Source organism: Pseudomonas sp. OA65 (assembly GCF_017498305.1).
Classification (GTDB): Bacteria; Pseudomonadota; Gammaproteobacteria; order Pseudomonadales; family Pseudomonadaceae; genus Aquipseudomonas; species Aquipseudomonas zanjanensis.
This window is the reverse complement of the sequence record NZ_JAGDEZ010000003.1, coordinates 171,475-285,898: the sequence shown is the minus strand read 5'-3', so window position 1 is coordinate 285,898 and position 114,424 is coordinate 171,475. Positions and strand designations below refer to the sequence as shown.

The window sequence follows — 114,424 nt, the reverse complement described above, 5'->3', positions numbered from 1 at the left end:
AACACTGCGGTCCAGGTAGATGGAAAAGTCCGCAATGCCGTCGTAACAGGCGCGAGCGCGGTAACTACTGAGCCCAGCCCACCCAACAACCTGATCTGCATCGTCGACCATGACCAGCAGCGGATAACGCTTAATTGAGTTGATGCGTTCGAGCATGTCTGCCGGGCTTCGAGGTGTCGTTTCGAACGTAGAGCTGCGTTCTTCGATTCCCTGGTTGTAGATGGCCGCAATTGAAACTGTGTCGTTGGGTTCAGCTGAACGAACTCGCATTTGGGAGCCCCATTGAGTTGGTAGTAACAACATTATTGGCAAAAAAAGGGAAGCGCTTCCCTTTCAATCCTTCTTCACGGCTGGGCAGCAGTCACTCGCGAGCCCGCAGCGAATCTCCGTGGCCCGTGTAATCTGCCTGAGCAAAATCAGCGCTCCTTGCCTGGCTTCAGCCGAGAGGTTCTCGATCATCCCTCGCTCCTCAGCAATCAGGTCAGCTCTGATTTTCTCGTATAGCTCACGTCCAGCACCCGTTACCTGGATCCGCACTGCACGCCGGTCCTCATCATCCTCAACGCGGGACACATACCCTTTGCGTTCCAGGGTATCGACCACACGGCTTGCCGTGCTTTTGTCCAGGAACATTTCCTCTGCCAACACCTGAAGGCGCAGAGGGCCCTTCTTGACCAGCGTCTCGACGGCATAACATTGGGTTACCGATACGTCGTAGCAGCAGATCCGATCCCGATCCCGAAACTGATAGACGCGTACCAACTGGTTCAACGCCTCATACAATTCCTCGGCATCCTGAGTCAGCGGGTCATTTTTACGCTTTGCCATAATCGTCACAATTTAGTTGTCAGTCGCAACAGTAAGCCTGATTCCTGGAAATCGTCAACACTGATATCTCGATTGACGATAGCCAGAGGAAGGCGCTAGCTTGTTGTTACTGACAACGAAACTATGGACGTACCCACTGTGACGCTTCCAGAGCAGATTCATCCTCCGATCAATCGCTCCAGGCTCGTGTGGGCCATGGGTATCACCCAGATTCTTGCCTGGGGTTCGACCTACTACTTGCCGGCGGTGCTTGCGTCTCCGATCGCCAAAGAGACTGGATGGTCCATCACCAGTGTTGTGGGCGGCCTGTCCTGGGGGTTGCTGGTGGCGGGAGCGTCCTCGCCGACTGTGGGTCGTCAGATTGACCGACATGGTGGGCGCTCTGTCCTGGCCGCCAGTTCATTGCTGCTGGCACTCGGCATGCTAATGATGGGCCTTGCGGACAACATTGCCACCTACTATGTCGCCTGGACCTTGATCGGCGTTGCCATGGCGGCAGGCCTATACGACGCCGCCTTCTCAACCTTGGGCCGACTTTTCGGCGAGTCGGCTCGAACGTCAATCACCGGGCTGACCTTATTGGGTGGCTTCGCCAGCACCCTAGGTTGGCCGGTGATAGCAGGACTGGAGAGTTGGATCGGCTGGCGAAACGCCTGCCTTGCCCTCGCCGCAACTCATCTGCTAATCGGATTGCCCATTCATGCGCTATTGATTCCCGGCAGCACCAGGCAACCGCCCCATCCGGTAATGGTCGAATCGACCGATGCGTCAGAGTTTCGCCCTGGGACCACCCACCAATTGTTCTTGTTGATTGCCGCCATGCTGACGGTTCTGGCGCTGGTCGTATCAGGTGTCTCAGTGCACCTGCTCAATGTCCTCAAGCAATTGGGCATCGCGACTGCCGTGGCCTTGGCCATCGGCATGGTGATTGGTCCTGCGCAAGTTTTGGCACGGGTGGCGGAGTTTTCCATAGGCAGGCACCTCCATCCAACCTGGTCCGCACGCGCCGGGGTGTTGCTTTGTTTGATCGGGCTAGGACTGCTGATTGCAGGCCTGCCCTGGCTGGCCTTTGTGGCGATAGCACTTTACGGCGCCGGTAACGGCATCCTCACCATCGCACGCGGCACCCTCCCCTTGGCACTGTTCGGGCCTCAAGGATATGGCGCGCGAATGGGACTGCTCGCAAGGCCCGTTCTGGTCGCCCAAGCCTGCGGCCCCATCGCCGCCGCGTACGTTCTGGACAGCTTCGGGGCATCGGTATTGCTTAGCCTGATGTGCGGGCTGTTGTTTCTGTGCTTCATCGCCACATGGCGTTTGCCTACTACACAAAAAGACAAGTAGACGCGGTGTCTGAGCGGGAAAAACCAATACCGGGCATCAAGCGAACACCGGGTGCGATGCACGTTCGATGTAGCACGTCAAACTGCGGATGATGTGAGAAGCATCTGGCCCAACGCCTCTGAGAGTGGCCGAAGCAAAGTTGCGCTGCTTCGGCAATCCCACGAAATACAAACCCGGAACATGCTCCGCCTTTCCGTTGCGTTGAATCAGACGTTCATTACCCGCCAGGTGCAGATCTGCCAGAAAACCCAGGTTCGGGCGAAATCCGGTCGCAAAAATCAAACTGTCCACTTCGGTGTGCTGCCCATCGGCCCAAATCACGCCCGTTGGCGTTACCTCTGTGAACATCGGCTTGCGATCAAAAAGCCGCTGTGTTACCGCCCGTCGATAGGTGCCGTCATCCAGCACAGGGGTACTTTGATCATTCAGCCAACGAGTCTTTTCCAGCCCGGTCCACTTGAGCCAAGCATGGAAATCCACACCGAGGACCTTTTGCGGAAAAAACCGAATCGACTCCCTTGTCGCCAATACGACGCGACTGACTTGAGCCAGCTCATGGGCAATTTGTACGGCTGAGTTGGCCGCACCGATGACCACGACGCGTTGGTCACTGAAGCCCTCGGCATTTCGGTAACCCGCACTGTGTAAACGTTGCCCGCGAAAACTCTCCAGCCCTGGAATGTCAGGGATGAACGGATGATTGAATCCGCCCGTGCAAACAATCACTGCTTTTGAGCGGAAACGCTGGCCATCAGTTGCCTGAAGCCAAAATAGTCCATCCTCCCTACGCACGCTCTGGACGCGTGTGTTCTGCCGAATGGGTAGCTGAAAAGCGTCCGCGTACTGCTCCAGATAACGTACGACTTCATCGCGCAGCGGATAATGCTTGGCGTGAGCTGGAAAGCGCATCCCAGGCAGCGATGAATAGGCTGCCGGGGAGAAAAGCCTCAGACTGTCGTAATAATTGCGCCAGTTTCCACCTGGCCGGCTCTCGGCATCCAGGATGAGAAACCTGAGGTTCTGTTGCCGCAGATGCCAACCGCACGCGAGCCCAGCTTGGCCGGCGCCAATAACGATGACATCGGTGAACTCACTCATCGTGTTCATACGTGCACATCCATGCATATATACGAATAAATAAAAATTACTTTGGTGTTCCGGGGCAGCAAAACGGAGCCAGACTCTTCATGTGCTGGAGAATGGCTTCGAGCCGTGTCACCACCGCCGGTCCATCCACCTCGTAGAACATCTGCCGACTGACCTTGGTCGCCCGGACGATGCCAGCCTCCAGCAGCACTTGCAGATGACGGGACACCACTGAACGCTCCTGAGGCAGCCCTTCGGCAATCTCGGCAATATCCGCGCGCCCCAGTTGCATGACTCGCTTGAGCACAGCAACCCGCGACGGCTCGCACAGCGCTTTGAAAAAAGCACCATCAAGAGAGTCGATAGCAGCATCGATTGCACGGGAACGTGTAGCGGTTGGGCTTGTCATGCGGAGGACTATATGTGCACATCCATACACACGTCAACGTCCACTTCGAGGACGCTAAGCGGCAGGCGATGCCTGAACCACTGGCAGTACGACATTCGGCTCAAGCCGGATTGGAAACAGCCAGCTTGAGCCCAAACGCGACAAAAACACCGCCCGTGAGCCGATCAAGGGCCTTCAGGGCCGCCGGGCGTTTCAGGAAATTGCTCAGTGGCACCGTCGCCGCCACCAGAATGCCAAACCAGGCCAACGTCAACAGCACATGTAACGCCGCAAGGAAGAAGGAGTAACTGGCCACGCTCGCGCCACTCGGGACAAACTGAGGCAGGAACGTGATGTAGAAGACACCGATCTTGGGGTTCAGCAGGTTCGTCAATAAACCGCGGATAAAGGCGTCACGCGCAGACGCGGCCACGCTCTCGCTCCCCTGCCCTTGCAGCGTTGTCCTGGGCCGCAGCAGCAGTTTGACGCCCAACCAGACGAGATAAGCTGCGCCGACAATTTTCAGCGCAAGGTAAGCCCACTCCGAAGCGTGCAACAGGGCCCCGAGCCCCAGTGACACCGCGGCACCCCACACCAGGCAACCGAGTACGATACCGAGGGAGGCCATCACCGCCGAACGTCGACCGCCCGTTGCGGTAGCGCGAAGCACCATGGCGGTGTCCACGCCGGGGGTCACCGTGAGCACTGAAGCAGCGGCGATGAAGGCAAGCAGCAGGGAAAAGTCGCTCATTGGGATGTCCATGGCAGTCGGCAGCCGGTCCGGCTACCCACTCTAATGAGCCACTTGGAGTCTGGTCAAACGTTCCGTGTATCCATCACACCGCCGCAGCCGCACCCACTCTTGAACGCCAGGCAAAAGCCAACACCATCAACAGCCCCAGGCCGGCCACTGCCGCTCCGGCCAGGGAAATCGCCGGATAACCCAACCCCGCATTGATCACCGCGCCGCCCAGCGCCGCGCCAATCGCGTTGCCTAAGTTGAAGGCACCAATATTCACTGCCGAGGCCAGGTTGGGCGCGTCCTTGGCAGCTTCCATCACGCGCATTTGCAAGGGCGGCACCAGGGCAAAACTGGCGATGCCCCAGATCAAGATGGCGACCGCTGCTGGCAGCGGCCAGCGCATCAATACGGTGAAGGCCAGCAAGACAAGAATCAGCACGCTCAGCGAAACGATCAAGGTGCGGTCTATCGAGCGATCCGCAGCCTTGCCGCCCCACATATTGCCCAACGTCAGCCCCACCCCGAACAGCACCAGCATGGCGGTGATGAAAGGGGTGGATGCACGAGTCTCGCTGCTCAGGATCGGGGCGATGTAAGTGAAGACGGTAAACATCGCACCTGAGCCGACGACGGTCAGGGCCAACGCCCCCAGCACCGGACCACGGCCCAATACCCGGATCTCAGCCAGCACACCGATGTTTTTCGGCGCAGGCACATTGGGCAGGGCAAACCACAACGCGGCCATCGCCACCACACCCAGGCCGGTAATCCCCCAGAATGCGCTGCGCCAGCCGAACAGTTCGCCAAACCAGGCGGCCAGCGGCACGCCGCCGATGGTCGCCAGGGTCAGGCCCATGAACATGGCCGCTACCGCGCCGGCACGCTTGTCCGGGGCGACCACGCTGGCGGCGACGATGGAACCCACGCCGAAGAACGCACCGTGGTTCAGTGAGGTCACCACCCTGGCGACCATCAGGCTGTAGTAATCGGTCGCCAGCGCTGACATCAGGTTACCCAGGGTGAAAATCGCCATGAGTCCGATGAGCAGATAGCGCCGGGGAATCCGTCCGGTGGTCAGGGTCATCAGCGGTGCGCCAAGCAGTACGCCAAGGGCATAAGCACTGACCAACAGGCCCGCGGCGGGAATGGAAACGCCGAGATCGGCAGCGATGCCCGGCAACATGCCCATGGGGGCGAACTCGGTTACGCCGATGCCAAAGGCACCCATGGCGAGTGCGACAAGTGGTGGATTGATACGCATTGGAAGGCTCCTCATCTATGCCGCAGATGCTACGATCCAGCCTTCCCTGGCGGTAGATGGCATTTTTGGCAATCACCTTTGCGTAAGGAGCACAAATGGACTTCAACGGTAGATCAGGTGAAATGGCCATGTTCGTCACGGTGGCGCAGGAAGGCAGCTTGTCGGCCGCCGCACGTGCATTGGGGCTGACCCCGTCGGCGGTCAGTCGCGTCATCGCCCGTACCGAACAACGCCTTGGCACCCGCCTGCTGTTGCGCACCACGCGAGCGATCACCTTCACCGCCGAGGGCGAGGCTTACCTGCGCGGCGCCCGGCGAATCCTGGCCGACATGGCCGAGGTCGAAGAAGCCGTCGCCGACCAGGGCGTGCCCAAGGGCCGTTTGCGGGTCAGCGCCGCCCTGGGTCATGGGCGGCAGACCATTGTTCCTCTGGTGGCAGCCTTCAGCGCCCGTTACCCCAACATCGTTGTCGACCTCACCCTCGGCGATGAAGTGGTCGACATTCTCGGCGGCCAGGCCGACGTGGCGGTACGCTTTGGCCATCTGCCCGACAGCCCACTGACCGCGCGCAAGATCGGCGACACCGGTCAGGTGGTCGTGGCTTCGCCCGAGTATCTAGAGCGCCATGGCACACCCCGGGAACCGGAAGACTTGCTCCGGCACAACTGCCTGCGCTTCAACTTCCGGCGTGCCGAACCCAACTGGCCGTTCACCCGTGACGGCAGAGCGTTTTCCTTGAAGGTCAGCGGCAACATCGAATGCAGCAGTGGTGAGGCCCTGGCGCAACTCGCACGGGTAGGTGCTGGCATCGCGCGTATCGGCGATTTCACCGTGAGCGAGGACCTGCAGCGCGGCGACCTGATACCGCTGCTGGAAGAATGGAACCCCGGAGACCGGGAGCCGATCCATGCGGTGTTCGTCGGTGGCTCGGCGATGCCGGCGCGGGTACGCGTGTTCGTGGACTTTCTGCTGGAGCATCATCGGATGTGAACAGCCGCCCTCCTAGAACAGGTGCGAAACATCCTCCCCAGCTTCAAGCCCACGGTAATAATCAATCTTGACTTGCAATGCAGCCACGGCGTTTTGCATGGCAACCACTTCGGCTTGTACCTCCTGTAAATGGCTCTCCAGCATCTGGCGGCGTTGGGCAACGGTGGAATCCCCGGCGCTGCGCAGCTTGGCGAACATCTGCATTTTGCCGATGGTCATGTGAGTGGTGCGTAGACGCAGCAGAAAATCAAGCCACGCCATATCAGTCGGTGCATAAAGGCGTTGCCCGCCGGCCGCTCGGGCGACCGGTGCCAACAGACCGATGCGTTCGTAATAGCGCAGGGTATACGCCGTGAGGCCGGTACGCTTGGCGACCTGATTAATCGTCTGGTAGGCGTTCATAAGCACTGTCCTTGGCCATCGGTGTTGGTCATGCAGGGGGCCCGCTCACTGGGGACGCGCGGCGATCTTGATGCCTCGTTTGGCGAACACTTCCCGCGCTGCGCTGATGCCATTCAACGCGCTTGGAAAGCCAGCATACACCGCCATCTGGATGATGATTTCAACGATTTCCTCAGGTTTACAACCGACATTCAAGGCTCCCTCTATGTGCACCTTGAGTTGAGGTTGCGCGTTCCCCAACGCGGTGAGGGCCGAGATGGTTGCCAGTTCGCGTGTGCAAAGCGCGACGCCAGACCTGGAAAACACATCACCGTAGGCGAAATCGACTATCCACTCACCCAGCTCGGGCGAAATATCGCTAAGCGAGTTCACCACGCTGTTGCCGGCGGCCCCGGTGATCTTTTCCAGGGTCTCTATTCCCTTCACTCGTCGACTGTCCGGTTCAGTTGCCGGCGCCGCCGTTACGAACGCTGAAAGCACGAGCCCGGTTGCAACGCTAAATTCTTTTAATGACATGACCTATCTCCTTGTTTAAGCCGCACAACGGAACTGGCCGTTTTGGCGGTGCAACAAGAAGGCTATTGGTTAGAGCGCGCTCTAAGTCAAGCGCCTGGTGCTAGGGGACTGTTGTTAAAAAAACGCGGCGACAGTCCAGCTGCTAAGCTCAGTTTTGCTCCAGACCATACCCACAATGATTTCTAAACGAAGGTAAGGCAGCATGACCACGGCTCAGCCCCCGGCAACGTCAACGTCCGCGAAATGGCGCTTCAAGCTAGGCATCGCCATCCTTTGCCTAATGCTCTCGCTGTGGTTGTTGGTGCCGCTGGCAGCGGCTGCGGATGTGCCCCGTTCCACCATCGCGGCGATCACCGGCGCACTGTTCATCATCAACAAGGTGCTGTTGCTGCTGGTCATCGCAGTGATGGGCAAGGCGGGTTTCCAGGAGCTCAAGCAACATGTGTTCGGCTACGTGTCGGGCCTTGTGCCCAGCGCCGAGCTGGAGGTAAGCGTCACCCGCCACCGTATTGGCTTGGTGATGTTCTGCTTGCCCTTGGTGTGCTCCTTTCTCGAACCCTATATCGACGCTTTCGCACCCGGCCTGCGCCCGAATAGCTGGGCATTGCAACTGCTTGGCGATGCCCTGTTGGTGAGCAGCTTCTTCGTCCTGGGTGGCAACTTCTGGGAAAAATTGCGCGCGCTGTTTATCCGCACCGCACGGGTCACTACCGCCGACCCGGCCTGAGCCAACGCCCGGACCGCCTCCCCCCCCGGCGCGCTGTCAGTTGTTCTTGAAATGCCATGAGTTGCAGGTGCCGATATGCCCGGAACACAGAATTCGCCTATTTGCGTCGAACCAGAGCACCAAACTGAACCGCCGCCTGAAAAGCCTGCGCCAGCCAATCCACTGCGACGCATTGCGCTAGGCGTTGCGATTTTGATCGCCGTGCTGTTTACCCTCTCCATTTTCATGGAGCGACGCACACCCTCGACCTCACAAGCCGTGGTGCAAGCCTATGTGGTGGAAATGGCTGCCGAGGTGGGTGGCCGTGTGACAGACATCGCGGTGCTCGATAATGCCCGGGTGAAGGCCGGCCAGGTGCTGTTTCGTATCGACCCGCAACCCTACAAGCTTGTCGTCAGCGAGGCTGAAGCGCGACTGGAGGAAACCGGCCAAACCTTGGGTGCCAGTACCGCCTCGGTGGATGCCGCCCAGGCACAGCTGGTGTCGGCGCGGGCGCAGCGCGACAACATACGCGAGCAAGCCCGGCGGGTGAATCAATTGGTCGAGCGCGGTGTGTTCGCCCCCGCCCGCCAGGATGAATCCAAAGCCTCGCTGAGCTCCGCCGAAGCGGCCGTGAGCAAAGCCCAAGCCGACCTGGAACGGGCGCGCCAGCAACTGGGGCCCAAAGGCAACGACAACCCGCAATTCAAACAAGCCCTGGCCGCGCTGGAAAAAGCCCGGCTCGATCTGGTGCGTACGGAAGTCATCGCACCCGCCGATGGCGTCATCACCAACCTCCAACTCGCCGTGGGTCAAGTCGTCAGCGCAGGCCAACCGGCATTGACCTTCATCGACAGGGGCACGGTATGGATATCTGCCGCCTTCAAGGAAAACAGTCTGGAACATGTGCAGGCCGACGACCCGGCGGAACTGGTGTTCGATGTATTGCCGGGCCGGGTATTCAAGGGCCATGTTGAAAGCGTTGGCTGGGGTGTCGCACAACAGGATAGCAGCAACGCCGCCCTGCCCTCCGTGCGCAACCAGAGTGGTTGGGTGCGCGACCCGCAACGCTTTCCCGTACGCCTGATCGTGGAAGAACCGCACCCTGTCGGCCCACGTTACGGCTCGCAGGTCACCGTGGTGATCTATACCGATGACAACCCCATGACGAACGCGCTGGGGGCACTGATGACACGCCTGGGCGCCTGGCTGAACTATGTCAATTGATGGGTCGATTGATGGGTCGATTGATGGGCAAGCGGCGCTGGAACTGCTGCGGATCAAACGCCAGGGATTGCGCGTCGCCCTGGCCGTGACCGTAGGCTTGTGCACGGGCCTGGTCCGGGGCGACATCTTGCCTTTCCTCGCGCCCTTGTTTGCCATCCAGTTCCTCTTGGCCAGCCGCCGCGCGCCCACGTTATCCCAGGGATTGATCACGTTGCTGGTGAGTCTGCTGACCGGCGCGCTCTTGGTGGTTATGACCGGCATGTTCGGTGAGCGCCCGTGGGTGCTCCTGCCGCTGCTGTGGCTGTTTTATTTCGCCTGCTTTACCGCGCAAGGCCGACAACTGGGCGGTGCGGGACCGGCGCTGATGCTGGTGATTGCCATTGTGGTGCCGATGCTCGATATCGTGCAGCGCGATCTGGGCGAATCCATCGTGCTCATTCTGGTCAAGGCGGTCAGCCTGGGTTTGCTATTGACCTGGGGCGCCCATGCGCTGCTGCCCGACCCTGCGAGTGAACAGGCCGACCCGCAACGCGCACCGCCGCGCGAGCTGACGCTGGTGATTCGCCAAGCCATGGCCAGCGCAGCGATTCTGCTGGCCATGATTGCGCTGTGCCTGAGCGATCCACGGCTGGCCACGGCGATGGTCGTCCCCATCACGGTGGCCTCGTTGCTGAGCCAGTTTTCCCTGGGCATGAGCAGCCGCAGCGCCGTTGGGCTGGTGCTGGTCAACCTGCTGGGTGGGGTCGTGGCTTCCTTGGCCTTTACGCTGTTCGAACTGCGGCCGACCTTGTGGCTGGTGGCGCTGATCCTGCTGCTGGTCAGCCTGCTGTTTGCCGGCAAAGCCGCCATGGATAACACCGCCGGCAAGGTATTCGGCGGAGGGCTCATGACGTTCCTCATTTTGTTCGGGCTCGGTGTATCACCGTTGCCGACGGAAACGCCCCAGCTGTTTTCCACCCGTATCGCCTACGTGCTGCTGGCGGTGGTCTATGCCATTGGCCTGGCCGCGCTGCTGTGGCCAAGCGCGCGCGAGCAGCAACCCATCGCAACGACCAGGTCCAGCCGGTCAAACCGATCAGTGAAAAGATGACATCAAACTGCCTGTACATTTTTTGAGCGCCCGTTAAAAGGCGCTGCCTGCCTGGCATCGGCGCGGTTATCCACAGACATACTCACGGATTTCTTGGATAACTATTGGCGGCCATGGAACCGCAACCAGGGGCTAAGCGGCACTGCCATCACAGGTGCAGCGCGGGCCTGGCCTGAGCATCGCCATGGGCAGAAGGCACCCGGACCCGCAACGCAATCAGCACCGCAGCCAGCAGCATCAGCACCGCCGCCACGAATACGCCGACGCTGCCACCGAGGCTGAACATCGCACCGCCAGCGGCGGCGCCCGTTGCGATGGCCGACTGCACGGATGCCACCACCATGCCCCCGGCGCTTTCCGCCTGGTCAGGTACCGCGCTCGCGACCCAGTTCGACCATGCCACCGGCACACCACCAAAGGCCAAGCCCCAGATCGCCAGCAGCACCGCCTGCCCCGGCACCGAGGCCGGCAACAGAACCAACGCCAGTGCCGCAACGCCCACCAACGTCGGCATCAACACCAGGGTCGCCAGCGGGCGGCGCTCAAGTAGCCATCCGGCCAACAACGTGCCGCCAAAGTTCGCCACACCGAAACCCAGCAACATCAGTGACAACCCTTGGGGGCCGATACCTGTGGTCCCTTCGAGGAACGGCCGGACATAGGTGAACATCGCGAAGTGGCCGCTGTGCACCAGCACACAACCGAACATGCCCATGGCGATGCCCGGGCGCTGCAGCACTTCCAGTACGGTGCGCAGGCGTGCCGGCCTGCGCGGCGCAAGGCGCGGCAGCGTGAGCGACTGGAAAGCCAGGGTCACCAGGCCGACTGCCGCCGCTGCAAAAAACGCGCTACGCCAGCCGTATAACCCGCCCAGGTAGCTGCCCAACGGGACCGCAACCACCGTCCCGACGGCAATGCCGCTGAAAATGATCGAGAGCGCCCGGGGCAACAAAGCACCCGGCACCAAGCGCATCGCCACCGCTGCCGCCATGCTCCAGAACCCGCCAAGGGCAATACCCAGCAAGATACGCATGACCAGCAGCACCGCGAGACTGGAGGAAACGGCGACCAGTAGATTGGAGGCAATCATCAACGTGGAAAAACCCAGCAGCACCCAGCGGCGATCGATATCGCGGGTCAGGCCCGGCACCAAGAGGCCAGCGAACAGTGCGACTATGGCAGTCACCGTTACCGCCTGGCCAGCCAACGCTTCGGACACACCCAGGTCGGTCGCCATCGGCGTCAACAGGCTGGCCGGAAGGTACTCTGCGGTGAGCAATCCAAACACGCCCATTGCCAACGAAAACACGGCCATCCACGCGGGTGTCGCCGGTTCTACATCCGGCCCGGTGCCGAGATGGCTGTCGGATACGGCATTACAAACACAGTCAGTCATTGCACGGATCTCCAAATTCTCATTGCGACCCGCAGTCTAGGCGTGGGAATCTGGATGATCTATGATCAAAAATCTCGATTCTTTGACTGAAACACCTGAATGATGCCTACCGATCAGTTTGCCCTCTCCTCGGATCTCATCAATGAGCTGTTGCGGGGCATGCGCCTGCGTGGCGTCGAATACCGGCGTATCCAAGCCGGTCCAGCCTTCGGCCTGGGCTTCGCTGCCAAACCCGGGCATGCCTGGTTCCACTTCCTGGCGGTCGGCAATGCGGTGCTGCGGATGGAAGACGGGGCAACGTATGCACTGTCTGCTGGAAACGCCGTATTCATCTCCCATGGTGCGGCCCATCAATTGCTTTCCCATACGGATGTTCCTGTTCAAGACATCGACCGTCTGGACGGCGCCCCCCTCGGCGATACCGTGAGCGCGGTAGATGCCGGAACCGATGCCAGCCCCACGCCGCCCACTGTTTTGTTCAGTGGCTGCATGGAATTTGAACTGGGCAGCATCCATGGCCTTGGCAGGCTAATGCCGGGCCTGATGCTGATCGATGCCGGCGGCCAGCGTTACCCCGGACTGGTGCCTATCCTGACCACCATGGAACGCGAGGTCAGCGCCGCACGTATCGGCTTCGCGGGCATACTTGCGCGATTGGCCGACGTGGTGGCCGCCATGGTCGTTCGCGGTTGGGTGGAGTGCGCCTGCGGCAATGCCTCTGGCCTGGTCGCCGCACTGCGCGATCCACGCTTGGCCAATGCACTGCTCGCGCTCCATCAACAACCGGGGCGCGACTGGACCGTTGCGCAGCTGGCGGAACAATGCAACACCTCTCGTTCAGTCTTCGCTGACCGCTTCCAAATGACGATTGGCATGGCCCCGTTGCGCTACGTGACCGAACTGCGGATGCGGCTGGCGTGTCAGTGGCTGACGCTCGAAAGGCTGCCGATTGAAGAGGTGGCGCAGCGCTTGGGCTATACCTCCCAGGCCGCTTTCAGTCGTGCATTCAAGCGTGTTACGGGGAAGACGCCTGGGTTGAGTCGTCAGCCGAGGCGGTCGGCTGTTTCCCCGCATCGAAACTAAGGGTGTGAGTGGTATTACATCCCTCAGCGCCTTTGGTAGTAGACGCTATCGTAGCGTTGACGCTGCTGTTCAGCCCTCGCAATACTTTCGCCGCAAAACCAGCCAGTCACAACAATAATAAAAATTACTGCAGGGTGCCTAAATGTGCCATCAAACAAGGACTTGTTAAATGCTTGGTTACTATGCGCAATACAGCAAGGAATACATCACCACCCTGATGATCGTGACCACCCTATTCTTTGCCTTACCCATCTTCCTCGCCCCGCTGCAATGGGCCCGCCTCATGCGCTGGACCGTCCCCGAACACAAACACCTGGCTATTTATTTCGGCCGTTGCCTCGGGGCGTTCATTCTAGTCGTTGAAATAGCGATGTTGCGTTCGGCCACCACCGGCACCAGTTTCAGTTATGCCTTCGATATTCTTTTCGTGGTGTTCACATTGATGTTCTTCGTGCATGTCTACGGCGCAATCAAGAAGATCCAGCCTATTACAGAAACATTGGAAATCGGTTTCTGGATGATCCTCTTCGTACTCAACATTGCGTTCTACCCCACCACTAGCATCACGCTGTAACCTTCTCCGGACCGCGGCCGGAGCTCACCGGTCGCCGTTCAACCCGATGCAACTCCGCATTGCCTGGCACTTTCGTTTCAACTGCAACGAGCAACTCCAGAGTGCTGGCCGCTGGAGGGCTTGGACACATCAATCCAAGTCAAAACATCCCGTCGGAAGATGACCGACCTCGGGCCTTGCATACAAATATCCCTGCATCAGCTCGATCCCCATGCCTAGAAGCGTCGCGCTTTCTTCACGGGTCTCGACACCTTCGGCAATGACAAGAATACCCAAGCGCCTGGCGACCAGGATGATGCCTTCGACGATCGCTTGCTTGGCCAAGTCTCGATCAATGCCTCGGGTCAGTGCCATGTCAATCTTCAGCACCTGCGGCTGGAACATCGCCAGCAGGTTAAGGCCCGAATACCCCGCGCCAAAATCGTCGATGGCGGTAGTGAAACCCTGGCGCTCGTACTCCACGAAAATCGCTTTGAGGTGCTCAGGATCGACCACCTTCTCGCCTTCGGTCACTTCGAACATGAGCCTTTCTGGCGGGAAACGGGCCAGGCGCGCCGCTTCCAGGGTAGCCCGGATGCACGTCTCCGGCCGGTATACGGCGTTCGGGAGGAAGTTAATGCTCAGCAAGCAATCGGGAATGTCCAGCAGGCCCAGCCTTGCAGCTTCCTCGATGGCTTTCACCCGGCAAGCCTGGTCGAATCGGTAGCGGTTGCTGTCGTTCACGAGCCCCAGGATGTCGCCAGCCGATTCGCCATTGATGCCTCTGACCAACGCCTCGTAAGCAAACGCAGCATGTGTCCGGACATTGAAAATAGGCTGGAAGGCCATGGTGAAATCGAACCCCAGCGCCTCATGATTGCGGCATTCGGCGCAGCCGAGCGATTGGAATGGAGGGCTTTTCGTCATGAGCAATATTCCGTGGTGGTCATGATGCATTCCTGCGGTTACAAGAAACTGTAGCCGACACCACCTGAGTCGGCCCGGGCCGAAGTTTCTGAAGCGGGGCGAGCGCTACCGCGCCGACGGGTAGAGCACGGTGATTGGGAGCCGGTCCGCTGCGACGAAGTCTTCAAGCACTGGCCGGAGCGGCGTAAGCGTGAAGCTGGACCGCGCCTTGCTCGCAGCCGCCACGAACGCCTCGACATTGTTGACTTCCAAGGCCCGGAGACACGGTCGTATGATCCTCCGACCGTGTCTGCGGCAAACCGCCAGGGTGCGGTTCGTGCACCGGCGGAAGCAGTCAGCAGTCCACCTCTCTGCGTCAAGCGTTGTCACCGCCCCCCCCGCTACCGAATTTTTCCTTTTAAAGGCAGATCTTTAACGCAGATCAACAAAGGGCTTCCTACTTCAGCCCTATCATCTCCCAGCGCAAACCTTCGCTGAGACTTGAGAGGCAGGGATGAACGACGTAACCGGGAAGTGGCTTAAGCGAGGGGCGCTGGGGAGCTTGATTGTCCTGGGCATTTTGGGTGCCTGGTACGTGTTCAAACCCGCCCCTGCAAATCCCGATTTCGCCAGCGGTAACGGGCGGATCGAAGCCACCGAAGTGGATGTAGCGAGCAAGCTGGCCGGACGCATCGATACCCTTCTGGTCGCTGAAGGCGAACAGGTCCGCGCAGGGCAAGTGCTGGCGCGCATGGATACCCAGGCGTTGCGGGCCGAAATTCTCCAGGCCCAGGCCCAGTTGCAGCGGGCCCGTACGGCGAAATTAACGGCGACAGCGCTCGTGGCTCAACGGGAAAGCGAAAAGATCACCGCACGGGCAGTGGTTGCCCAGCGCCAGGCCGAACTGATTGCCACGCAGAAACGCTTTGCCCGTACCGAGATTCTGGTGGGGCGCAACGCCCTGGCCAGGCAACAACTGGACGATGATCGCGCGCTGCTGGACAGCGGCCAAGCGGCGCTGGCGGCTGCCAACTCACAGGTTTTGACGGCCCAGGCGGGTATTGAAGCCGCCAAGTCGCAAGTGGAGGAAGCCCAGGCCAGCATCGAGGCGGCAGCGGCGACCGAGCAACGCTTGCAGGCCGACTTGGCCGACACCGATCTCAAGGCGCCTCGGGATGGACGCGTGCAGTACCGCATCGCCGAAGAAGGTGAGGTGATCCCGGCCGGGGGCAAAGTCCTGAACCTGGTGGACCTGAGCGATGTGTACCTGACGTTCTTCCTGCCCACCGACCAGGCCGGTCGCGTGGCCATTGGCAGCGAGGTGCGGGTGATCATCGATGCCGCCCCGCAATACGTGATTCCCGCCAAAGCCAGCTACGTGGCCAGCGTCGCGCAGTTCACGCCCAAAACGGTTGAAACGGCCAACGAACGGGAAAAGCTGATGTTCCGGATCAAGGCGCGGATAGACCCTGAGCTGCTGCGCAAGCACCTCAGCCAGGTGAAAACCGGCGTGCCGGGCGTAGCCCATGTTCGGCTCAATCCTCAAGCCCAATGGCCAGCCGAACTCGAAATCAAGGTGCCCCAATGACGGGCGCACGCACTTGGGTCGCACGCCTGCAGAACGTGGGGCTGCGGTACGGCAAGACCCTAGCCTTGGATAGCATCACCCTGGACATTCCTGCCACCGGCATCGTCGGGTTGATCGGCCCGGATGGCGTCGGCAAGTCCAGCCTGTTGGCGTTGATCGCAGGCGCCCGGGTGGTGCAGCAAGGGCATCTGACCGTGTTGGACGGCGATATAACCGACACCCGCCATCGTCAAGCGCTGTGTCCGCGCATCGCCTACATGCCCCAAGGCCTGGGCAAGAACCTTTACCCGACACTGTCGGTATTCGAGAACCTGGATTTTTTTGCTCGCCTGTTCGGGCAAGGCCGACAAGAACGCCGACAACGCATCGATGCCTTGTTGGCCAGCACTGGGCTGACGCCCTTTGCCGGACGCCCCGCCGGTAAGCTGTCAGGCGGAATGAAGCAGAAACTGGGATTGTGCTGTGCGCTGATCCACGATCCCGACCTGCTGATCCTTGACGAGCCCACCACTGGCGTCGACCCCCTGGCCCGGAACCAGTTCTGGGCGTTGATCGCCGAGTTGCGGGCACGACGACCTCATATGAGTGTCTTGGTGGCCACGGCCTATATGGAAGAGGCTGAACGCTTCGACCATTTGTTGATGATGGATGCGGGCAAGGTCCTGGCCAGTGGTTCACCTGCACAGATCCGCCAGCGAACCGAATGTCAAAACCTGGAAGCGGCCTTTATCGCCCTGTTGCCGCAAAGCCGCCGGCGTGGCCACGAACCGCTGGTGATCACACCTCGTGTCCCATCCTCAGCCGAGGCGGTGATTGCCATCGAGGCCAAGGACCTGACGTGCCGCTTCGGTGCGTTCACCGCCGTGGACAGTGCCAGTTTCCGCATCGAACGCGGGGAGATCTTTGGTTTCCTTGGCTCCAATGGCTGCGGCAAATCCACCACCATGAAAATGCTGACCGGTTTGCTTGCCGCCACTTCGGGGCAGGCCTGGCTGTTTGGCAAGCCGATCGACCCGAAGGACCTGAAGACTCGGCAGCGTGTCGGGTACATGTCCCAAGGCTTTTCCCTCTACACCGAGTTGACGGTCCGGCAGAACCTGGTGCTGCATGCCCAGCTATTTCATGTGCCTGCGAATGAAGTTGACAGCCGCGTCGCCGAGGCCGTCGAGCGTTTTGGTCTCAAGCAAGACCTTGACGCCCTGCCCGATCGTCTGCCGCTGGGTATCCGTCAGCGCCTGTCGCTCGCCGTCGCGCTGATCCATAAACCCGATGTGCTGATTCTCGACGAACCAACCTCTGGCGTAGACCCCATTGCCCGGGACGCTTTCTGGCAACACTTGCTCGACCTGTCGCGCAATGACGGCGTGACCATCTTCATTTCCACGCATTTCATGAACGAAGCGCAGCGCTGCGACCGGATCTCCTTCATGCATGCCGGGCGGGTACTGGTCAGCGGCGCGCCCGGGCAATTGGTCATCGATCGCGGGTTGAACAGCTTGGAGCAAACCTTTGTTTCCTACCTCGAACAAGCCGCCAGCGACGAACCGGCAGCAATACAGCGCGAGGAGCCGAGCACGCAACCGCTGCCCCTCGAAGCTCCCCACGTTGCGTTCTCAAAGACTCGTCGCAATGGGTTCAGTAGCCTGCGAATGTTCAGCTACGCCCGGCGCGAGGCCATGGAGATTCGCCGTGACCCGATCCGCCTGACGCTTGCGGCCCTGGGCACGGTATTGCTGATGTTCATCATGGGCTACGGCATCAGCCTGGACGTTGAAGACCTGTCATTCGCGGTGCTGGACCGCGACCAGACCACCACCAGCCAAGCCTATGTGCGCAGCTTTTCCGGTTCGCGCTATTTTATCGAGCAGCCTGAGCTGCAGGGTTACACCGACCTGGAGACTCGCCTGCAAAGCGGGGCGATCACCCTGGCGCTGGAAATCCCGCCAGGCTTCGGGCGCGACCTCAAACGGGGTGCCCAGCCAACCGTGGCCGCGTGGGTGGACGGTGCAATGCCCATGCGAGCACGCACGATAGAGGGCTACGTGAACGGCCTGCACAACGGCTACCTGGCAGAACTTGGGTACAGCGGGACGACCCTTGCCAACGTAGAAGTGCGTTACCGCTACAACCCGGATGTGGAAAGCTTGCAGGCCATGGTTCCGGCGATCATTCCGCTGCTGCTGATGATGATCCCGGCGATGCTCACCGCATTGGGTGTCGTACGGGAAAAAGAGATGGGCTCGATCATCAATCTCTATGTCACGCCGGTGACACGCCTGGAATTCCTGCTGGGAAAACAGCTGCCCTACGTGGCCATGGGCATGTTCAACTTTTTGTTGATGTGTGCCTTGGCCGTCTGGGTGTTCGCCGTGCCACTCAAAGGTAGCCTTTGGGTGCTGAGCCTGGGCGCGTTGCTGTACATCGGCACTTCCACGGGGTTGGGCTTGTGGATGTCGACGTTCATGAACAGCCAGATTGCGGCCGTGTTCGGCACCGCCATTGCGACCCTGTTGCCGGCCATTCAATTTTCCGGATTGATCAACCCGGTGTCCTCGCTGGAGGGCTTCGGCGCGATGGTCGGCAAGGTCTACCCGACCGCGCAATTTCTCACCATCAGCCGAGGGATCTTCTCCAAGGCCTTGGATTTGCAGGCGCTGGCACCCTATTTCTTGCAACTGCTGGTGACGGTACCGATCCTGATTGGCCTGAGCGTGCTTTGCCTGCGCAAACAGGAGCGTTAGCCATGCACAGCCTGATGAACATCCTGCGCCTGGGCATCAAGGAATTTCGCAGCCTGTACCACGACCGAGCGATGCTGATCCTGATCGTCTGGGCGTTTTCGTTTGGCATCTACAGCGCAGCCTCGGGCATTCCCGAGGCGCTGCACCATGCCCCCCTGGCCATCGTCGACGAGGACCACTCGCAGCTGTCCGAACGATTGAACGCAGCGTTTCAACCGCCCTACTTCCTGCCTGCCGCGGACATCACCGGTCAACAAGTCGATGCGGGTATGGACAGCGGTCGCTACACCTTCGCCCTCAACATTGCCCCGGACTTTCAGCGCGATGTGCTCGCTGGAAAACGCCCCAGCCTGCAGCTCAACGTCGACGCCACCCAGATTGGCCAGGCTTTTTCCGGCGCAGGTTATATCCAGACCATCGTTGCCACTGAAGTGGCCAACTTTGTCCGTGGCGTGCGCGCCACACCGCGCCCCCCGGTGGCCTTGGCCATGCGCATGCAGTTCAATCCGAACCTGACCCAGGCCTGGTTCACCTCCGTGATGCAGCTGATCGATTACGTCACCATGGTGTCGATCATCCTCACGGGTGCCGCACTGATTCGAGAACGCGAGCACGGCACCCTTGAACACCTGCTGGTGATGCCGCTGCGCGCGTTTGAAATCATGACCGCCAAGGTCTGGTCCATGGGTCTGGTGGTGCTGGTGGCCACCGCCTTCGCCGTGTGGGTGGTCGTTCGAGGCTGGCTGGCGGTACCCATCAACGGCTCGATCGGGTTGTTCCTGTTGGGAACCGCGTTGCATCTGTTCGCGACCACCTCCATCGGCATCTACTTGGGCACGGTGGCGCGCTCCATGCCGCAACTCGGACTGCTGAGCATCCTGATCCTGATTCCACTGCAGTTGCTTTCCGGAGGGGCGACCCCTCGTGAAAGCATGCCGGAGCTGGTGCAAAACCTGATGCTGGCCGCTCCTACGACGCACTTTGTCAGCTTCGCCCAGGGCATTCTGTATCGCGGCGCGGGCTTGGCAATTGTCTGGCCGCAATTCTTGGCGATCGCGTCTATCGGTGCACTGTTTTTCGTCGCTGCGCTCCTTCGGTTTCGCCGAGCGATAACGCAAATGGGCTGAGTTCGGGCAGAACCCTTCTTCCTGCCTCGGCCTACAGCGGCAGCGGCCAACGCCGCTAGAACCTGTACAAAAAAGATACCAAAGTACAATTTATTGATGCCTTTGTGCCATCAATAATCCCGCCCAACGTGCCTGATCCACCTGTTCATGAGAGGCCCCGACATTCACCGGGTCGCTCCTGCACGCTCGAATCAACATCAAAAGACTGTGGAAAGGACCTCCCGCCAGAGCCAAGAAGTAACGTCGCTACATGCGCCAGCTGAGCCATCTACCTGGACATGTCGGGTGCGAACCAACCCAACGTTATTGGCCGGACCGTGCAAAAGATAAGGGTCGTTGCCGTGATCTCGGCACGCCCAACGATTGGGCTGGGAGGCTTTATGAAACTTAAATCGCTGCAAATCAGAATCTGCATGACGGCGGGCATCTGCCTGTTTGTTTCATCACTGAGCCTGGTGCTCTACGGGCTATTCTCCGCCAGGTCCAACGAGCAATACGTCGCGGCCGAGGTCTCGGCCTTGGTCGAGCGCTCGACCATTCGGGAGATCCAGAACCTGGCTGAATCCCGCGCCAACGCCATCCAGGCCAAATTGCAGAATGCCCTGGATGCGGCGCGCACCATGGCCAACGCGTTTGCCGCGAGCAAAGCCTCGCAAAGCCCTCTGGTGATGGGCCGAGAGCAGATCAATACCGTACTGCTCGGGGTCCTCAAGGATAACCCTGACTTCAACGGTACCTATTCCTGCTGGGAACCGAATGCACTGGATGGGCAGGACCTGGCGTTTCGCGCGGCCCAGGATGGGAGCAATCCGTCCACCGGCCGGTTTACACCTTATTGGACGCGCAGCGCAGGCGGGCACATCGCGGTACAGCCGCTGGTGGAATATGACTCGCCGGACCGCCATCCCAACGGCGTGCCTAAAGGGGGTTGGTACAGCGGTCCCCGCGACACTTTGAAAGAAAGCGTACTGGACCCCATTCCCTACGTGGTCCAGGGAAAAAATGTCTGGCTGACCACCCTGTCGGTGCCGATCATGTCAAACGGCAAATTCTACGGCGTGGTCGGGGCCGACTTCGACATCGCCTTTATCCAGAAACTCAGCGAGCAAATGTCCGCTGAGCTTTATGGCGGCAAAGGTTCGGTATCGATCCTCAGTAACCAGGGTCTGGTGGTGGCAGACAGTCAGCGCACCGACTTGATTGGCCAACCCATCAAGGCGTTGTTGCCTGAGTCTTGGGAAACAGTATTGAGCGCCATCCAGAGCGGCCGCGGGAATGGCCTGCTGAACGCGCAAACCCAACAGATCGAAGTGTTGATGCCCATTGAACTGGGCCGCACCGGGAAACCGTGGGCGGTACTGATCCGCCTGCCCAAGGCGGTGGTCATGAGTCAGGCCATTGCCTTGGAGCAAGAGCTGCAGGCGCGCAGTATCAACAACAGCATCTGGCAGGTCTCTGTCGGCTTGGGGATCTCACTGCTGGCCTTGGTCGCCTTGTGGTTTGCCGCTGCGAAAATCGTCGGCCCCATCCGCGAAGCCGCTGCCTTGGCGGCCAACATCAGCCTCGGGGACTTCTCGCGACGCCTGGTGCAGAAAACCGAAGATGAGGTCGGGCAGTTGTCCGCAGCGTTGAACGACATGTCCGAAAGCCTGCAAAGACAAGTGCGGGTCGCCGAGCGCATATCCGAAGGCGACCTGGACCTGGAGGTTCGTTTGTCCTCGCCTCACGATACCCTGGGAAAATCGCTGGAGAAGATGGTCAGCAACCTCAATCAATTGATCTCACAGGTTCAGTCCAGCGCGACCCAGATCACCGGCAGTTCAGGACAGGTCACCGATCTGAGCCAGTCGTTGTCCGAGGGCGCGGCGAACTCCGCATCGTCCATCACCGAAATCAGCGCAGTCATGACCCAGATGGCCGCTCAAACCCGGGACAACGCCGCCAATGCCAAGAAAGCGGATGAGCAATCCCAGGCATCACGGGCCGACGCCGGAGAAAGCGATCAATTGATGGGGGAATTGATCGCCGCCATGGCCGAGATTGACGACTCGGGCAAAGACATCACGGCGATCATCACGACCATCGACAACATCGCCGCGCAAACCAACTTGCTGGCCTTGAACGCCGCCATCGAGGCTGCCCGGGCCGGTGAACTGGGACGGGGTTTTGCCGTCGTGGCCGACGAAGTCCGCAGCCTGGCAGCGCGCAGCGCCGAGGCCGCCCAGCAAACGGCCGCGCTGATTGCCGATTCTTCAAGCAAGACGCAACGCGGCATGGTCATCGCTAGCCGTACTGCCGAATCGTTGAAGAATATCGTCAATGGAACCGGCGCGGTTTCCAGCCTGGTGTCGCTGATTTACCAGGCCTCCAGCGAACAGGCCTCCGGATTGCAGCAAGCAAGCATTGGGCTTGAGCAAATTGATGAAGTGACACAGAAGAACCAGTCCAACTCGATGGAGTGTGCGGTGGCGGCCAAGGATCTCTCGGAACGGGCCGCGCTCATGCAGCGGGAGCTGGGCAGGTTCAAGGTCAAACGGTAACAGGCAGCGAAACGCCGCGTGCCAGATAAAGCCGGATAGGAGCGGTTTGCGAGCCATCTCCCCCTATCGACAACCGGTATTGCTTTAGGCAACAAAGAAACAGGCATGGCGGAATTGTTCTTCTATGCTTGCTTCAACTGAAGGAATATCTCCATGGCCGAGTCTGAACCACGCGTTCTGCAGGTACATGCCCTCAAGACCGCTTGCTCGAACTGCAGCGTGCTTGAGCTGTGCCTGCCCATCGGCCTGACGGGCGGTGAAGTCGAACGCCTCGACACCCTCATCGCCCAGCGGGTGAAGGTCAAGAAAGGAGCGGCCCTGTATCGCACCGGAGAACCACTTCGCTCGTTGTATGCCGTGAGATTGGGTTTCTTCAAGACCAGTGTTCTTTCTATAGACGGCCGCGAACAAGTCACCGGTTTCCAGATGCAAGGTGAAATGCTCGGCCTCGACGCTATCAGCACCGATCACTATGCCTGTAACGCCATCGCGCTCGAGGACAGCGAAGTCTGCCCGCTGCATTTCAACCTCCTGGAAAAACTCGCCCACGACTTACCGTCGTTGCAACACAACCTGAACAAGCTCCTGAGCCAGGAAATCGTGCGCGACCACGGCATGCTGTTGATGCTTGGCAACATGAACGCCGACGAGCGCCTGGCGGCATTCCTGTTGAACCTGTCGCAACGGCTCAACATGCGCGGCTATTCCTCCCGGGAATTTGTCCTGCGCATGAGCCGCGAAGCCATCGGCTCCTACCTGGGCCTGCGCCTGGAAACCATCTGTCGGTGCATCGCCCACCTGCGCCAGGAGGAACTGGTGGATCTGCATGGACGCAACGTCACGATCCTGGATTTGCCCGGCCTCAAGCAGAAAGTCGCCGGTTGCCATCGTCATGCCGAGCTGTAGTGCCTGCGCTGCATGACCTCTGATCACCTTCAATCCCCCCAAGCCACTTCGTTTGCCCGGGTGGACTGTAATGCCCGTCACTCGCATCGCCGCCAGGCCCCATTGCTTCAGACCGCCAGGATGCTGCACTGCACCTGATACAGAAGGTGCTCTGTCGTGCTGCCCAACAGCCCAAACGGATCACTGTGTTGGGAACGGCCCATGACGACCACATCCACGTCCTGCTCGAGGGCAAACTCACTGAGCGCCGAGACGGGATGTCCCAGTAGAAATTGCCTGCGCTCGGCCGGCACGCCGAACAGGTTCGCCAATTGCACGAAGGATTGTTCCTGAGCCCTGCGCAGTTCCCTGCTGAGCTGCGACAGCGAAAAGCCGCCGCCTCCCGCATCGCCCAGGTAAAGCGACGGCACTTCAAAGGCGTGAACCAGGTGCAACTCCGCGTCGCACTGCAGCGCCAGTCCAAGCGCCTGGCTGATAATCCGGTCGTTGAGCCCGCTGTTCTGTGCAAACGCGCTCGAAGGGTCCACAGCCGCGACCACTTTGCGCGGCAAGGCGTGGCCAGTAGCCCCCACCATGTACAACGGAACGGGGCACTTGCGCAGCAGCTGCCAATCCAGCGGCGTGAAAAATGCGCGTTTGAGCAGTGACTCGTGCTGGACCTGCTTGATCAGCAAGTCGGGTTGGATCTGAGCGACGTGCTGCAGGATCTGCTCACGCATGCTGTCCACCCATGCCACTTCGGTGGTGACTCGCAGGCCCCGGCGACGCATCTTGTCGGCCTCCTCCTCCAGCCAATCGCGCTGGTCCTGGAAATAGTTCTGCCGCGCTTCTTCACGCGGCTCTTCCTCAAGCAGCGACAGAATGTCCAGCGAGGGGATCAATGCCGTGACATGCAGATGCGCCTCGCTGGCAGCCGCCAGGGCGGCGGCATGATGCAGAGCGGGCGAATGACGTTGTGCCGGGTTGAGGATCAATAACAGGCGTTGGTACTGGCTCATGATGTTCTCCAGGGGCCGGCTCGGCCGCCGCGGTGCAGCGCTGAAGCCGTGATAAGTAGTGGCTGCCATCGGCCATGCTTGATTCTGGAACACCGCAACCCGTACGACTTGATTTACATCAGAACCCGCAACACTGCGATGGTCAACGGCGCCACAGTGCTCATCCCCTGACCGCCAACAGGCTGCCCGGTACCGAATACAAGGCCCGCTCCGTCGTACTCCCGATCAACCGCTCCAGACCGACACGATGGGCGGTACCCATCACCACCGCATCAACCTCGAACTCATCGATGAATTCATGGATCACCGGGACCGGCAGGCCAATGACGAAATGCCTGCGTTCGGCCGGCACATCGCAACGCTCGGCCAGGTTGATGAATGCCATGTGCAATGATTCACGCAGGGCATCGGCAAAGTCGTCGTCCCAAGCCCCCGCCAATAGCGATGCCTCGCCGTTGAAAGCCGCCGAGAGGTCGCAGGCATAGAGCAGATGCAAAGCGGCACCGCACTGTCGGGCCAACGTGGCGGCGGTTTGGACAATGCACTCATTCAAGGCATTGGCCTGGGGATCGGAAGGGTCCACTGCGGCCACCACCCGACGCGGCAGGCCGTGCACCGCCTGGTTGACCAAGTGCACCGGCACCGGACATTCCCGTAGCAGATGACAATCGAGCGGCGTTGCAAACACGCGCTTGAGCAGGGGTTCGAGCGTGACGTCCTTGATCAGCAGGTCGGGTTGGAACTGTTCGACGTAACGAAGGATGTCGAGCAGCGGATGAGTGGTCCAGACGACATGCGTTTCTACATTCAACCCCTCCTCCTTGAGCAGCGCCGCCTCCTCCGCCATCCACCGACGATAGCGATGCAAATGCCGCTGCACGTCCGTTTCGTCTGTTTTCTCACCCCACAGGTGGGTGCGTGCCGGTGGCTGGACGAATACGCATAGATGCAGCGCGGCACCGCTCACCCGGGCCAGGGCGCAGGCCCTGCGCATCGCTGCGGAGGGGTGCAAGTCGGGTTCGACGATCAATAGCAAACGTTGGTACTGCCCCATCGCACACCTCCATCGAGTGGTTCTTTTCACGGTCGGTGCCAGGCAACGGCCCCGCTTCGGTACTGTTTGCAGCGTGCGCCCATCCACTGCCCATCCGGTTTGATCTGAATCAATGCAACGCATTTGATGATTGGGTGCGCCAGGGCTGATCCAGATCAGAATCGATGGCCACCACGGGCGTAGAACAACCTGGAACGCGAAGCTTTTTAGCGCACCGCATGCCTATACCCGAATGGAGGATCGACCCATGATCACAGTCAAAGACCACAACGAACGCGCCGCCGCGTTGTATGCCAGCATCAGCGGCAAGCACTGGATCCAGGCGCTGAAAGACGGCCGGCATGTACTGATCCGACCGCTGCGGGAGGAGGATCGCCAGCGCGAATATGACTTCATCAAGCGCCTGTCTCCCGAGTCGCGGCACATGCGCTTTCTGTCGCAAATCAATGAACCCGGAGCGGTCATGCTCGATCAGTTGATGGATGTCGACTGCAAGACGCGCCTGGCCTATATCGCCCTGGTCCACGACAATGGTCAGTTGATCGAGATCGGTATCAGTCGCTACTGCGCCACGTCCGAACACGAATGCGAGTGCGCAGTGACCGTCGCCGATCAGTGGCAGCACCTGGGCCTGGGGACGTTGTTGATGGAACATCTGATCGATGCGGCACGTAAAAACGGCTACCGGCAGATGTACTCCGTCGATGCCGCCAGCAACGCCGCCATGCGGGATCTGGCCCACAGCCTGGGGTTTGAGACCCGTACCGACCCCGACGACACTCGGCAGGTCATCCACCGTCTTTATCTCTAGCCAGGACATTGCGCGGATGCCACAGTCCATGGCCCCCGCGCAGGTGGTTACCGGAGGATCGCAAAATGAATCCATGGGCAAGCGCAGGACTTGATCTCCATCAAACTACCTCATCCAGTCTCACAGACTCGGGAGCATCAGCCCGCCCCACATCGCCAGCGTCATCAGTACCTGGCCGGGAATGACGAGGCCGGCGAACCGGCGTCCGCCGCTGACCCAGGCCACCACGCATTTGCTCAGGGAGTTGCTGGTGAAGGCCATCAGGACGGGCACGGCGATGCCATCGAAGGGCAATAACCCGCCCTTCGCCAGGGAGGCGATGGACGCGGTCGAGGCGTGGGCGTCAACCAAGCCGCTGAAAATCGCCGTGACCGTCACCCCAGCCTGCCCGAACTCGGCGAGCATCGCCGATGACACAACCGTGATCACGGTCATTGCCACGACGACCATCAACGCCAGTTTCAAGCTGAAGGCCCCACCGTGCGCGATCCCCTCCTCGGCGCGCGCCCGGGGTCGGGGATACATCAACACGCCCGCATAGGCCAAGACCGTCAGCAATCCGCACAGCAATGCCGCCCACATCCAACGCAATAGCGCCGGCTCGACGGCCGCGAGGATCAGTGCCATTTGCGCCACCGTCGCCAGATTGGATAACACCGCGGCGGCGCTTAGCAGCTTGAGATTGAGCGGATCCTTCTTTGCAACGCTGCCCATGGCAGCAACCGTCGCCGTGGCGGAGGCGAATCCCGAGGCGATCGCGCTGACGGCATAGCCATAGCGGGTACCCAGGGTACGCACTGCGACACGCCCCAGCGCGCCCACCCCCATCAGCATGACGGTCAGAATGCACAGGTTGCGCGGGTTGATTGCATCATAGGGCCCAAGGAATCGATCCGGTGCAAGCGGCAGCACCACCAAGGCTGCGATCAATAACACCAAGCCATCGCGCATCTCCCCAGCCGTCAACTGGTTGCGAGCGAAGTGATGCAAGGCCTGGCGGCTGGCCAACAGCCCCGCGACCACCACACCTATCGCGATTGCCAGGGCCGGCGCCCTGACGCACAGCGCGCCTAGCGCCAAGACCGTAAATAACGCCACCTCGCTGGTAATGCCCGGATCGTTGTCGAGGTTGCGCCAGTAGGCCGCAGTCACTAACGCGCCCAACGCCAATGCCACGAACCCCAGAAAGAGTGCGCCGCCCACCTGGAATGCCAGATACCCGAGCAATGATGTGATCGCGAAGGTACGCAGGCCGGCGAAGTCACGTCTATTGCCCTCGCCTTTGCGCCGCTCTCGCTCGAGTCCCACCAGCAGGCCGATTCCCAGCGCCGCGCCGGCGTTGGCAAAACCCAGGGTTTCGACCATGGCCATGGACTATGACATTTGAGCGGACATGCGTGGCGATGTCGCTGGCACATCCCGCCCAATGCCCGGTCGAAAAAACGCACCCTGCGGCCAGACATGAGGGGCGTCGATGCGCGCCTGCAGCGTTCTGGTGAACGCCTGCGCTTGCTCAAGGCTTTTGAAACCCACACACAACGCGTCCAAACGCACCATCCAAGATGCCCCTGGCTGCCGCTCTTCAATTCGAATAATCATGACCAACCTCCCATGACGGGTGGGCCTGAATTCCAGGATCAAGCCCTAGCCTGCGCGCCCGTCGCGCTGGAGAGGTTGATCGGGATCAAACATTGCGCTGGGGCACCATCATCGTTCGCGCAGCGCTTTGAAGTGTGTTTGATGCAAATCAAGTCACCAAGCCTGACCGCGCTCATGATCGATACCAACACAGCCCGCGCGAAACTCGCCCGGCGCCAACGGGTTCTGGCCCAGGAGGTTTGTCATGTCTACGCAATCACGCTTGATGCTGGTCGCTTCGCCACTGATGGAACACAGCCCGGCGTTCGATCGAGCCGCCGCACTCGCCAAGGCCGAAGGCGCCGCACTGCACATCGTCGCCTTTGATTACCTCGAAGGCCTGGCCACGGCCGGGATGGTCAACGAGCAGGCGTTGGAACAGATGCGCCAGGGCTACATCGAACGTCATCGGAATTGGCTGGAAGAACAAGCCAGGCCCTTGCGCAAGCTCGGCATCGAAGTCACCACCGAAGTGACCTGGGTCGAGCGCCCCTTGCAGGAAATCCTGATTCACCTCAGGGAAACGCCGATGGCCGCGCTGATCAAGACAGTGGATCCTGAATCCTGGATCTCGCGCCTGATGTTCACGCCGCTGGACGTGCACCTGCTGCGCGAATGCGAGGTACCGTTGCACTTCGTCAACAAAGTGGCCCATGCGCGCCCGCGCAAAATCCTGGCCGCTATAGACCCCTTCCACCGCGACGGGCGCTACAAAGGGCTCAACGACCGGATCCTGACCGAAGCCAACAAGCTGGCGACCCGTTGCGATGCGGAGCTGGAAGTCATCTACGCCTACGACCTGTCCTCCATCACCGCGGCCGAATACGGCTTTGGCAACGGCTCGACATTCTTCTCTTCGACCCTGGCTCGGCAGCTCTATGAGTCCCAGGGTGCAGCATTCGACGCCCTGGCCGAACGCAACGGCATCGCCCCGGAACAACGACGCATGATCATGGGCGACCCTGCCAAGGTACTCGCCAGCTACGCCGGGGCCCATGACATCGATGTCATCGTCATGGGCCGCGTGCACTACGGCGGTCTGGACAAGCTGATCGGCAGCACCGTGGAAAGCCTGCTGTACAAGATGCCGTGCAGCTTGTGGGTGATTGCACCGCAGCAGTTTGACTGAGGCCTAAAGGCCATCGCCGATGGCCTTTAGAACCGCTCAGCGTTCCAGGAACCCGGCTGATGAACCGACCGATCGAGACGCCAGCGCAGCAACCGCTCATCGCCACGGACGTGGAGGCCTGGCACACGCTGTCCGCCGAGCAGGTACTCGAACGGCTGGGTGTCACCGAGCAAGCCGGGCTGGACGCTGCACAAGTCCAGGCCCGACTTGCCCGTAGCGGCTTCAATCGCCTGCCGGAATCTTCCCGAAGGCCGGCTTGGCGGCGATTCCTCCTGCAATTCCACAACATCCTGATCTATGTACTGCTCGGGTCGGCTGTGATCACCGCGATTCTGCAACACGTGTGGGATACGGCGGTCATTCTCGCCGTGGTGGTTGCCAACGCCATCATTGGTTATGTCCAGGAAGGCAAGGCCGAGAAAGCCATGGACGCCATCCGCGAAATGCTGGCTCCCCGGGCAACGGTGATTCGTGCCGGCGAACGCTTGGGCATCGCCGGCGAAGAACTGGTACCGGGCGACATCGTTTTGCTGGAGGCCGGCGACAAGGTTCCTGCGGATTTGCGCCTGCTGCATGCCAACCGTCTCCAGGTGCAGGAAGCCATCCTGACCGGTGAATCCGCCCCTGCGGAAAAACACACCGAAGCGGTACGCCTCGAAGCGCCTTTGGGCGATCGTGGGTGCATGGCTTTCAGCGGCACCCTCGTGACGTGCGGACAGGCCACCGGGATGGTCGTCGCCACCGCGACATCCACTGAAATCGGGCGGATCAGCAACCTGCTGGCAGACGTGGAGCCACTGACAACCCCGCTGATCCAGCAAATGGATGCCTTCGCACGCTGGCTGACCCTATTGATTTTGCTGATCGCTGGCCTGTTACTCGTTTATGGCCATTTTGTCGGGCACTACGTCTTCGCCGAGATATTCATGGTCGTGGTGGGTATGGCGGTCGCCGCCATCCCTGAAGGGCTGCCTGCGGTACTCACCATTACGCTGGCGGTGGGCGTCCGGGCGATGGCGCGGCGCAACGCCATCGTTCGTCGCTTGCCGGCCATCGAAACCCTGGGCTCGGTTTCGGTCATCTGCACGGACAAGACCGGCACACTCACACGCAACGAGATGATGGTGGTGTCGGTCATCACCCGTGACTTGGCTTTTACGGTCGACGGTGCGGGGTATCAGCCTTCGGGCAAGATGAACCTTGCCGATCAATTGATCGACACCGCCCATCACCCGGAACTGGCCGAATTGGGACGTGCGGCCAGCCTGTGCAATGACGCTAGGTTGAGGCAGCACGAAGAGACCTGGAAGGTCGAAGGCGATCCCATGGAAGGCGCATTGCAGGTGTTGGGTGCCAAGGCCGGCATCGACGGCGACGAAGCGCGAGGCACCTGGGCCCGCACCGATGCCATTCCGTTTGACGCCAAGCACCGCTTCATGGCGACGCTGCACCACAACCATGACCGGCAAGCCGCTATTTATGTCAAAGGCGCGCCGGAGCAGGTTCTGGCCATGTGCAAGCTACAGCGGGGCAACGACGGTACAACCGCCCCGCTCGATGCAGACTATTGGCAGGCGCAGGCCAATCTCATCGCCAGCAAAGGCCAGCGAGTGCTGGCGCTCGCCGTCAGGTCAGTCCCGCCCGAACACGTCATCCTGGAGTTTGCTGACGTGCAGGGCACGTTGACCCTGCTTGGCCTGGTCGGAATGATCGATCCTCCCCGCCCGGAGACGATCCAGGCGATCAAGCAATGCCAGACGGCAGGCATCGCAGTGAAAATGATTACCGGAGACCACGCCGGCACCGCCTCTGCCATCGGGCGCCAGATCGGCCTGCATAACCCGGACGAAGTGTTGACCGGCGCGGACCTGGACACCCTGGACGATGCGACACTCAAGGAGTCGCTCAAACGCGTGAACATCTTCGCTCGAACCAGCCCTGAACATAAACTCAGGTTGGTGACCCTGCTGCAATCGAACGGCATGACCGTGGCAATGACCGGCGACGGCGTCAACGACGCGCCCGCGCTCAAACGCGCAGATGCCGGCATCGCCATGGGTGGCAAAGGCAGCGAGGCCGCCAAGGAAGCGGCGGACGTGGTACTGGCGGATGATAACTTCGCCTCGATCGTGGCCGCGGTGCGTGAAGGACGGACGGTCTATGACAACATCAAGAAGGTGCTGAGTTGGACATTGCCAACCAACGCCGGCGAGACGATGACGCTCATCGTTGCGCTGCTGTTTGGCTTGACGTTGCCGGTCACGGCCATACAGATCCTGTGGATCAACCTGATTACCGCTATCACCCTGGGTATCGCGCTGGCGTTCGAACCGACCGAAGACAACACCATGCGCAGGCCGCCGCGCTCTAGGCAGGAGCCGCTGATAAACGGCGCGCTGGTCTGGCATATGGTGCTTGTCTCACTGCTTTTTCTCTGCGGGGTGTACGGCATTTTTTCCTATGCCCTGGACCGGGGCTATCCCGTGGAACTGGCCCGTACCTTGGCAGTGAACACCTTGGTCGTGATGGAGATTTTCCATCTGTTCTTCATCCGCAACCTATACGGCACGTCGCTGACCTGGAAAGCCATTCGCGGGACCAAGGTGGTATGGGCGACCGTCGCGGTGGTGACCGTCGCCCAGTTCGCCATCACCTACGCGCCACCGCTGCAAGCCGTGTTTGCCACCCAAGCCGTCCCCTTCATCGACGGCCTGCTGATCATCGGGGTGGGCATTGCGCTGTTCGCCATCATCGAGATTGAAAAACAACTTCGACTGCGTTTAACCGAGTCCGATCGTCAACCGTGACGACTCCCCCCGCCCACCCACGCCGCAAGGATTACCAACCATGAACGCATCCAGATTCGCCGCCCTCGCTTTGACGGCGGTGCTTTTCCCCACGCTGACCTTTGCCCAGCAAGACGTCGACGCCGCCAAGCCGGCGCCGCAGTCGATGAGCGTTGAGCAATTTGACCAGGATATGGCTAAGGCCCAGGAAAACCTGAAAAAAATGCAAGAACAGATGACCCAGATCCAGAACACCAGCGACCCGGCGCAACGCCAGAAACTCATGCAAGAACACCAGGCCACGATGCGGCAAAGCATGCAGATGATGAATGGGATGATGGGGTGTTGCGGCGGCGGCATGATGGGCGGCCACATGAAGGGAAACGGCTCGATGATGGGTTGGAAGCAGATGGGTAGCCACTATTCCCGAATGACGCCTGAACAGATGAAGCAGCACCAGTACATGATGGACCGAAACATGGGCATGCAACAGATGATGATGGTGCAGATGATGCAGCATCAGCAGAATATGGGTACGCCAGCGCCCTAGACCTGTCTCCCAGGGCCGCGCCTGATTTCCAAGTGTTGCCCACCCCCACCTGCCGCGTCGGCAGGTGAGGTTTTCGACAACCGTGCAGTCATCGCGGGCGTGTCATCAGCCTCAGTGCAAGAACTTCAACCCGCCGGCAAGCGCAAGCGCCGCCAGGCAGGTCCAGCCCGAAAACATCCTTCGCCAGACAAGCCTGCGCGGAATGAACCCCACCCCTCTGACAAAGGCCACGCTCATGGCGATGAACAATGCCGTTGCCAGCGCATGGTCGGCCTTTCCGTCCGGCGCCGTCATCAGTGGCGGGTAGAGCGTACAGGCCAGCATGATCGTCACCGCGACGGCCAGGCTCACCCGATGCAGCCGTGACGAGGGCTGGACCTCGGCGACATCCGGCGTCATGGCTGCGCCTCGTCACGATCGCTCATGGCTCGACCGGCCTCGTTCTCACCCCACATTGCATTGAGTATCGCCAGCAGCAGTGCGAAACCGACTCCCAGCATCCAGGCGAAATACCACATATTGCTTTACTCCTCTGTCGACACTAGTACGCCGAATGTTCGTTGGCCTTGATCTGGGTGGCCGTGACCTTGCCGCGCATGACGCGATACGCCCAAGCGGTATAGATCACGATTAATGGCATGAAGAACAACGTGGCCCAGAACATGATGGCCAGGCTCAGGTGACTGGAAACACTGTCCCACACGGTCAGGCTGGCCGCTGGCATCGATGACGACGGCATGACAAAGGGGAACATCGATACCCCTGCCGTACTGATGACGCCCACCACTCCAAGCGATGACGCGACGAACGCGCACAGGGTACGGCGCCTCATCAGCAACAGCGCCGCAGCGGCTGCGCCGGCCAGTCCAAGCGCGGGCAACAGCCACAGCCAAGGATAGCGACCATAGTTGGCCATCCAGGCCCCCGCCTCCCTCACGACCGACTTGCCGAGAATGTCTGGCAACCCGCCGGTATCGACGAGCGAGGTGATGCGATAGCCCTCGATCCATTGCAGCCAGATGCCCGCTACGACAAACGAACACACCAGCACGATGGCAGCGCCTATCGCGCCTTTTATCGCCCGGGACTGAATGCCACCCTCCGTGCGATGGGCCAGGTACGCGCCCCCTTGCAGGGTAATCATGGCGCTGCTGACCACGCCGGTCAGCAGCGCGAAGGGGTTAAGCAATTGCCAGAAGCTGCCGGTGTACGTTGACACCAGGTATTCATTGAAGTGAAACGGTACGCCCTGCAACAAGTTGCCAAACGCGATGCCGAACACCAGCGGCGGCACGGCCCCACCCACGAACAGCCCCCAGTCCCAGGTACTGCGCCACACCGGATGGTGGATCTTGCTGCGGTAGTCGAAACCCACCGGGCGGAAGAACAACGCCCAGAGCACCAGGATCATCGCCCAATAGAATCCGCTGAACGCCGTGGCATAGACCACCGGCCATGCGGCGAACAAAGCGCCGCCGGCGGTGATGAACCAGACCTGATTGCCATCCCAATGCGGCCCCACGGTGTTGATCACGACACGCCGTTCCATGTCATTGCGCCCCACGAACGGCAGCAGCGTGCCGACGCCCATGTCGTGGCCGTCCATGATGGCGAAACCTATGAGCAGGACGCCGACCAGCGCCCACCAGATGATCTTGAGCGTGAAGTAATCAAGCATGGTGAAGCTCCTTCAACTTGGCGTCGTGGACATAACGACCGGTACCGAGGCTACCGGGCCCCTGGCGGGCGAACTTGACCATCAGGAACATTTCCACCGCCAGCAGCACGGTGTAGAAAACCACGAACCCAGCCAGGGAGCCGTACAGGTTATCGACGCTGAGGGTGGAAACGCTCATGTGGGTCGGCAACACACCGTAGATGGTCCAGGGTTGGCGACCGTATTCCGCCACGAACCAGCCCAGCTCGCAGGCGAGCCATGGCGCAGGCAGCATCAACAATGCGCAGCGCAACAACCCGCGAGGATGCGCGCCGCTCGACTTCAAGGTGCTCCAGAAGGCCAGCCCGAAAAGCACGAGCATGGCAAAGCCCAGGCCAACCATGATCCGGAACCCCCAGAACATCGGGGTCACGCGCGGTACGGTATCGTTCACTGCCTTGTCGATGATGGCCGGCGTGGCCTGGTTGACATCCTCGACGTACTTTTTAAGCAGCAGGCCAAAGCCCAGATCGGCCTTGTACGCTTCGAAGGTATCGAACGCGGCCTTATCGGTGCGATCGGCGCGCAGCGCTTCAAGCGCATTGACGGCAGTAATGCCCCGCAGGATGCGTGCGCGATTTTTCGCCTTGATGTCATGGATGCCGGGAATCTGCTTGCTGACCGAGCGCGTGCCGATCAAGCCCATCACCCACGGCACATCGAGTTCCCAGTTATTCCTGGACTCGGCTTCATTGATGCTGGCCACCAGGGTCAAGCCCGCCGGCGCCGGTTTGGTTTCCCACATGGCTTCCATGGCCGCCAGCTTGGTTTGCTGCGCCTCGCCCACCGTGTAACCCGACTCATCCCCCAGCACGATGACACTCAGCACCGAGGCCAGGCCGAAGGCGGCCGCCACCCGAAAACTACGCTTGGCAAACTCGACATCACGTCCCTTGAGCAAATACCAACTGGAAATCGACAGCACAAACATCGAGCCGGTGACATAACCGGCAGACACCGTGTGGACAAACTTGGCCTGGGCCACCGGGTTGAAAACCACGGCCCAGAAATCCACCATTTCCATGCGCATGGTGATGTAACTGAATTCAGAACCCACCGGGTTCTGCATCCAGCCATTGGCAATCAGGATCCACAGCGCCGACAGGTTTGTGCCAATGGCCATCAGCAGCGTGACCAGCAAATGATGTTCTTTCTTCAGGCGATCCCAACCGAAAAAGAACAAGCCGATCATGGTCGATTCAAGAAAGAACGCCATCAGGCCCTCGATGGCCAGCGGGGCCCCGAAAATGTCCCCGACGTAGTGCGAGTAGTACGCCCAGTTGGTGCCGAACTGAAACTCCAGGGTGATGCCGGTGGTTACGCCCAAGGCGAAGTTGATACCGAACAACTTGCCCCAGAAGCGAGTCATGTCTTTCCAGATGACATTGCCGGTCATCACGTAGACGCTTTCCATGATGACCAGCAGCCACACCATCCCCACGGTGAGCGGTACAAATAGAAAGTGGTACAGCGCAGTGGCTGCGAATTGCAGCCGTGACAAATCCACCAGTTGTTCTGAGATCACTTGCTTGCCCCTTGAGCCGAGGTGGGTACGCCGAACCTGTCACTGATGGTGTTCGAGTCGACGCTGACGCGCGAATCCTTGATGAACAGCCACCACAGCACGGTCAGCACGACCAGTTTGATCAGCACTGCTGTGAGCAGATGACGACGCAGTCGTTTATCGGAAATAGTCATGGGACAAGCATTAGCACGGCTCATGCCAATGCTTTGATTCATTTTTTATACTTATAAAACAATAGATTAGGGATAGACACCGAAGCTCATCGCCTGGTTTGGGGAGAGTAGAGCCTGCCAAACTGCCAGAGATTGGCAGTCATTGGCAGTCGCGGCCGATGGCTCTCAGGCCAAGCCTTGTTCCTTCAACCGCCGGTATAACGTGCGTTCACTCACGCCCAGATGTTTGGCCAGTTCGCTGCGGGTGCCCTTGAACGTGGCCACGACCTGTTCCAGGTCCTTGCTATCGTGCCCAGGCGTCAAGGCCGGGAGTAACAACGACGTCGGAATCGGCGGCAGATGCAAGGAATGGATGACGCCGTCGTCGGCAAACAGCGCGGCTCTTTCCAGGACATTGCGCAGCTCGCGGATATTGCCCGGCCAGGCAAACCGCTGCAATTGCAGCAGCGCCTCGGGATCGATGGTCAGTCGACGCTTACCAATGCCGGAGCGTTGCAGGAATGAATCCACCAGCAAGCCGATGTCTTCAAGGCGATGCCGCAAGGGCGGTAAATGAATGGGAAAAACGCTGATGCGGTAGTACAAGTCCTGCCTGAACTCGCCTTTCTCAAGCATTTTTTCCAAGGGCTTATGGGTCGCGGCCACCAGCCGGAAATCGGCGTGCAGGGTTTCCACACTGCCGACACGGCGATAGGTTCCCGACTCGATCAATCGCAACAGTTTCACCTGCATGGCCAGGGGAACGTCGCCTATCTCATCGAGAAACAGCGTACCGCCCTGGGCTGTCTCCACCAGGCCTGCCTTGCGCACGGAGGCGCCAGTAAAGGCCCCTTTCTCGTGGCCGAACAGTTCGCTCTCGAACAAGGTTTCGGTCAAGCCGGAGCAATCCACCACGACAAAAGGCCCCAGGGCCCGCTCACTGGTTTCGTGGACGGCGCGGGCAAACAGCTCCTTGCCGGTGCCGGATTCTCCCAGCAGCAGGACCGGCAACATCGAGGGCGCTACCCGCTGCAGTTCCGCCAGTGCCTGGTTAAAGGCTGGCGAGCTGCCCACCAACCCCTCATTGCTGGGCCGGGCCGATGCGCTACGCACCAGGGTCAGACGCTCCACATAAGCGGTGATGGCGCCAAGCTCATTGAGGATCGGGCGCAACTCCACATCGACATGTTCCGGTCCGCGCGGGGTGTGGTGGATGTGCAAGACCCTGTCCGGACTGCGCATTTCCCTGGCCTTTTTCATCGGACAGTTCTCGCCGGCCTGGTCACAGGGCACATCGTAGTGGTGGGAAATCCGATAACACTTATGGCCAATGAACGGTTTGTCGGCGCTGCCGAATTGACGCAGGTAAGCGGTGTTCGCCGCCAGGATGTTGTAATCCGGATCGAGGACGATCATCGGCTGGGGCTCGTGCTCCAGGAACGAGACCAGGGACTGTATCTGGTCTGGATGCGGAAGCAGGTCTTGGGTAGGCGGCAGGCTGTGGGTCATCGCGGCTCCAGTGAGTGCGTCCAGCAAGGGTGGCACTGCCACTATGCCAACAAACGCTGCCATTGGCAGTGAAATTGTCTGGAGCGAGTGACGTGCTTTGCCGACACCTATTAATTTAAATCAATAAAATCATGATGTTATCAATTCAAACGGTTCCCTCAATCGACATGGCAACCTTCTTGCTGTGTCTGTCCTTCAAGCGGCCGAGCGCCCCGAAGGAGACCGTTCATGAGCATAAAACCCCACGTCGAAGGTTTTTTCGATCCGCAGACCCACACTGTCAGCTATCTGCTGCTGGACGAAGCGACCCGCCAGTGCGCGTTGATCGACAGCGTCCTGGATTACGACCCCAAATCAGGCCGAACCGCAACCACCTCGGCCGACAAGCTGATGGCCAGGGTGGTCGAACTGGAGGCGAAGGTCGAATGGATTCTTGAAACCCACGTCCACGCCGACCACCTCACCGCCGCGCCGTACCTGAAGGAAAAACTCGGCGGCAAGATAGGGATCGGCAGCCAGATTGCGACGGTACAAAAAGTCTTTGGCTCGCTGTTCAACGTCGGTGGAGAGATGCCCCGCGATGGCAGTCAGTTCGATCATCTGTTCGTCAATGACGAGTCGTTTACGCTCGGAACGCTGCAATGCCGTGCGCTCCATACACCGGGCCACACGCCCGCCTGCATGACCTATGTCATCAGCGACGGCCAGGAAACGGCGGCATTCGTTGGCGACACCTTGTTCATGCCCGACTACGGCACTGCACGGTGTGACTTCCCCGGTGGCAATGCGCACACCTTGTTCCGGTCCATCAACAAGGTGTTGAGCCTGCCGGCCAACACGCTTCTCTATACCTGTCACGATTACCAACCCGGTGGCCGTGAGGTGCAATTTTCCAGCACCGTCGCCGAGCAACGTGCCGACAATGTCCACGTCCGTAACGGCATCAGTGAAGAAGCGTTCGTGGCGATGCGCACCCAGCGCGATGCCTCGCTGGACATGCCAACGCTCATCCTGCCGTCGGTCCAGGTCAACATGCGCGCCGGGCATTTCCCGGAGCCGGAATCGAACGGCACGTGCTACCTGAAAATTCCGCTCAACCGGCTCTGACAAAACACCCGCCCCTAATAAGAAAAAACCGCCATCACGGAGACAGTCATGGACATCCGCCACCTTGCGTCCGGCCTCTCGATCTCAGGGCAGATTCACCCCGACCAAATGAGTGAGATCAAAACCAGCGGCTTTCGCGCCATCATCTGCAACCGCCCCGATGGTGAAGGCAGCGATCAACCTTTGTTTGCCGACATCCAGCGTGCGGCGCAAGCCATGGGCATCGAGGCGCACTATCTTGCCGCGGAGTCCGGCAAGGTGACCGATGAGCAAGGCGTTGCCTTCGGTAAATTGTTCGAGTCCTTGCCCAAGCCCGTGTTGGCGTATTGCCGCTCCGGCATGCGCTCGACGACGATGTGGGCACTGTCCCAGGCCGGCCGGCAGCCCTTGCCACAGATTGTCGAAGCCGCCAGCAAAGCCGGTTTCGACATGAAAGGCGTCATTCGCAGAATTGCCAACGAGGGACGCACCCCTGTCGGCGTGGCCGAAGCCCGACATGCCGTGGTCATTGTCGGCGGCGGCGCGGCGGGCATCGCGGCGGCTTCGAGTCTATTGGCACGCGAGCCGGGGCTGGACATTGCCATTATCGACCCGGCGGATGTGCATTATTACCAGCCCGGCTGGACGCTCGTCGGCGGCGGCGTGTTCGAGGCGCAGCAAACCGCCCACACGATGGGCACGACCATTCCCCGGGGCGTGCATTGGATAAAAGCGGCTGTGGCGGCTTTCGAGCCTGAAAACGACGCCGTGATTCTCGATGGATGCCGGGTGGTCCGCTACGAGCAGTTGATCGTATGCCCGGGCCTCAAACTGGATTGGCATGCCATAGAAGGCTTACCGCAGACACTGGGGCGCAACGGCGTCACCTCGAACTATCTGTACCACCTGGCCCCCTACACCTGGGAACAGGTGCAGCAACTGCGCAGTGGCCGGGCCATCTTCACGCAGCCTCCCATGCCGATCAAATGCGCCGGGGCCCCTCAAAAAGCCATGTACCTGTGCGCCGACCACTGGCGACGCCAAGGAGTACTCGGCGATATCGAGATCGACTTCTGCAGCGCCGGGGCAGTCCTGTTCGGCGTCCCCGACTACGTCCCGGCCCTGATGGAATACGTGCGCGCCTATGGGATCGACCTGAATTTCGGCAGTACGCTGACGTCGGTCGATGGACCGGCACAGACAGCGACTTTCAGGTGCGTCAAGACCGATGGCAGTACTCACCTGGTGACGCACGACTTCGACCTGCTGCATGTCGTGCCCCCTCAGGTGGCGCCGGATTTTATCCGCGTAAGCCCTCTGACCGACGGGGCGGGCTGGATCGATGTCGACCCCGACAGCTTGCGGCATAAAACCTGGGCGAATATTCACGCACTGGGCGATGCGACCAACACCGGCAACGCCAAAACCGCCGCGGCGGCGCGCAAGCAGGCACCCGTGGTCGCCCATAATGTGCTGGCGGCCATGGGCAAGGCCAAGGGCAGCGCCCATTACGACGGCTACGGTTCCTGCCCGCTGACCGTGGAACGGGGCAAGGTCGTGCTCGCGGAATTCACCTATGGCGGCAAGCTCGCCCCCAGCTTCCCGTCCTGGCTGATCGACGGTACCCGGCCTTCGAGACTCGCCTGGCTACTTAAAGAGCGGATTCTTCCACCGCTGTACTGGAAAGCCATGCTCAAGGGCCGTGAATGGCTGGCAAAACCTGAACTGGCGGACCTATGAAATCAAACCTCTGCTCCAGGAGACCGAGATGATTACCGTCCTGGTACTGGGCTTTGCGGTGGGCGTGATCCTGGCGCTGACCGGGGCCGGCGGCGGCATACTTGCCGTCCCGTTCCTGGTTTTTGGCGTGGGCTTGAGCATGGCCGAAGCCGGGCCCATTGGTTTGCTGGCGGTGGGCCTGGCCGCCACCCTGGGCGCCGTGATGGGCCTGCGCAACGGCATCGTGCGCTACAAGGCCGCACTGCTGACGGCCAGTGCGGGGGTCATTTGCTCGCCGCTGGGCCTTTGGTTGGCGCAGCGCACACCCAACCGTCCGTTGACGATCCTGTTTGCCTTGTTGCTCGTGTACGTGGCGTTTCGGGCATTGCAAAAAACACTGCCCTCTCGTGTCGGGGCCAAGGCATCCACCCCACGCAAGCCGCCGCCCTGTGTCCTGGACGAACATCGCGGCAAGCTGAACTGGACCGGCCCTTGTGCGTGGGCCCTCACGGCTTCGGGCGTGGTCGCCGGGGTGCTTTCCGGGCTGCTCGGGGTGGGCGGTGGTTTCGTCATGGTTCCGGCGCTCCAGCGCTACACCAATTTGACCACCCAGTCGGTGCTCGCCACGTCGCTGACCGTCATCGCTTTGGTTTCCATGTCAGGGGTGCTGGCGAGTTCGGCGATGGGCCATCTGCAATGGCCAATAGCGTTGCCCTTTTCCATAGGTGCGATCATCGGCATGCTCGGCGGGCGCCTGGTTGCTGCCAGGTTGCCGGAACCTTATCTGCAAAGAGGCTTCGCCCTGGTGTCGACGCTGGTAGCGGCCGCCCTGCTGGTAAAGGTCTTGGGTTGAATCACCGGGTGGAATATCAACGATGTATAGCGGAGAACGCTGATGAATATTGACTGGCTCAACTTTACGCCGTGGTCATCCCTTGCCGGCGGTATGTTGATCGGCTTGGCGGCCAGCCTGTTCGTGGTTGCCAACGGCCGGATCGCCGGCATCAGTGGGCTGATCGGCAGCCTGCTGCAGCGCGGCAGCGAAGGCCTGGGCGAGAAGGCCGTGTTTCTCCTGGGCCTGCTGGTCGCACCGCTGTTATGGGGCGTGTTTGCCACCTTGCCGCCGATCGAGTTCCAGAACGGCTGGTTCGGCCTCGCTGCCGCCGGCCTGTTGGTGGGGATCGGCACTCGTTACGGTTCGGGCTGCACCAGTGGTCATGGCGTGTGCGGCCTATCGCGCCTTTCACCGCGTTCGATGGTCGCCACGGCGTGTTTCATGCTCAGCGGTTTCGTCACGGTATTTGTCCTGCGTCACGTGATGGGGGTTTGAACATGCGCAAACTGACGGCATTCGTCGCCGGCCTGCTCTTTGGCTTCGGGCTGCTCCTGGCAGGCATGGCCAACCCAAAAAAAGTACTGGGCTTCCTGGACTTGGCCGGCACTTGGGATCCGTCCCTGGCGCTGGTGATGATCGGGGCGATTGGCACCGCCATCGTCCCCCTGGCCTGGGCGCGCCAACAGACTCATGCGCTGCTGGGCAGCCCCATGCAGTTGCCGGTCAAGCGTGAACTGGACCCACGCCTGATTGGCGGCAGCCTGGTGTTTGGTATCGGCTGGGGCATCGCCGGCATCTGCCCTGGCCCCGCCGTGGCCATCCTGCTGACCGGACACTGGCAAGCCTTTGTGTTCATGCTGGCCATGTTGGCGGGCATGTTGTTGTTCACCGCGCTGGAAACCCGGCGCGTCCATTGATCCGGAGATTGCCATGAAAGCCAACATTGGAACCATTGACCGGGGCGCACGTATTGCCGCGGGGCTTGCCCTCATCATCCTGAGCCTGACGGGCTTGATCGGCCCGTGGGGCTGGATTGGCCTGGTGCCATTGGCCACCGGTTTCATGCGTTTCTGTCCGATCTATTCGCTGTTGGGTATCAAGACCTGCAAACGTTGCTGAGGCGTGCAACGGCCCTTCTCCTGGAACGGCCGTTGACCCTGCAAGCCGCCCTCGGAGTCTTGCAACAGACGCCCTCGACCCAAGGAGACACTGCCATGCCCTGCCCACAGCCCGATACGTATGATGTTGTCATCATCGGTGGGGGCCAGGCCGGTCTGGCGGTGGCCTATTTCCTGCGGCGCACGCCCCTCTCGTTCGTCATTCTCGACGCCCAGGAAGAACCCGGAGGTGCCTGGCGCCATGGCTGGAATTCGCTACGACTGTTTTCCCCGGCGACCTGGAGCTCGATCCCCGGCTGGATGATGCCCCCCGCACAGGAGGGCTATCCGTCGCGAGACCATGTGATCGATTACCTCAAGCACTATGAGCAGCGCTATGAATTTCCGATAGTGCGGCCAGTGCAGGTCTCTCGTGTGGAGCGGACAGAAACGGGCATGCGCGTCCATGCTCCGGACAGGCAATGGGATGCACGGGTCGTGGTCAGCGCAACGGGCACTTGGAGCAACCCCTACATCCCCGACTACCCCGGTGCGGCGACGTTTACCGGCCAGCAAGTGCATTCGGCGGACTATGTCGAGGCCTCCCCTTTCGCCGGCAAGAACGTCCTGGTGGTGGGCGGCGGCAATTCAGGGGCGCAGATTCTGGCCGAGGTGTCGAAAGTCGCCGAGACCACTTGGGTCACGCCCGTCGAGCCGCTGTTCCTTCCCGACGACGTCGACGGACGCGTGTTGTTCGAACGTGCCACCGAACGCTGGAAGGCCCAGCAGGAAGGTCGTGTCATCGACCAGCCCGTGGGCGGGCTGGGCGACATCGTCATGGTGCCACCGGTGGTCGAGGCCCGTGAACGCAACGTCCTTCAGTCCGTCAGGCCTTTCGAGCGCTTTACCCGCAACGGTGTGATCTGGACCGACGGCCGCGAATCGGCGGTGGACGTGGTGATCTGGTGCACCGGATTCAGGCCTGCCTTGCAGCACCTGGAGGCGCTTGGAGTGCTCAATAACGAAGGCCGCGTGGTGGTCGAGGGCACCCGCTCGATGCAAGAGCCGAGGTTGTGGCTGGTCGGCTACGGCGAGTGGACGGGGTCGGCTTCCGCTACCCTGATTGGCGTCACACGCACGGCTCGCAGCACCGCCAACGAAATCGCCGCGTTTCTCAGTGGTTCATCCTCGGCTTGAAACTGCCATGGCAGAGGCTTGGCAGGCGTTGGCGCCGCTTATTTCCAGGGTCGCGCATAACCCGCCTTCGGGACGATTCGCCAAACGGATCTGCCCACCCAGGCGATCCGCGATAGTGCGCACGATGGTCAGGCCCAACCCCGCACCCTGGTCATTGCCACGGCTGTAGAAACGTTCGAATAGCCGTTCACGCTCGGCCTCGTCGATGCCCGGTCCCTGGTCTTCGACGGATAGCTCGTAGTGATCGTTTTTTCTGACCAGGCGTACGGTAATCGTGCCATTGGCAGGAGAAAAATTGGCCGCGTTGGTCACCAGGTTGTTCAAGGCAATATCGATGGCCACGGGATCGATTCGAACCAGGCCGAGATCATCGCTGACGTCCAGCACCGGCTCGAGTCCTTTGCTCAACAACCAGGGCGTCATCTGTACCAGGCTCGCGCGAACCGTGGCGGCCAGGTCGATAAGGACAGGTGCCTCGGCAGCCACCTGCGGTTCAAGCCGTGCCATGGTCAGCAATTGATTGACCAGGCGGGCGGTGCGATCGACACCGGCGAGCAGATGCGCCAGAGACTCGCGACGACTTTGCTCACTTCCCGCCTCCATCAAGTTCTGCGCATGCACCCGCAGCACCGCCAACGGCGTACGCATTTCGTGGGCAGCGTCGGCGATGAAACGCCGCTCGCGGCCCATGACCTCCTGAATCTGCGCCAACACCCGGTTGAGCGCCGCCTGCATGGGTTCAAGCTCCGTGGGGAGCGGCATCAATTGCAAAGGCTCCAGGGAGCCCGGATGCCTGGCGCGCAACTTCGCCGCCATATCGACCAGAGGCTTGAGGCCCCAGCCGATGGCCAGCCAGATCACCACAGCCAGTATCACGCTGCCGATCAGGTTGGGCACGACGGTATGACGGACAATACGATCCACCAGATCGGCCCGCACGTCGTCGCGCTCACCGACCCAGATCTTCAGGCCGTATTGCTCATCGTCGAGGACGAACGCCCGCCACTTGCGGCCCTTCTGGTCCACGATATCACTGAAACCGGGCGCTTCTGGCGGCGAGGTGAAGGACGGCGCGCTGGCCGTATGAACCAACACCGCTCCCTGTGAATTCCAGACCTGGAACGCAATCTTGCTTTCGTACGGATGACCGTCGACTTTGGGCACCGCTTGGCCCAATGTCGAATTGAACGCCTGGTACAGTTCGGCGTGCTCCTTGCTCGCCATCGGCATGCGCATGACGCCTTGCAACAGGCGGGCATTTTGCGCCAACTGGGCGTCGTAGACTTCGGCAATTTCATGGTTGCTGTCATGCAGGTTGAACACGGTGATGATCAACAGGCCAAGGAACAGCAGGCCGAGAATCAACGTGAGGGTACGCCGCCGGATCGAACTCATCGCCCCTCCTCCACCAGGTAACCGACACCACGAATGGTACGGATCAGGTCGCTGGAGAATTTCTTGCGCAAGTGATGGATGTGCACTTCCAGCGTATTGCTCTCAGCCTCTTCGCTCCAGCCGTAGAGCAACTGCATCAGATGATCGCGGGTCATGACCCGGCCCGGCGGCGAGAGCAGTTCGTGAAGCAACTGATACTCCTTGGGCGTCAAGGCAACCGGCCTGCCCTGGTAACTGACTTGTTGGGTGCCAGGGTTCAGGCTGATGCCGACATGTTCGATCAACGCCTGACCGCGCCCGGCACTGCGGCGCAACAAGGCCCGTAGCCGGGCCTTGAGCTCCGCCAGGTCGAAGGGTTTGATCAGGTAATCATCGGCACCGGCGTCCAACCCGGCAATGCGATCCTCAGTCGCGTCCCGCGCGGTGAGGATCAATACCGGCAGGTTGGCGCCGCTGTCGCGCAAGCGACGCAGAACCTGCAGTCCGTCCATACGGGGCAAGCCAAGGTCCAGCACCGCCAGGTCGAACGCTTCACTGAGCAGCGAATGCAGGCCGCTGCTGCCGTCCTGGACCCAGTCGACGGTATAGCCCTCGCGGACCAGCGCCTGACGGATGCCTTCGCCCAAGGCCACATCATCTTCGATCAGTAATAAACGCACACGCGCTCCGGTCAGTTCAGTTGCTTGTTCACTTGCACCAGTAAAGCGTCGATCTCTTTGCGGCGACCGGCATCGGCCGTTTCGCGGCCCAGCCGCGGGGCAGCCTGCAAGGCTTTTTGCAGCGCTGCCTTGGCTTCGTTGTAACGTTTCTGACGGTAGAGGTGATCACCCCAAAAGTACAGGCTGTCGATGCCGTTCGGGTTGAGCTGCAAGGCTTGTTCGAGCATTTGCCCGGCCTTGTCTGAATCACCGAAACCCAAGGGCCAGCCCGGCACCCGGTCATAAAGTGCGCCGAGGCTGGTGTAGGCCGAACCTTGCAGGGCCTTGGGGTCAAGGGCCAGGGCTTTTTCCAGGTCGCTCCTGGCCTCCTTGACCTTGCCCAGCGCACCGATCCCACCCTTGGCCCCGGCCCAACTGCTGTTGACGATGCCGGACCAGATCCACGCTTCGGCCACCGATTGGCGCTCCTGCTTGAATGCCGAGGCCTGGGCGGCGAGTTTTTCGAACGCATCGGCGCGTTGGCCTTCGGGCAATTGATATTGAATATGGGCCCAGTTCTGCTGGATGTCGCTGAGACGTTGCTGGTCGGCTGCGTCCAACGCCCAGGCGCCTTGACTCAAGATGCCGACCAACAGGCAAGCGAGGAATTTTTTCATGGCTTGAGGTGCTCGTTTTCGGGTTTGTGACTGAGTCGGCGCACCAGTGGCAAATGCTTGCGCAGGCCACGGTCCACCAGGTTGGGCAGCAGGCTGTTGAGGCCGACGAAAAAGCGCTCAGGCCAGCCAAGGTACAGCTCGCGACGGTCGCCGATGATCGCGTGGATCACCGCTGACGCGACGGTTTCCGGGTCGTCGACGTTGGCCTTGAGCGCCTGATTGAGCGCATCGGCCGCTGGGCTGTTCATCGACGTGCGGGTCGCCCTGGGCGCCACGTAAAGCACGCCGACGCGGGTATCGGCCAACTCCCGGCGCAACGCTTCGGAAAAACCGCGCAAGGCAAACTTGCTGGCGCAGTAGCCGGCGTAGCCTGGATAGCCGATCGATCCATAGGTCGAACCGACGTTGACCACCATGGCGTTGTCAGCTTGCTTGAGCAGCGGTAGCAACAGTTTGGTCAGGCAGATCGGCGCGCTGATGTTCAGCGCCAGCATCGCGTTGATCTCGCTGTCGTCGAGTTGCTCAAGCATGGCGAAGTGATTTACGCCGGCGGCATTTATCAACAAGTTGATGCCGCCGATGGCTTCGGCGGCGGCCAGCACCTTGCGTCGATCGGCCAGGAACGTCAGGTCGGCGCCGATCCAACAGAGGTGCTGCGGGTAGCGCTCGATCAACGGCTGCAAGGCTTCGCGATGCCTGGCCACAGCCAGTACCCGCGCGCCGCTGGCGCATAGCGCGGTTGCGATGGCCAGGCCAATACCGCCACTGGCGCCGGTCAGCACGACACGCGCATCACATAGGCGCATGTTCAGGCTCCCCGTTGCGTGGCAGGCCGCGGAACATGTCGGTGTACAACCGGTACACCACTTTGGAGGCGTGGATGACCGCCGCCTGGTCCGCCGGATCGTCCAGCCTGTTCATCAGGCCGCGATAAGTCTGCATGTGCTCGATATCCAGGGAACCGTGGGAGCTGAGATAGCTGAATGCGCTCGCCGGCAGATCGAGGTGTTGGCGGATACTGTCGGCGGCATGGGTCGCCAAGGCGATGCTGGTGCCCTCGAGCACATTGACCATCCCGAACAGACCCACCGGGTTGCCTCGGGCAATCAGGTCATAGAGGTAACTGACCATCAGCTCGATGGGCAACGATGGCTGGCCGTTGCGCACCGAGTCCTTGTCACCGCCGCAGGCGGCGATGTCATCCAGTACCCATTGCTCGTGGCCGTACTCTTCGTCGATGTATTCGCACACGGCCTTGCGTAGCCATTCCAGGCGCGTGGGCAGGCGCGCCCCGCACGCCATCATCAACGGTACGGTGTGGCACACATGGTAATAAGCCTGGATCAGGAAGCTGCGGTAGCTTTCCAGGCTGACTTGGCCCTCAAGGGCGTCCCGGATGATCGGCAGGTTGAACAGCGTCTGGCGTTCGTGATGTGTCGCTTCTTGCAGGGTGTCGAAAAAACTCATGATGGGGATTCCTCGGACAGAACGGGATCGGTGAGCAGCGTCCGGTACTGCTCGACAATGGCCTCGCGGCGCGGACGGCCGTTGGCGGTGAGCAGGCCGTTGGCGGCGGTAAAGGGTTGCTCCAGGCGGGTCCAGCAATGGACCTGGGCGTAATCGGGCAGCGTGTCATTGACTTTCGCCACCGCCAGCGCAAGCGCCTCGTCGGAGCACTCGGCACGGCTGGGCCAAAGCAGCGCATGGTTGTGAGGCATGGCTTCGCCATAAATGAAGGCCTGGGCGATGTCAGCGCCCTGGGTGAGTTCGGCTTCAACCCATTCGGGGTTCACGTTGCGGCCAAAGCTGGTCACGAATTGGTGTTTCTTGCGACCGCGCAAGTAAAGGAAACCGTCTTCGTCGAACTCACCCAAGTCACCGCTGGGCCACCATTCGCCGGTGTGCACGGGTTCACCCAGATAACCAAGCAGGCTCGAACCCTTGATCAGGACTTCACCATCCTCGGCGAGGCGCACCTCCACATGGGGCAGCGGCTGGCCGACGCTACCGGCCCGATGGACCTGTGGCCGGTTGAGGCAGACCACCGAGGCGCATTCCGACAGTCCGTAGCCTTCAAACACTGGCAGCCCCAGGCGCTGGGCCCGTTGCAACAAATCGTGGGACACCCGTGCACCGCCGACGGCGGCGAAGCGGACGGTGTGCGGGTTGAACAGCTTCTGTTCAGCGGCCGTGACCAGCATCAATAGCAGTTGCGGCACCAAGATCAGGCTATGCGCTCGGCGCTCGGCCAAGCATCCAAGCAACCGTATAGGATCGACCCCGCTGGCGCCCTGAATGCCGAGTTTTTGTTGGCTGGGCAGGCTCAGCATTGCACCGGCATAAAGCGCGGCATAACAGCCAAGGTTCTCCAGCAGAACGGCCAGTGGCAGCAACGCCAGGTGATGCCTGGCCTCAACGGGCTGACTGGCCTGTTCGAGTTCGCGGGCCACACGCAATAGACTGTCGGCGCTTAGGCAAACACCTTTCGGCGTGCCGGTGGTACCAGAAGTGAACGTCAGCTTGGCCGTGCCCGCCGGCAAACGGCTCGGGCCGTTGAAATGCCGCCGCCAGAATTCGCCGCTGTGCTGGTATCCGGCCGCTTGCAGTTCGGCGTCGAACGCCGGCCCGGCGATCACTCGCTCGGCCTGGCTTTGCTCCAGGCAATGGCGACGTTGAGCCTGGCTGAAAAAACCGGGCAGGTAGACGCTGGTCAGTCCTTCGAACAGCGTCGCCAGATCCCAGAGGATGGCGTCGATGCCATTGTCCAGGGCCAGGGCGACGACTTGAACGCCCTCTTCGCGAAGACGTTGCTGGCGGTAGACCACTTCAGAGTAAAGTGTCGCGTAATCGAGCTGCGAACCATCGCCCCACAACGCAATGGCGTGCCCTCGCCGCTGCGCATGCCCGCGCAAGGTGTCCTTGAACCGCTGCATTTCAGGCGACATGGCTGCACTCTCCGAGGTTCGTTGGCAGCCCCAGGCGGTTGAACAGACCGGTATTGCGCAGATGGATAAAGCCGGCGCGAATGTTGCCGACGTGGACCCACGGCTGGTTTTCGTAATAGCGGCCCCAGAGGTGACGCTCTTCACCGAGGCGCTGCGGATCGGCGGGACACAAGGTGACGGGTTTGAGACCCAGGCGATGAAAGCTGTTGACCAGGCCGACATTGCCGGTAAACGCGACCCACTCCAGGCCACCCATGGCCAGCAGATAAGTGATCGCGATGATGCTCAACCGGGCGCTGCCGGTGTCGCAGGCGGCCAGGTTGCCCACCTCGACGATGCCGGCACGGTCCACCGGGCGGGCGGCCGCGACGCTGATCAACGGTTCGATGGGCTCATCCAGATAACGCTCGAGAAACAGCGTCCCCTGGGCGGCGCGGCGCACCCCCGCCACGGCGCAGAGCGTGCCGTGCGCATCATCGAGCCCGAACAGCTCCGGCATGAAATGCCGGATATCAGCACCGTGGACCTGGCGAAAACGTTGCTGGATAAACGCTTCGAACTCAGCGCGCCGGGGATGCCCCAGCAGCCCCCGGTGCAAATGGCGGAGCGGTTGGCCAACGTCGCCGAAGGCCAGTGGCAAGTGAATGTTCCAATCGAAATCGGGCATGAGCCGACGGTCTCCCCAGGGTTGTTGGGGAGAAGTATCGAACCCGTTTCTTAATGAAGTCTGAAGATGGAATACCTACCAGCAGGCACGTTGTGCATCTAGCGTCCGACTTACCGTACCTGGTACAGCACAGCAGCCCCTGGCTTGGGCTCGAAAGCCGGCACAGTGCGCTGCTCAAGTGGCATACCCTTGGCATCCCAAACCAAGGTGTCCGATGGATACTCGTCCTTGCGGGTCATGGCGTCGATCTGCTTGGCGATCACCTCCGAGCTTGCAGGCACCTCGGGGTTCCATTCGAATACACCGACTCGACCGTAGAACACAGCCGGCGCGTCGACATCGAGACGACGATCGGGACACATCACCAAGCCGCGGTCAAGCATAACCCGCAACGCGCCGACCGGTACGGCGTTCACCGTGGGCGTGGTGCGCTCGGCGCTGTGGCCTGGGCAGACATTGGCGGAGCGAGTAACCATGTCCTCGACCACTTGACGATCGGACTGAGCCTGCGCCGAAAAGACAACGGCAGACAAGGCGAGCACCACAAGATTTGACTTCCAGAGCACGCGAAACCTCCTATGGAAAAAATACTCCAACGTTTCAGACCGCCCCCAATAGTAAGAACCCTACTAAGAACCGTCCGCTGCCAAGGGCATTCTTGAAGACTACCAAGACATTCGTTTGTTCCACTTGCTGGTTGATAATCCCTAGTTCCGACTACCGCCATTCATCTGCATGAATCATAAACAAGGCATTCACGAATGCAATCCGTCTGAAGCTTCGCTTCTACCCTCATGTTTTTTTCATACGCCGTCGCAGCGCGCACTTGCATACCTCAAACCATCTATCCACTCGTCAATGCGCTCGTATCGTCAAAGGCAGGGTGAAAACCATTGGCCTTGATCCAGCCATGCATCGCACTCGCAAAATGAGACGTACGCAGGCCTCGCCTATCCATCGCAGGACGAAAAGCCTGCGAGCGATTCATCTGCCCAGTCATACGAAGCTGGAGAGATTGAGGCTTCGAGCATGTTATTGCGCGATACCTACCAGCACGAATACCGATTGGTTTGTGGGACAAACCTAGCCTTATATTTTGGTGTTGAAAAACAATCAGATGAATAACAACCGCACGAAGTGCACTTAAGGTTCAAGACCCGTTAACCCTGCCAAAGCGAGAACGCGCTCATGATAAAAATTCTAGCCGCTGTACGCAGAAAACCCGGAATGACGCATGCCGAGTTTTTAAACTATGTGGAGCACACCCACGGAGCAATCGCTAAAGCCAAACCGTTAAGCGTCAAACGGTACGTGCAGAACCATGTCATCGACGCGGCTTTCGGGGTTGACACCGACAGCGCCTATGCACAGTCCTTTCACAAAGACTCAATTACAGAGTTGTTTTTCGAAGACGTGCCAGGTTTGATTCGCACTTTCAGCGATCCCTATACCCAGCAAACCACCGGCCCTGATGCAAAGAACTTCGCCGACCTTTCCGAGCAGCTCGCTCAATTGATGGATGAAGAAGTAAAGACTTCCAACGTCACTAAAGCCCCCCTCCAATGGAAGGCGATGATCCTGCTGAAGAAGAATCCAGCCATGGCGCTCGATCATTTCTTCAGCGCTTGGGACGCCGCTCACGAGACTATTACCCGCGAACAGCCCGACTTCCAGAATGCCTTGCGTCGGTATGTTCGCTCCCGGTATATACCCGAGGGTGACAAGGTGACGGCCTATTTTGGGCCAAACATCGCCGTATACGAAGGTGCCTCTAGCCTTTGGTTTGAAAATGAAGCGGATTTTTCGACCTTTCGACAGTATCAGCGTGCGCTGTTTCAAAAACTTGCCGATGACGGCGTGGCGCTGACATCGGCGTCTTTTTTCGCTTACGTCAAAGAAGTCGTTATTTTCGATCACTGCGCATAGAGGCCTGCATCGCGGCCCTCCAACTGAAGGGTCGCGATCGCTCAGATAGGCTCAGCCAACGTCGCAGTAGACTCGCGCATGATCTGCGCATGCTCTTCCTTGTCCCCACCACTTTTCTCTATCTCGCACAGCCGTGCGGAGTTCTCGACCACGAGTTGGCAACGCTCCCAGCGCCGCGTTTCGAACCGGCTCAGGGCCGTCGGTAGATTGCTATTGCCGAGCAACTCTTCGGCAAGCACGATGGCGCTCTCAATACCGATGCCAGCTCCGGAGGCCAGATGCGGCGTGGTGGCATGCACCGTGTCGCCGATCAACACGATACGGCCCTTGTGCCAGGGCAACGGCACCAACAGATTGGACAGCGGACGATAGTCGATATTGGCGCCCGCCTCGTGCAGTTGTGGCACCAGCGTTTGCAGGATCGGGGCTGGGAACTCACTCAGCAGGCGCGCCATTTCACCCGGCCAACTGGCCGGATCGATCCACTCGGAAAACTCGCGGTTTTCCATGAGGAACATGTACATGTGCGTTTCGGAGATCGGATTGACGCCAACCTTGGTGCGGCCCAGCCAATGAGTGGGGCGCACGATTTCCGGTGGACGCTTCAGCACCGCGCGCCAGACGCTCTGATGAATGGGTCTTGGCGAAGGCGCTTGCGGGAAAAAGTCCTTTCGCGTGCGCGAATGCACGCCATCAGCGGCGACGACCAGGTCATAGCGTTCAGTGGTCCCGTCGGTGAAAGACACCTCAATGCCATCGTCATGCTCGAAGATGCTGTCGTAGGTGATGCCCAGGCGCACACGGGTCCCCACTTCCCGCGTCCTGTCGGCAAATATTCGAGCCAGTACCGGGCGCAGGATGCCGCCGCCACAGGGAATCGGTTTATCGCTGACCGGCGGTCGAAGGGCCAATTGCACGATCAGGTCACCGGCCGGTGAAAACACATCGAAATTGGTCGACAGGTACCCTTCCCCGGCGACCCTTTCCAGAATCCCAACCGTATCAAGCGCTCGTAGCGTGGGCCCACTGAGCGTAATCCCCGCCCCCAAAGGACACCACAATGGATCGATTTCGACGAGGTCCACTTCGACGCCCTGGCGGGCGAGCTGGATAGCCGCGGTCATACCGGAGAACCCTCCACCGATCACCAGGACCTTGCTGACTGCTGCAATCATCACGCTCTCCTAATTATTCTTATTCACTCGGGCAGACATTGCATGGCGCACCGACGAGCTCTGCGGCGCTATCGCGTCAATGCCGCAGGAACATGGAATGCCGACGGAAAATGCCGGATCAGCCACGAGACTATCGAATCGGATATCAGCGCTGAAATCGCTTTGCACAATCCGAGGTATCGCTGGCGGCGATGGGTCTCGCAGGTAAGCCGGGGGCATTGCTCCGAGTGCCTGCCTTTGCGGCAGAACAAATACAAAAGCCGATGAACGACGGCTCACACGAACCGCCATCCACCGGCCTTTAACGACGGTTGTTCACACGCTTTCCAAGCCATCCCAGCAGAGATACTTCACCTCAAGAAACTCGTCGATCCCAAGGTGCGAACCCTCTCGCCCAAGCCCGCTCTGCTTCACGCCACCGAAAGGCGCGACTTCATTTGAAATCAAGCCACAGTTGATGCCCACCATGCCCGACTCGATGCGCGCGGCGTTGCGCCAGATACGCGCCGCGTCACGGCTGAACAGATACGCCGCCAGGCCAAACTCGCTGTCGTTGGCCATGGCAATGGCTTGGTCATCCGTGTCGAAACGCACCAGTGGCATGACCGGGCCGAAAATCTCTTCGCGAGCGACCCGCATCCCATGGGTCACATCGGCCAGCAACGTGGGCTGGAAGAAACATCCACCCAACGCATGGGGTTTGCCGCCGGACAGCAGCCGGGCCCCTTGCGCCAAAGCATCATCCACCAACGCCTGGGATTTTCGTACCGCTGCGTCATCGATCAACGGCCCGACCTGTACACCCGGCTCAAGGCCATTGCCGACCTTCAAGCGCGCCATGCGCTCGACGATACGCCCGGCCAATGCGTCATAAACCGCTGACTGCACCAGCACCCGATTCGCGCCAATACAGGACTGCCCACCGTTGCGAAACTTGGCCAACATCACCCCGTCAGCGGCAGCATCCAGATCAGCATCATCGAAGACAATGAACGGGGCGTTGCCGCCCAGCTCCATGGAGCATTTCTTGACCGTCTGTGCCGCTTGCGCCAGCAGCAGCCGGCCCACTTCCGTGGACCCGGTAAACGTGAGTTTGCGCACCAACGGGTTGGCCGTGAGTTCACCGGCAATGTCACGAGTGTCATTACCCGTGATCACACTGAAAACGCCTGCCGGCACACCCGCCCGCTGAGCGAGTTCGGCGAGTGCCAGCGCGGTCAGGGGCGTCTGGCTGGCCGGCTTCACGACCATGGTGCAGCCGGCCGCGAGGGCCGGAGCGGCCTTGCGTGTAATCATCGCAGCGGGGAAATTCCAGGGCGTGATCGCGGCGCAGACGCCGATGGGTTCGCGCAGGACCACAATGCGTTGAGTGTCCTTTACGCCCGGAATCAGATCACCGCGCACCCGTGTGGCTTCCTCGCCAAACCAGCGCACAAAAGACGCCGCGTAATCGACCTCACCCCGCGCCTCCTCCAGGGGCTTGCCCTCCTCCAGGGTAATCAGCGTGGCAAGGTCCTCCCGATGTTCGACCATCAACTCATACCAGCGGCGCAATACCTCGCCACGGCGTTTGGCCGTCAGGCGCCGCCATGGGCCAAAGGCTTCGTGCGCGGCGTCGATTGCGTGCCGGACTTCAGCTTCGCGACAGCGCGGCAACTCGGCCAGCACCGTTTGATCCACCGGATTACGCAGCGTGTAGTGACCGTGCGGCGTCTCGGCCAGCCACTCACCGGCGATATAGGCACCGTTACGCCACAGCGTAGGATCCTTAAGTAAATGCTTCACTGTGCAACCCTCCCGATCAGCACGGATGACGCCCGATCATGAAGGCGCTATCAGGGTCCGAAGTCACTGGCAGCCCCGACGCTACCAAGCCTTGGCGCAGCGACTTCATGAAGCGATCCGGCACACGCATCGCCGGGGCACGCAGTGGGCCGCCGTTGAAGCCGGCGAGCCAGTCCTGGTATTTCCACATCGTGCGGTTGAGCACCCCGGTGCCGCCGGCATAGCTCTGCGCGGCGGCGCCGTTGGCGCTGCGTGCCGGATTGACCTTCCAATACAACTCCATCGCCTCTTCAAAGCGCCCCGTGCGGGCCAGCTCGAACGCTTTCGGGTAGTAGTCGCTCATCCAGGCGGTGTTGCTGGTGCCGGAAAACTGCAACTTCATCAGGCTCATCAGGGGGATTGCGTCGCCTTCGATCGGGCAACTGATCACCACCTGATCGCGGAAGTGGTGATACATCTCACAAATGCCCGCTGGCAGCGGGAACCCTTGCTCGGACTTGATGGCGGCGATATTCGGGCAATCGGCCAACAGCCGACGAACCAACTCCAACGACATCCCCGCTGGATGCACGCGCTCGAAGCCCCATAGCGGGATCGGAAAGAGCATGACCGCAAGGTCCGTCGCGTCGCAGAACGCCTTGGTGTAGTCGTAGATTTCCTGCTCGTTGGTCGGCCAGAACTGCGGCGGATAGGACAGCAGGACGATGTCGGCACCGGCATTCTCGGCGAGCTTCACCGCCTCGATGTTCTCGGCAAGGGTGCCAAAGGCCGCGTGGAAGAACAGGATCAGGTTTTTCCCCGACTCACGGGCCCACGCCGTGAACTGCGCGTTCTCCTGGGGAGAGATCGCCAATTCGCTGCACAGCAACGTGGCGCTGTAGCCCAGGCCTACCGTCTGTTCAATGTCGTGGCGAATGCCACGTTCGTTGAGTCGCTTCAGATCGGCACTGAAACTTGGGATGGTGACCGCCGAGCAGCCCACCAGGTTTTCCCGCGCCCAGGCACGGGCATCTGCTTTCTTGTATGTGGCCATGATGATTTTCCTTCGAACAGTGGAGGGGTTATTTCGAGACAGGGACAATGCTGGCGGGCAACTCGATGCCGAGGCCTTGTTGCCGGGCGCGCTCGTACAGCGCTTGGGCGACGACGACGTCCTGCAGCGCCGAGCCAACAGACTTGTAGAGAACGATGTCGCTTTCGTTTTGCCGTGGGGTGACACGACCCGCGACGAGGTCCGACAGCGCGACCAATTTGTCGGCGACATAAACGCCGGCACTGATCGCCGCAATGGCGTCGCCGGTATCGTGAAGCACCTCTTGCGGCATATCGGCGACGATGCAGACGGCTCGCTCCATCGTGACCGGGTCAACTTCCCTTTGCTCAGGCAAGGTGGAGCCCAACGACACGACCGTAGCGCCAGGGCAAAGCCACGCGCCTTGCAACACAGGCGACTCGTCACGGCTGCGGGCGGCACAAATCACCACATCACAATCCTGCACGGCCTCTTGCGCGCTGTTCACCGCTTGGATATCCAGCCCAGGCCTGAAGCTCTCGGCAAAACGCTCGCGGCTAGCGGGCGTTGGACTGAATACCCGGACCTGCGCCACATCGCGCACGGACTTGAGGCAGTCCAATGCGCCACGGGCCTCAAACCCCGAGCCAATCACCCCCACCCGCAACGCGCGCTTGGGCGCCAGCAAATCGACCGCCAACGCAGCGGTTGCCGCGGTGCGCAATCCCGTTACCCGATTGCCATCGATCAGGGCACTGAGCGCCATGGTTTGCTGGTTGAACAATGCGATCAGGTAGCTGGCGCAGCGCGCCCGCATGGAAGCCGCGATCAACTTGCAGCCCATATGGCCGCCAGCCGGAGGTACAGCGGTCAAACTGCGCAGCCAGATACCGTCGCCCCGGGCCATGGAGCGAGGCGGTACCATGGCGTCCGATGCGGGACTTGCATACGCCTCGGCGAGCGCGGCGACGGCGGTGCTCCAGTCGGCGAGCGAGGCCACATCGGCGTCACTGAGAAAAAGCGTCGGGGCAATGGCTTGGAGTTGTTGGGCGTGATGCATGGCGCAAACCTCGCAATCGGGGATCAGTCGTTGGTTGACTGACACCCTACGAGGCGCGCCCCCCACCGAATACTGCTGGGGATGCAAAGCAGCTATCGCTTAAATCGATGGCATGGACAGATTGCAAATTAGCCGCCGTATTTCACGGGAAGCACGGGTCAAAGGGCGACGGGGCGACTCGACCAGCACGACAAAGCGCTCCAACACGGGCGCGATGATGCGTGATGAAATCAATCGTTGATCCAGCGAGCCGGGCAGCACGGAGGCAATCGCATAGCCTCCGCCAGCCGCGACGACTTCGTACTGGAGCTGGACCGAGTCGGCTTCCACAGCCACGCACAGTTCCACGCCTTGCTCCGCAGCCAAATGATCGAGCCTGGCCCTCAGCAGATGCGGTCGCCCTGGTACGACCAATGGCAGCCCCGATAGATTTTCCAGCGCAATATCTCGACTTCCGAACAGCGGATCGGCGGCGGGACCTACCAGGTGCAGCGGTAGCCTGGCCAGCAGATGGGCTTGGCCGATGCTCGCCTCGCTCTCGCGCAGCACCAGCGCCATATCCAGACGACCATCGTGCAACTGCTCTTCGAGTTGAGCGCTCGCGCCCTCGATCAGGTGCAATCTCACCCCGGGCATCTGCGCGCGCACCGCAGAAAAGAGCGTCCCCGCAAACCGGCGCACCGCGGAAGGCAACATGCCCACGACCACCTCCCCCACCGGTTTTCCACGCAGGTTGCGAATGTCATCGGCAAGGCTTTCAGCGTTCGCCAGAAGATCCGATATACAGGGCAGCAACTGCTCGCCAAATTCGGTCAGCACCACCCCGCGCCCGGTGCGATGGAACAGGCGTTCGCCACATTGCGATTCGAGCAGGGCAATATTGCGACTCACCATGGACTGCGGCATGTCCAGCAGCACGGCCGCTTTGCTGAGACTGCCAGCCGTCACGACACGGACGAACAAGGTCCAGCGAGGATCGATGATGGTGAGCGCCGTGGCGGGCGGCGGCGTGGCCGTGTCCGGCACCGAGTAGCTCTGGTTATCCGTCATGTCATCAACTCTTGGCGGGCCTGGTCCAAGTACTCGCGACTGTCCTGAAGGTGCAGGCGCATCGCGGCACACGCACACTCAGCGTCCCGATTGAAGATCGCCTGGTAAATCTGTTCGTGCTCGCTTTGCATGCGCTGTTCGTAGTGCTGCGGCTCATCGTGAAACAGCCGCGCGCAATCCAGTCGGCTGCGGGGGATGATGACCTCCCCCAGGTTGAGCAGTGTGCTGGCGATGTAGGGGTTGCCGGTCGCCTGGGCAATGCCCAAATGGAATTGAAAATCCAACGCCGCCCGATCATTGACGCTGACTGCAGGCAGGCCGAGCTGATCGAGCAGCACCCGCAACCCCGCCAACTGATCCGGGCTACGTCGCTGGGCGGCGAGCCCGGCGGCTTCCACCTCAAGACCGATCCGAAACTCCATGATCGCCAGCGAGTCAGTGATGATGCCGAGGGTAGCCGGATCGATGAAGGCCCCCAGCGACAGGGTGCTGCCGCGCACAAACGTGCCGATGCCGTGGCGTGTCTCAACCATTCCAGCCGCCTGTAGACGCGACATGGCCTCGCGCACCACGGTCCTGCTGACGCCATGCGCCAGCATTAGGGCCGACTCGGTGGGCAACTGTTCACCGCCACGCAGCCGTCCCTCGATAATGTGCTCCGACAGCAGCGCCTCAAGCCCTTGGGACAGGCTGCCACGCTTTTTTCCACCGGCCGCTGGCGCGCTCATTCCTCGAAAATCGCGACGGCGCGGACGAAACCGGCCGAAGCGTGCCTGATCTTGTAGGGGAAGCAGGACACCTGGAAGCCATGGGCCGGTAAGCATTCCAGATTGGCCAGTTTTTCCATCTGGCCGTAACCGATGTCGCGTCCGGCCTTGTGCCCTTCCCAGATGATCGAGGCGTCGCCCGTGGCGGCGAAGCGTTCGCGGGTGTACTTGAACGGCGCGTCCCAGCTCCAGGCATCGGTGCCGACCACACGCACGCCGCGTTCCAGCAAGTACAACGTGGCCTCACGGCCGATGCCGACCCCGGCGTCCAGGTACCCTGGCTGGCCGAACAGCGCGCCCGCACGGGTGTTGACCAGGACAATGTCCAGCGGCCGTAGGACATGGCCAATACGCTCCAGCTCGGCTTGCACTTGGGCGGCGTTGACCACATGGCCATCCGGTAAATGACGAAAGTCCAGCTTCACGCCCGGTTGCAAGCACCAATCCAGCGGCAGCTCATCGATGCCGAAAGCCGGCTTGCCGCCGTCGGTAGTCGAGGCGTAGTGCCAAGGGGCGTCCATGTGCGTACCGCTGTGCGTCGTGATGTGCAGGCGCTCAGCCGCCCAGGATTCGTCGCCGGGCAATTGCGCCTTGGACAGGCCGGGAAACATCGCGGCCATTTCCGGCCAGCCTTGCTGATGGTCCATGTAGTCGATTTTCGGCAACAACGGCGGTGGATCGGTGTAGGGGTTGTTGTCCAGGGTCACGGACAGGTCCACCAGGCGGCGTTTAGTTGGTTGCATGATCGGTCACTCCAAGCGCCACCCGCCCCCGCGCACGACGCGCCGAGCCAGCAGGCTTCAAACTGTTACGTATCAAGGCGGCAGCCGAGCCGTCATGGCGAAAGCCAAGGGCCCGGGCCAGTGGGGTTTTCATCGCCGGGAAACTGCCGAACAACGCTTGCAGCCCGGCATCCGGTGCGAAGCTGATCAGTCCGCGGCGTTCCTCGCCGTAGGCAGCGGCCAGGGCATCGATGACCTGGGCAATGGACAGGTGCAACAACGGCAGTTGCCAGACGCGTGATTCGCCGAGCTCGGCGGTCGGCAGTTCGGCGGCTCGCAGCAGGTTATCGACGCAGCACCGCACCGACATCCACCACGCCTGTGACTGCGGCGACACCGGGCAGCAATACGGCTCGCCTTCGGCAAAGGCATGCAGCAGATCACTCATGAACGCCGAACGCAGCCCATTGGGTTCACGTGGACGGGCGACGATGCCGGGCAAGCGCACGGCGCGACCGTCCACCTCACCTCGTCGGGCAAGGTCATTGATCGCCATTTCCACCATCGCCTTGTGCGCCCCGTAACTCAACTGCGGGTGCGGCACCGCACGCTCATCGAGGCGCGCCGACAGGTCGCCGCCGTACACCGCCACGCTGCTGGCGTACACCAGCACCGGCCGTCCCGGTTGTTCGCGCAGTTGGTCAAGCAATTCCAGGCTTGCCAACAGGTTGACCTGATAGCCCAGCGAATAGTGCTGCTCGGCCGCTCCACCCGGGATGCTGACCAAGTGAAAAACCACATCGATGCCATCGGCCAAGGCGCGGCGCAATAGCGCGGCGTCGGTGACACTGCCGCAATGCTGGCGCAGGCGCTTATCCTCAGCGAACCCCACCAATTCCTTATCCAGCAATATCAACGCGCTGATCGACCGGCCTCGCAACTCATTGGTTTGGAGCAATCGCTTCACCAGCGCCCGGCCGACAAAACCATTGGCCCCGGTAATCATCACGCGCATGGGAGGCCTCCGGGCACGATGCACTGGTCTATCGCCCCGAACACCGACTGCCCTTGCACATCGAAGACCTCCATGCGCACGCGGTCGCCAAAGCGCATGAAGGACGTCCGTGGCGCGCCGTGCTCGATCATCTCAACGGCACGACGTTCGGCAATGCAGGCAGCGCCCACCGTGGGGTCGGCATTGGAAACCGTGCCGGAACCGATCACGCAGCCAGCCCTGAGGCGCCGGGTCAGTGCTGCATGGGCGATCAACTGATGAAAGCCGAAATGCATGGCACCACCGTGTGCATGACCGAACCACTGGCCATTCCACTCGACCCTCAGCGGCAGGTGCACCCGCCCGTCGCGCCAGCCTTCGCCCAACTCGTCGGGGGTGATTGCCACCGGGGCAAAACTTGACGAGGATTTGGCCTGGATAAACCCGAAGCCCGTCTTCATCTCTCGGGGTGCAAGTGCGCGCAAGCTGATGTCGTTGACTTGCACAATGAGCCGAATATGGTCGATGGCGTCTTGTGCCGAGCAACCCATGGGAACCTCATCGACCACCACGGCGAATTCACCTTCGAAGTCGATGCCATGGGTTTCACTGGGCAGCACGATGTCGTCGTGAGCCCCCAGAAAGTCATCGCCACAGCCCTGATACATCAGCGGCGTGTGTTCAACACCTTCGATCGGATCCAGCCCAAAAGCCTTCTGCATCCGCTCCCCGTGACTGAGGAACGACGAGGCATCCAACCACTGCCAGGCGCGCGGCAAGGGTGCGGCGGCCTGCGCTGGATCGAAGGCAAAGGCACCGGCCTGGGCGCCTTCATTCAAGGCGTCATACCGCGCGCGCAAATCGGTTTCCACGCTTGGCCATTGCTCAATGGCATCCTGCAGCGTTGCGGCAATATCGCTGGCATCCACCGCCCAGGCCAAGTCGCGCGACACCACCAGCAGGCGACCGTCACGGTTGTGATCTTTCAGGGTGCTGAGCTTCATGCCGGTTCTCCTTGCAGCTCGGGGGCGAAGCGACCATCGAGCAGCACAAACAGCATGCGCGCCATCTGCTCGGTGCGATTGCTCCAGGCGTGGTTGGTGCCGCGCTGCACGACGATGTCACCGCGTTTGAGATGCACTTCCTCGCCATCGAGCACCAGCCACACCTCGCCCTCGGTGACCACGCCGTAATCGAGGGTTTCGGTGCGGTGCATCAGCTTGTGCTTGGAGTCCGCCTGCCCCGTGCCGGCGTGGGCCTGGCCAATTTCGGCGAAGGCCGCCGCGGCATCCTCGGTGCTGACCTGGTTCTGCACACTGTCTGGGGGAATATCCACCACGCGGATGACACTGCCCAATGGTGCGGGGCTCAGTTGAAGCGGCTTGTTGGTGGGGTCGTCGCCGTTATCCAGCACGGCCGGGCTCGCGCCGCTGTTCCAGATCTCATGGAAGACCGTGCCGGGCACGGCCTTGAGCGGAAAGCTGTTGGGCGTTGGTCCGCTGAGCGCGACCACCGCCAAGCCCTGGGCATCGTGCCCGGTGACCACGCGTTTGAAACCAGGAAGCTGTTGCATGTTCGAGTCCTCAATCAGTTGGCGAAACGCGCCAGCGGGTATCGATGAATTCATGAGAAAACCTTAAAGATCGAGCACCAGCCGCGCGCTCTTCGCGCGCGAGCAGCAAGGCGTGAACTGGTCGTTGCGGGCCCGCTCGGCATCGGTCAGGAACATGTCGCGATGGTCCGGCTCGCCTTCCAGTACACGCGTGAGGCAGGTGCCACAGATGCCCTGCTCGCAGGACAAAGGGATGTCGATGCCGGCCTCCAGCAACACCTGGGCGACGCTGAGCGTGGCCGGCACTTGGAAGCTCTGCCCGGTGCTAGCCAGTTGCACCTCGAAGCCGCCCGCCTCACCCGCCAGGACAGCGGCGGCAAAGTACTCACGGTGCAGTTGCGCTTCGGCCCAGCCTTGCGCGCGCGCCGTGCCGAGAACGTGCTCCATGAAACCGTTGGGGCCACAGACATACAGGTGACGGTCGGCGGCTGGCCCGGATAGAACCTGAGCGACGTCGAGACGCTGGACCTCCTCTCCATCGTCCACATGAACCTGGACGCAAGCGGCAAATGTCGAACGGCGGATGTACTCGATAAAGGCCATGCGCCCGGCCGAGCGACCGCAATAGTGCAGCTCGAAAGGCGCGCCGATCCGCGCCAGGCGCTCGGCCATGCAGAGGATCGGCGTGATGCCGATACCGCCGGCGAACAGCACGCTGTACCCCGCGCCATGCTCAAGCGGGAACAAGTTGCGTGGCTCGCTGATGCGCAGGCGACTACCTTCGTGCACCTGCTCGTGCATGACCTGCGAACCGCCGCGAGACGCCGGGTCGAGCAACACGCCCAACAGGTAGCGGTGGCGTTCTTCGGGGTGATTGCACAGCGAGTACTGGCGCACCAGGCCATTGGGCAGATACACATCGATATGCGAGCCGGCGCTGAAGGCAGGCAGCATGGAATCGTCGACCGGGGCCAGTTCGAAACTGTAGATGCCTTCGGCTTCGCGACGCTTGCGGGTGACGACGACTTCAATCATCACTTGGCACCCGCAGGCTGCTCGGCAGCAATCATCCGATCGAGTACACGCCGCGCGCGGATGGCGCCTGCATCACCGATCAGCAGGACCGGTTTCAAGTCCCAGAACGACGCATCGCCCATCATGCGCTGCTGGGCCTCGAGCATTGGCAAGTCTTCATCGGTAAAAGGCCGGTTGATCGCGGCCGCTTGTTCGTCAGCGAATCGCTCGGCGAATTCGCCCATTGCCTTGGGAAAACAGACTGAGAACCAATAGTGAGTCGTGGTCTCGGTCTCCGGGGTGAAGAGGTGCGGAATCGGTGTGGAAACGCCCTTATCCCTGGGGAGACCGGTCGCCACTGCACCAGAAAACAGCAACATGTTCGCAGGCGCATCCCAACGCACATCGATCCAACGGTCCACTGGTGTGCCCTGAGGAATGTTCCAGGCGGTGTAGAGAAACTCCGGCATGATTTCCGCAACCGTCTGGCGGTTGGACCAAACGGTGTTGCCCTCCTCTTGCACGCTAGTCAATGCACCCTTGACGCCATCGCCACCCAACGTAGACGGATGCAAGAACTCGATATGACTCAGGTCCATGATGTTGTCGGTTTCCAGCACGTAGTTGGCTCTCGCGTGCAAGTAGCGTTTGCCGACATACCAATGGTCTTCATCCATGCAACTGAAATCCGGAATCAGCGTCGCATCGGCCAAGTTTGGATCACCCATCCAGATCCACAGCAGGCTGTAGCGTTCGACCAACGGGTAGGCCTTGACCTTTGCCGCCTTGGGAATTGCACCATCGCCGTGGGGGTTATGCACACAGGCGCCACTGCCATCGAATTCCAGGCCGTGGTACGGACAACGCACCGCATCGCCTTTGAGGATTCCCATGCCCAGGGGCGCGAAACGGTGGGGGCAGCGATCGGCAATGGCCTGGGCACTACCTTGGGTGTCGCGGAAAAACACCACGGGTTCACTGAGCAGGGTTCGTTGGAACAGCTCCCCGGCCTTGACCTCGGTGCCCCAGGCGGCTGCGTACCAGGTGTTGCGTAGAAAGCTCATCGCGATTCCTCTTTTTCAAAGTCTGATGACCGACTGGCTTGCGCCGCCGTGCGTTCGGCTTCAATCAATCGACGCAGGACACGTCGACAGCGCACGGCCCCTGCATCGACGGGTAGCAACACAGGGTTGAGGCCAAGCAGTTCAACCTCACCAATCTGGCGCTGCTGGGCCTCGACCATGGGTTTGTCTTCGCCGGCGAAAATGCCGATCAACATCTCCTGGACGAAGGCATTCAACTGCGCATTGTCCTGCTCGAAACTGCGCGTATTGGCGAAGAAATAATGGGTGTTGGCCGCGTCCTGCGGCGTCATCAGATGCAGGTTCCAGGTCACGGGTCCCTCTTCCCTGGGGCGCCCTGGAGGCGTGGCGCCACTGCCCAGCAACATCAGACCGGGTGCGTGCCAGATGACTTCAGCCCAGACGTCTGCCCGGGTCGGGTCTTCAAGGTGAGCGCCGAACGCCGGCGGCGGCACATTGTCCGGCGCCCACCAACTGATGCGCACGCGATCGTTGGGCAATTCCTCGATGTCGGCGCGCGTGCGTGACAAGGCTCCGCCACCGAGCGTGTCCGGGTGCAGGAAATCAACGTGGCTCAGGTCCATGATGTTGTCGGACAGCAGTTCGTAGTGCGCGCGCGTAGGCAGATACCCATGCCCCTTGGCGTGGGTTGGCGCCTGGTCGAGGAAAGAGAAATCAGGAATCAAGGTGCCGCTGGCCAGGTGACGATCGCCTGGCCAGACCCAGATAGCCCCGTGGCGCTCAACCACCGCGAAGCCGCTAACACAGGCGGCCTTGGGGATGTTTCCTTCGCCATGGGGATTGTGCGTACATTGGCCGCTGCCATCGAAACGCAAGCCGTGGTACGGGCACTGAACGCTGTCACCGACAATCTTTCCCATGTGCAGTGGGGCAAAACGGTGCGGGCAACGATCGGCGAGCGCTTGGATCCGTCCCTGGCTGTCGCGAAAGAAGACCATGGGTTGTTCGACGATGGTCCTGCCAAGCATCGACCCTGGCGCCAGCTCGTCCGCCCACCCGGCGATGTACCAGGTGTTGAGCAAATAACTCATGTTGTTCTCCTCTTGTTCTTGTTTTCTTGAGACGTGAGATCAGCGATCAAGCTCTGCGGCTGCCGCAGCGGGAAAAGCCGACCCGCTACCGCGCAACCGCATACAGGCCACGGCCACCACAAACTGAACGCCCGCAACGATTCCCAACGCGGCGGGCAAGGTGCCGCTCAACCCACCGGTAATCGCCAGCACCACCAGCGGGCTGGCAAACTCACCGGCGAAGAACATCGCCGTGAAGCCGCCGGCCGCGCGGCCGCGCTGCTGGAAGTCGACCTGGCTCATGATCCAGGTGAGCAGGGTCGGCATCATCAGGCCGATGCCCAGGCCGTTGATCAGGACGGCGATCACCACCAGTGCGTGACTGTCGGCTATCGCCAGCAGCCCGCCACCCATCCCGGCCGCGACGAAGGCCAGGAGCATCTGCCGGTGCGCCGGCACACCACTGAACAGACGAAAACTCAGGGCGCCGACCAATACGCCGAACTGATTGGCGCCCATGGTCAAGCCGATCTGCTGGGACCCTTCGACGTGCAACAGGTTGAGCAGATAACCGACTTGTACCGGCACGATGAACAGGCTCAAGCCCGCCAGGAAAGCCAAGCCATACAACGGTGCCAAGGTGCGCCAGGGAAATGCCCTGCTCATCGGTTTTTTCTGAATGGCCGCATGCCCACGCGGCTCCCAGAGCAACCAGGCCATCAGCGGCAGGCACACCAGACCCAGTCCATACAGGGCAAACGGAGTGCGCCAGCCGTGCTCGCCGAGCACGCCACCGACGGCAATGAAAATCGCCGCCGACAACGACGTCGCGACCATTTGCAGGGCAAACATCCGTTCACGCCGCGCACCGCTGTAGTAGTCGCCCATCATCGTGGTGCAGCAGGTCATGATCGCTGCCTCGGCCAGGCCGATGCCGGCGCGGCTGACTACGATCGCCTGCAACGAATCCAGCCAGAGCGGCAGCACGCCACAGATGGTGTAGAGGCACATCGCACCGATCAGCAACGGTTTGCGCCCGAGTCGGTCGGCGATGATTCCGGCGAAGGGTGCGAACAGGGCAATCATCAGCGCCGGTAGCGTCAGGGCGATGGGAACCAGCACCGCGACGCCCGGGGTGTCGGCGAAGTGTTGCTGCATACGTGGCAGGACGGGGGCCAGCAGCACGGCCCCCAGGACCGGCAAGCAACTGCCGAGCAACAGCAACAAGGACTGCGGCAACCGCGCCTGGCGTTCAACGTTCATCGCGCACCTCCGCAGGTTGCGCCGCGCAAAATGCCATACCGAAGGCGCTCAGGCCGGCGATGAGGTCGAACCATAGAAACTGCTGGAACAGATGCACACGAGACATGGGAAAGTCCTTTCTTGTTGTTATGACGCGACGGGATGAGCGGCCACCGTTGGCGTCTGATCGTGCCCCGGAGCCAGGCGCAGCGAATGTTTCACGCAGGCCCCCTCTTCGATTAAGGCAGGCGTCAGCGCCAAGCTGGTCGGATGGCTGGGTTCGGCCTCGGCCGGTCCCGCGCTTACACGCTCGCTCGGCAACAGGAAGTGCGCCAGGGCCGGCAACAGGACCAGCGCACCAACCATGTTCCAGACGAACATGAAGGCCAGCAGCACGCCCATGTCGGCCTGGAACTTGATCGGCGAAAACATCCATGTGGCCACGCCGATCGCCAGGGTCACACCGGTCAGCATCACCACCTTGCCGGTGGAAAGCAGCGCCCGGTAATACGACTCCGACAGGCTGGTGCCCTGGCGCATATGGCCGAGCAGGATGCTCATCACATACAGCGCGTAGTCGACGCCGATGCCCACGCCCAGGGCGATCACCGGCAGCGTCGCAACCTTGATGCCGATGTTCAGCCAGACCATCAGCGCCTCACAGAGGATCGACGTGAGCATCAGCGGAATCACCGCGCAAATCGTGGCGCGCCAGGAACGGAAGGTAATCAGGCACAACAGGATCACCGCGCCGTAGACCCAGAACAGCATTTCGCGGTTGGCCTGCTTGACGACAATGTTGGTCGCGGCCTCGATCCCGGCATTGCCAGCGGCCAGGAGGAACTGGACGTCGTTGGTATTGTTCGCCGCGGCGAATTGCTCGACGTGATCCACCAGGCGACTCAGGGTTTGCGCCTTATGGTCGGAGAGGTAGACGTACAGCGTCAGCAGGCTGCAGTCTTCGTTGTACAGCCCGCGCGGCGCCCCGGCGGTGACCATGTTGAGCATCGCCTGGTTGTTCTGCAGCTCGTACCACTTCGGGCTGCCTTCGCTCAGACCCACCAGCATGCGGCGGTTGAGCAGTGCCAGGGAATTGGTCGAATCCACCCCTGGCAAGGTACGCAACTGCCAGTCGAGGGCATCGACCTTGTTCAAGATGTCATAGCGCGAACAGGCGCTGGCGGGGGTCTTGATCATGACCGCGAACAGATCGCTGCTGGCGCCGTAATGCCGGGTCAGGAAGGCATCATCCTGGTTATAGCGCGAGTCGGCCCGCAGCTCGGGCGCGCCCGCATCCAGGTCACCTACTTGCAACTGCAGGCTGACCACAAAACCGAGCGTCGCCAGCGCCACGCTCAGGGCGATGCACAACGCTGCCCAGCGGCGCTGGGTGAACAGGTCGAGGAAACGCCAAAACCCGTGGCGATGCTGACCCGCTTGTTCAGCGTGCTCGCTTTTGAGGCTCAGTTGCGCCGCGCGGCCGCTGACCCCAACGTAGGAAAGCAAGATGGGAAGCAAGATCAAATTGGTGAAGATCAGCACGGCCACGCCAATACTGGCGATCATCGCCAGGTCCTGGATCACCTGGATCTTGATGATCATCAGCACCGCGAAGCCAACCGCATCACAGAGCAGCGCGGTGAGACCGGCAAGGAACAGGCGGCGGAAAGTAAAGCGTGCGGCGACCACCCGGTGCATGCCCCGCCCGATGTCCTGCATGATGCCGTTCATCTTCTGTGCGCCATGGCTCATGCCAATGGCAAACACCAGGAACGGCACCAGCACTGAGTAGGGATCCAGTTGATAATCCAGCAGCGGCAGCAAACCGAGCTGCCAGACCACCGCCACCAATGAGCAGAACACCACCAGCAAGGTGCTGCGAATGCAGCGGGTGTACCAATACAACACGACCGTGGTGATCAGGATCGCCACGGCGAAGAAGATCAGGATCTGCCGCAGGCCGGCGATGAGGTCGCCGACTTTCTTGGCGAAACCGGTGATGCGGATGTCGATGCTGTCGCTCTGGTATTGGCTGCGCAACGACTCCAGTTGCTGCGACAGCTGGGTGTAGTCCAGCGGTCGGCCGTCGGGGGTTCGCTGCAACAGCGGCACCTGGATGATGCTTGAGGCCTGATCGAACGCCACCAACTGGCCGATTTCGTTGGACAGCTGCACATTGCGCCGCAATGCCGCCAGGCTCGCGGCGCCGCCATCGTAATTGTCCGGAATGACTGGCCCACCCTCCAGGCCCGCTTCTGTCACCGCCACCCAGCGCGTGGCCGGCGTCCAGAGCGATTTCATGTACGCACGGTCGACACCGGGCAGCAGGTAGATCTTGTCGCTCAATGCTTGCAGGGTCTTGAGGTAAGCGCTGTCGTAGATATCGCCCTGCTTGTTGACCACCGCGATGCGCACCGAGTTACCCAGCCCACTCAGTTCCTTCTGGTGCTCAAGGTAGTTGGCGATATAGGGGTGATGGGTGGGAATCATTTTTTCGAAACTGGCATTGAGCTCAACACGGCTGGACTGCCAACCCAGTACCAGCGTGGTCGCCAGGCACAGCAGCAACACCCACAGGCGATGGTTGAACAGGGCTCGCTCGAGCACCGAACCGGAACGCGGATCAAAGTCTTCGAACGCATTCGCGGGGGACTGGGAAAAATTACCTGGGGACTTCATAACCTCACTCCGAAGCGGCAGCGGCTGGCTGCGCAAGACGCTGCAGCCCGGTGAAACCGGCAATGATCAAGCTGCCATCGGCGGCCTCGATCACACTTGAAACAGGCTTGCCCAAGGGTTCGCCCCATGGCAGCAGCGCCGTCCCGGTCTGCTCGCTGTTGCGAAACAGCGTGCCGCCCTGGTTGACCAGCAGCAGTTGGCCGTCGGCCAAACGGGTGGCGTCGTTGAAGGAGATGGGCATGGGCACCGACAGGCGCTGGAAACTTGCGCCAGCGTCTCGGGAAACAAAGGCATTACCCTTCAGACCGGCGACCACCAGCGCGCCATCCCCGCGATTCTGCAGGGTAAAAAAACTGCCTTCGTAGGGGCTATCCAACTGATTGAACGACACTGCGTCATCGTCCGAGCGTGCCAGGTAACCCTGCTCGCCAGCCAGGAACCAGCGGGTGCCCTGATGACTGATGGCGTACAAGTGCATCCCGTTCGGGTTGGCGATATGCCCCATCAGCGATTGCCAGGTGGCTCCGCCATCGGTGGTCTGCAGCGCCAAACCGTAGGCACCGACGATCAAACCGCGGTGCGCGTCGACGAATTCCAGCGCCAGGAAAGGTTTGTCTGGACCATCTGCGACCAGACGCTCGGCATTTTGTACCCGGACCAGGGCGGCATCCGGGTCGGCAGCGGTGGCCTGGTCAGCCTTGGCGGCGTCCAGTTCCAGCTGTGCCACGCGCGCACCGTCGAGCTGCAATGTCCAGTGCTCACCACCATCCAGGGTCGCCAACACCACGCCTGCGTGGCCGACCGCCCAACCTTTTTGCGCATCCACGAACCGTACCGCCGTCAGGCTGACCGAAACCGGTACCCAGGCCTGATGCCAGCTTTGCCCGTCGTCGTCGGAGAACAGCACCAGGCCGCGCTCGCCCACGGCCACCAGACGTGCGCCGGCACGCGCCAGGTCGATCAATACGCTGTTCTGCGCAGCCGGTACCCGCATGGCCGGGGTATTGAGCGGCACGCCCACCGCAGCCGACCCGGCCAGGCACTCGCTCGTGGCGAAGGGCAAATACAAGGCCAACAGCAACACGCTCGCCTGACTGATTCTGTTCATAACCTACCTCGGACAAACACTCGTATCCCAAGGGCAGACCGACAGGCCTGCCCTTCACTCTCGGCTCAGGTCTACCGCACGCCGCGCCCCGCCATGGCTGCTGGCGAGAACTCCGAGGCCTTGTAGCGATCGACCGCGCGATACTGGTCCGGCAACCCGGCATAGAGGTTCTGGATAAACCACGCACCGGAGGTCAGGTCGTAGAAACCGGAAGACAGTTGCACCAGGCCTGGCAGGTCGGGCAGCACGGAAGGCAGCGACCAGAGGGTCTTGGCCAGTTGGCCGCTGGCATCCCAACGGTCGCCGAGCAGGGCTTGCCAGGTGTCCTCGTCGAGGTAGTAGCGGCCCTTGGGCAACTGGTGGCGCTTGCCGGCGGCCACCGTGGACTCGACCACCCAGACGCGGTGCAACTCCCAGCGCACGTAATCGGGGTTCAGATGATGCTTGCCCAGCAGGTCCTGCGGTTGGGCAGCGTTCTGCACCTTGTTGGTGTTGTAGGGGACGTAGATCTCCTGCTTGCCTACCAATTTCCAGTCGAACCGGTCCGTACGCCCGCCCCACACGCTCAACTCATCGAAGGACATGACCCCGGCGGTAGACGGCGTCGGCGTGTCGCAGCAAGCGTTGGGCAACGTGCGCACCCGGCGCTGGCCGCTCAGGTAGACATGGGCCTGGGATTTGTCGCCGTTGATGTTTTCACGCCCGAGGATCTGCTCGCCGGCACGAATCGCCGGGCCGAGATTGACAAAGTGCACCTGCCAGTAGTCGCCCGAGTAGTTTTCAGGGCCGCCCTCCTGGAAGTAGTAGGGCATTTCCTGGGTCAACAGGCCGTCGCTGGTCATCACCTGGTTGCCGTCGGCCGTCATCAGATAGTGGCGGAAATGCCCCGCTACCGAGGTGCCGCGCCAGTTCAGCACATGGTTCCAGATGGCTTCGGTACCATTCTGTGGAATCGGGAACGGAATCCCGCCATAGGCACCGTCGGGAATCAGGCCGGCGCTGCTGTCGACCAGTTTGGCGCGGGTCGCATTCTTGAACGTGTTGTCATAGACCCACTGCGGCGCGGCAGCCGTACGCCGGGTCGGATAGACGTCAATGCGATAGGTGTCCGGGAAACGCTTGAACAGTTCCTTGGTGCCGTCGCTGAGCTTGTCGGCGTACTTGGCCAGGTTCTGGGCAGTGATGCTGTACAAGGGTTTGTCCGCGGCAAACGGATCGCTGCGTTTGCCGCCCGGGACGTAGCCTGGATCAACCTTGGTGTAGCCACCGTCCCAGGCCGGAATGCTGCCATCGGCATTGCCGGCTTTCTCGGCACCGAAGGGCGTCAGGGTCTTGCCCAGCTCGGCCGCTTGTTCGGCGCTGGCGGCCAGGGCCATCGGCGCGGCGGCGGCCAGCAGGGTTAAGCACAAGGCCTTTAGAGTGAACTGAATGGTCATGCGCAAATCCTCTTAGAACGTGGTCTTGACGGAGAAAGCCAGGTAGTCCCGGTCCTTCAACGACTGCTTGTAATTGAATTGGTTGGCGGCGTTGAGGCTGGTGTCCTCGGGACCGTAGAAATGGGTGTAGGTCAGCCCCACGGTCACCTGGTCCAGGTAGGTGGCGGAGACGCCGATGTTCATGTCCCCTCCTCTATCGGGGCCGAACCCGCTGATCACCGCCGACTTGCCCATGGGGAAGTAGCTGATGCCCACCGGCACGCTGATGTCGACGCCAGGGAAAAACTGGCGATAGGTGGGCGTGTACACCAGCTTCAAGCCCAGGCCGTCATCGGTGGCGTTAGGGTCCAGGGCGGCGCGATTCCTGGTCACGGCCAGCAGGCGGTTCCAGGCGATCTCACCTACCAGGCTGGCTTCATTGGCGACGAAGGAAGGGCCCAGCGATGCCAGGACGTTGAGGTTGATGTGAGCCGTACGGCCAACGGCGTACAGGGCGTCGTCATTGTTGTCCGCGTCGACGCCCGGCAGGACGGTCTGGGCGTTGGACACCAGCGGCATGTTCCAGCGCATCGATGCTTCGCCGGCAAAGCTGTACTCGTCCACGGAAGTGGCGAAACTGGCGCCCAGGACACGGATGTCTTCCGGGTAGACCCAGGAATATTCGCCGACTTGCCCGGTACTGAAGTTCGGCCCGGTGGCATTCGGTTTCAAATACAACGAGGGCGTCTTCTCGTGATACTGCAGCGCGTACAGCCCGTAATCCGTCGTCCCGGTGTTGTACTTGAGCTGCAGGCCGCCTTGGCCGGAACTCCTGGCTTTCTTGTCCTTGCCATGGAAAAACGCGGCCGGGCTGTTGGCATTACCGCCCAGGAAATCCGGGAACGGCCCGCCGGTGATCAGCCGTTCATTGCCATCGCCGATGGTATCGCTGGTGGAGAAATAGCTACCGGCGCCCGGCAAGCGGGTGGCCTCCCATTCCAATTGATAGAAGGCGCCCAACGACACATCGTCGGTCAGTTGGTAGGCGGTCGAGAGCTGGTTGACCGGTCGGGTGATTTCCTTGAACTGAGTGTTGGGCACTGATTGCGCCTTGACCACATCCACCGGCGCCATGGCCCCGGCAATGCCGTTGCCGCCGAAGAACAGACTCTCGCCCCAGATCAGGCCGTGGCGCCCGGCACGAACCGACAACGTACGGTCGGCCAGCTCACCATTCCAGTAGACGAAGGCGTCCAGCAGTTCACCGTCACCCCCGTGCAGTTGACGGGTATCGCTGGTGAACTCGTCGAAGCCCACCGAACGCTGGTTGGCACTGGCCGCGTCGTTATTGTCGTTGCGGTCCTGGTAGACGGTGTCGTACCAAGCGGCACCGCTCACACGGGCACCGAAGTTGTGAAAGCCGATGTCCAGTTCGGAAAGAATATCCAGGCGATTGGAGATCAGCCCCTTGCCGAAGTTGTGATCGCCGTCATTCTGGTTCAACGCCGTCTGCCCCTCGCTGAGTTTGCTGCTGGGGGCCTTCAGGCGCCAGGCCGCGCTGTACTTCAGCGTGTTGTCCCAGCGCAAGCTGAGATCGGGATTGCCGGTATCGATCTGAAACGCCTGGGCAGCCGAAGCGCCAAGCCCCAGGCTGGCCGCAAGGGTCAGGGTGAAGGGGACGCGCCGCGACGCAGCGAACTTGCGAGTAGCCATCGAAGTAACCCTCTTTATTGTTGTTGTATGTCAGCTCTTCTGGTGAAACGGCGCCCGCAGTAGAACCGGGCCAAGCCTGCACAGGCATGAAGCATCCATGGGGGAGCGAATTCGGTTTTGCCGGCGCCTCAGATAGGCGCTGCCGTGACCTCGAGCATCCGCCTGACCAGGCCGATCCGGTCGAAGCTGCTGTCGTGGGCCATTTCCTTGTCACCGACCAGCACCGAGCTGTCACTGATGAATTTGCAGCGCTCATAACGGCGCGCCATGAAGCGTTGGAGCTGCTGTTCTACCCTACCGCCGCCGACCAACTCTTCGCCAAGCACGACGGCATCTTCAATGGCCATGCCGGCCCCTTGGCCCAGGTGCGGCGTCGTGGCATGCACCGCATCGCCAATCAGCACGACACGGCCGCGGTACCAGGGCTCGCGGACGAACACCACCTCCAGCGGCTTGTAGACCACCCGGCCGCTGTCGGTTATTTGCTCGCGCAGCTCGCCGATCAGCCCGCTGAAACCACTCAGGCGCTGGCGCATCTGGGCCGCCAGCGTGGCAGGCTCTAGCCTTGGATTGGCGGGCTCGTGGGAGGTCATGAACAGGTACATCTGATCCTGCCCCAGCGGCACCAGTCCGGCATTGCCGGCGGGCCCCTGGAAGGTAGCCAGATGATCGATCCCGGCGGCGCGTGGAAAGGTATAGCGCCACACCGCTTGGCCGGTGAAGCGCGGCAGGTACTGCTCGCCGAACAGCAGACCGCGCAGGTGGGAATACAGGCCATCGGCGCCGACGACCAGGTCGTAGCGACCGCGACTGGCATCGGTGAACAGCACACCAACGCCCTCGCCTACCTGCTCCAGCGACTCGACACTCAAGCCCAGACGGACCGAGACGCCAAGGGCAGCAACGGTTTCGCTGAGGACTTGATGCAGGGCCAGGCGCGAGATGCCGACGTTGGCTGGGTAGTCGGGGCCGGCCAGGCGCTGACCAGGGATCCGCGCCAGCTGCTCACCGGCGGTGGTATTGATGGTCACATCCTCGAACGCGTAGGCAGCATCCAGGTAGCCGTCCAACACATCCAACTTGGCCATCTCACGGACGACGTTGCTCTGCTGGATGATGCCAACGCCGTAGACGGTCCACTGCGTCTTGAGCTCGACAAGATCGACGACAATGCCTTTGCGACGCAAAGCGATTGCCGCACATAGACCAGCGATACCACCACCGACGATAAGCACCTTTTTCACTGCGTTCATGCTCGTCTCACTCTTATTCTTGTTATTCACGCAAGCGTTCTGCCGGAGCGATCCCAGGCTTAAGAACTCGCTGTGTTTGCACGCATTCGGTACCGCTTTGTGCCCCACTTTCTCGGCAAAGCAGGCGTTTGACTAATCGCATGTAGGGATACGATGTATCAGCTACCGCGATACCTTAATTAAGGTCCACACGCCTCCAACTGACCCGCTTCGAGCACCAGCCAATCGGCTTCTGCATGCCATTGCAGCGCACTCAGGCTTTCCCCCAGGCACGGGCCGTACACGCACAGCCCCGTGTCAGGCAGGAACCGTGCACCATGCGCATAACAGACAATCTGGCGGCCATCGACGCTGAGAAAACGGTCCTTGCGATACTCCAGGCGCACCGCCAAGTGTGGGCAACTGTTGCGATAGACGCGCACCTCTGCGTCATGGCGCAGGGCAAACACGCTGTCCTTGCCCGTACCCAGAGGATCGAACCCGCGGGCCTGCCCTTCGACCAATTCATCCAATCGACAGAGAACAATCGCGTCGTGGCTCATGGACGAAATACGCATTCAGGCCTGCTTGGGCGGCGGGCCGCTCGGGAACCACTTTTCCCGGGAAGTGAACAGGAACAATTGCGAGTTGTCCGCCGACAACGGCGCCTGGCGCGCTTGCCAGGCGTCATCGTGCTTGTCCATGTCGGCGTCGTATTCAATGTGGCAACCCAACGGGCTATTGAAGTACCAGAACCAGTTGGAACCGAAGAGATGACGGCCCGGCCCCCAGAAGCTGGTCCAGCCTTGCTCTTCGAAGCGACGTCCGGCCAGCAGTACTTCCGTGCCGCTGCCCATGTGAAAGGTGAAGTGCTCGCAACCCTTCATGTGTGGCGGCGTCTGGATCATGAACAGGCAATGATGGTCATCGGAACCGGCCGGACGCATGAACGGGCCGGCGCCGACAAAGGTGTCGGTGGTCACGAAGCCCAAGCGCTTGTAAAAAACTTCGGCCTTGGCTGCGTCCGGCACGAAATACACTACGTGGGACAGGGTCCGCGGCAAGGCCTGCATGTCGGGATTGATGCCAGGTTGGTTGACCGGGCGTTGAGGCGCATGACCCGGCGCATTGGTCAGGTCGGCTGGCGCGCTGTACGCACGCCGCACACTGATCTGGAAACCAATGGCAAAGCCCATATCGTCCACGCTGTGCACGGAGCCATCGGCACCGCGGGCCACCGGGCGGTCGCGCCCCAGTTCATCGGCGATGGCCTCAAGGTCAGCCATGCTGGCCACGCCATAGACGGTTTCACGAATCGAGGGCGCAGGCCCGATGGCCGCCGGCAGACTGGCATCGTCTGCCCGACGGATAATCACGGCGGTGCCGTCGAGGGCTTCAAAACGACCGCCCTCGCTGTCGACATCGACAGGCAGCAGGCCGTAGTCACGCAGGCAATGAGTACAGGCTTGAATGTCGTCGACGCCAAAAATAAGGGCGTCAAGGCCAATGATGTTCATTGAGTTACCACTCCATTGTAATTATTCAGCGCAGGCCAGCACCCGGCTTACGGGAGCAGTGCCAGGCGGTACGCTGCCGAGGCGGGTCTTGGAGTCGATAAAGCGTCACGGCCAACCGACTGTGAGCTGATAGTGAAGGGGTAGAAACTCACTGACTAATCGCTTGTCAGGATGCGACCTATCGGCAAACGCGATACCTGGCTGCGCAGCACAAGCGCTCTGGAAAATTGAACAGGCATCGCACGATTCGCCCACTCACGGCACTTGACGCCGCGATAGGAAGGTCGGAAGGTATTTACAAAATAAATACAAAAATCGAGACCGCCATGCGTTTTAACCACTTGGATCTCAACCTCCTGGTGGCGCTGGATGTGTTGCTGGAAGAGCAGAACATCACCCGCGCCGCCGAACGCCTGCACATGACCCAATCCGCCACCAGCGGCGTACTGGGCAGGCTGCGCCTCTACTTCGAAGATGAGCTGCTGGCGCAGGTAGGACGCAAGATGCAGCCCACGCCTTATGCCCGCGAACTGGCGGCGCCGGTGCGCCAGGTGCTGCTGACGATCCAGTCCTCGATCACCGCCAAACCGGTGTTCGACCCCGCCACCAGCAAACGCCATTTTCGCTTGATCACTTCGGACTATCTGATCAGCGTCCTGTTTGCCCGGGTGATCCAGAAAATCTCCTTGGAAGCCCCGCACATCACCTTCGAGCTGCTGGGTCCCGGCGACACGTCCACCGAGATGCTGATGCGCGGTGAAGCCGACATGATGATCGTGCCTGAGCGCTACCTCATCGATGGCCACCCATCGCAGCTTCTGTTCGAAGAAGAGCACGTTTGCGTCGTGTGGGACGGCAACACACTAGTGGGCGACAGCATCAGCCTCGATCAGTACATCGAGATGGGCCACGTCTCGGTGATTTTTGGCCGCAACCGGCAACTGAGCGTCGAAGAATGGCTGATGAGCCAGTATGGTTTCACCCGTCGCATGGAAGTGGTGACCCATGACTTCAACACTCTGCCGCAGTTGATCGTCGGTACCCAACGCGTCGCCACCATGCTCCAGCGCATGGCCAGGCTCTACGCCAACTACCTGCCGCTGCGCATCGTGCAGCCACCGGTGAAAATCCCGGTGATGCGTGAGTTCATGCTCTGGCATCGGACCATGGAGGGGGATCCGATGCACCGCTGGCTGCGGGCGAAAATCAGCCAGATCATCAACGAACTGGAGCAGTAGTAGCGGTCATTATTCGCAGGCGGATCAGGTTCGAAAGTGCCCGACGGCCGCTTTGAGCTCGCCGCCAACCCGTTGCAAGTCGGCCGTCGAGCCTTGCAGTTGCAGGCTTTCCCTGGCACTGCCCTCGGCCACTTCGCGCACCCGCGCCATACTCTGGCTGACTTGCTCGGCCACCACGCTCTGCTGTTCGGCGGCCGCGGCGATCTGTTGGTTCATCTGCTCGATGCTGGACACCGCCCGGGTGATCCGCGCCAGCGCCTGGGAGGCTTGCGCCGCAAGCACCACCGTTTCATCGCTCAGCACATGGCTGCCTTGCAAACGCTCGGCGGCGTGTTGGGTTACAGCGCTCAGACGAACGATCAACCCTTCGATTTCCGTGGTTGATCGCTGGGTACGCCGTGCCAGGCCACGCACCTCATCGGCGACCACGGCGAAGCCACGTCCCTGCTCGCCCGCCCGCGCGGCCTCGATGGCGGCATTGAGCGCCAGCAGGTTGGTCTGCTCGGCCACCGCCTTGATCACATCGAGCACACCTCCAATCGCCGCGCTCTCCACCAATAGCGACCGCATGGCTTCAGCGCAACCGCCCATTTCCACAACCAAATGGTCAATCTTGTCACTCGCCTGACGCACCAACTCATCGCCCTCACGCGCCTGTTGGTCGGCATGCGCCACCGCTTCGCTGGCTTGACCCGCGTTGCGCGCGACTTCCTGCGCTGTGGCGGCCATCTGTTGCATGGCGGTGGCGGCCAGCTCGGTTTCCTGGCGTTGGTGTTCGACACCACGGCTGTTACTCAGGGTCACTTCGGCCAGGCTGCCGGCCATGCCGTTGAGCGAGCCGACACCGCGGTCGATGCGTCCGACCAAACCGCGCAGGCTGCCCAGCATGTTGCCCACGGTGCCCAACAGTTGACCCAACTCATCACGACGACCACTGCCTGCCGGCGGATCACTCAGGTCCCCCGCCGCCACGCGTTGGACCAACTGCACAGCCTGGCGCAACGGCTGCACAATCAAGTGACGGATCAGCAGACTAGCGCCAATGCCCAAGGCGAGCGCCAGAACGGTGATCAAACCCAATTGGCGATCGGCATCGCGATTATCGTCCAGGACCGCCTGCCTTTGCTGCTCATCGGCCTGGGCCAGCAGCTGGCTGACCTGCTCGGTTTGCGCACTCATCGCCGCACTGCTTTGCGCACTTTGCTCACGGCTGTCGACGAACTCGAGGAAGGCTTTGCGGTAGTCGCCCAAGGCAGTGTTCGCCTCCTGCAGCGACGCACCTTGCTGCTCGTCAAGATCGAGCGCCTGCATGGCGGCCAGTAGGTCACTCATGCTCATTTCCCAGTCGCTGCGGTAACGCTCCTCGCCATCGAGCGAGTAGTACAGCTCGCTGTCACGCAGCTTGGCGAGCTTGTCCCGCAACGCCGTCGTCTTCTCAAGCAAAACCATCTGATCGCTGCTCGGCGGCGTCCCCTGCCCTAACCGAGCATTAAGCGCATCCAGTTGGTCGAGAAACAGCAGGGTAAAACTGTCGCCAGCCGTCTGCGCCCGTGCCTGCATGCGCAGTCGCGTTTCGCGAGCCCGACGCAACGAATCGGCATAGCCGAGGAACTGCTCCAGATAAACGCTGACGGCCGTGCGAACGGTGGCGTGCGTTGCGCTGTTGGTCGGGTGATCATCGAGTTGCTGATTCAGTTTTCCAACCGTCTCGCGGACTTGCTCCAGGCGCTGCGGGGCCAGATCCAAAGCGAACGCTTTCTCGTCGATACGCGCACGCAGGATTAGGGCCTGGATCGATGATTCCTGGCGCGATTGCTCCCCACGTTGCTGCAGCACACCCAGGGAACGAAAAGCCGTGAGCGCTACTCCCAAAGTAACCAGCAGCACCAAGCCAAAGCCCAGCAATAGCTTGGCCCCCACCGACAGATTTCCGAGAACGCGATTCAATATGAGCATGTCCAGTCCCTCGCACGGTCGTGGAAAAACAGCCTGCCCTTGGCGCACAGGCTGATCGCTGTGCCGGATCTGGACTCACTCATCTGCCGATACCTTATTCTTGTTGTTGTGTGTCCCCAAACGCCAACCGACGGCGCGGTTCAGCGCCAACTCTAGTGAGTCGGACCTCAACGACACCAATCACATCCTGCGTTATGAGCCATCGCAAAGCACGATGGCAGGTATCCGGATTTGCAGCTTGAGCGGTGCGTAGCCCCCCCTTGGACCAACGGTGCACGCGGCTCTATCTCCGTTGGCAATACCTCCCATCCCGACTCGCGATTGGCCAAACAAGGGGCCTGCCCTTAGCCTGCTTCGAACCGTCAGGTCTGGCGATCCCCGCTCCGGCCCTGGCCGCCCGCCTTTGCTTGCACAAGGACAATAACAATCATGTTTCGCTACTTCCCGACCAACTACGTGTGGAATCTATCCGTCGACCTGGCCATTGAAATGGGCGCCCGCATCGGCGAAATCGAAGAAATGTGCGCGCCGCTGCAAGAAGCCGCCAAGCAACCGGACGCCGCCGGCAGCAAGGCTTTTCGTGAGACCTGGGCGAACATGGCCGACAAACTGTGCGGCCTGGCGGAAGAAGACGAAGGCAAGGGTCGACTGTTGTCTGCCGGTGAAAAATACAACCGCGCCGCGACCTATTACCTGAGCTGCGAACGCCTGCAGGCCCATGGAGCCCCTGGCCGGACGGAGCTGTACCAGCGCTTTCTGCACACATTCCAACGCGGTATCGAACTGGCACGAGAGAACTGCGAGCGCGTGGAAATCCCTTACGAAGGCAAACACCTTTCCGGTCTGCTGGTCCGTGCCGAAGGTGTCAGCGGCCCAGCGCCGATCCTGGTTCAGGTCAATGGTCTGGATTCCACCAAAGAAATGAAATACCGCGTCGGCCTGCCCGCCTGGCTGGCCAAACGTGGCGTTTCTTCTTTAATCATCGACCAACCCGGCACCGGCGAAGCATTGCGCTTGCACAACCTGACCGCGCGCTTCGACAGCGAACATTGGGCCAGCCGCGTGGTGGATTGGCTGGAAACCCGCGACGATGTCGACGCCAAACACATTGGCCTGGAAGGCGTGTCGCTTGGCGGCTACTACTGTCCGCGCGCGGTAGCCTTCGAGCCGCGCTTCGCGTGCGGTGTCGTGTGGGGTGCCAACCATGACTGGCGCGATGTGCAGAAGCGTCGCATGGAAAAGGAAGGCAGTTTCCCGGTACCGCATTACTGGTCGCATGTGTCTTGGGTCTGGGGTGCCAAGGACACCGACGAATTCATGGCCATCGCCGAAAATGTGCATCTGGATGGCATCCTCGACCGCATCAAGGTCCCCTTCCTGGTCACCCACGGCGAAAAGGATTCGCAGATTCCCTTGAAGTGGGCCCACCGCACTTACGAACAGTTGGTCAACAGCCCAAAACGCGAACTGAAAGTCTTCACCGATCGCGAGGGTGGCGTACAGCACTCGAGCTTCGATAACAGTATCAATGCCGGCCAGTACATCGCCGACTGGGTGGCTGAGGTACTTGGCGGGCGTACTGCATAACGGGCGTGAAGTTGGAGATATTGGCGATTGGGCTCGCTCCCGCAGTTTATGCGCCAGGCCTGTGGGAGCGAGCATGCTCGCGACAAAACTTTAGGGCTGTTGCCCAAAAATCCGGATCAGAAGTAATACCCAATATTCATGTACAGCTGGTTTTCCCACCGATCACTACCCCCTGCCCCCAGACTTTGCGTGAGGCTGCTGCCACCGATCACGGGATCATTCTTGCCGTACAACCATTCCGTGGCGATCCACAGTTTGCTGAGGGAGAACGAGGTTCCGAAAATCATCCGTTGCGAGGTCTTGAAATCGTCTGCGGATTTATCGAAGGCGCTGTAGTTGGCGTACAGTTGTACACCGCTGATCTGATCGAACAGGTACTTGCCGCCAACGTCGTAGCTCACATCCGCCACGTACAAGTTGCCGCGACTGGCGACGTTGTAAGTGGCGTCGTAACCGCCGAAAGTCACCAGTTCATCAGTGCCGGGGTTGCGCGGGGACATCTGCTGTCGCGCAGCTTGCAGTTGCACGCCCCATGGTCCGTTTTTACCGATGTAGTGCACCGCCACGGCATTGCGCCGGCCGTCGTTGTTGGTGTCGCGGTTCTCCAGGGATGAGGTAAGGCCAGAAACCCCGACTTCGGACTTCCACGGCCCCAGCTCCAGCGCCTTGGCCACCCGCAGCACCACGGTGTCGCGTTCCTGGTTGTTGCTGCCGTCGATGACATAGCTGTCCGCTTCAGACACGACACTGGAATAGGTTTCACCCTTACTCGTACCTTTGCCCTGCGAGGCCGGGCGAAGGTAGTACCCAGCCTGGATGTTCCAGTCACCGCTTTGCTGGATGTACTTGGCGCCCAGTTCTTCCACGTCTTCCAGCCCCACGACGTTGCCCAGGGTTTGATAAAACGTGCTGCCGAAGTACGGCTGCAAACCGAACGGTACTTGGTTCAGGCCAACCTGGATTTGCTGGTCAGGGTTGAACTTGTAGCCGATCCAGGCGAACTCGGCGAACTGGACGTCACCGACGTTTTCAGTGTACTGGTAAGGGTAGGCTCGGCCGTAGAAACGGTACTTGGCCTGGCCGATCCAAGTGTCGGAGTTGTACTTGGCGGAGAGGATCACGGTATCGAAGTTGAACTTCTGGATGTCGCGATCCGGGTCATAGTCCCAACGCGCCCGGACGGCGCCGCCAAGATTGAGATTGTCAGTAACCTGTATTGCCATCGCAGGCGTGGAGAGCGCGTACGACAGCGCCAGCGGGATCAGTGAGCGCAAGGCCCGGGTGGTGTTCAAGTTCATGGTCGCTCCGTCTTTAAGTTTTATTTTTGGCAACAACCATCCCGGCCACGGCAAAGCGCGGTCTGGATGAAATAGGTACGGCCCGCCGAGACTGAGGTTGGAACAGCGTCCAGGTGCTAGCGGGCTAAACGGTGTTTGAGAAGCCGCGGTCGTTCAAACTTCTGCGTCAGTGGCGTTGAAGTTCTTCAACCACAGCGGCACAAGCGCGGAAGGTGTCCAACGTCCACGCTGGGTTGATAAAGTCCGGCCAACTGGAAAGTTTTACGATCGCCACTTCAGCAGCTGGGTCCCAAAAGATACTTTGCCCAAATACTCCGCGCGCCGAGTAGGTGCCCTGTTCACTGTCCAATACCCAGCACTGATTGCTGTAAGCCGCGGTCGGATAGTGCTTGGTGTAATAGCCATAGAGGACTTCAAAGGCAGGGGTGGAACCACGTCCGCATGCACGCACAAACGTCTCTGGGACAATCTGCTGGCTGTTGAAATGTCCACCCTGCAAATACATCTGGGCAAAACGCCCGAGATCACGCAGCGTGGCGCTCATCCCGCCATCGGCCAATGCAGTGCCAACGCAATCGAGAGTGATATTAGCGTCTTGTTCTGCCCCTAGTCTTGACCAGATCTCCCGACTCAACAAAACGGGGAGCCGCTCGCCGCAGGCCCGCTCACAGACCCAGGCCAACATGTCGGTATCCACCGAGCGATACTCGAAGAACTGACCATGCTCACGGTCTTTACTCAGCGATTTCAATAAACCGTAAATGCTGTCAGGAGAGTCTCGCTCTCCCCGTTCACGCCAACCCGAGGCGATATCCAACTGGATGAATTCAGCATCCGGATCGGTGTAATCCTCCCTGAATCTGACGCCCGTGCGCATATCCAGCAGATCCTGTACCCGGGCGTCGCCGTAGCCGCTTGCTGACAGCTCGGGCACATAGTGGCTGACATGCGCTTGGGGATCGATTCTGCCCTGACCTATCAACCGACCGACCAGGCTGCCGATGACGGTCTTGGAGACCGATTGCAGCAGATGCAACGTGTGCGGCTGCATGCCGTTGAAATACTGCTCGGACACCACCTTGCCTTGATGAAGTACCAGAAAACCATCGGTGTAGCTATCGGTCAGGAAGGTCGCCAGATCGGTTTGCCCGCCGTCGACCCGCTGGAAACATACATCGTCCAATGAGCGCTCGTTGCGCTTGAATTCGCTGACTGGCCCGGCACCGCGATGAATAGCGGCCACTGGAAACAGCTGGCTCATGTGCTGGAACGACCAGCGGTTATAGGGCGGGCTGTCCCAGTTGTGCAGGCCAATCTGCTTCTCCCGGGACGGCGGATAGCCCTGCATCAGCCTTAAATCCTGGTGGCCAATGCCTGGAGCGGTCATGTCGTTTTTATTGTACATAGGGGTTCAGCTCTCATCGTTCAGAGGGTGGTGGCAAGAAAAGCGGTGGCCTTGGTCCTGGGTCTCGGTTGGCACCTCTCGGCGACAACGATCGCTGGCCCTCGGGCAACGGGGCGCGAAATGGCACCCGGTAGGCCTGTTCAAGGGGCTGGGGATCTCGCCACTGAGGATTTGCAATTGATCACGGCGTTCAGGGTCGATGGAGGGCACTGAATTAAGCAATGCCCGGGTGTAGGGATGACGCGGTCGACCGAACACCTGCTCCACAGGCCCGGCCTCGACGATGCGCCCCAAGTACATCACCAGCACCTGCTGCGCCAGGTACTCGACCGTCGCAAGGTCGTGGCTGATGAACAGATAACTCAGGCCATTGTCGGTCTGCAGCGTCTTGAGCAATTGCAGCACTTGGGCCTGGACCGATACATCGAGCGCCGCCGTAGGCTCATCGAGGATCAGCAGTTTTGATTCCAGCGCCAGGGCCCGGGCGATAGCGATACGCTGCAACTGGCCACCGGAGAATTCATGGGGATAGCGCTCCATGTGCTCCTCACCCATCCCCACATTTCCCAACAGCGAAAGAATGCGCGCGTGCAAGGCGCTGCCGCGCAAACCAAAGGCAACCTTCAGCGGCTCGGCAACAATCGCCTTGATGGTCATTTTCGGATTCAGCGAGGCGTAGGGATTCTGGAACACCATGCTCAAGCTCCTGCCTCGCGCCCTGGCATCAGTGGGCAGCGGCCGACCTTCGACCAGAATTTGCCCACTGTCGGCTGGCAGCAGACCGAGTAAAGTCGCGGCAACCGTACTTTTGCCACAACCGGACTCCCCCACCAGCGCGACCGTCTCACCGGCCTGCACCTCCAGGCTGATATGGTCGATGGCGGTCACCAGACCGTCGCGGCTAGCGTAGGTCTTTTGCAACTGAGTGACGCTCAGCAATGGCTGTTTGTTGTTATTCATAGCCGTTTACCTTTCAAAAGAAGCCTCACACCTTGACCAACGTGTTGTGGCAAGCCGCCCAGTGTTCCTCGCCGATCTCCACCCTCGGCGCAGCCTGGACGCATCGCCCGGTGGCGCGTTCACAACGCGGGTTGAAGGCACAGCCAGGCGGGGGAGCCGCCATGTTCGGCACCTGCCCAGGGATGAAGCCCAAGGGCTGAGACCCCTGCCCCAACTTTGGCACGGTGCCCATCAATTTCAGGGTGTAAGGGTGCGCAGGTCGCTTGAATACTTCGCCCACCGGACCGCTCTCCACCACTTCGCCGGCATACATCACCGCTACTCGATCACAGAGCGAAGCCACCACCCCAAGGTTGTGCGTGATAAACAGAATCGCCAGGTCCTGCTCCCGCGCCAGCTTGCGCAGCAGGGCGATGATTTGAGCCTGCACGGTGACGTCCAGCGCCGTGGTCGGCTCATCGGCGATCAGCAGTTTCGGCCGGCAGGCCAGCGCCATGGCAATCACCACTCGTTGCAACTGGCCGCCGGACATCTGGTGCGGATACTTGCCTAGCGCCAGATAAGGATCGGGCATGCTCACCGCCTCCAGCGAGCTCAGCGCCTCGGCGCGAATCTGGGCCTTGCTCAGTTGCCGATGGCAGCCGATGACATCGAACATCTGCCGGCCAACCGTGAAGAACGGGTTCAACGCCTTCATCGGATTCTGGAAGATCATCGCAGCGCCACCGCCGCGCAAATCCGCCAACTGCGATGCCGACGCACCGTTGACCTGCTGTCCGGCGACCTTGACACTGCCGCCCAGCCGAGCGGCGTCAGGCATCAATCCAAGGCAGGACATGGCCGTCATTGACTTGCCCGAGCCCGACTCCCCGACCAATCCAAGTATCTCGCCGCGCCTTACCTTGAGGTCGATGCCGCGTACGGCCTTTACGGTCTTGAACAAACCAGGGAAGGACACCGTCAGCCCTTCCACTTCCAGCACCAATTCTTGAGCTGCGTCGTTATTCGAAGCGGCGAGATGCTCGGGAGGAGACGGTTGCAAGGATTCGTTGATCATCAGCGCGTCCCCTTCTTTGGATCGAGCACATCGCGCAGCCCGTCACCCACCAGGTTGACGGCCAGTACCAGGACAAAAATCGCGACGCCGGGAAACAGCACCGTCCAGGGGTTTTCGAGCAATTGCGAGCGCGACGCCGCAGCCATCAGCCCCCATTCGACCATGGGCGGCTTGGCCCCCAGTCCGATAAAGCTCAGCGAGGCAGCGGCGAGAATGGTGTAGCCAAAGTCCATGGAGCCCTGCACGATCACGGGCGTGGTGGCATTGGGCAGGACATGACGAAGCAAGATACGGAAATGACTCACACCCATGGAACGAGCGGCATGGATATAGGTTTCTGAACGAACCCGAACTACCGCACCACGCATGATCCTCGCGTACCAAGGGAACCAGGAGATTGCGAGCGCTAACATGGCGTTGGCCAATCCCGATCCCAGCGCAGCGGTGATAGCAATTGGCAGCAGCAGCGGTGGAAAGGCCAGGAACACGTCCGAGACACGCATCAGTAGCGTATCAATTCGACCACCGAAGTAACCGGAAACAAGCCCAATCGGAATCCCGATCAGCATCGCGATCAGCGTCACGCTCACGCCGATGATCAGTGAGGTGCGTGCGCCATAAAGCACCCGTGAAAGAATGTCGCGACCAAACTCGTCGGTGCCCATCCAGTGCGCCCAGTTGGGTGCCATTAATTTTTGGGAAAAGACAATCTTGTTCGGTTCATAAGGCGCAAGCCAGGGTGCGAAGATGGCCGCCAGGATGATCAGCAGCAATAACAGCGCGCCAAATACAAACAACTTGTTATCGCAGGAAAAAGCCAGGGCCTTGATGCGCCATGAGGGGGCCCGCGAGGGCATGGACAGGGATACGTCTTGGATACTCATTGGACTCGCAACCTCGGATCAACAAGGTGATACAAGAGATCAACAATCAGGTTGATCGACAGATACGTCGTGGCCAGCACCAAGGTGGCCCCCATCACAGCGGGGAAATCATTCTGGGCAATCGAAAACACCACGAAACCGCCCAGGCCGGGCCAATCGAAAACGAACTCGACAACGACTGCACCGCCGAGCAGGTAACCGAAAGTCAGGCCCACCACTGTCAGGAGCGGAATCATTGTTGCCTTCAGGGCATAGGCGTAATGGATACGCCACTTGGGTACGCCGTAAGAAACGGCTGTACGGATGTACTCCTCGGAGAGCACCTCGACCATCATGTTGCGGGTGATCCGGGTGACAGTGGCCAAGGTCACGACGACCAGGGTGAGCACAGGGAGCGTCAGGTGTTTGATGGCACTCCACAGGGCTACGAAATTACCGGCCAGGAGCGTGTCGATCAGGTAAAAACCAGTCACACGCTCGAAGGGGCTATCGAGAAGAATCGAAGCATCGATACGTCCCTGCAGGGGGAGCCAGTTGAGCTTGCCGTAGAACAGCAACTGCAAGCCCATGGCCAGGATGAAAACGGGAAATGCCGTCCCGGCAATGGACCCCGCTCGTGCCACGTTGTCGACCACTGAATTCTGCCGCGCCGCCGAGATGACGCCGATCGGCACCCCGAGCAGCACCACCCAGAACATTGCCAGGAATGTCAGTTCAAACGTCGCGCCTACTCGCCTGATGACCTCCTCCGTCACCGGCCGCCCGGTGCGCAAACTGGTGCCAAAATCACCCTGGAGAAGATCGCCGATGTAATTGAAGTATTGGATCGGCAGAGGTTTATCCAACCCCAGTTTTTCCCGCGCGACGGCAATCTGCTCCGCCGTGGGGTGGTTACCCAACATCATCTCTACCGGGGATCCCGGAAGAGCTCGGCTCAGAACGAAGGTGATGGTCAACACGCCCAGAAGAATGAAGAACATCACTATCAATCGCTGGGCTATATACTTCGCCATTTAGACTACCTTTTGTGGCTAATAAACTTGGCCCTGACTTCTTACGCTCGGCACAAAGCCCTCAAAAGAAATTAGCGCTTGAGGAATAACCGGGCGAATCAACCGACTGTCGGTCTACAAGTCAAATCAGGCCTACACCTGCAACTTCGTCGCAAACAAATCGGCATTCAGCGATTCAAGTTGTAATAGAGAATTGCCTCGTAAGCCGGGTTGAGGCTCTTTTCCATACCCTTGATATTTTTGCGGGAAACACGTACCTGCTGCACGTCTGCGTACCAGATCGCAGGAGCGTCCCTGACCAGTAGCTGCTGGGCCTGCTGGTACTTTTCAGCGGACTGAGCCCGATCACTGCCTTCTAGCGCCACCGCCTCTTCGATCAACTGATCGAAGCTTGGGTTGCTGTAGTGAGACAGATTGAATAGCGTGGGTTTCTCTGAATGAAACTCACTGAATAGCCAGTCGCTGGGCGTCGGATACGTGGGCCACCAGGCCATGGATTGCAAGTTGGGGGCGGTGTCCAGCTTCTTGGCCTTATCCCAGATGACACCCCACTCGCCAGGGCGTAACTCCACTTCTACGCCAACCTGAGACGCCGTTGCCTGGAACAATTCAGCAGCATGCGCATAGACACCACTGATGTACTGCATCGAGACCTTCCAGTCTTGCTTAGGTACGCCGGAGGCTTCCAATAATTGTCGGGCTTTATCCAGATTGTAAGAAGCCATAGGCACGCTGGCATGCCCCCAGATACTGGTGGGTAAAGGCCCCTTGGACACACTGCCGTAGCCGTGCAAAATATCGTTGGTGACACCTTCATAGTCCCAGAGGTACTGCAGAGCCTGACGAAATGCCAAGTTATCCGTAGGGTATTTCTGGGTATTGATCAAGAACTGGAAGTTTTTCCACGAAGGCGCGGTGCTCACCTTGATGGACGGGTTCTCCCCCAACACCTTGAGCTGATCAAGAGGAATATCCCAGGCGACGCCGGCCTCGCCATTCTTGATCATCTGGGTACGGGTGGCGGCTTCGGACACGACCTTCACGATGACCCGATCAAATTGCCCTTCTTTCCAGCCGCCCCAGTAGCCATCAAAACGCTCGAGCACCACCTGCTGGCCCTGTTCGACCTGCCCAAGCTTATAGGGGCCGGTACCGATAGCGTTGGGAGCCATCATCCAGTCATGCCCTTTATCCACCGCTGCCGGGGCAATGATGTAAGCAGCATATTGGCCCGCCGCGATCAGGTTGGCTGGGGTGGGATTCTGGAACTTAAGCACTACCGTGTCGTCAGCGAGGACTTCAATGGAATCCAGCGCTTTCCATACATACGCAGCGCCTTGCTTTAGCGCTTTGACGTAGTCGATGGATTTTTTGACCGCCGCGGCGTTGAATGGCGAACCGTCATGAAATTTAACGCCGTGTCGCAGCTTGAAGGTCCAGGTCTTGCCGTTGTCGCTGCTTTCCCAGGACGTGGCGAGCCCAGGGGAGAATTCCTCGGCACTGCCGGGCGCGTTATAGACGAGAAGTGTCTCGTAGATATTGCCCAACACTCTCACCTCTTCTGAAAAGGCCGAGGCTGGGTCCCAATCCTTGAAAGAGGCTCGATCAGCGACAACCAAGGTATTGTTTGCCGCACATACCAAGCCACTGGTCAACGACGCAGAAACAGAGAGCGCCATCAACCCTGCCATCAAGGTTCTTTTGAAGTTCATCGGTGTTCCTCTTATTTTTATGATGGGCGCAGCGGGTCACTTGCACGAGCAGGCGTTAATCCAACTGAAATGAACGACGTGATTGGCCGTTCGTGAAATTGCCTGTTGAGCGGTGTGGCCCATTATTGATCTGCCACACCGCCAGCTCAATTTCGCGAGCGCTAAGAAAAAAACACCAGATGACGCTTGAAAGCGTCACCTAGCGTCTATTTTTAAAGCGGGGTTAGAACAATGGCGGAACGAGGTTGAACTCACCCTCGGAGGGGCGAATCAGCAGCCGCGCCCTCACCTCGCTGGGGATCTCAGGGGCATCAATCGGGAAGCAGCTGCAACTGGAAAGCGCGTTACGCAGGTCGATCGATTCACCGAGGTACTCAAACACAATCTGCGCACCAAAGGGACGTCGGAAATTGTCGCCCGACACGCCGAGCACCAAGCCATTGAGAAAGCGGAAGCGACTGCGGTAGGAGGGGTAAAGCGCCGACCAGATATAGCCCCGAGACGATAAGTATTCACGCTCGACGATGTAAATCAGATCGGATGAGGCAAAGCAGAACCCACGATATTTATTGATGCCGAAACTCTTCAGTTGGTCATCACCCAACCTCACTCGCTCGTAGGTTTTACTCAGGATCTTGTTGCCGGAACGGGTCAAGCGGGTAATCGACTTGATCACCTCCCCTGATCCGGAGGGCGACATCAAATAGACAAAATAGTAACCCTGGTACTTCGACAGTTCCTGGGCGGAGCTTGGGAAAAAATCGGCTGGTACGGCACTGTCCGGCTCTCGCACTGTGCGCTGTCTGTTGAGCAAAGTGCGGAACGATTCGTGCTCGGAGAATATTTCATCCTCATCCACCCCGAAAAAAGCGCATATCTTGCGAAGGGTGAAGAGCGAGGGTGTCGCCTGCGCGCCCAAATATTTATTGAATTGCTGACGATTGATATCGAGGGAGCGGCAGACCATCGCCACTGACTTGTAGTACCCGCAGAGAAGGCGCAAGTTTTGACTGAAGTCTTGCATCGACCGCGGTGAATTGGAACTCACCATTAAAAGTATTCCTAACGCCACAATGAACAACATGCTGGACTGATCGTCGCGTGGATCGCGTTCAGAAGCTTGGCAGCGCCACCCCGTGATCGACGTAAGCACCCAGCCCGACCATAGCGCCTGGGCGGGGGGTGTTCAACAGATACACGCCTACCAGCAGAAGGCCACTCATCTTCCTGCACCTCAGCGCCAGCCAGGAGCTTTACTACCTGGCGCACCACAGCCCAACAGCCTTCGACCAGATCGATTGCAGGTCTGACGCTGCGATGTACTCCAAAGCAGTTGCCGGTAGGACCTGCCCGCCTTCTATCGTCTTCCAATCACAAACTCATCTCAGGGGCTTGCACTGCTGGTATTATGGTATACCATCAGACGCACAAGCTTTTTCATTCCAACCGGAGCAGCTCATGAGTTTCGAAATCCGCAAGATCGTCAGCTATGTCGAAGAAACCTTTATCGAAGGCGGCAAGGCTACTGACAAGCCTGTGACCATGGTCGGGCTGGCCGTCGTGATGAAAAACCCTTGGCTGGGTCGCGGTTTCGTCGAAGATCTGAAGCCTGAAATCCGCGCCAACTGCTCCGACCTCGGAGCACTGATGGTCGAGCGCCTGGTGGGTATCATCGGTGGCGCCGAGAAGATCGAAGCCTACGGCAAGGCCGCTGTGGTCGGCGCCGACGGTGAAATCGAACACGCCTCCGCCGTCATCCACACCTTGCGCTTCGGCAACCATTACCGCGAAGCGGTCAAGGCCAAGAGCTACCTGAGCTTCACCAACAAGCGCGGCGGCCCTGGCACCTCGATCCAGATCCCGATGATGCATAAGGACGACGAAGGCCTACGCTCGCACTACATCACCCTGGAAATGCAGATTGAAGACGCCCCGCGCGCCGACGAAATCGTCGTGGTACTGGGCTGCGCCGATGGCGGTCGCCTGCACCCGCGCATCGGCAACCGTTACATCGACCTGGAAGAACTGGCTGCCGAAAACGCCCAGTAATCAAGATCGGTCAGAACAACAAAAAGGCATGCAGGAGCGCTCCATGATTCGGCTCACCGCTGAACTCACCCCGGCGGGCACCAGTTACCTGGCGACCGGCCAAGGCCAGCCCGTGGTTTTGATCCACGGCGTGGGCCTGAACAAAGAAATGTGGGGCGGCCAGGTCGTTGGCCTGGCCACGAAGTACCGTGTGATTGCCTACGACATGCTGGGCCATGGCGCCAGCCCACGCCCGGAAAGCGGCACGCCCTTGCTGGGCTATGCCGACCAGTTGCTGGAGTTGCTCGATCACTTGCAACTGCCCCAGGCAACGGTGATCGGCTTTTCCATGGGTGGGCTGGTGGCGCGGGCATTTGCCCTGCATTACCCGCAACGCCTGCAAGGGCTGGTGGTACTCAACAGCGTGTTCAACCGCAGCGCCGAACAGCGCGCCGGGGTCATCGCACGCACGGCGCAAGCGGCCGAGCATGGGCCGGACGCCAACGCCGAAGCCGCCCTGTCGCGTTGGTTCAGCCGTGAATATCAGGCGGCCAATCCGGCGCAGATCGCCGCGCTGCGCCAGACCCTGGCGGGGAACGATCCGCAGGGTTACCTGACCACTTATGAGTTGTTCGCCACTCAAGACATGTACCGCGCGGAAGATCTGGGGAGCATCCAGGTGCCGACACTGGTCGCCACCGGCGAGCTGGACCCCGGTTCGACACCGGAAATGGCCCAGCAACTGGCCGAGCGAGTTCCCGGTGCGACCGTCGCCGTGCTCGCCGAACAGCGGCATATGATGCCCGTGGAATCGCCGCGCCTGGTCAACCAGCTGTTGCTGGAATTTCTCGACACGGTTAACGCCCGACAAAACCAAATAAAGGGGATCGTTGCATGACACTCGCACGCTTCCAGATGTGCATCGGCGGTGAATGGGTCGATGCCCTCTCCGGCAAGAACTTTGAAAGCCTGAACCCGGCCCTGGCTCAAGCCTGGGCCGAATTACCCGATGCCGACGAAGCCGATGTCGAGCGCGCCGTGCAGGCTGCGCAGTCGGCGTTCGACAGCCCGGCCTGGCGCGGCCTGAGCGCTACCTCCAGGGGCAAGCTGCTGCGCCGCCTTGGCGACCTGATCGCTGAAAACAAGGAACAACTGGCGCAGCTGGAAAGCCGCGACAACGGCAAGCTGATCCGCGAAACCCGTGGCCAGGTCGGCTACCTGCCGGAGTTTTTCCACTACACCGCAGGCCTGGCCGACAAGCTCGAAGGCGGCACCCTACCCCTCGACAAGCCGGACATGTTTGCCTACACGGTGCATGAAGCCATGGGCGTGGTGGCGGCGATCATTCCCTGGAACAGCCCACTGTACCTGACGGCAATCAAACTGGCCCCGGCCCTCGCGGCAGGCAACACCATTGTGATCAAGCCGTCCGAGCACGCCTCGGCAACCATTCTTGAACTGGCTCGCCTGGCGCTGGAAGCCGGCATCCCGCCGGGCGTGGTCAACGTGGTCACCGGTTATGGCCCAAGCACTGGCGCCGCCCTCACCCGCCATCCGCTGGTGCGCAAGATCGCCTTCACCGGCGGCGCCGCCACGGCCCGGCATGTCGTGCGCAGCAGCGCGGAGAACTTCGCCAAGCTTTCCCTGGAGCTGGGCGGTAAATCACCGAACATTATCTTCGCCGATGCAGACCTGGACAGTGCGATCAACGGAGCAATCGCCGGGATTTATGCGGCATCCGGTCAAAGCTGCGTCTCTGGCTCACGGTTGCTGGTGCAGGACGAAATCTACGATGAGTTCGTCGATCGCCTGGTCGAACGCGCCAAGCGCATCCGCATCGGCAACCCGCTGGAGGACACCAGCGAGATGGGCCCGATGGCCACTGCGCAACAACTGGCCGTGGTCGAAGGCTTGGTAGCCGATGCCGTGGCAGAGGGTGCGCGCCTGCGCCTGGGCGGCAAGCGTCCAGTGAACCTGGGGGCGGGCTGGTTCTATGAGCCTACCCTGTTCGAATGCGACCGTAATTCGATGAAGATCATGCAGGAAGAGGTATTCGGTCCGGTGGCCTCGGTGATTCGCTTCAAGGACGAAGCCGAAGCACTGGCGATTGCCAACGACTCGCAGTTCGGCCTCGCCGCCGGCATCTGGACCCGTGACCTGGGGCGTGCCCATCGCCTGGCCCGGGACGTTCGCTCGGGGATCATCTGGGTCAACACCTACCGTGCTGTCTCGGCCATGGCGCCGATTGGCGGCTTCAAGAACAGTGGCTATGGACGCGAGAGCGGCATCGATTCGGTGCTGGCCTACACCGAGCTGAAAACGGTGTGGATCAACCTCTCTCAGGCTCCCATGCCTGATCCCTTCGTGATGCGCTAGGAGACCGCCGACATGATCGAACCCGGCATTTACAAAGACGTCATGAGCTCGTTCCCGTCCGGGGTCACGGTGGTCACCACCCTGGACCCGGACGGAGGCATCGTCGGCATCACGGCCAGCGCCTTCAGTGCGCTGTCGATCGATCCCGCCCTGGTGCTTTTCTGCCCGAACTATGCCTCGGACACTTACCCGATCCTGCGTAACAGCAAGCAGTTTGCGATTCATCTCCTATCGGCCGAACAGACAGCCGAAGCTTATGCGTTTGCTGGCAAAGGCAAGGACAAGGCCAAGGGCATCGAGTGGCACCTCAGCGAACTGGGCAACCCGCTGTTGGGCAAGGCCACGGCGATCATCGAATGCGAGCTATGGCGTGAATACGACGGTGGCGATCACGCGATCATCGTCGGCGCGGTGAAAAACCTGATTTTGCCCGAGCAACCGGTCACGCCGATGATCTATCACAAAGGCAAGTTGGGCCCACTGCCCACCCTGGCCTGATATTTTTCTTCTGGGCGTAGGTCCATGTGGGAGCGAGCCTGCTCGCTAAGACGGCGGCACATTCAACATCAATGTGACTGACACACCGCTATCGCGAGCAGGCTCGCTCCCACATAGAGCGCCCCCACCTTCTCAGGAGCCGGCATGAGCCCAGCAGCCTTGCAACTGTTCCGCCAACAGGCCTACATCGATGGCCAGTGGCTGGATGCGCCCGATGGTGCGCAACAAGATATTTACAACCCGGCCACTGGCGAGCTGATCGGCCAGGTGCCGAATCTTGGCGCCGCAGAAGCTCGCCAAGCCATCGCCGCCGCCGACAAAGCATGGCCGGCATGGCGCGCACTAACCGCCAAAGAACGCAGCCAGACGCTCAAACGCTGGCATGGGCTGATGCTGGAGCACGCCGACGCCCTGGCAGAAATCCTCACGCTGGAACAGGGCAAGCCCCTTGCCGAAGCCAAGGGTGAAATCCTCTACGCTGCAAGTTTCATCGAGTGGTTCGCCGAAGAAGCCAAACGCATCTACGGCGACACCATTCCCAGCCACAAAGGCGATGCGCGCATTGTGGTCAGCAAGGAACCGATCGGCGTGGTCGCGGCCATTACCCCCTGGAACTTCCCGGCGGCGATGATCACCCGCAAGGCCGGTCCGGCGCTGGCGGCTGGCTGCCCGTGCATCGTCAAACCGGCACCGGAAACGCCGTTTTCGGCGCTGGCCATGGCCGCGTTGGCGGAACAGGCAGGGATCCCATCGGGTATATTCAACGTCATCACCGGCGACGCCGTAGCCATCGGCGGTGAGCTGACCGCCAGTCCTCTGGTGCGCAAGCTGTCGTTCACCGGCTCCACCGCCATTGGCAAATTGTTGATGGCCCAATGTGCGCCGACATTGAAAAAAGTCTCGCTGGAACTGGGCGGCAATGCGCCGTTCATCGTGTTCGACGACGCTGACCTGGAGCGAGCCGTGGAAGGCGCGCTGGTCGCCAAGTTCCGCAATGCCGGGCAAACCTGCGTCTGCGTCAACCGCTTTCTCGTCCAAACCGGCATCCACGATGCCTTTGTCGCGCGCCTCGCCGAGCGAGTCGCGCAGTTGAGTGTTGGCAGCGGGTTTGAACAAGGCATCAACCAGGGCCCGCTGATCAACGAGCGTGCCGTGGCAAAGGTGGAGGAGCATGTGCAGGACGCCCTTGCCCATGGCGCCCGATTGCTCTGCGGTGGTGAACGACATGCCTTGGGCCACGGCTTTTTCCAGCCGACCGTCCTGGCCGGCGTCACCACGCAGATGAAAGTCGCCCGGGAGGAAACCTTCGGCCCGTTGGCCGCCGTGTTTCGCTTTGATACCGAAGCCGAGGCTGTGCATCTGGCCAATGACACCGAGTTCGGCCTTGCAGCCTACTGCTACACCCGCAACCTGGGCCGGGCCTGGCGCATGAGCGAAGCGCTGGAGTACGGCATGGTCGGGATCAACGAAGGGTTGATTTCCACCGAAGTCGCACCCTTTGGCGGCATCAAGTCCTCGGGGCTTGGCCGTGAGGGCTCGAAGTACGGGATCGAGGATTACCTGGAGCTCAAATACACCCTGATGGGCGGCCTGGACGACTTTGGGAGCGCGCAACGATGAGCAACGAAAAATATGAACAAGGCTTGAAAATCCGCACCCAGGTGCTCGGCGAAGCCTACGTGAACCGCTCGATCAAAAACGCCGACGACTTCACCCGCCCGCTTCAGGAGATGGTCACCGAGTACTGTTGGGGTCACGTCTGGGGGCGTGAGGGTTTGTCGCTTAAAGAGCGCAGCATGATAAACTTGGCGATGATTTCGGCCCTCAATCGGCCCCATGAACTCAAGCTGCATGTACGCGGCGCCTTGCGTAACGGGCTGAGCCGTGAACAAATACGCGAAACTCTGCTTCAGGTCGGTATTTATTGCGGTGTTCCCGCTGCCGTAGACAGTTTCCGGCTCGCCCGTGAAGCATTCGCCGAAGCTGATGCCGAGGCCTCCAGTTAACCCTTGGCTGTTTGATGACCTGAGCACGATGATCCTGGATCGGAGTGCTCTTTTTGCAAGGACAGCCACAATCAGAGCGGACCCCATGAAACGCCTGCCACTCGACGACAGCTTCAAGGTCAATCGCAATCCCGTTACGCTGCGCGAAATCGTGCTGGACAAACTGCGAAGCGCCATCATGAACTTCCAGCTCCTGCCGGGTGATCGCCTGGTCGAACGCGACCTATGCGATCGCCTGGGCGTGAGCCGCACTTCCGTACGCGAAGCTCTGCGTCACCTTGAATCCGAAGGGCTGGTCGAATTCGCCGACGCCAAGGGCCCACGGGTCGCCATCATCACCTTGGCCGACGCCGTTGACATCTATGAGCTGCGTTGCGTGCTCGAGGGCCTGATCGTCCAGCTGTTCACCCTGCGTGCCAAGGCCAAGGACATCAAGGCCCTGGAGAAAGCCCTCGCGGAAAACCGCAAGGCCCTCAAGGAAGGCGAGCTGCAACAAGTCATCGATTCGGTGCAAGGCTTCTACGACGTGTTGCTCGAAGGCTCCGGCAACCACGTGGCCGCCACCCAGTTGCGCCAGTTGCAGGCGCGCATCAGCTATCTGCGGGCGACCTCGGTGTCCCAGGAAAACCGTCGCGGCAGCAGCAACCAGGAAATGGAACGGATGGTCGAGGCGATCAAGAGCGGCGACCCCCTGGCCGCCCACCAGGCCTGCGTCGACCACGTGCGCGCTGCCGCCAAGGTTGCCCTGGAATACCTCAAGCGCAAACAGGAAGAGACCGGTGAAATCCCCGAGATCATCCCGCCCATCGCCCTCAAAGAACCGCGCATAGGTCGCTAGCCATGTTCAGCCCGAGCTTTTGTCCAAAGTGCGGCGGCAGTGACCTCGATCACCGCCTGCCAGCGGGCGATACCCATGAGCGACTGATGTGTGGTGGTTGCGGCTACATCCACTACGTCAACCCGAAGATCATTGCCGGCTGCATCATCGAGCAGGACGGCAAGTACCTGCTGTGCCAGCGCGCCATCCCGCCGCGCCCGGGTACCTGGACACTGCCGGCCGGCTTCATGGAAAGCGGTGAGACCACTGAACAGGCGGCGCTGCGGGAAGTCTGGGAAGAAACCGGCGTACGCGCTGAAATCGTCTCGCCCTACTCGATCTTCAGCGTGCCGAAGATCAGCGAGGTGTACATCATCTTCCGCGCCATCGCGCTGGAGATCACCGGCCAGTTCGGCCCGGAAACCCTCGCCTGCCAGTTCTTCGCCCCTGAAGACATTCCCTGGGACAGCATCTACTACCCGGCCATCCGGCAGATCCTCGAACGTTATATCGAGGAACGCCAGGCCGGGGTCTATGGCATCTACATGGGCAACGACGACAGCGGCAAGATTCATTTCATCCGCTGACGCCCCTGTAGAAGCTTGCGAAGCCTGCGATCTTTTGATCCTGGTCTTTCGCTTGAGACTCAACTGTCAGGGACAAGATCGCAGCCTCGTTGCACTCGACAGCTCAGTGGAATCACGCCTTCGACGATGATCACCTCGGCCCGGGCCACGCCTTCACGGTGCGTCTTGGCCTCCTGATACTGCGCCGAGTGATAGCAGGCCAGCGCCTGTTCGTAGGAATCGAACTCGATCACCACACTGCGCTGCGGTGTGGCCCTACCCTCCATCGCTTCGCTGCGCCCGCCCCGGGCCAACATCCGACCGCCATGCAAGGCGAACGCCGCCGGCGCCCGTTGGGTGTATTGGCTGTATTGATCGGGGTCGGTGACATCCACATGAGCAATCCAGTACGCCTTCATAGTGACCTCTCGGTTTGTTTTGTATTATGGTATACCACAATATTGTTCCAGCAAGCCCCTCAAAACTAAAGAGAGCCCGACATGGCCTTTAACAGCATTCAGGAAATCATCGAAGACTACCGCCTGGGCAAGATGGTGTTGCTGGTGGATGACGAGGACCGGGAAAACGAAGGTGACCTGCTGCTGGCCGCCGATTGCTGCAACGCCCAGGCCATCAGCTTCATGGCGCGCGAAGCCCGGGGGCTGATCTGCCTGACGTTGACCGACGAGCACTGCCAGCGCCTGGGACTTGAGCAAATGGTACCGAGCAACGGCAGTGTGTTCAGCACCGCGTTTACGGTGTCCATCGAGGCTGCCACCGGCGTGACCACCGGTATTTCCGCTGCCGACCGGGCGCGCACCGTCGCCGCCGCCGTAGCCGTCGATGCGGGGCCCAACGACATTGTGCAGCCGGGTCATATCTTCCCGCTGCGGGCCAAGGAAGGCGGCGTGCTCACCCGGGCCGGGCATACCGAAGCCGGTTGCGACCTGGCGCGCCTGGCGGGTTTCACACCTGCATCGGTAATCGTCGAAGTGATGAACGATGACGGCACCATGGCCCGCCGCCCGGACCTGGAGATTTTCGCTCGCAAGCACGGCATCAAGATCGGCACCATCGCCGACCTGATCCACTACCGCCTGAGCACCGAGCACACGGTGGTGCGCATCGGCGAACGGGAACTGCCAACGGTGCACGGCCCCTTCCGCTTGTTCACCTTCGAAGACCGCATCGAAGGCGGCGTGCACATGGCGATGGTGATGGGCGACATTCGCCGGGAAGAACCGACCCTGGTGCGGGTGCATGTGATCGATCCACTGCGGGACCTGGTAGGTGCCGAATACAACGGCCCGTCCAATTGGACGCTGTGGGCGGCCCTGCAGCGGGTGGCGGAGGAAGGCCGCGGCGTGGTGGTGGTACTCGCCAACCACGAGTCCTCCCAAGCGTTGCTCGAGCGCGTACCGCAACTGACCCAGCCGCCACGACAGTTCAGTCGGTCGCAATCGCGCATCTATTCTGAAGTAGGCACCGGCGCGCAGATTCTCCAGGACCTGGGCGTCGGTAAATTGCGGCACCTCGGGCCACCGCTCAAGTATGCGGGGCTGACGGGGTATGACTTGGAGGTGGTGGAAAGTATTCCCTTCACCGGATAAACCCTAGGCAACACACAAATCCTTGTGGGAGCGGGCTTGCTCGCGAAGGCGGTAACACATCCAACATCTGCGTAGCTGAAACACCGCTTTCGCGAGCAAGCCCGCTCCCACAAAAGATCGCGAAAAACCCGGCCGTACAGATAGCCGGTACGGCAAAATGCTTGCAGAAAGTTTGGAATACCATAATATGATATTCCATAGACCGAACGCTTCAGCCAAGTGCCCCCAGCAGGGAAAGCACAAACAAAAGCCCTTGGCACGGTCGCCTTTAAGGCCAGATGGACCTACTGCTCCCGATAGGCGGGCGACAAAAGCCCGCTCAATAAACACAACAATGAGGGCGTGAAAATGGTGTTGAAGAAAAGTGCAGCCGCAGTTCTTTTTGCCGGCCTGCTGAGTGTCACCAGCCAAGCATCGATGGCCGCTGAAAGCGTCAACTTCGTCAGTTGGGGCGGCAGCACCCAGGACGCGCAGAAACAGGCCTGGGCCGACCCGTTCAGCAAGGCCAGCGGCATCACCGTGGTCCAGGACGGTCCCACCGACTACGGCAAGCTCAAGGCCATGGTCGAAAGCGGCAACGTGCAGTGGGACGTGGTCGATGTCGAAGCCGACTTTGCCTTGCGTGCCGCAGCCGAAGGCCTGCTCGAACCTCTCGATTTCTCGGTCATCCAACGCGACAAGATCGACCCGCGTTTCGTCTCCGACCACGGTGTCGGCTCGTTCTACTTCTCCTTCGTGCTCGGCTACAACGAAGGCAAGCTCGGCGCGGGCAAGCCAACGGATTGGTCGGCGCTGTTCGACACCAAGACCTACCCCGGCAAACGCGCTCTCTACAAATGGCCAAGCCCCGGCGTGCTCGAGTTGGCCCTGCTGGCTGATGGCGTGGCGCAGGACAAACTCTACCCGCTGGACCTGGACCGCGCCTTCAAAAAGCTAGACACCATCAAGAAAGACATCGTCTGGTGGGGCGGCGGCGCCCAATCCCAACAACTGCTCGCGTCCGGCGAAGCCAGCATCGGCCAGTTCTGGAACGGCCGCATCTACGCCCTGCAACAGGACGGCGCCCCGGTCGGCGTAAGCTGGAAGCAGAACCTGGTCATGGCCGATATCCTGGTCATTCCAAAGGGCTCGAAAAACAAGGCCGCCGCCATGAAGTTCCTGGCCAACGCCAGCAGCGCCAAGGGCCAGGCTGACTTTTCCAACCTGACCGCCTACGCCCCGGTCAACGTCGACAGCGTCGCACGCCTGGATTCGGTGCTCGCTCCCAACCTGCCGACCGCCTACGCCAAGGATCAGATCACGCTTGATTTTGCGTACTGGGCCAAGAACGGTCAGGACATCGCGACACGGTGGAACGAATGGCTGGTCAAATGAAAATATCGGCAACGGCACCTCGTCACACCGGGGGCGCCGCTGGCGCCGCCGGTGCGACAACCGTCCAGGCCGTTAAGCCGCAAACGCCGTCGCGGCTGCAACGCTGGCGCGGGGCCGGTAACCTGTTGCCTGCCCTGCTCTTCCTTGGCTTGTTCTTCCTGGCGCCGCTGATCGGCCTGCTGCTGCGTGGCGTGCTGGAACCGGTGCCCGGGCTGGGCAACTACGAGCAACTTTTCGCCAACTCGGCCTACGCCCGGGTGTTGTTCAACACGTTCTCGGTGGCCGGCCTGGTGACGCTGTTCAGTCTCTTGCTGGGCTTTCCGCTGGCCTGGGCCATCACCCTGGTGCCCCGTGGCTGGGGCCGCTGGATGTTGAACATCGTGCTGCTGTCGATGTGGACCAGCCTGCTGGCCCGCACCTACTCCTGGCTGGTACTGCTGCAAGCCTCGGGAGTGGTGAACAAGGCATTGATGGCCCTGGGCATCATCGACCAGCCGCTGGAGATGGTGCACAACCTCACCGGCGTGGTGATCGGCATGAGCTACATCATGATCCCGTTCATCGTCCTGCCGTTGCAGGCGACCATGCAAGCCATCGACCCGATGATCCTGCAGGCCGGCTCCATCTGCGGCGCCAGCCCCTGGACCAACTTCTTCCGGGTGTTCCTGCCACTGTGCCGGCCGGGGCTGTTCTCGGGCGGGCTGATGGTCTTCGTGATGTCCCTCGGTTACTACGTGACCCCGGCCCTGTTGGGCGGCGCGCAGAACATGATGCTGCCGGAATTCATCATCCAGCAGGTGCAGTCGTTCCTCAATTGGGGCCTGGCCAGTGCCGGTGCTGCCTTGTTGGTGGCGATCACGCTGGTGTTGTTCTACTTCTACCTGAAGCTCCAGCCGGAATCCCCGGTGGGCGCCAGCAACGCGAGGTAAGCCGTCATGCTCCTGACCCCAAATGCCATGAGCCGGCGCATGCGGTTCGGCTTGTATTTCACCACTGGCGTGATCGCGTTGTTCCTGCTTCTGCCGATCGTGTTCATCGTGCTGTTGTCGTTCGGATCGTCCCAGTGGCTGGTCTTTCCACCACCGGGCTGGACGTTCAAGTGGTACGGCCAGTTCTTTTCCAACCCCGACTGGATGAGCGCGGCATTGACCAGCCTCAAGGTCGCGGTGCTGACCACCGTCTGCGCCGTAGCCCTGGGCTTGCCCACCGCGTTTGCCCTGGTGCGCGGGCGTTTTCCGGGCCGGGAAATGCTCTATGGCCTGTTCACCCTGCCGATGATCGTGCCGCTGGTGATCATTGCGGTAGCGGTGTATGCGCTGTTCCTCAAGCTCGGCTACACCGGGACGATGTTCGCCTTCGTGGTCAGCCATGTGATCGTCGCGCTGCCCTTCACCATCATCTCAATCATCAACTCGCTCAAGCTGTTCGACCAATCCATCGAGGATGCGGCAGTGATCTGCGGTGCCTCGCGCCTGCAAGCGGTGTTCAAGGTGACATTCCCGGCGATTCGCCCGGGCATGGTCGCCGGTGCGCTGTTCGCGTTCCTGGTGTCGTGGGACGAGGTGGTGTTGAGCGTGATGATGGCCAGCCCGACCCTGCAAACGCTGCCCGTAAAAATGTGGACCACCCTGCGCCAGGACCTGACGCCTGTGATCGCCGTCGCTTCGACGCTGCTGATCGGCCTCTCGGTATTGGTGATGGTGATCGCCGCCGCCCTGCGCCGGCGCAATGAAATCAGCGCTTGAGCGCCTAGGAGAACACAATGAGTGCTGTCAAAGACCCCGCACAACAGAACAACAAGACCCTGGTCAGCCTGCGCAACTTGAACAAGCACTACGGCGACTTTGCCGCCGTGGACGATATTTCCCTGGAGATCCAGGACGGTGAATTCCTGACCTTCCTCGGCTCCAGCGGCTCGGGCAAGAGCACCACGCTGTCGATGCTGGCCGGGTTCGAAACTCCCAGCAGCGGCGAAATCCTGGTGGACGGGAAATCCTTGGTCAACGTGCCGCCACACAAGCGCGACATCGGCATGGTGTTCCAGCGTTACTCGCTGTTCCCCCACCTGTCGGTGCGCGACAACATTGCGTTTCCCCTGGCGATTCGAAAACTGGCCAGCGCCGAGCGCGAACGGCGGGTCGACGCCATGCTCAAACTGGTGCAACTGGGAGAATTCGCCCATCGCCGCCCCTCGCAATTGTCCGGTGGCCAGCAGCAGCGCGTGGCGATTGCCCGGGCGCTGGTCTATGAGCCACGCATCCTGCTGATGGACGAGCCCCTCGGTGCCCTGGACAAAAAACTGCGAGAAGATTTGCAGGACGAACTGCGCCAGTTGCATCGGCGCCTGGGCATCACCATCGTCTACGTCACCCATGACCAGGAAGAAGCCATGCGCCTGTCCCAGCGCATCGCCATTTTCAGCCATGGCAAGATCGTCGGCCTGGGCAGCGGCTATGACCTCTACCAGAACCCGCCGAACGCCTTTGTCGCCTCGTTCCTGGGCAACTCCAACTTCCTCAAGCTCAAGGCCCAGGGCAATGCTGCGGCGACGTTCGAAGGCCAATCGCTGTCGATCCGCCTGACCGCCGGCCTGCAATCCGAGCAGGATGTGTTGCTGATGGTGCGTCCGGAAAAAGCGTTGGCCCTGAGCGTCGAACAAGCCAGCCGGGACTCGTTGCCGGCCGGGTGGAACGAAGTCTCGGCCAAGGTCGTGGAAGTGTTGTTCCTCGGCGAAAGCCAGACTTGCAGCGTAGTGACGTCCGGTGGCACGGCCATGACCGTCAAGGCGTTGTCCGCCGCCGGCATGCCGCTGAAGGCTGGCGACCCGGTGCGAGTGCGCTGGGCCACCGCCGATGCATGCGTCTATACCGAATGGGCCGAAAGCGACCTCAACAAGGCTGCTGGCGCTCACTAAGACAAAGGCCCACCAAGGTGGGCCCGTTTTTCCATTGTCACCCTCGGGTCACCACAGCGTCGGGCTGTGGTGACCTTTTTTTTGCTGCCAAGGTGATGCGGATGCGATGGTTTCAACTGCAGGTCGAATAATCGCTGACGCTTGGTCAGTCCGTGTAGCCCAACCGCGCCGCTTTGCTATGCCGGGTTTGCCCGCGTGTTGCCAGGCAGTAGTACAACGGGCACGTCACCACCAAGCCCACCAGCCAAGACAGATCCGCACCCTCGACCAGATTGGCGTACGGGCCGACGTACAACGAGGTGTTTGCAAACGGCAATTGCACGATGATGCCGATGCAATAGGCAATGATCGCGTGGGAATTGAAGCGCCCGTAGATCCCGCCGTCCCCGCGGAAGATCGAAGTGATGTCGTACTCGCCACGCTTGATCAAGTAGAAGTCGATCAGATTGATCGAAGCCCACGGCACCAATACCAGCAACAGCGCCAGGATCAGCCCGATGAATTCAGAAATGAAATCCGCCGACGCACCGAGGGCGACCAGGCAGCAACCGGCCAATATTACGCTCGACAACACCACGCGCACCTTGATACTCGGCGTCCACTGGCTGGCGAATGTCTGTATCGAGGTGATGATCGACAGCACCGCACCGTACAGATTCAGCGCGTTGTGGCTGATGATGTTGAGCAGGAAAAGCACCATCAGAATCGGCCCCAGCCACCCGGTTGATTGTTTTACCGCATCCATCGCTTCAGTGCCTTCCGGCGTCGCCAGCACAGCCACGGCGCCGAAGCTGAACGACAGGATTGTGCCCAGCGTCGCGCCCAGGTAAGTGGCCCAAAACGGTTTGGCGATGCCGATATCCGCCGGCAGGTAACGAGAGTAGTCCGACACATAAGGCGAGAAACTGATCTGCCAGATGATCCCCAGCGACACCGTGGCCAGCCAGCCGGACAGGTTGAAATTGCCGCGAGTCAGGAAGTCCGCCGGCAAGTCATGGGCGAAGATGTAGATGAATCCGGCCAGCAACGCGCCGCCCATCACCCAGGTACCAATGCGGTTGAGCGTGTGGATGAAGTTGTAGCCGATCACCCCGATCGCCGTGGCGGCCAGTGCGCCGATCAGAATACTCAGCGGCGCCGGCACCGACGGCGCGATGCCGACGATGGATTTGCCGGCCAGCACGATGTTGGAAATGAAAAAGCCGACGTAGATGATCGCCGCGAAGAACACGATCAGCAGCGCGCCGTAACGGCCGAACTGGCCACGGCTCTGGACCATTTGCGGAATGCCCATGCGCGGCCCTTGGGCCGACGCCAGCGCAATCACCACGCCGCCGATCAGGTGCCCCAGCGCAATCGCCAGCAGCCCCCAGAGCAGATCGAGATGGAACACTTGGACGACCATGGCGCCGGTAACGATGGGCAGTGGCGCGATGTTGGTGCTGAACCAAAGGGTAAACAGGTCGCGGGCCCTGCCATGGCGTTCCGCGAGTGGGACGTAATCGACCGTGTGATTCTCGATTAACGGGTCTTGCCGGGACATCTGGGACATGTGCATGAACTCGAGTTTGTCTGATCTTGTATTTGTATGAAGCCAAACCAGAGGCGCTTTTCGGCGGCTCCTCAGATGCGAACCATATTATGGTATTCCAACATTTCACAAGACTGATCCGATCGTTGAAGGGCAAGCTGATCCGTTTTTATGAGGGCTCAACACACCCAACCTTGCACGATAGCCCCCGTAAACATTGGGCTTTGTCCTATATAAATGCGTTTATCGGCGGAAATAAAAACCCCTTGCAAACGACGTATTACGGTATACCATAAGACCTACAATCCTATAAGAACCATGCTGCAGCACCCGAGGACCCTTCCAATGATCGATGCCGCCGTCTACAAACAAGTCATGGGCTCGTTCCCGTCCGGGGTAACGGTGATCACCACGCTGGATGACGACGGGCAGATCGTCGGCCTCACGGCCAGCGCGTTCAGCTCGCTGTCCATGGAGCCGGCCTTGGTGCTGTTCTGCCCCAACTACAGCTCCGACTCCTATCCGGTACTGATCAAGAACAAACGCTTTGCCATCCACGTGCTTTCCGGCAGTCAGCAAAGTGAAGCCTACGCTTTCGCCCGCAAAGGCAAGGACAAGGCGCAAGGGATCGAATGGACGTTGAGCGAACTGGGCAATCCGATCCTGGCCAACGCCACGGCTATCATTGAATGTGAGCTATGGCGCGAATATGAAGGTGGCGACCACGCGATCATGGTCGGCGCCGTGAAGAACCTGATAGTGCCGCAGCACACCGCCGGTCCGCTGGTGTACTGCCACGGCAAGATGGGCGCCCTGCCCGTCCTCGCCTGAATCGACAGTCAATAATAAAGATCCGAGGTAAGCGTCATGAAGTTTTCCCTGTTCGTGCACATGGAGCGTTGGGACGAAAGTGTCAGCCACCGCCAGTTGTTCGAAGACCTGACCGAACTGACCCTGATGGCCGAGGCTGGTGGCTTCAGCACCGTCTGGATCGGCGAACACCACGCCATGGAATACACCATCTCGCCAAGCCCGATGCCATTGCTCGCCTACCTGGCCGCCAGGACCACCACTATCCATCTTGGCGCCGGCACCATCATCGCGCCGTTCTGGCATCCGCTGCGGGTAGCGGGCGAATGCGCACTGCTGGATGTGATCAGTAACGGGCGCATGGAAGTCGGCCTGGCCCGTGGTGCCTACCAAGTGGAATTCGACCGCATGGCCGGCGGCATGCCAGCTTCCTCCGGCGGCCAAGCCCTGCGGGAAATGGTTCCGGTGGTGCGCGCCCTGTGGCAAGGCGACTACGCCCACGACGGTGATATCTGGAAATTCCCCACCTCCACCAGCGTGCCCAAGCCGATCCAAAAGCCCAACCCGCCGATGTGGATCGCCGCCCGCGACCCGGACTCGCATAATTTCGCCGTCGCCAACGGTTGCAACGTCATGGTCACGCCGCTGATGAAAGGCGACGAAGAAGTCCTGGACCTGAAGAACAAGTTCCAGGCGGCCCTGGACAACAACCCCGGCGTGGCGCGTCCGCAATTGATGGTGCTGCGCCACACCCACGTGCATGCCGTCGACGACCCCGAAGGCTGGAAGATCGGTGCCCGGGCGATTTCGAAGTTCTATCGCACCTTCGATGCCTGGTTCGGCAATAAGACAACCCCCGTCAACGGCTTCCTGGAACCGAGCCCTGAAGAAAAGTTCGCCGAACGTCCGGAGTTCCAACTGGAGAGCCTGCACAAGACCGCCATGATCGGCACGCCCGAGGAAATCATCCCGCGCATCAAGTACTACCAGGAACTGGGCGTCGACGAGTTCAGTTTCTGGTGCGATAACAGTCTGCCCCACGCGGAGAAGAAAAAATCCCTGGAGTTGTTTATCAAACACGTCGTGCCAGCATTTCGTTGATCTTGCATGAACGCCGGGCTGATGCCCGGCGTTCATTCAGTCGCAAGCATCTCAATGGTTATAGGCACGCTCGTTGTGCTCGGCCAGGTCTAGCCCCATCTCCTCCACCGACTCATTGGCGCGCAAGCCGATCACCGCGTCGATGACCTTGAGAATGATCCAGCTGATGACGAAGCAGTACACCGTCGTCAACAACACGCCCTTGATTTGAGCGACAACCTGAGCGCCCATGCTCACGCCTTCCACCAGTCCTCCCAAGGACGGTACGCAGAACACTCCGGTCAATACCGCGCCGATCATCCCGCCAATGCCATGCAAGCCAAACACGTCGAGGCTGTCGTCATACCCAAAACGACGCTTGAGCACGGTGACGCTCAAATAGCAAAACACCCCGCACAACAAACCGATAGCCAGCGCACCGCCGACGCCCACATACGCACAAGCCGGCGTGATGCCCACCAGGCCCGCCAAGGCCCCACTGGCCAGGCCCAGGGCGCTTGGTTTGCCAACCTTGAACCACTCGGTGAACATCCAACCCAGGATGCCGGCGCACGCCCCCAACTGGGTGTTGAGCATGACGATGCCCGACGTTCCGCTGAGACCGCCGCCGGAACCGATGTTGAAACCGAACCAACCCACCCATAGCATCGCCGCACCGGCCATGGTCAGGCTCAGGTTGTGGGCTGGCATCGGCGTGTTCTGATAACCCTTGCGCTTGCCCAGGATCAGGCAGGCGGCCAAAGCGGCGACGCCCGCATTGATGTGCACGGCGGTACCGCCGGCGAAATCGAGCACGCCCCAGTTGTGCATCAAAGCGCCCGAACCACCCCAGACCATATGGGCCACCGGCGCATATACCAGCGTGAACCACAACGCCATGAACCAGAGTGCCGCGGAGAACTTCATGCGTTCGGCGAATGCACCGGCGATCAGCGCCGGGGTGATGATCGCGAAGGTCATCTGAAAGGTCACGAATACGCCCTCCGGAATATCCCCTACCAGGCTCTCCGGAGTCATGCCCGCCAGAAAGGCCCGGCTCAATCCACCGACGAAACTGTTGAATGTCACCTGCCCTTCAATCATGCCAGTGCTGTCGACCACCATGCTGTAGCCATAGATCACCCACAGCACGCCAACCAGGCCGGCGATGCCGAAGCACTGGGTGAACAGCGAGAGCATGTTCTTTGCGCGGACCAGGCCGCCGTAAAACAGTGCGAGGCCTGGTAGACACATAAACAGCACCAGCACGGCGGCGGTGACCATCCACGCGGTGCTGCCTGTGTTCAATGTGGGTGCGTCGGCCGCCTGGGCGAGCGGCGCGAGTGCGCCAGCCCCCAATAAGACCGAAAGGGATTTGCCGAGAAGACGATTGACCATGTTCAAAGCTCCTGCGAAGGAAAGTGGGTGTCGGGCAGCGAGCAATAAAGAATGAGATCCGGGCCTTTTTGGCCTCTCGAATGTAAATGCCATGAACAGGACTTGTGGGAGCGGGCTTGCTCGCGAAAGCGGTGGGTCAGCTTGCAGCAGTTTTGACCGTACCGTCGTCTTCGCGAGCAAGCTCGCTCCCACAGTTTTTTGTCAGTAAACGGTACCGGAACCCGGAATCCAGCTAGTCCCCGCCAGCGGCACCCGCGCCATCGCCGCCGACTCCACCGTCAGTGCCACCAGATCCTCGGGATCGAGATTGTGAAGGTGCGACTTGCCGCAAGCCCGGGCCATGGTCTGGGCCTCCAGCACCAGGACGCGCAGGTAGTTGGCCAGGCGCCGGCCACCCTCCACCGGATCCAGTCGCTTGGACAGTTCCGGATCCTGGGTGGTGATCCCGGCCGGGTCGCGGCCGTTCTGCCAGTCATCGTAGAAACCGGCGGCCGAGCCGATCTTCTTCAGTTCCTCGTCCAGGCGTGGATGGTTATCACCCAAGGCAATCAGCGCCGCCGTCCCGATGGCCACCGCATCCGCACCCAGCGCCATCGCCTTGGCGACGTCGGCACCGTTGCGGATCCCGCCGGAAACGATCAATTGAACCTTGCGATGCATGCCCATCTCCTGCAGCGCCTGTACCGCTTGCGGTATGGCCGGCAAGATCGGAATCCCCACGTGTTCGATAAACACTTCCTGGGTCGCGGCCGTCCCACCTTGCATGCCATCGAGCACAATCACGTCTGCCCCGGCCTTTACGGCCAACTTGACGTCGTAGTACGGACGGCTGGCGCCGATTTTCACGTAGATCGGTTTTTCCCAATCGGTGATTTCGCGGATCTCGGCAATCTTGATCGCCAAGTCGTCGGGACCGGTCCAGTCGGGATGACGGCAAGCACTGCGCTGATCGACACCGATCGGCAAGGTGCGCATGCCGGCAACACGCTCGGTGACTTTCATCCCCAGCAACATCCCGCCGCCACCGGGTTTGGCGCCCTGCCCCAGGACGATTTCAATCGCGTCTGCCTTGCGCAGATCGTCCGGGTTCATGCCATAGCGGGACGGCAAATACTGATAGACCAGATGCTGCGACTGGCCGCGTTCTTCCGGGGTCATGCCGCCGTCACCGGTGGTGGTGCTGGTGCCGGCGATGGTCGCGCCACGACCAAGGGCTTCCTTGGCATTGGCCGACAACGCACCGAAGCTCATGCCGGCGATGGTTACCGGAATCTTCAGGTGGATGGGCTTCTTGGCAAAGCGGTTGCCGAGGATTACATCAGTGCCGCATTTCTCCCGATAACCTTCCAGCGGATAACGGGAAACGCTGGCGCCGAGCAGCAGCAAGTCATCGAAGTGCGGCAGCTTGCGCTTGGTGCCGCCGCCACGAATATCGTAGATGCCAGTCTCGGCGGCACGTTGGATTTCCTGGATGGTCAGGCGGTCGAAGGTGGCGGACTCGCGCAGTACGGGAGCTGCTTTTTGGATGGGGTCGCTCATATCTGTTCTCCTCGCGCGGATCAGTACGCGGACGCGTTATCGACTTTGAAGTTGTACAACTGACGGGCCGAACCGTAGCGCTTGAAGTCAGCCGCCATATGGGCAAAACCCGCACGGTTCAACAGGTCCTGGAGTTCCTGGAGGTGCTCGGCACGCATCTCTTTCTCGATGCAATCGGAACCGAGGGACTCCACATGGCCCTTCACGTAGATGTGGGTCTCGTACAAGGAGTCGCCCAGCGCATCGCCGGCATCGCCGCAGACCACCAGGCGCCCGGCCTGGCCCATGAAGCAGCTCATATGACCGATGCTGCCGCCCACGACAATGTCGATGCCCTTCATGGAAATGCCGCAACGCGCGCCGGCATCCCCTTCAATCACCAGCAGCCCGCCATGGGCCGTGGCACCGGCCGCCTGAGAGGCGCTGCCTTTGACGCGGACGTAGCCGGACATCATGTTCTCGGCGCAACCGACACCGACGTTGCCGTGGACGGTGATCGAGGCCTTTTGATTCATGCCCGCGCAGTAGTAGCCGGCGTGCCCTTGAATGTCGATGGACAGCACTTCGTTCACCCCAACCGCGAGGTTGTGCTTGCCGTCCGAATGAGTCACCACCCATTCGCGCTCTTCAACGCTGTTGGCCTGGTCGTGCAACGTCTGGTTGAGTTCACGCACGGTGGCAGTGGAAAGATCGATGGTTTTCATGTGTACGCCCCTTAAGCTGACTCGCGTTCCCAGATGTACATCGTGGCCGGTGCCGGCTCCCAGACCCTGGCGTGCTCGATGCCCGGCAGGCTTGACAGGGCCTGATACTCGGAAGCCATGGCCACGTAGTCGTCGGTCTCGGCGAGGATCGCCGGCTTGCAGGCAATCGGGTCGCGGATCACGGCAAAACCGTTGCGAGTGCCGATGGCGAAGGTGAAGAAACCGTCCAGATCCTCCAACGAGTGATCCAGCGCCTCCTTTAATGAATCGCCCTGCTGCAGGCGCCAGGTCAGGTAGCCGGCGGCCACTTCGGTGTCGTTGTCGGTCTCGAAGTGAATGCCTTCGCGCTTGAGCTCCTGGCGTAGGCGGAAGTGATTCGACAGCGAGCCGTTGTGCACCAGGCACAAGTCGGCGCCAGTAGAGAACGGGTGGCTGCCTTCCATGGTCACCGCGCTTTCAGTGGCCATGCGGGTGTGGCCGATGATGTGGCTGCCCTTCATGCCGGCCAGGCCGAAGCGTTGGGAAATTTCCAGCGGCAAGCCCATGCCCTTGAGTATTTCGATGCTCTGGCCGGCGCTCATGATGCGCACGCTCGGCGCGAGTTCGGCGAGGGCCAGACGTACCGGCGCCTCTTCGGCATTGACCTTGAGCACCGCGGCGCTGGCGTTCTGGAACCACTCCAGCGAGCAGCCAAGGCGACCTTCCAGTCCGCCCACCAGGGCTTTCCAATCGAAACCGTCGGTGGTCGCTTGCAGGGTCAGCTTGACCCAACCGTCCGCCACTTCATCGCCATAAATGGCAAACCCTGCGCTGTCCGGCCCGCGGTCGGTCATGGCCTGCAACATCGGTTCAAACAGCTTGCCGAGCTGGGATTCCAGCTGCGGATTTTTCAGGTAAAGACCTACGATCCCACACATATCAAGTCTCCTTCGGAGGCAGTGAACACTCGACGCCGTGCCGGGTGCCCGAATGGTTGTCACAACAAAGAGTCAGAAAAATTCGGTGTAGCGCTGGACCTCCCAGTCGGAGACGTGGCGGCTGTACTCCACCCATTCCATGCGCTTGAGCTTGATGAACTCGCCCACGATCTGCGGGCCCAGCACCTCGGCGAACAGCGGGTCAGCCTCCAGGGCGTCACAGGCTTCCTTGAGCGATTGCGGCAGGGTCTTGATGCCCCGCGCGGCGATCTGTTCAAGGCTCAGGCTGTAGAGGTTTTCATTGCAGACGTGGTCGATTTCCAACTGCCGATCGATGCCATCCAGGCCGGCGGCGATGATCGCGGCGCTGACCAGATAGGGGTTGCAGCCAGCGTCCGGCAGGCGGAACTCCAGGCGGCCGTAAGGCACCCGTACCATGGCCGAACGGTTGTTGGCGCCGAAGGCGATAAAGGCCGGCGCCCAGGTCGCGCCGGACAACGAATTGCCGACCACCAGACGCTTGTAGGAGTTGACCGTCGGCGCAGCGAAGGCACACAGCGCCGGACCGTGGGCCAGCAGGCCGGCGGCAAAGTGGTAAGCCATTTTCGACAGGCCCATACCGCTGGGGTCGCTGGCGTCATGGAACAGGTTCTTGTTTTCGGCGCTGCTGATCGACAAGTGAAAATGCATGCCGTTGCCGGCGCGTTTCGGGTCAGGCTTGGGCATGAACGAGCAGATCATGCCCAGGTCATTGGCGATTTCCCCGGCGGCCATACGGAAAAACGTAAAACGATCCGCCGAGGTCATGGCGTCGCTGTAGGTGTAGTTGATCTCGAATTGGCCGTTGGCATCCTCGTGGTCGATTTGATAGACCTCGAAATCCACAGCCTGCAAGGCTTCGGTCAGCCGCTCAAGGAACACCCGGGAGCGCGACAGGCCTTTGTAGTCGTAGCAAGGCTTGGCCAGGTTGTCACTGAGGTCCACCAGTTGCAGCTTGCCCTGCTCGTCGCGGCGCATCAGGTTGAACTCGGGCTCCAGGCCGGTGTTGAGCGTCCAGCCCTTTGCTGCCAGGCGCTGCACTTGTTGCTGCAATACATAACGGCTGTCGTACGGGTGCGGCTTGCCGTCGACGTGGCCGATGCACACCACTCGCCCGTAACCCGGTTGCCAGGGCACCGGGGTCAGCGTGGACAGATCGCCACGAGCCATAAAGTCCGGTCCGTGGGGCTCCATGCCCATGCCGGTGATCGCGAATCCGGCAAAACCCGCGCCCTCTTCGGCCACGGTCTTGAGCCCACAGACGGGCACTGACTTGGTTTTCGCCGCCCCGTGTATATCCACAAACTGCGCAAGCACGTATTTGATTGCGTGCTTGTCGATGATGCGCTGGGTTTCTGCTGGCAACATTGCTCGTCACTCCTCGCGAAAGGGCAAAACATTGTGGATGGGCCCGACCGACTTTTTATTCCTAAAAAGAAAGTTAGTTTCCCAATAGGAATGCAAGCCCCTTGCCAGATTCGGGAGTGAAGCACCGAGGCTCTCGAAAAAGCACTTTCGTGCTGTATATATGGGAAAACTATTTTCCCCGTGAGAATATCGGCCGACAGGCACGAGCCGAACGCCGCTGTTTGCACTTTCTCAGTGCGAAACTAATATTACTGAACGGAAAGTGTGCAGGATCTGATGACTATGCCGACCGAAACCGCCCCGCGCCTCAAACTTGAGCAATACCTGGGATTACAGATCAAGCGTCAACGCCAGGCGCAGGATCTGAAACTGTCCGACGTGGCCAAGATTGCCGATATCAGCCAGGGCATGCTGAGCAAGATCGAAAACGCCCAAGTGTCCACCAGCCTCGATACGCTGAGCCGCCTGTGCGACGTGCTCGGCCTGCCACTGTCCAAGTTGTTCAGCGAGTACGACCAGCAAGACGGCAGTGCCTTACTGGTCAAGGCTGATCAGGGCATGGAGGTGGTGCGCCGTGGCACCGAGAGAGGCCATACCTACCATCTGCTCAACCACACCCGCGGGCCGAAGAAGAGCTTCGAGGCCTATATGGTCAGCATGGATGACGCCAGTGAGGAGTTTCCGACCTTCTCTCACCCCGGCACCGAGTTCCTTCATCTGCTGGAAGGTGAGCTGATCTATCGCCACGGAAATCAGCTTTACCGCATGGAAGCGGGTGACAGCCTGACGTTTGAAGGCGAAATCCCCCACGGCCCCGAGCAACTGGTGCAGGTGCCTATCCGTCTTTTGTCGATCATGAACTACGGCAACGACAAAGAGTAACGCCCCCACCCGATACATGAAGATCAACGTGTGGGAGCGGGCTTGCTCGCGAATGCGCTCTGTCAGTTGATAGAGATGACAACTGACACATCGCATTCGCGAGCAAGCCCGCTCCCACATTTTTGACCGCGCTCGACCGACCGAAACGAGTCACCCTCCCTCGCAAAAAATTCCCCTCAGTTAAAAATCTTTCCCAAACCCCCTAGACGTCCAGCTTCCACTCCCCTATAAAGTCACATCAGGAATATTTTATTCCCAACAAGAAAATGCGCTCATGGATGAGCCTGCTGTCCGTTGATGATTTTTTTCGCTATGCGATGAGCTGCCGCCATCATCCCGAGGACGTGTCATGCAACACGAAAAAAACCATTTCATTATCAAGATCACCTGTCCCGCGGTGTCCGGCATCGTCGCAGCCGTCACCACTTACCTGGCGGACAACGGTTGCTACATCGGGGAGATGGCGCAATTCGACGACGACTTCAGCGGCCGGTTTTTCATGCGAGCGGTGTTCCGCTTCAATGACGGCCATCAGGGCAACATCCAACAGATCAAGGACGGTTTTGCCGACGTCGCCAAGGCGTTCGAGATGACCTGGGAACTGCACGACACCCGCGAGCCGATGCGGGTGTTGCTGATGGTCAGCAAGTTCGACCACTGCCTGACCGACCTGCTCTACCGCTACCACAAGGGCGAGATGGACATGACCATCACCGCCATCGTCTCCAACCATCTCGACCTGCGCGCCATGGCCGAGCGCGAAGGCATTCGCTTCATCTACCTGCCGGTGACCCAGGACACCAAGGCCAGGCAGGAAGCCGAACTGATGAAAATCGTCGACGACACCGGCACCGAGCTCGTGGTGCTGGCGCGCTACATGCAGATCCTCTCAGATGACCTGTGCAAGCAGCTCTCCGGCCGGGCGATCAACATTCACCATTCGTTCCTGCCCGGTTTCAAGGGCGCCAAGCCCTACCACCAGGCTTACCAGCGTGGCGTCAAGCTCATTGGCGCCACCGCTCACTACGTCACCAGCGACCTCGATGAGGGACCGATCATCGAGCAGGAAGTGCAGCGCGTCGATCACGTCTATCTGCCCGACGATCTCGTGGCCACCGGCCGTGACACCGAAACCGTGGCCCTGTCCAAGGCGGTCAAGTATCACTTGGAGCACCGGGTGTTCCTCAACCAGGACAGAACGGTGATCTTCCGGTGAACACGCACAAACTGATCGACGGTA

Annotated in this window: 109 protein-coding genes and 1 pseudogene (2 of these 110 running past the window's edge); 45 read left to right on the top strand and 65 right to left on the bottom strand. The window is 60.6% G+C overall.

Translation table 11 applies throughout. From position 1 onward, the window contains the following. A protein-coding gene (locus J3361_RS04255) for an arsinothricin resistance N-acetyltransferase ArsN1 family A (protein ID WP_207962730.1) crosses the window boundary here: on the bottom strand, positions 1-270 show its 5' portion. It extends 234 nt beyond the left edge of the window; 270 of the gene's 504 nt are visible here — the first part of the coding sequence; it begins with the start codon at positions 268-270; its stop codon lies beyond the left edge, outside the window. Positions 271-333: 63 nt separating this feature from the next. Further along, positions 334-828: a MarR family transcriptional regulator gene (locus tag J3361_RS04250; RefSeq protein ID WP_207962729.1), complete on the bottom strand. Its 495-nt coding sequence runs from the start codon at positions 826-828 to the stop codon at positions 334-336. Positions 829-1,023: 195 nt separating this feature from the next. On the opposite strand from J3361_RS04250, the gene J3361_RS04245 reads away from it, so the two are divergent. After that, positions 1,024-2,169 carry an MFS transporter gene (locus tag J3361_RS04245; RefSeq protein ID WP_207962727.1) on the top strand — a complete coding sequence of 382 codons (1,146 nt, stop codon included), beginning with the start codon at positions 1,024-1,026 and terminating at the stop codon, positions 2,167-2,169. 36 nt (positions 2,170-2,205) lie between these two features. Here the strand turns inward: J3361_RS04245 and J3361_RS04240 are convergent, their stop codons facing one another. The 4 genes from J3361_RS04240 to J3361_RS04225 all read right to left on the bottom strand — a co-directional run bounded on the left by J3361_RS04240 (position 2,206) and on the right by J3361_RS04225 (position 5,646). After that, a complete protein-coding gene (locus tag J3361_RS04240; RefSeq protein ID WP_207962725.1) occupies positions 2,206-3,276 on the bottom strand; it encodes an NAD(P)/FAD-dependent oxidoreductase in 1,071 nt (356 codons plus the stop codon). A gap of 37 nt (positions 3,277-3,313) precedes the next feature. After that, a complete protein-coding gene (locus J3361_RS04235) occupies positions 3,314-3,664 on the bottom strand; it encodes a metalloregulator ArsR/SmtB family transcription factor (protein WP_207962723.1) in 351 nt (116 codons plus the stop codon). A 100-nt stretch (positions 3,665-3,764) separates the two neighbouring features. Then, on the bottom strand, positions 3,765-4,394 hold the full coding sequence (locus tag J3361_RS04230) for a LysE family translocator (protein ID WP_207962721.1): 630 nt from the start codon (positions 4,392-4,394) through the stop codon (positions 3,765-3,767). A gap of 85 nt (positions 4,395-4,479) precedes the next feature. Continuing rightward, entirely contained in the window at positions 4,480-5,646 is a 1,167-nt protein-coding gene (locus J3361_RS04225; protein ID WP_207962718.1) for an MFS transporter, read from the bottom strand. A 95-nt stretch (positions 5,647-5,741) separates the two neighbouring features. On the opposite strand from J3361_RS04225, the gene J3361_RS04220 reads away from it, so the two are divergent. Next, positions 5,742-6,635, top strand: coding sequence for a LysR family transcriptional regulator (locus J3361_RS04220; protein WP_186706239.1), 894 nt, complete (start codon positions 5,742-5,744; stop codon positions 6,633-6,635). A 12-nt stretch (positions 6,636-6,647) separates the two neighbouring features. Here the strand turns inward: J3361_RS04220 and J3361_RS04215 are convergent, their stop codons facing one another. Then, the gene (locus J3361_RS04215) at positions 6,648-7,037 is read right to left on the bottom strand and encodes a MerR family transcriptional regulator (protein ID WP_053121793.1); all 390 of its coding nucleotides are present in this window, start codon (positions 7,035-7,037) and stop codon (positions 6,648-6,650) included. Positions 7,038-7,082: 45 nt separating this feature from the next. Further along, positions 7,083-7,553 (bottom strand): carboxymuconolactone decarboxylase family protein, encoded by a 471-nt coding sequence (locus J3361_RS04210; protein WP_207962717.1) that lies wholly within the window; start codon positions 7,551-7,553, stop codon positions 7,083-7,085. Between the two features lie 202 nt (positions 7,554-7,755). On the opposite strand from J3361_RS04210, the gene J3361_RS04205 reads away from it, so the two are divergent. The 3 genes from J3361_RS04205 (at position 7,756) to J3361_RS04195 (ending at position 10,576) form a co-directional block, all read left to right on the top strand. After that, positions 7,756-8,280, top strand: a complete 525-nt coding sequence (locus tag J3361_RS04205) for a transporter suffix domain-containing protein (RefSeq protein ID WP_207962716.1) — start codon at positions 7,756-7,758, stop codon at positions 8,278-8,280. A 201-nt stretch (positions 8,281-8,481) separates the two neighbouring features. Next, positions 8,482-9,486 carry an HlyD family secretion protein gene (locus tag J3361_RS04200; RefSeq protein ID WP_347709615.1) on the top strand — a complete coding sequence of 335 codons (1,005 nt, stop codon included), beginning with the start codon at positions 8,482-8,484 and terminating at the stop codon, positions 9,484-9,486. Beyond that, a complete protein-coding gene (locus tag J3361_RS04195; RefSeq protein WP_243458727.1) occupies positions 9,476-10,576 on the top strand; it encodes an FUSC family protein in 1,101 nt (366 codons plus the stop codon). The genes J3361_RS04200 and J3361_RS04195 overlap by 11 nt, the downstream gene beginning before the upstream one ends. Before the next feature lie 148 nt (positions 10,577-10,724). Here J3361_RS04195 and J3361_RS04190 read toward each other — a convergent pair whose 3' ends face one another. After that, positions 10,725-11,972, bottom strand: a complete 1,248-nt coding sequence (locus tag J3361_RS04190; protein WP_207962714.1) for an MFS transporter — start codon at positions 11,970-11,972, stop codon at positions 10,725-10,727. A 102-nt stretch (positions 11,973-12,074) separates the two neighbouring features. Between J3361_RS04190 and J3361_RS04185 the strand changes: the two genes are divergently transcribed. Together J3361_RS04185 and J3361_RS04180 are read left to right on the top strand one after the other, a co-directional pair. Further along, entirely contained in the window at positions 12,075-13,055 is a 981-nt protein-coding gene (locus J3361_RS04185; protein ID WP_207962794.1) for an AraC family transcriptional regulator, read from the top strand. Positions 13,056-13,224: 169 nt separating this feature from the next. Next, positions 13,225-13,629, top strand: coding sequence for a hypothetical protein (locus J3361_RS04180; protein ID WP_207962713.1), 405 nt, complete (start codon positions 13,225-13,227; stop codon positions 13,627-13,629). Between the two features lie 129 nt (positions 13,630-13,758). On the opposite strand, the gene J3361_RS04175 is transcribed toward J3361_RS04180, so the two are convergent. Further along, the gene (locus tag J3361_RS04175; RefSeq protein ID WP_207962711.1) at positions 13,759-14,535 is read right to left on the bottom strand and encodes an EAL domain-containing protein; all 777 of its coding nucleotides are present in this window, start codon (positions 14,533-14,535) and stop codon (positions 13,759-13,761) included. Positions 14,536-15,028: 493 nt separating this feature from the next. Here J3361_RS04175 and J3361_RS04170 point away from each other — a divergent pair, with 493 nt between their 5' ends. From J3361_RS04170 to fnr, 5 genes are all read left to right on the top strand, one after another. Continuing rightward, the gene (locus J3361_RS04170) at positions 15,029-16,102 is read left to right on the top strand and encodes an HlyD family efflux transporter periplasmic adaptor subunit (RefSeq protein ID WP_207962709.1); all 1,074 of its coding nucleotides are present in this window, start codon (positions 15,029-15,031) and stop codon (positions 16,100-16,102) included. Then, the gene (gene rbbA, locus J3361_RS04165; protein ID WP_207962707.1) at positions 16,099-18,843 is read left to right on the top strand and encodes a ribosome-associated ATPase/putative transporter RbbA; all 2,745 of its coding nucleotides are present in this window, start codon (positions 16,099-16,101) and stop codon (positions 18,841-18,843) included. The genes J3361_RS04170 and rbbA overlap by 4 nt, the downstream gene beginning before the upstream one ends. A 2-nt stretch (positions 18,844-18,845) precedes the next feature. Then, positions 18,846-19,970 (top strand): ABC transporter permease, encoded by a 1,125-nt coding sequence (locus J3361_RS04160; protein ID WP_207962706.1) that lies wholly within the window; start codon positions 18,846-18,848, stop codon positions 19,968-19,970. 380 nt (positions 19,971-20,350) lie between these two features. Beyond that, on the top strand, positions 20,351-22,510 hold the full coding sequence (locus tag J3361_RS04155) for a methyl-accepting chemotaxis protein (RefSeq protein WP_207962705.1): 2,160 nt from the start codon (positions 20,351-20,353) through the stop codon (positions 22,508-22,510). Positions 22,511-22,663: 153 nt separating this feature from the next. Continuing rightward, entirely contained in the window at positions 22,664-23,416 is a 753-nt protein-coding gene (gene fnr / locus J3361_RS04150) for a fumarate/nitrate reduction transcriptional regulator Fnr (RefSeq protein WP_207962704.1), read from the top strand. Positions 23,417-23,523: 107 nt separating this feature from the next. On the opposite strand, the gene J3361_RS04145 is transcribed toward fnr, so the two are convergent. Both J3361_RS04145 and J3361_RS04140 read right to left on the bottom strand, forming a co-directional pair. Beyond that, positions 23,524-24,414: a universal stress protein gene (locus tag J3361_RS04145; RefSeq protein ID WP_207962699.1), complete on the bottom strand. Its 891-nt coding sequence runs from the start codon at positions 24,412-24,414 to the stop codon at positions 23,524-23,526. A gap of 160 nt (positions 24,415-24,574) precedes the next feature. After that, a complete protein-coding gene (locus tag J3361_RS04140) occupies positions 24,575-25,468 on the bottom strand; it encodes a universal stress protein (RefSeq protein WP_207962696.1) in 894 nt (297 codons plus the stop codon). A gap of 247 nt (positions 25,469-25,715) precedes the next feature. Between J3361_RS04140 and J3361_RS04135 the strand changes: the two genes are divergently transcribed. After that, positions 25,716-26,279, top strand: a complete 564-nt coding sequence (locus J3361_RS04135; protein WP_207962694.1) for a GNAT family N-acetyltransferase — start codon at positions 25,716-25,718, stop codon at positions 26,277-26,279. 120 nt (positions 26,280-26,399) lie between these two features. Here J3361_RS04135 and J3361_RS04130 read toward each other — a convergent pair whose 3' ends face one another. Then, positions 26,400-27,644 (bottom strand): DUF4010 domain-containing protein, encoded by a 1,245-nt coding sequence (locus tag J3361_RS04130; RefSeq protein WP_207962792.1) that lies wholly within the window; start codon positions 27,642-27,644, stop codon positions 26,400-26,402. Between the two features lie 9 nt (positions 27,645-27,653). After that, on the bottom strand, positions 27,654-27,878 hold the full coding sequence (locus J3361_RS04125) for a hypothetical protein (RefSeq protein ID WP_207962686.1): 225 nt from the start codon (positions 27,876-27,878) through the stop codon (positions 27,654-27,656). Positions 27,879-28,122: 244 nt separating this feature from the next. On the opposite strand from J3361_RS04125, the gene J3361_RS04120 reads away from it, so the two are divergent. From J3361_RS04120 to J3361_RS04110, 3 genes are read left to right on the top strand one after another with little or no spacing between them, the layout of a single operon-like run. Beyond that, positions 28,123-29,046 (top strand): universal stress protein, encoded by a 924-nt coding sequence (locus J3361_RS04120; protein WP_207962684.1) that lies wholly within the window; start codon positions 28,123-28,125, stop codon positions 29,044-29,046. A gap of 59 nt (positions 29,047-29,105) precedes the next feature. Beyond that, positions 29,106-31,853, top strand: a complete 2,748-nt coding sequence (locus J3361_RS04115; RefSeq protein WP_207962682.1) for a cation-transporting P-type ATPase — start codon at positions 29,106-29,108, stop codon at positions 31,851-31,853. A 40-nt stretch (positions 31,854-31,893) separates the two neighbouring features. Beyond that, positions 31,894-32,382, top strand: coding sequence for a hypothetical protein (locus tag J3361_RS04110; RefSeq protein WP_207962680.1), 489 nt, complete (start codon positions 31,894-31,896; stop codon positions 32,380-32,382). Positions 32,383-32,493: 111 nt separating this feature from the next. On the opposite strand, the gene J3361_RS04105 is transcribed toward J3361_RS04110, so the two are convergent. The 6 genes from J3361_RS04105 to J3361_RS04080 all read right to left on the bottom strand — a co-directional run bounded on the left by J3361_RS04105 (position 32,494) and on the right by J3361_RS04080 (position 37,285). Continuing rightward, positions 32,494-32,781, bottom strand: a complete 288-nt coding sequence (locus tag J3361_RS04105) for a cyd operon YbgE family protein (protein ID WP_207962678.1) — start codon at positions 32,779-32,781, stop codon at positions 32,494-32,496. Further along, positions 32,778-32,900, bottom strand: a complete 123-nt coding sequence (gene cydX / locus J3361_RS04100; protein ID WP_003201151.1) for a cytochrome bd-I oxidase subunit CydX — start codon at positions 32,898-32,900, stop codon at positions 32,778-32,780. The genes J3361_RS04105 and cydX overlap by 4 nt, the downstream gene beginning before the upstream one ends. A gap of 23 nt (positions 32,901-32,923) precedes the next feature. Further along, the gene (gene cydB / locus J3361_RS04095) at positions 32,924-34,060 is read right to left on the bottom strand and encodes a cytochrome d ubiquinol oxidase subunit II (RefSeq protein ID WP_207962676.1); all 1,137 of its coding nucleotides are present in this window, start codon (positions 34,058-34,060) and stop codon (positions 32,924-32,926) included. Beyond that, the gene (locus J3361_RS04090) at positions 34,053-35,624 is read right to left on the bottom strand and encodes a cytochrome ubiquinol oxidase subunit I (protein ID WP_207962674.1); all 1,572 of its coding nucleotides are present in this window, start codon (positions 35,622-35,624) and stop codon (positions 34,053-34,055) included. The genes cydB and J3361_RS04090 overlap by 8 nt, the downstream gene beginning before the upstream one ends. Beyond that, complete coding sequence (gene cydP / locus J3361_RS04085; RefSeq protein ID WP_014338536.1) at positions 35,621-35,797, bottom strand: cytochrome oxidase putative small subunit CydP; 177 nt, start codon at positions 35,795-35,797, stop codon at positions 35,621-35,623. The genes J3361_RS04090 and cydP overlap by 4 nt, the downstream gene beginning before the upstream one ends. A 165-nt stretch (positions 35,798-35,962) precedes the next feature. Next, on the bottom strand, positions 35,963-37,285 hold the full coding sequence (locus tag J3361_RS04080) for a sigma 54-interacting transcriptional regulator (RefSeq protein ID WP_207962672.1): 1,323 nt from the start codon (positions 37,283-37,285) through the stop codon (positions 35,963-35,965). A 228-nt stretch (positions 37,286-37,513) separates the two neighbouring features. On the opposite strand from J3361_RS04080, the gene J3361_RS04075 reads away from it, so the two are divergent. The 7 genes from J3361_RS04075 (at position 37,514) to J3361_RS04045 (ending at position 43,219) form a co-directional block, all read left to right on the top strand. Beyond that, complete coding sequence (locus tag J3361_RS04075; RefSeq protein WP_207962668.1) at positions 37,514-38,392, top strand: MBL fold metallo-hydrolase; 879 nt, start codon at positions 37,514-37,516, stop codon at positions 38,390-38,392. Positions 38,393-38,440: 48 nt separating this feature from the next. Further along, the gene (locus J3361_RS04070; protein WP_207962666.1) at positions 38,441-40,111 is read left to right on the top strand and encodes a bifunctional protein tyrosine phosphatase family protein/NAD(P)/FAD-dependent oxidoreductase; all 1,671 of its coding nucleotides are present in this window, start codon (positions 38,441-38,443) and stop codon (positions 40,109-40,111) included. A gap of 28 nt (positions 40,112-40,139) precedes the next feature. Next, on the top strand, positions 40,140-40,943 hold the full coding sequence (locus tag J3361_RS04065) for a sulfite exporter TauE/SafE family protein (RefSeq protein WP_207962658.1): 804 nt from the start codon (positions 40,140-40,142) through the stop codon (positions 40,941-40,943). A gap of 42 nt (positions 40,944-40,985) precedes the next feature. Beyond that, a complete protein-coding gene (locus J3361_RS04060; RefSeq protein ID WP_207962656.1) occupies positions 40,986-41,420 on the top strand; it encodes a YeeE/YedE family protein in 435 nt (144 codons plus the stop codon). A 2-nt stretch (positions 41,421-41,422) separates the two neighbouring features. Further along, positions 41,423-41,842, top strand: coding sequence for a DUF6691 family protein (locus J3361_RS04055; RefSeq protein WP_039589687.1), 420 nt, complete (start codon positions 41,423-41,425; stop codon positions 41,840-41,842). A gap of 13 nt (positions 41,843-41,855) precedes the next feature. Further along, the gene (locus tag J3361_RS04050; protein WP_207962654.1) at positions 41,856-42,044 is read left to right on the top strand and encodes a DUF2892 domain-containing protein; all 189 of its coding nucleotides are present in this window, start codon (positions 41,856-41,858) and stop codon (positions 42,042-42,044) included. Between the two features lie 95 nt (positions 42,045-42,139). After that, positions 42,140-43,219: an ArsO family NAD(P)H-dependent flavin-containing monooxygenase gene (locus J3361_RS04045; RefSeq protein WP_207962650.1), complete on the top strand. Its 1,080-nt coding sequence runs from the start codon at positions 42,140-42,142 to the stop codon at positions 43,217-43,219. Here the strand turns inward: J3361_RS04045 and J3361_RS04040 are convergent. From J3361_RS04040 to J3361_RS04005, 8 genes are all read right to left on the bottom strand, one after another. Beyond that, the gene (locus J3361_RS04040; RefSeq protein WP_207962648.1) at positions 43,205-44,614 is read right to left on the bottom strand and encodes an ATP-binding protein; all 1,410 of its coding nucleotides are present in this window, start codon (positions 44,612-44,614) and stop codon (positions 43,205-43,207) included. The genes J3361_RS04045 and J3361_RS04040 overlap by 15 nt on opposite strands. After that, on the bottom strand, positions 44,611-45,273 hold the full coding sequence (locus J3361_RS04035) for a response regulator (RefSeq protein WP_207962646.1): 663 nt from the start codon (positions 45,271-45,273) through the stop codon (positions 44,611-44,613). Before J3361_RS04035 ends, J3361_RS04040 begins: the two co-directional genes overlap by 4 nt. Positions 45,274-45,284: 11 nt before the next feature. Further along, a complete protein-coding gene (locus J3361_RS04030) occupies positions 45,285-45,929 on the bottom strand; it encodes a tetratricopeptide repeat protein (protein WP_207962644.1) in 645 nt (214 codons plus the stop codon). Beyond that, complete coding sequence (locus tag J3361_RS04025) at positions 45,926-46,735, bottom strand: SDR family oxidoreductase (protein WP_207962640.1); 810 nt, start codon at positions 46,733-46,735, stop codon at positions 45,926-45,928. The genes J3361_RS04030 and J3361_RS04025 overlap by 4 nt, the downstream gene beginning before the upstream one ends. After that, the gene (locus J3361_RS04020) at positions 46,722-47,396 is read right to left on the bottom strand and encodes an iron-containing redox enzyme family protein (RefSeq protein ID WP_207962638.1); all 675 of its coding nucleotides are present in this window, start codon (positions 47,394-47,396) and stop codon (positions 46,722-46,724) included. Before J3361_RS04020 ends, J3361_RS04025 begins: the two co-directional genes overlap by 14 nt. Then, the gene (locus tag J3361_RS04015; RefSeq protein WP_207962636.1) at positions 47,393-48,874 is read right to left on the bottom strand and encodes an AMP-binding protein; all 1,482 of its coding nucleotides are present in this window, start codon (positions 48,872-48,874) and stop codon (positions 47,393-47,395) included. Before J3361_RS04015 ends, J3361_RS04020 begins: the two co-directional genes overlap by 4 nt. Next, a complete protein-coding gene (locus J3361_RS04010) occupies positions 48,864-49,541 on the bottom strand; it encodes a thermostable hemolysin (RefSeq protein WP_207962635.1) in 678 nt (225 codons plus the stop codon). Before J3361_RS04010 ends, J3361_RS04015 begins: the two co-directional genes overlap by 11 nt. 110 nt (positions 49,542-49,651) lie before the next feature. After that, entirely contained in the window at positions 49,652-50,107 is a 456-nt protein-coding gene (locus J3361_RS04005) for a hypothetical protein (RefSeq protein ID WP_207962633.1), read from the bottom strand. A 254-nt stretch (positions 50,108-50,361) separates the two neighbouring features. Between J3361_RS04005 and J3361_RS29435 the strand changes: the two are divergent. Continuing rightward, a pseudogene (locus J3361_RS29435) lies at positions 50,362-50,553 on the top strand (integrase); the annotation flags it as partial. Positions 50,554-50,729: 176 nt separating this feature from the next. Continuing rightward, positions 50,730-51,467, top strand: a complete 738-nt coding sequence (locus J3361_RS04000) for an EthD domain-containing protein (RefSeq protein ID WP_207962632.1) — start codon at positions 50,730-50,732, stop codon at positions 51,465-51,467. Between the two features lie 41 nt (positions 51,468-51,508). On the opposite strand, the gene J3361_RS03995 is transcribed toward J3361_RS04000, so the two are convergent. The 21 genes from J3361_RS03995 to J3361_RS03895 all read right to left on the bottom strand — a co-directional run bounded on the left by J3361_RS03995 (position 51,509) and on the right by J3361_RS03895 (position 75,617). Continuing rightward, the gene (locus J3361_RS03995; RefSeq protein WP_207962631.1) at positions 51,509-52,642 is read right to left on the bottom strand and encodes an FAD-dependent oxidoreductase; all 1,134 of its coding nucleotides are present in this window, start codon (positions 52,640-52,642) and stop codon (positions 51,509-51,511) included. Positions 52,643-52,957: 315 nt separating this feature from the next. Next, positions 52,958-54,427 carry an NAD-dependent succinate-semialdehyde dehydrogenase gene (locus J3361_RS03990; RefSeq protein ID WP_207962630.1) on the bottom strand — a complete coding sequence of 490 codons (1,470 nt, stop codon included), beginning with the start codon at positions 54,425-54,427 and terminating at the stop codon, positions 52,958-52,960. Positions 54,428-54,443: 16 nt separating this feature from the next. Next, entirely contained in the window at positions 54,444-55,460 is a 1,017-nt protein-coding gene (locus tag J3361_RS03985; protein ID WP_207962629.1) for a dihydrodipicolinate synthase family protein, read from the bottom strand. Positions 55,461-55,488: 28 nt separating this feature from the next. Beyond that, positions 55,489-56,499: an NAD(P)-binding domain-containing protein gene (locus tag J3361_RS03980; protein ID WP_207962628.1), complete on the bottom strand. Its 1,011-nt coding sequence runs from the start codon at positions 56,497-56,499 to the stop codon at positions 55,489-55,491. Positions 56,500-56,598: 99 nt separating this feature from the next. Then, complete coding sequence (locus J3361_RS03975; RefSeq protein WP_207962627.1) at positions 56,599-57,549, bottom strand: LysR family transcriptional regulator; 951 nt, start codon at positions 57,547-57,549, stop codon at positions 56,599-56,601. Next, on the bottom strand, positions 57,546-58,277 hold the full coding sequence (locus J3361_RS03970) for a FadR/GntR family transcriptional regulator (protein WP_207962626.1): 732 nt from the start codon (positions 58,275-58,277) through the stop codon (positions 57,546-57,548). The genes J3361_RS03975 and J3361_RS03970 overlap by 4 nt, the downstream gene beginning before the upstream one ends. After that, entirely contained in the window at positions 58,274-59,059 is a 786-nt protein-coding gene (locus tag J3361_RS03965) for a cyclase family protein (RefSeq protein ID WP_207962625.1), read from the bottom strand. Before J3361_RS03965 ends, J3361_RS03970 begins: the two co-directional genes overlap by 4 nt. Then, positions 59,046-60,053, bottom strand: coding sequence for an NAD-dependent epimerase/dehydratase family protein (locus J3361_RS03960; protein WP_207962624.1), 1,008 nt, complete (start codon positions 60,051-60,053; stop codon positions 59,046-59,048). The genes J3361_RS03965 and J3361_RS03960 overlap by 14 nt, the downstream gene beginning before the upstream one ends. Then, on the bottom strand, positions 60,044-61,036 hold the full coding sequence (locus J3361_RS03955; RefSeq protein WP_207962622.1) for a fumarylacetoacetate hydrolase family protein: 993 nt from the start codon (positions 61,034-61,036) through the stop codon (positions 60,044-60,046). The genes J3361_RS03960 and J3361_RS03955 overlap by 10 nt, the downstream gene beginning before the upstream one ends. Then, on the bottom strand, positions 61,033-61,605 hold the full coding sequence (locus J3361_RS03950; protein WP_207962620.1) for a cupin domain-containing protein: 573 nt from the start codon (positions 61,603-61,605) through the stop codon (positions 61,033-61,035). Before J3361_RS03950 ends, J3361_RS03955 begins: the two co-directional genes overlap by 4 nt. 63 nt (positions 61,606-61,668) lie before the next feature. After that, positions 61,669-62,619, bottom strand: a complete 951-nt coding sequence (locus tag J3361_RS03945; protein WP_207962618.1) for a PDR/VanB family oxidoreductase — start codon at positions 62,617-62,619, stop codon at positions 61,669-61,671. After that, entirely contained in the window at positions 62,619-63,662 is a 1,044-nt protein-coding gene (locus J3361_RS03940) for an aromatic ring-hydroxylating dioxygenase subunit alpha (protein WP_207962617.1), read from the bottom strand. Before J3361_RS03940 ends, J3361_RS03945 begins: the two co-directional genes overlap by 1 nt. After that, positions 63,659-64,732: an aromatic ring-hydroxylating dioxygenase subunit alpha gene (locus J3361_RS03935; RefSeq protein ID WP_207962616.1), complete on the bottom strand. Its 1,074-nt coding sequence runs from the start codon at positions 64,730-64,732 to the stop codon at positions 63,659-63,661. Before J3361_RS03935 ends, J3361_RS03940 begins: the two co-directional genes overlap by 4 nt. Before the next feature lie 39 nt (positions 64,733-64,771). Next, entirely contained in the window at positions 64,772-65,974 is a 1,203-nt protein-coding gene (locus J3361_RS03930; RefSeq protein WP_207962615.1) for an MFS transporter, read from the bottom strand. A gap of 126 nt (positions 65,975-66,100) precedes the next feature. Continuing rightward, positions 66,101-68,632, bottom strand: a complete 2,532-nt coding sequence (locus J3361_RS03925) for an MMPL family transporter (RefSeq protein WP_207962614.1) — start codon at positions 68,630-68,632, stop codon at positions 66,101-66,103. A 4-nt stretch (positions 68,633-68,636) separates the two neighbouring features. Continuing rightward, the gene (locus J3361_RS03920) at positions 68,637-69,740 is read right to left on the bottom strand and encodes a YCF48-related protein (protein ID WP_207962613.1); all 1,104 of its coding nucleotides are present in this window, start codon (positions 69,738-69,740) and stop codon (positions 68,637-68,639) included. A gap of 71 nt (positions 69,741-69,811) precedes the next feature. After that, entirely contained in the window at positions 69,812-71,176 is a 1,365-nt protein-coding gene (locus J3361_RS03915; RefSeq protein ID WP_207962612.1) for a DUF1329 domain-containing protein, read from the bottom strand. Between the two features lie 12 nt (positions 71,177-71,188). Further along, a complete protein-coding gene (locus J3361_RS03910; protein WP_207962611.1) occupies positions 71,189-72,868 on the bottom strand; it encodes a DUF1302 domain-containing protein in 1,680 nt (559 codons plus the stop codon). A gap of 128 nt (positions 72,869-72,996) precedes the next feature. Beyond that, on the bottom strand, positions 72,997-74,121 hold the full coding sequence (locus J3361_RS03905) for an FAD-dependent oxidoreductase (protein ID WP_207962610.1): 1,125 nt from the start codon (positions 74,119-74,121) through the stop codon (positions 72,997-72,999). A 179-nt stretch (positions 74,122-74,300) separates the two neighbouring features. After that, on the bottom strand, positions 74,301-74,663 hold the full coding sequence (locus tag J3361_RS03900) for a Rieske 2Fe-2S domain-containing protein (RefSeq protein WP_058545230.1): 363 nt from the start codon (positions 74,661-74,663) through the stop codon (positions 74,301-74,303). Positions 74,664-74,678: 15 nt separating this feature from the next. Further along, positions 74,679-75,617, bottom strand: a complete 939-nt coding sequence (locus J3361_RS03895; protein WP_207962608.1) for a VOC family protein — start codon at positions 75,615-75,617, stop codon at positions 74,679-74,681. A 326-nt stretch (positions 75,618-75,943) separates the two neighbouring features. On the opposite strand from J3361_RS03895, the gene J3361_RS03890 reads away from it, so the two are divergent. Beyond that, positions 75,944-76,855 (top strand): LysR family transcriptional regulator, encoded by a 912-nt coding sequence (locus J3361_RS03890; protein ID WP_207962605.1) that lies wholly within the window; start codon positions 75,944-75,946, stop codon positions 76,853-76,855. A gap of 24 nt (positions 76,856-76,879) precedes the next feature. Here the strand turns inward: J3361_RS03890 and J3361_RS03885 are convergent, their stop codons facing one another. After that, positions 76,880-78,811: a methyl-accepting chemotaxis protein gene (locus tag J3361_RS03885; protein ID WP_207962603.1), complete on the bottom strand. Its 1,932-nt coding sequence runs from the start codon at positions 78,809-78,811 to the stop codon at positions 76,880-76,882. A 429-nt stretch (positions 78,812-79,240) separates the two neighbouring features. Between J3361_RS03885 and J3361_RS03880 the strand changes: the two genes are divergently transcribed. After that, entirely contained in the window at positions 79,241-80,398 is a 1,158-nt protein-coding gene (locus J3361_RS03880) for a prolyl oligopeptidase family serine peptidase (protein WP_207962601.1), read from the top strand. 116 nt (positions 80,399-80,514) lie between these two features. Here J3361_RS03880 and J3361_RS03875 read toward each other — a convergent pair whose 3' ends face one another. The 8 genes from J3361_RS03875 to J3361_RS03840 all read right to left on the bottom strand — a co-directional run bounded on the left by J3361_RS03875 (position 80,515) and on the right by J3361_RS03840 (position 89,811). Beyond that, positions 80,515-81,696 (bottom strand): hypothetical protein, encoded by a 1,182-nt coding sequence (locus J3361_RS03875; protein WP_207962589.1) that lies wholly within the window; start codon positions 81,694-81,696, stop codon positions 80,515-80,517. A 166-nt stretch (positions 81,697-81,862) separates the two neighbouring features. After that, entirely contained in the window at positions 81,863-83,101 is a 1,239-nt protein-coding gene (locus J3361_RS03870; RefSeq protein WP_207962587.1) for a serine hydrolase, read from the bottom strand. Between the two features lie 6 nt (positions 83,102-83,107). Continuing rightward, positions 83,108-84,061: an oligopeptide/dipeptide ABC transporter ATP-binding protein gene (locus tag J3361_RS03865; protein WP_207962585.1), complete on the bottom strand. Its 954-nt coding sequence runs from the start codon at positions 84,059-84,061 to the stop codon at positions 83,108-83,110. Between the two features lie 25 nt (positions 84,062-84,086). After that, on the bottom strand, positions 84,087-85,118 hold the full coding sequence (locus J3361_RS03860; protein ID WP_207962578.1) for an ABC transporter ATP-binding protein: 1,032 nt from the start codon (positions 85,116-85,118) through the stop codon (positions 84,087-84,089). Next, positions 85,118-86,002, bottom strand: coding sequence for an ABC transporter permease (locus tag J3361_RS03855; RefSeq protein ID WP_207962576.1), 885 nt, complete (start codon positions 86,000-86,002; stop codon positions 85,118-85,120). The genes J3361_RS03860 and J3361_RS03855 overlap by 1 nt, the downstream gene beginning before the upstream one ends. Beyond that, positions 85,999-87,015, bottom strand: a complete 1,017-nt coding sequence (locus J3361_RS03850; RefSeq protein ID WP_207962574.1) for an ABC transporter permease — start codon at positions 87,013-87,015, stop codon at positions 85,999-86,001. The genes J3361_RS03855 and J3361_RS03850 overlap by 4 nt, the downstream gene beginning before the upstream one ends. Before the next feature lie 167 nt (positions 87,016-87,182). Beyond that, a complete protein-coding gene (locus tag J3361_RS03845; protein WP_207962573.1) occupies positions 87,183-88,727 on the bottom strand; it encodes an ABC transporter substrate-binding protein in 1,545 nt (514 codons plus the stop codon). 223 nt (positions 88,728-88,950) lie between these two features. Continuing rightward, a complete protein-coding gene (locus J3361_RS03840) occupies positions 88,951-89,811 on the bottom strand; it encodes a helix-turn-helix transcriptional regulator (RefSeq protein ID WP_243458726.1) in 861 nt (286 codons plus the stop codon). 374 nt (positions 89,812-90,185) lie between these two features. Here J3361_RS03840 and J3361_RS03835 point away from each other — a divergent pair, with 374 nt between their 5' ends. From J3361_RS03835 to J3361_RS03800, 8 genes are all read left to right on the top strand, one after another. Beyond that, entirely contained in the window at positions 90,186-90,776 is a 591-nt protein-coding gene (locus J3361_RS03835) for an amino acid synthesis family protein (protein ID WP_003182108.1), read from the top strand. A 43-nt stretch (positions 90,777-90,819) separates the two neighbouring features. Continuing rightward, entirely contained in the window at positions 90,820-91,653 is an 834-nt protein-coding gene (locus tag J3361_RS03830) for an alpha/beta fold hydrolase (protein ID WP_207962572.1), read from the top strand. After that, positions 91,650-93,131, top strand: coding sequence for an aldehyde dehydrogenase (locus J3361_RS03825; RefSeq protein WP_207962571.1), 1,482 nt, complete (start codon positions 91,650-91,652; stop codon positions 93,129-93,131). Before J3361_RS03830 ends, J3361_RS03825 begins: the two co-directional genes overlap by 4 nt. 12 nt (positions 93,132-93,143) lie before the next feature. Beyond that, positions 93,144-93,629 carry a flavin reductase family protein gene (locus tag J3361_RS03820; protein WP_039589600.1) on the top strand — a complete coding sequence of 162 codons (486 nt, stop codon included), beginning with the start codon at positions 93,144-93,146 and terminating at the stop codon, positions 93,627-93,629. Positions 93,630-93,773: 144 nt separating this feature from the next. Beyond that, entirely contained in the window at positions 93,774-95,249 is a 1,476-nt protein-coding gene (locus J3361_RS03815; RefSeq protein WP_207962570.1) for an NAD-dependent succinate-semialdehyde dehydrogenase, read from the top strand. Beyond that, complete coding sequence (locus J3361_RS03810) at positions 95,246-95,635, top strand: carboxymuconolactone decarboxylase family protein (protein WP_207962569.1); 390 nt, start codon at positions 95,246-95,248, stop codon at positions 95,633-95,635. Before J3361_RS03815 ends, J3361_RS03810 begins: the two co-directional genes overlap by 4 nt. 85 nt (positions 95,636-95,720) lie before the next feature. Beyond that, entirely contained in the window at positions 95,721-96,473 is a 753-nt protein-coding gene (locus tag J3361_RS03805; RefSeq protein WP_207962565.1) for a GntR family transcriptional regulator, read from the top strand. Between the two features lie 2 nt (positions 96,474-96,475). Further along, positions 96,476-97,039, top strand: coding sequence for an NUDIX hydrolase (locus tag J3361_RS03800; RefSeq protein WP_207962564.1), 564 nt, complete (start codon positions 96,476-96,478; stop codon positions 97,037-97,039). 59 nt (positions 97,040-97,098) lie between these two features. On the opposite strand, the gene J3361_RS03795 is transcribed toward J3361_RS03800, so the two are convergent. Beyond that, a complete protein-coding gene (locus tag J3361_RS03795; RefSeq protein WP_207962563.1) occupies positions 97,099-97,437 on the bottom strand; it encodes a DUF1330 domain-containing protein in 339 nt (112 codons plus the stop codon). An 81-nt stretch (positions 97,438-97,518) separates the two neighbouring features. On the opposite strand from J3361_RS03795, the gene ribBA reads away from it, so the two are divergent. From ribBA to J3361_RS03770, 5 genes are all read left to right on the top strand, one after another. Beyond that, positions 97,519-98,628, top strand: a complete 1,110-nt coding sequence (gene ribBA / locus J3361_RS03790) for a bifunctional 3,4-dihydroxy-2-butanone-4-phosphate synthase/GTP cyclohydrolase II (protein WP_207962562.1) — start codon at positions 97,519-97,521, stop codon at positions 98,626-98,628. 348 nt (positions 98,629-98,976) lie between these two features. Further along, positions 98,977-100,002: an ABC transporter substrate-binding protein gene (locus J3361_RS03785; RefSeq protein WP_207962560.1), complete on the top strand. Its 1,026-nt coding sequence runs from the start codon at positions 98,977-98,979 to the stop codon at positions 100,000-100,002. Beyond that, positions 99,999-100,931, top strand: a complete 933-nt coding sequence (locus tag J3361_RS03780) for an ABC transporter permease (protein WP_198724826.1) — start codon at positions 99,999-100,001, stop codon at positions 100,929-100,931. Before J3361_RS03785 ends, J3361_RS03780 begins: the two co-directional genes overlap by 4 nt. 6 nt (positions 100,932-100,937) lie before the next feature. Further along, positions 100,938-101,747, top strand: a complete 810-nt coding sequence (locus tag J3361_RS03775; protein ID WP_030142570.1) for an ABC transporter permease — start codon at positions 100,938-100,940, stop codon at positions 101,745-101,747. Between the two features lie 17 nt (positions 101,748-101,764). Continuing rightward, complete coding sequence (locus tag J3361_RS03770; protein ID WP_207962558.1) at positions 101,765-102,916, top strand: ABC transporter ATP-binding protein; 1,152 nt, start codon at positions 101,765-101,767, stop codon at positions 102,914-102,916. 145 nt (positions 102,917-103,061) lie between these two features. On the opposite strand, the gene J3361_RS03765 is transcribed toward J3361_RS03770, so the two are convergent. Continuing rightward, positions 103,062-104,468 carry a cytosine permease gene (locus J3361_RS03765; RefSeq protein WP_207962556.1) on the bottom strand — a complete coding sequence of 469 codons (1,407 nt, stop codon included), beginning with the start codon at positions 104,466-104,468 and terminating at the stop codon, positions 103,062-103,064. A 324-nt stretch (positions 104,469-104,792) separates the two neighbouring features. On the opposite strand from J3361_RS03765, the gene J3361_RS03760 reads away from it, so the two are divergent. Together J3361_RS03760 and J3361_RS03755 are read left to right on the top strand one after the other, a co-directional pair. After that, complete coding sequence (locus tag J3361_RS03760) at positions 104,793-105,278, top strand: flavin reductase family protein (RefSeq protein WP_039589581.1); 486 nt, start codon at positions 104,793-104,795, stop codon at positions 105,276-105,278. A gap of 36 nt (positions 105,279-105,314) precedes the next feature. Then, positions 105,315-106,358 carry an LLM class flavin-dependent oxidoreductase gene (locus J3361_RS03755; protein WP_207962550.1) on the top strand — a complete coding sequence of 348 codons (1,044 nt, stop codon included), beginning with the start codon at positions 105,315-105,317 and terminating at the stop codon, positions 106,356-106,358. Between the two features lie 51 nt (positions 106,359-106,409). Here the strand turns inward: J3361_RS03755 and J3361_RS03750 are convergent, their stop codons facing one another. The 5 genes from J3361_RS03750 to glnT form a co-directional block, all read right to left on the bottom strand. Next, positions 106,410-107,735 (bottom strand): ammonium transporter, encoded by a 1,326-nt coding sequence (locus J3361_RS03750; RefSeq protein WP_207962549.1) that lies wholly within the window; start codon positions 107,733-107,735, stop codon positions 106,410-106,412. A gap of 201 nt (positions 107,736-107,936) precedes the next feature. Then, complete coding sequence (locus tag J3361_RS03745) at positions 107,937-109,274, bottom strand: FMN-binding glutamate synthase family protein (protein ID WP_207962548.1); 1,338 nt, start codon at positions 109,272-109,274, stop codon at positions 107,937-107,939. Positions 109,275-109,294: 20 nt separating this feature from the next. Then, positions 109,295-109,978 carry a protein glxC gene (locus J3361_RS03740; protein ID WP_207962547.1) on the bottom strand — a complete coding sequence of 228 codons (684 nt, stop codon included), beginning with the start codon at positions 109,976-109,978 and terminating at the stop codon, positions 109,295-109,297. A gap of 11 nt (positions 109,979-109,989) precedes the next feature. Beyond that, on the bottom strand, positions 109,990-110,895 hold the full coding sequence (locus tag J3361_RS03735) for a glutamine amidotransferase family protein (protein ID WP_207962546.1): 906 nt from the start codon (positions 110,893-110,895) through the stop codon (positions 109,990-109,992). Between the two features lie 72 nt (positions 110,896-110,967). After that, positions 110,968-112,302 carry a type III glutamate--ammonia ligase gene (glnT, locus tag J3361_RS03730; protein WP_207962544.1) on the bottom strand — a complete coding sequence of 445 codons (1,335 nt, stop codon included), beginning with the start codon at positions 112,300-112,302 and terminating at the stop codon, positions 110,968-110,970. 282 nt (positions 112,303-112,584) lie between these two features. Between glnT and J3361_RS03725 the strand changes: the two genes are divergently transcribed. From J3361_RS03725 to folD, 3 genes are all read left to right on the top strand, one after another. Beyond that, positions 112,585-113,184 carry a helix-turn-helix domain-containing protein gene (locus J3361_RS03725; protein WP_207962543.1) on the top strand — a complete coding sequence of 200 codons (600 nt, stop codon included), beginning with the start codon at positions 112,585-112,587 and terminating at the stop codon, positions 113,182-113,184. A gap of 349 nt (positions 113,185-113,533) precedes the next feature. After that, entirely contained in the window at positions 113,534-114,400 is an 867-nt protein-coding gene (gene purU / locus J3361_RS03720; protein WP_207962540.1) for a formyltetrahydrofolate deformylase, read from the top strand. Then, positions 114,397-114,424, top strand: the beginning of a protein-coding gene (gene folD / locus J3361_RS03715) for a bifunctional methylenetetrahydrofolate dehydrogenase/methenyltetrahydrofolate cyclohydrolase FolD (protein ID WP_207962538.1). The gene runs 878 nt beyond the window's last position; 28 of the gene's 906 nt are visible here — the first part of the coding sequence; it begins with the start codon at positions 114,397-114,399; its stop codon lies off the right edge, out of view. The genes purU and folD overlap by 4 nt, the downstream gene beginning before the upstream one ends.

Bases quoted from the DNA above. Each gene is read 5' to 3' on its own strand.
- J3361_RS04250 (WP_207962729.1), bottom strand. From the start codon at position 828: ATGGCAAAGCGTAAAAATGACCCGCTGACTCAGGATGCCGAGGAATTG.
- J3361_RS04245 (WP_207962727.1), top strand. From the start codon at position 1,024: ATGGGTATCACCCAGATTCTTGCCTGGGGTTCGACCTACTACTTGCCG.
- J3361_RS04240 (WP_207962725.1), bottom strand. From the start codon at position 3,276: ATGAACACGATGAGTGAGTTCACCGATGTCATCGTTATTGGCGCCGGC.
- J3361_RS04235 (WP_207962723.1), bottom strand. From the start codon at position 3,664: ATGACAAGCCCAACCGCTACACGTTCCCGTGCAATCGATGCTGCTATC.
- J3361_RS04230 (WP_207962721.1), bottom strand. From the start codon at position 4,394: ATGAGCGACTTTTCCCTGCTGCTTGCCTTCATCGCCGCTGCTTCAGTG.
- J3361_RS04225 (WP_207962718.1), bottom strand. From the start codon at position 5,646: ATGCGTATCAATCCACCACTTGTCGCACTCGCCATGGGTGCCTTTGGC.
- J3361_RS04220 (WP_186706239.1), top strand. From the start codon at position 5,742: ATGGACTTCAACGGTAGATCAGGTGAAATGGCCATGTTCGTCACGGTG.
- J3361_RS04215 (WP_053121793.1), bottom strand. From the start codon at position 7,037: ATGAACGCCTACCAGACGATTAATCAGGTCGCCAAGCGTACCGGCCTC.
- J3361_RS04210 (WP_207962717.1), bottom strand. From the start codon at position 7,553: ATGTCATTAAAAGAATTTAGCGTTGCAACCGGGCTCGTGCTTTCAGCG.
- J3361_RS04205 (WP_207962716.1), top strand. From the start codon at position 7,756: ATGACCACGGCTCAGCCCCCGGCAACGTCAACGTCCGCGAAATGGCGC.
- J3361_RS04195 (WP_243458727.1), top strand. From the start codon at position 9,476: ATGTCAATTGATGGGTCGATTGATGGGTCGATTGATGGGCAAGCGGCG.
- J3361_RS04190 (WP_207962714.1), bottom strand. From the start codon at position 11,972: ATGACTGACTGTGTTTGTAATGCCGTATCCGACAGCCATCTCGGCACC.
- J3361_RS04185 (WP_207962794.1), top strand. From the start codon at position 12,075: ATGCCTACCGATCAGTTTGCCCTCTCCTCGGATCTCATCAATGAGCTG.
- J3361_RS04180 (WP_207962713.1), top strand. From the start codon at position 13,225: ATGCTTGGTTACTATGCGCAATACAGCAAGGAATACATCACCACCCTG.
- J3361_RS04175 (WP_207962711.1), bottom strand. From the start codon at position 14,535: ATGACGAAAAGCCCTCCATTCCAATCGCTCGGCTGCGCCGAATGCCGC.
- J3361_RS04170 (WP_207962709.1), top strand. From the start codon at position 15,029: ATGAACGACGTAACCGGGAAGTGGCTTAAGCGAGGGGCGCTGGGGAGC.
- rbbA (WP_207962707.1), top strand. From the start codon at position 16,099: ATGACGGGCGCACGCACTTGGGTCGCACGCCTGCAGAACGTGGGGCTG.
- J3361_RS04160 (WP_207962706.1), top strand. From the start codon at position 18,846: ATGCACAGCCTGATGAACATCCTGCGCCTGGGCATCAAGGAATTTCGC.
- J3361_RS04155 (WP_207962705.1), top strand. From the start codon at position 20,351: ATGAAACTTAAATCGCTGCAAATCAGAATCTGCATGACGGCGGGCATC.
- fnr (WP_207962704.1), top strand. From the start codon at position 22,664: ATGGCCGAGTCTGAACCACGCGTTCTGCAGGTACATGCCCTCAAGACC.
- J3361_RS04145 (WP_207962699.1), bottom strand. From the start codon at position 24,414: ATGAGCCAGTACCAACGCCTGTTATTGATCCTCAACCCGGCACAACGT.
- J3361_RS04140 (WP_207962696.1), bottom strand. From the start codon at position 25,468: ATGGGGCAGTACCAACGTTTGCTATTGATCGTCGAACCCGACTTGCAC.
- J3361_RS04135 (WP_207962694.1), top strand. From the start codon at position 25,716: ATGATCACAGTCAAAGACCACAACGAACGCGCCGCCGCGTTGTATGCC.
- J3361_RS04130 (WP_207962792.1), bottom strand. From the start codon at position 27,644: ATGGTCGAAACCCTGGGTTTTGCCAACGCCGGCGCGGCGCTGGGAATC.
- J3361_RS04125 (WP_207962686.1), bottom strand. From the start codon at position 27,878: ATGATTATTCGAATTGAAGAGCGGCAGCCAGGGGCATCTTGGATGGTG.
- J3361_RS04120 (WP_207962684.1), top strand. From the start codon at position 28,123: ATGTCTACGCAATCACGCTTGATGCTGGTCGCTTCGCCACTGATGGAA.
- J3361_RS04115 (WP_207962682.1), top strand. From the start codon at position 29,106: ATGAACCGACCGATCGAGACGCCAGCGCAGCAACCGCTCATCGCCACG.
- J3361_RS04110 (WP_207962680.1), top strand. From the start codon at position 31,894: ATGAACGCATCCAGATTCGCCGCCCTCGCTTTGACGGCGGTGCTTTTC.
- J3361_RS04105 (WP_207962678.1), bottom strand. From the start codon at position 32,781: ATGACGCCGGATGTCGCCGAGGTCCAGCCCTCGTCACGGCTGCATCGG.
- cydX (WP_003201151.1), bottom strand. From the start codon at position 32,900: ATGTGGTATTTCGCCTGGATGCTGGGAGTCGGTTTCGCACTGCTGCTG.
- cydB (WP_207962676.1), bottom strand. From the start codon at position 34,060: ATGCTTGATTACTTCACGCTCAAGATCATCTGGTGGGCGCTGGTCGGC.
- cydP (WP_014338536.1), bottom strand. From the start codon at position 35,797: ATGACTATTTCCGATAAACGACTGCGTCGTCATCTGCTCACAGCAGTG.
- J3361_RS04080 (WP_207962672.1), bottom strand. From the start codon at position 37,285: ATGACCCACAGCCTGCCGCCTACCCAAGACCTGCTTCCGCATCCAGAC.
- J3361_RS04075 (WP_207962668.1), top strand. From the start codon at position 37,514: ATGAGCATAAAACCCCACGTCGAAGGTTTTTTCGATCCGCAGACCCAC.
- J3361_RS04070 (WP_207962666.1), top strand. From the start codon at position 38,441: ATGGACATCCGCCACCTTGCGTCCGGCCTCTCGATCTCAGGGCAGATT.
- J3361_RS04065 (WP_207962658.1), top strand. From the start codon at position 40,140: ATGATTACCGTCCTGGTACTGGGCTTTGCGGTGGGCGTGATCCTGGCG.
- J3361_RS04060 (WP_207962656.1), top strand. From the start codon at position 40,986: ATGAATATTGACTGGCTCAACTTTACGCCGTGGTCATCCCTTGCCGGC.
- J3361_RS04055 (WP_039589687.1), top strand. From the start codon at position 41,423: ATGCGCAAACTGACGGCATTCGTCGCCGGCCTGCTCTTTGGCTTCGGG.
- J3361_RS04050 (WP_207962654.1), top strand. From the start codon at position 41,856: ATGAAAGCCAACATTGGAACCATTGACCGGGGCGCACGTATTGCCGCG.
- J3361_RS04045 (WP_207962650.1), top strand. From the start codon at position 42,140: ATGCCCTGCCCACAGCCCGATACGTATGATGTTGTCATCATCGGTGGG.
- J3361_RS04040 (WP_207962648.1), bottom strand. From the start codon at position 44,614: ATGAGTTCGATCCGGCGGCGTACCCTCACGTTGATTCTCGGCCTGCTG.
- J3361_RS04030 (WP_207962644.1), bottom strand. From the start codon at position 45,929: ATGAAAAAATTCCTCGCTTGCCTGTTGGTCGGCATCTTGAGTCAAGGC.
- J3361_RS04025 (WP_207962640.1), bottom strand. From the start codon at position 46,735: ATGCGCCTATGTGATGCGCGTGTCGTGCTGACCGGCGCCAGTGGCGGT.
- J3361_RS04020 (WP_207962638.1), bottom strand. From the start codon at position 47,396: ATGAGTTTTTTCGACACCCTGCAAGAAGCGACACATCACGAACGCCAG.
- J3361_RS04015 (WP_207962636.1), bottom strand. From the start codon at position 48,874: ATGTCGCCTGAAATGCAGCGGTTCAAGGACACCTTGCGCGGGCATGCG.
- J3361_RS04010 (WP_207962635.1), bottom strand. From the start codon at position 49,541: ATGCCCGATTTCGATTGGAACATTCACTTGCCACTGGCCTTCGGCGAC.
- J3361_RS04000 (WP_207962632.1), top strand. From the start codon at position 50,730: ATGATAAAAATTCTAGCCGCTGTACGCAGAAAACCCGGAATGACGCAT.
- J3361_RS03995 (WP_207962631.1), bottom strand. From the start codon at position 52,642: ATGATTGCAGCAGTCAGCAAGGTCCTGGTGATCGGTGGAGGGTTCTCC.
- J3361_RS03985 (WP_207962629.1), bottom strand. From the start codon at position 55,460: ATGGCCACATACAAGAAAGCAGATGCCCGTGCCTGGGCGCGGGAAAAC.
- J3361_RS03980 (WP_207962628.1), bottom strand. From the start codon at position 56,499: ATGCATCACGCCCAACAACTCCAAGCCATTGCCCCGACGCTTTTTCTC.
- J3361_RS03975 (WP_207962627.1), bottom strand. From the start codon at position 57,549: ATGACGGATAACCAGAGCTACTCGGTGCCGGACACGGCCACGCCGCCG.
- J3361_RS03970 (WP_207962626.1), bottom strand. From the start codon at position 58,277: ATGAGCGCGCCAGCGGCCGGTGGAAAAAAGCGTGGCAGCCTGTCCCAA.
- J3361_RS03965 (WP_207962625.1), bottom strand. From the start codon at position 59,059: ATGCAACCAACTAAACGCCGCCTGGTGGACCTGTCCGTGACCCTGGAC.
- J3361_RS03960 (WP_207962624.1), bottom strand. From the start codon at position 60,053: ATGCGCGTGATGATTACCGGGGCCAATGGTTTTGTCGGCCGGGCGCTG.
- J3361_RS03955 (WP_207962622.1), bottom strand. From the start codon at position 61,036: ATGAAGCTCAGCACCCTGAAAGATCACAACCGTGACGGTCGCCTGCTG.
- J3361_RS03950 (WP_207962620.1), bottom strand. From the start codon at position 61,605: ATGCAACAGCTTCCTGGTTTCAAACGCGTGGTCACCGGGCACGATGCC.
- J3361_RS03945 (WP_207962618.1), bottom strand. From the start codon at position 62,619: ATGATTGAAGTCGTCGTCACCCGCAAGCGTCGCGAAGCCGAAGGCATC.
- J3361_RS03940 (WP_207962617.1), bottom strand. From the start codon at position 63,662: ATGAGCTTTCTACGCAACACCTGGTACGCAGCCGCCTGGGGCACCGAG.
- J3361_RS03935 (WP_207962616.1), bottom strand. From the start codon at position 64,732: ATGAGTTATTTGCTCAACACCTGGTACATCGCCGGGTGGGCGGACGAG.
- J3361_RS03930 (WP_207962615.1), bottom strand. From the start codon at position 65,974: ATGAACGTTGAACGCCAGGCGCGGTTGCCGCAGTCCTTGTTGCTGTTG.
- J3361_RS03925 (WP_207962614.1), bottom strand. From the start codon at position 68,632: ATGAAGTCCCCAGGTAATTTTTCCCAGTCCCCCGCGAATGCGTTCGAA.
- J3361_RS03920 (WP_207962613.1), bottom strand. From the start codon at position 69,740: ATGAACAGAATCAGTCAGGCGAGCGTGTTGCTGTTGGCCTTGTATTTG.
- J3361_RS03915 (WP_207962612.1), bottom strand. From the start codon at position 71,176: ATGACCATTCAGTTCACTCTAAAGGCCTTGTGCTTAACCCTGCTGGCC.
- J3361_RS03910 (WP_207962611.1), bottom strand. From the start codon at position 72,868: ATGGCTACTCGCAAGTTCGCTGCGTCGCGGCGCGTCCCCTTCACCCTG.
- J3361_RS03905 (WP_207962610.1), bottom strand. From the start codon at position 74,121: ATGAACGCAGTGAAAAAGGTGCTTATCGTCGGTGGTGGTATCGCTGGT.
- J3361_RS03900 (WP_058545230.1), bottom strand. From the start codon at position 74,663: ATGAGCCACGACGCGATTGTTCTCTGTCGATTGGATGAATTGGTCGAA.
- J3361_RS03895 (WP_207962608.1), bottom strand. From the start codon at position 75,617: ATGAACATCATTGGCCTTGACGCCCTTATTTTTGGCGTCGACGACATT.
- J3361_RS03890 (WP_207962605.1), top strand. From the start codon at position 75,944: ATGCGTTTTAACCACTTGGATCTCAACCTCCTGGTGGCGCTGGATGTG.
- J3361_RS03885 (WP_207962603.1), bottom strand. From the start codon at position 78,811: ATGCTCATATTGAATCGCGTTCTCGGAAATCTGTCGGTGGGGGCCAAG.
- J3361_RS03880 (WP_207962601.1), top strand. From the start codon at position 79,241: ATGTTTCGCTACTTCCCGACCAACTACGTGTGGAATCTATCCGTCGAC.
- J3361_RS03875 (WP_207962589.1), bottom strand. From the start codon at position 81,696: ATGAACTTGAACACCACCCGGGCCTTGCGCTCACTGATCCCGCTGGCG.
- J3361_RS03870 (WP_207962587.1), bottom strand. From the start codon at position 83,101: ATGTACAATAAAAACGACATGACCGCTCCAGGCATTGGCCACCAGGAT.
- J3361_RS03865 (WP_207962585.1), bottom strand. From the start codon at position 84,061: ATGAATAACAACAAACAGCCATTGCTGAGCGTCACTCAGTTGCAAAAG.
- J3361_RS03860 (WP_207962578.1), bottom strand. From the start codon at position 85,118: ATGATCAACGAATCCTTGCAACCGTCTCCTCCCGAGCATCTCGCCGCT.
- J3361_RS03855 (WP_207962576.1), bottom strand. From the start codon at position 86,002: ATGAGTATCCAAGACGTATCCCTGTCCATGCCCTCGCGGGCCCCCTCA.
- J3361_RS03850 (WP_207962574.1), bottom strand. From the start codon at position 87,015: ATGGCGAAGTATATAGCCCAGCGATTGATAGTGATGTTCTTCATTCTT.
- J3361_RS03845 (WP_207962573.1), bottom strand. From the start codon at position 88,727: ATGAACTTCAAAAGAACCTTGATGGCAGGGTTGATGGCGCTCTCTGTT.
- J3361_RS03840 (WP_243458726.1), bottom strand. From the start codon at position 89,811: ATGTTGTTCATTGTGGCGTTAGGAATACTTTTAATGGTGAGTTCCAAT.
- J3361_RS03835 (WP_003182108.1), top strand. From the start codon at position 90,186: ATGAGTTTCGAAATCCGCAAGATCGTCAGCTATGTCGAAGAAACCTTT.
- J3361_RS03830 (WP_207962572.1), top strand. From the start codon at position 90,820: ATGATTCGGCTCACCGCTGAACTCACCCCGGCGGGCACCAGTTACCTG.
- J3361_RS03825 (WP_207962571.1), top strand. From the start codon at position 91,650: ATGACACTCGCACGCTTCCAGATGTGCATCGGCGGTGAATGGGTCGAT.
- J3361_RS03820 (WP_039589600.1), top strand. From the start codon at position 93,144: ATGATCGAACCCGGCATTTACAAAGACGTCATGAGCTCGTTCCCGTCC.
- J3361_RS03815 (WP_207962570.1), top strand. From the start codon at position 93,774: ATGAGCCCAGCAGCCTTGCAACTGTTCCGCCAACAGGCCTACATCGAT.
- J3361_RS03810 (WP_207962569.1), top strand. From the start codon at position 95,246: ATGAGCAACGAAAAATATGAACAAGGCTTGAAAATCCGCACCCAGGTG.
- J3361_RS03805 (WP_207962565.1), top strand. From the start codon at position 95,721: ATGAAACGCCTGCCACTCGACGACAGCTTCAAGGTCAATCGCAATCCC.
- J3361_RS03800 (WP_207962564.1), top strand. From the start codon at position 96,476: ATGTTCAGCCCGAGCTTTTGTCCAAAGTGCGGCGGCAGTGACCTCGAT.
- J3361_RS03795 (WP_207962563.1), bottom strand. From the start codon at position 97,437: ATGAAGGCGTACTGGATTGCTCATGTGGATGTCACCGACCCCGATCAA.
- ribBA (WP_207962562.1), top strand. From the start codon at position 97,519: ATGGCCTTTAACAGCATTCAGGAAATCATCGAAGACTACCGCCTGGGC.
- J3361_RS03785 (WP_207962560.1), top strand. From the start codon at position 98,977: ATGGTGTTGAAGAAAAGTGCAGCCGCAGTTCTTTTTGCCGGCCTGCTG.
- J3361_RS03780 (WP_198724826.1), top strand. From the start codon at position 99,999: ATGAAAATATCGGCAACGGCACCTCGTCACACCGGGGGCGCCGCTGGC.
- J3361_RS03775 (WP_030142570.1), top strand. From the start codon at position 100,938: ATGCTCCTGACCCCAAATGCCATGAGCCGGCGCATGCGGTTCGGCTTG.
- J3361_RS03770 (WP_207962558.1), top strand. From the start codon at position 101,765: ATGAGTGCTGTCAAAGACCCCGCACAACAGAACAACAAGACCCTGGTC.
- J3361_RS03765 (WP_207962556.1), bottom strand. From the start codon at position 104,468: ATGTCCCAGATGTCCCGGCAAGACCCGTTAATCGAGAATCACACGGTC.
- J3361_RS03760 (WP_039589581.1), top strand. From the start codon at position 104,793: ATGATCGATGCCGCCGTCTACAAACAAGTCATGGGCTCGTTCCCGTCC.
- J3361_RS03755 (WP_207962550.1), top strand. From the start codon at position 105,315: ATGAAGTTTTCCCTGTTCGTGCACATGGAGCGTTGGGACGAAAGTGTC.
- J3361_RS03750 (WP_207962549.1), bottom strand. From the start codon at position 107,735: ATGGTCAATCGTCTTCTCGGCAAATCCCTTTCGGTCTTATTGGGGGCT.
- J3361_RS03745 (WP_207962548.1), bottom strand. From the start codon at position 109,274: ATGAGCGACCCCATCCAAAAAGCAGCTCCCGTACTGCGCGAGTCCGCC.
- J3361_RS03740 (WP_207962547.1), bottom strand. From the start codon at position 109,978: ATGAAAACCATCGATCTTTCCACTGCCACCGTGCGTGAACTCAACCAG.
- J3361_RS03735 (WP_207962546.1), bottom strand. From the start codon at position 110,895: ATGTGTGGGATCGTAGGTCTTTACCTGAAAAATCCGCAGCTGGAATCC.
- glnT (WP_207962544.1), bottom strand. From the start codon at position 112,302: ATGTTGCCAGCAGAAACCCAGCGCATCATCGACAAGCACGCAATCAAA.
- J3361_RS03725 (WP_207962543.1), top strand. From the start codon at position 112,585: ATGCCGACCGAAACCGCCCCGCGCCTCAAACTTGAGCAATACCTGGGA.
- purU (WP_207962540.1), top strand. From the start codon at position 113,534: ATGCAACACGAAAAAAACCATTTCATTATCAAGATCACCTGTCCCGCG.